The sequence below is a fragment of the Acinetobacter sp. EKM10A genome (assembly GCF_011075215.1).
GTDB classification, from domain to species: Bacteria; Pseudomonadota; Gammaproteobacteria; order Pseudomonadales; family Moraxellaceae; genus Acinetobacter; species Acinetobacter baumannii.
The window spans coordinates 1-115,343 of record NZ_JAALLK010000001.1 but is presented as its reverse complement, the minus strand read 5'-3'; the positions used below and the strand labels follow the sequence as shown (position 1 = coordinate 115,343).

The 115,343-nt window shown below is 38.4% G+C and carries 113 protein-coding genes, 1 tRNA gene and 3 pseudogenes (1 of these 117 running past the window's edge); 60 read left to right on the top strand and 57 right to left on the bottom strand.

The window, feature by feature from the left end:
- On the top strand, window positions 1-1,294 hold the 3' portion of the coding sequence (locus G9371_RS00570; protein WP_002056951.1) for a diguanylate cyclase domain-containing protein. The gene continues 143 nt to the left of window position 1, outside the view; 1,294 of the gene's 1,437 nt are visible here — the last part of the coding sequence; the start codon falls outside the window, past its left edge; it ends in the stop codon at window positions 1,292-1,294.
- 34 nt (window positions 1,295-1,328) lie between these two features.
- Here G9371_RS00570 and G9371_RS00565 read toward each other — a convergent pair whose 3' ends face one another.
- Window positions 1,329-1,508 carry a hypothetical protein gene (locus G9371_RS00565; protein ID WP_000139632.1) on the bottom strand — a complete coding sequence of 60 codons (180 nt, stop codon included), beginning with the start codon at window positions 1,506-1,508 and terminating at the stop codon, window positions 1,329-1,331.
- A 207-nt stretch (window positions 1,509-1,715) separates the two neighbouring features.
- Here G9371_RS00565 and G9371_RS00560 point away from each other — a divergent pair, with 207 nt between their 5' ends.
- Both G9371_RS00560 and G9371_RS00555 read left to right on the top strand, forming a co-directional pair.
- Window positions 1,716-2,945 (top strand): pyridoxal phosphate-dependent aminotransferase, encoded by a 1,230-nt coding sequence (locus tag G9371_RS00560; RefSeq protein ID WP_000383199.1) that lies wholly within the window; start codon window positions 1,716-1,718, stop codon window positions 2,943-2,945.
- A 222-nt stretch (window positions 2,946-3,167) separates the two neighbouring features.
- Window positions 3,168-5,129, top strand: a complete 1,962-nt coding sequence (locus G9371_RS00555; RefSeq protein ID WP_002056939.1) for a hypothetical protein — start codon at window positions 3,168-3,170, stop codon at window positions 5,127-5,129.
- 51 nt (window positions 5,130-5,180) lie between these two features.
- Here G9371_RS00555 and G9371_RS00550 read toward each other — a convergent pair whose 3' ends face one another.
- Together G9371_RS00550 and G9371_RS00545 are read right to left on the bottom strand one after the other, a co-directional pair.
- Window positions 5,181-6,881, bottom strand: a complete 1,701-nt coding sequence (locus tag G9371_RS00550) for an Hsp70 family protein (protein ID WP_029423958.1) — start codon at window positions 6,879-6,881, stop codon at window positions 5,181-5,183.
- A gap of 358 nt (window positions 6,882-7,239) precedes the next feature.
- A complete protein-coding gene (locus tag G9371_RS00545; protein WP_002131974.1) occupies window positions 7,240-7,650 on the bottom strand; it encodes a GFA family protein in 411 nt (136 codons plus the stop codon).
- Between the two features lie 185 nt (window positions 7,651-7,835).
- Between G9371_RS00545 and G9371_RS00540 the strand changes: the two genes are divergently transcribed.
- A complete protein-coding gene (locus G9371_RS00540; RefSeq protein WP_000795395.1) occupies window positions 7,836-8,273 on the top strand; it encodes a PaaI family thioesterase in 438 nt (145 codons plus the stop codon).
- 13 nt (window positions 8,274-8,286) lie between these two features.
- On the opposite strand, the gene G9371_RS00535 is transcribed toward G9371_RS00540, so the two are convergent.
- Window positions 8,287-8,715: a hypothetical protein gene (locus tag G9371_RS00535; RefSeq protein ID WP_000855165.1), complete on the bottom strand. Its 429-nt coding sequence runs from the start codon at window positions 8,713-8,715 to the stop codon at window positions 8,287-8,289.
- Between the two features lie 41 nt (window positions 8,716-8,756).
- The gene (locus G9371_RS00530; protein WP_086221454.1) at window positions 8,757-8,891 is read right to left on the bottom strand and encodes a hypothetical protein; all 135 of its coding nucleotides are present in this window, start codon (window positions 8,889-8,891) and stop codon (window positions 8,757-8,759) included.
- A 58-nt stretch (window positions 8,892-8,949) separates the two neighbouring features.
- Between G9371_RS00530 and G9371_RS00525 the strand changes: the two genes are divergently transcribed.
- Window positions 8,950-9,025: transfer RNA gene (locus G9371_RS00525), tRNA-Asn, on the top strand.
- 183 nt (window positions 9,026-9,208) lie between these two features.
- Here G9371_RS00525 and G9371_RS00520 read toward each other — a convergent pair.
- The 12 genes from G9371_RS00520 to G9371_RS00465 all read right to left on the bottom strand — a co-directional run bounded on the left by G9371_RS00520 (window position 9,209) and on the right by G9371_RS00465 (window position 19,528).
- Window positions 9,209-9,967 carry an SDR family oxidoreductase gene (locus tag G9371_RS00520; RefSeq protein ID WP_000880601.1) on the bottom strand — a complete coding sequence of 253 codons (759 nt, stop codon included), beginning with the start codon at window positions 9,965-9,967 and terminating at the stop codon, window positions 9,209-9,211.
- A 292-nt stretch (window positions 9,968-10,259) separates the two neighbouring features.
- Window positions 10,260-10,904 carry a tRNA-(ms[2]io[6]A)-hydroxylase gene (locus G9371_RS00515; RefSeq protein WP_002132151.1) on the bottom strand — a complete coding sequence of 215 codons (645 nt, stop codon included), beginning with the start codon at window positions 10,902-10,904 and terminating at the stop codon, window positions 10,260-10,262.
- Window positions 10,905-10,910: 6 nt separating this feature from the next.
- The gene (gene pdxJ / locus G9371_RS00510; protein ID WP_002132192.1) at window positions 10,911-11,636 is read right to left on the bottom strand and encodes a pyridoxine 5'-phosphate synthase; all 726 of its coding nucleotides are present in this window, start codon (window positions 11,634-11,636) and stop codon (window positions 10,911-10,913) included.
- 13 nt (window positions 11,637-11,649) lie between these two features.
- On the bottom strand, window positions 11,650-12,363 hold the full coding sequence (recO, locus tag G9371_RS00505; protein WP_000985103.1) for a DNA repair protein RecO: 714 nt from the start codon (window positions 12,361-12,363) through the stop codon (window positions 11,650-11,652).
- A gap of 9 nt (window positions 12,364-12,372) precedes the next feature.
- Window positions 12,373-12,573, bottom strand: a complete 201-nt coding sequence (locus G9371_RS00500) for an NF038104 family lipoprotein (RefSeq protein WP_004840396.1) — start codon at window positions 12,571-12,573, stop codon at window positions 12,373-12,375.
- An 18-nt stretch (window positions 12,574-12,591) separates the two neighbouring features.
- Window positions 12,592-13,614 carry a GTPase Era gene (gene era / locus G9371_RS00495; protein WP_001985518.1) on the bottom strand — a complete coding sequence of 341 codons (1,023 nt, stop codon included), beginning with the start codon at window positions 13,612-13,614 and terminating at the stop codon, window positions 12,592-12,594.
- An 11-nt stretch (window positions 13,615-13,625) separates the two neighbouring features.
- Window positions 13,626-14,318 (bottom strand): ribonuclease III, encoded by a 693-nt coding sequence (rnc, locus tag G9371_RS00490; RefSeq protein WP_000160699.1) that lies wholly within the window; start codon window positions 14,316-14,318, stop codon window positions 13,626-13,628.
- Window positions 14,290-14,664, bottom strand: a complete 375-nt coding sequence (locus G9371_RS00485) for a DUF4845 domain-containing protein (RefSeq protein ID WP_029423959.1) — start codon at window positions 14,662-14,664, stop codon at window positions 14,290-14,292. Before G9371_RS00485 ends, rnc begins: the two co-directional genes overlap by 29 nt.
- Window positions 14,665-14,687: 23 nt before the next feature.
- On the bottom strand, window positions 14,688-15,515 hold the full coding sequence (gene lepB, locus G9371_RS00480; protein WP_029423960.1) for a signal peptidase I: 828 nt from the start codon (window positions 15,513-15,515) through the stop codon (window positions 14,688-14,690).
- Window positions 15,516-15,585: 70 nt separating this feature from the next.
- Window positions 15,586-17,403, bottom strand: a complete 1,818-nt coding sequence (gene lepA / locus G9371_RS00475; RefSeq protein ID WP_000035781.1) for a translation elongation factor 4 — start codon at window positions 17,401-17,403, stop codon at window positions 15,586-15,588.
- Between the two features lie 174 nt (window positions 17,404-17,577).
- Window positions 17,578-18,030: an acyl-CoA thioesterase gene (locus tag G9371_RS00470; RefSeq protein ID WP_000094834.1), complete on the bottom strand. Its 453-nt coding sequence runs from the start codon at window positions 18,028-18,030 to the stop codon at window positions 17,578-17,580.
- A gap of 121 nt (window positions 18,031-18,151) precedes the next feature.
- Entirely contained in the window at window positions 18,152-19,528 is a 1,377-nt protein-coding gene (locus G9371_RS00465) for a Do family serine endopeptidase (RefSeq protein ID WP_029423961.1), read from the bottom strand.
- A 230-nt stretch (window positions 19,529-19,758) separates the two neighbouring features.
- On the opposite strand from G9371_RS00465, the gene nadB reads away from it, so the two are divergent.
- Window positions 19,759-21,402, top strand: coding sequence for an L-aspartate oxidase (gene nadB, locus G9371_RS00460; protein WP_032009183.1), 1,644 nt, complete (start codon window positions 19,759-19,761; stop codon window positions 21,400-21,402).
- 54 nt (window positions 21,403-21,456) lie between these two features.
- On the opposite strand, the gene G9371_RS00455 is transcribed toward nadB, so the two are convergent.
- The 4 genes from G9371_RS00455 to pabC form a co-directional block, all read right to left on the bottom strand.
- Window positions 21,457-21,873, bottom strand: a complete 417-nt coding sequence (locus tag G9371_RS00455) for a PaaI family thioesterase (protein ID WP_000842540.1) — start codon at window positions 21,871-21,873, stop codon at window positions 21,457-21,459.
- A gap of 138 nt (window positions 21,874-22,011) precedes the next feature.
- A complete protein-coding gene (tmk, locus tag G9371_RS00450) occupies window positions 22,012-22,611 on the bottom strand; it encodes a dTMP kinase (RefSeq protein WP_000470765.1) in 600 nt (199 codons plus the stop codon).
- Between the two features lie 9 nt (window positions 22,612-22,620).
- Window positions 22,621-23,691 (bottom strand): endolytic transglycosylase MltG, encoded by a 1,071-nt coding sequence (gene mltG / locus G9371_RS00445; protein ID WP_001125860.1) that lies wholly within the window; start codon window positions 23,689-23,691, stop codon window positions 22,621-22,623.
- 1 nt (window position 23,692) lies between these two features.
- The gene (pabC, locus tag G9371_RS00440; protein ID WP_000263427.1) at window positions 23,693-24,505 is read right to left on the bottom strand and encodes an aminodeoxychorismate lyase; all 813 of its coding nucleotides are present in this window, start codon (window positions 24,503-24,505) and stop codon (window positions 23,693-23,695) included.
- 262 nt (window positions 24,506-24,767) lie between these two features.
- Here pabC and G9371_RS00435 point away from each other — a divergent pair, with 262 nt between their 5' ends.
- From G9371_RS00435 to G9371_RS00410, 6 genes are all read left to right on the top strand, one after another.
- Window positions 24,768-25,775, top strand: coding sequence for a sulfate ABC transporter substrate-binding protein (locus G9371_RS00435; protein ID WP_001212600.1), 1,008 nt, complete (start codon window positions 24,768-24,770; stop codon window positions 25,773-25,775).
- Between the two features lie 30 nt (window positions 25,776-25,805).
- Complete coding sequence (locus tag G9371_RS00430) at window positions 25,806-26,414, top strand: RBBP9/YdeN family alpha/beta hydrolase (RefSeq protein ID WP_000149921.1); 609 nt, start codon at window positions 25,806-25,808, stop codon at window positions 26,412-26,414.
- 80 nt (window positions 26,415-26,494) lie between these two features.
- Window positions 26,495-27,328, top strand: a complete 834-nt coding sequence (gene cysT / locus G9371_RS00425; protein WP_029423963.1) for a sulfate ABC transporter permease subunit CysT — start codon at window positions 26,495-26,497, stop codon at window positions 27,326-27,328.
- Window positions 27,325-28,209, top strand: a complete 885-nt coding sequence (gene cysW, locus G9371_RS00420; protein ID WP_001048807.1) for a sulfate ABC transporter permease subunit CysW — start codon at window positions 27,325-27,327, stop codon at window positions 28,207-28,209. Before cysT ends, cysW begins: the two co-directional genes overlap by 4 nt.
- Window positions 28,210-28,220: 11 nt before the next feature.
- Window positions 28,221-29,282: a sulfate/molybdate ABC transporter ATP-binding protein gene (locus tag G9371_RS00415; protein ID WP_000027499.1), complete on the top strand. Its 1,062-nt coding sequence runs from the start codon at window positions 28,221-28,223 to the stop codon at window positions 29,280-29,282.
- Between the two features lie 71 nt (window positions 29,283-29,353).
- On the top strand, window positions 29,354-30,277 hold the full coding sequence (locus G9371_RS00410; RefSeq protein ID WP_001011052.1) for a CysB family HTH-type transcriptional regulator: 924 nt from the start codon (window positions 29,354-29,356) through the stop codon (window positions 30,275-30,277).
- A gap of 90 nt (window positions 30,278-30,367) precedes the next feature.
- On the opposite strand, the gene carO is transcribed toward G9371_RS00410, so the two are convergent.
- The gene (gene carO / locus G9371_RS00405) at window positions 30,368-31,117 is read right to left on the bottom strand and encodes an ornithine uptake porin CarO type 1 (protein ID WP_000866529.1); all 750 of its coding nucleotides are present in this window, start codon (window positions 31,115-31,117) and stop codon (window positions 30,368-30,370) included.
- 294 nt (window positions 31,118-31,411) lie between these two features.
- Between carO and dapD the strand changes: the two genes are divergently transcribed.
- The 7 genes from dapD (at window position 31,412) to G9371_RS00370 (ending at window position 36,111) form a co-directional block, all read left to right on the top strand.
- Window positions 31,412-32,233 carry a 2,3,4,5-tetrahydropyridine-2,6-dicarboxylate N-succinyltransferase gene (dapD, locus tag G9371_RS00400; RefSeq protein ID WP_000080867.1) on the top strand — a complete coding sequence of 274 codons (822 nt, stop codon included), beginning with the start codon at window positions 31,412-31,414 and terminating at the stop codon, window positions 32,231-32,233.
- A 78-nt stretch (window positions 32,234-32,311) separates the two neighbouring features.
- Window positions 32,312-33,022 (top strand): 7-carboxy-7-deazaguanine synthase QueE, encoded by a 711-nt coding sequence (queE, locus tag G9371_RS00395; protein WP_000157724.1) that lies wholly within the window; start codon window positions 32,312-32,314, stop codon window positions 33,020-33,022.
- 40 nt (window positions 33,023-33,062) lie between these two features.
- Window positions 33,063-33,734: a 7-cyano-7-deazaguanine synthase QueC gene (gene queC, locus G9371_RS00390; protein WP_001247780.1), complete on the top strand. Its 672-nt coding sequence runs from the start codon at window positions 33,063-33,065 to the stop codon at window positions 33,732-33,734.
- Window positions 33,735-33,747: 13 nt separating this feature from the next.
- Window positions 33,748-34,164: a hypothetical protein gene (locus G9371_RS00385; protein ID WP_000771345.1), complete on the top strand. Its 417-nt coding sequence runs from the start codon at window positions 33,748-33,750 to the stop codon at window positions 34,162-34,164.
- 90 nt (window positions 34,165-34,254) lie between these two features.
- The gene (locus tag G9371_RS00380; protein WP_029423964.1) at window positions 34,255-34,941 is read left to right on the top strand and encodes a diphthine--ammonia ligase; all 687 of its coding nucleotides are present in this window, start codon (window positions 34,255-34,257) and stop codon (window positions 34,939-34,941) included.
- A 17-nt stretch (window positions 34,942-34,958) separates the two neighbouring features.
- A complete protein-coding gene (locus G9371_RS00375) occupies window positions 34,959-35,420 on the top strand; it encodes a peroxiredoxin (RefSeq protein WP_001293534.1) in 462 nt (153 codons plus the stop codon).
- Between the two features lie 121 nt (window positions 35,421-35,541).
- Window positions 35,542-36,111, top strand: coding sequence for a CAP domain-containing protein (locus G9371_RS00370; protein WP_001050697.1), 570 nt, complete (start codon window positions 35,542-35,544; stop codon window positions 36,109-36,111).
- Window positions 36,112-36,181: 70 nt separating this feature from the next.
- Here G9371_RS00370 and G9371_RS00365 read toward each other — a convergent pair whose 3' ends face one another.
- A complete protein-coding gene (locus G9371_RS00365) occupies window positions 36,182-36,772 on the bottom strand; it encodes a nicotinate-nicotinamide nucleotide adenylyltransferase (protein ID WP_001991184.1) in 591 nt (196 codons plus the stop codon).
- A gap of 109 nt (window positions 36,773-36,881) precedes the next feature.
- Between G9371_RS00365 and G9371_RS00360 the strand changes: the two genes are divergently transcribed.
- The gene (locus tag G9371_RS00360) at window positions 36,882-37,682 is read left to right on the top strand and encodes an enoyl-CoA hydratase-related protein (protein WP_000175547.1); all 801 of its coding nucleotides are present in this window, start codon (window positions 36,882-36,884) and stop codon (window positions 37,680-37,682) included.
- Here G9371_RS00360 and G9371_RS00355 read toward each other — a convergent pair.
- The 4 genes from G9371_RS00355 to purL form a co-directional block, all read right to left on the bottom strand.
- A complete protein-coding gene (locus tag G9371_RS00355) occupies window positions 37,679-37,996 on the bottom strand; it encodes an NIF3 1 (RefSeq protein ID WP_000916029.1) in 318 nt (105 codons plus the stop codon). The genes G9371_RS00360 and G9371_RS00355 overlap by 4 nt on opposite strands.
- Before the next feature lie 68 nt (window positions 37,997-38,064).
- The gene (locus tag G9371_RS19320) at window positions 38,065-38,190 is read right to left on the bottom strand and encodes a KGW motif small protein (protein WP_000977276.1); all 126 of its coding nucleotides are present in this window, start codon (window positions 38,188-38,190) and stop codon (window positions 38,065-38,067) included.
- Window positions 38,191-38,390: 200 nt separating this feature from the next.
- Window positions 38,391-39,596, bottom strand: coding sequence for a multidrug effflux MFS transporter (locus G9371_RS00350; RefSeq protein ID WP_029423965.1), 1,206 nt, complete (start codon window positions 39,594-39,596; stop codon window positions 38,391-38,393).
- A gap of 82 nt (window positions 39,597-39,678) precedes the next feature.
- Complete coding sequence (gene purL, locus G9371_RS00345) at window positions 39,679-43,512, bottom strand: phosphoribosylformylglycinamidine synthase (RefSeq protein ID WP_029423966.1); 3,834 nt, start codon at window positions 43,510-43,512, stop codon at window positions 39,679-39,681.
- A gap of 309 nt (window positions 43,513-43,821) precedes the next feature.
- Here purL and G9371_RS00340 point away from each other — a divergent pair, with 309 nt between their 5' ends.
- The 10 genes from G9371_RS00340 to pal all read left to right on the top strand — a co-directional run bounded on the left by G9371_RS00340 (window position 43,822) and on the right by pal (window position 53,570).
- The gene (locus G9371_RS00340; RefSeq protein ID WP_000437078.1) at window positions 43,822-45,162 is read left to right on the top strand and encodes a deoxyguanosinetriphosphate triphosphohydrolase; all 1,341 of its coding nucleotides are present in this window, start codon (window positions 43,822-43,824) and stop codon (window positions 45,160-45,162) included.
- A gap of 91 nt (window positions 45,163-45,253) precedes the next feature.
- Complete coding sequence (gene ruvA / locus G9371_RS00335) at window positions 45,254-45,853, top strand: Holliday junction branch migration protein RuvA (RefSeq protein ID WP_000578663.1); 600 nt, start codon at window positions 45,254-45,256, stop codon at window positions 45,851-45,853.
- Window positions 45,854-45,861: 8 nt separating this feature from the next.
- Window positions 45,862-46,866 carry a Holliday junction branch migration DNA helicase RuvB gene (ruvB, locus tag G9371_RS00330; protein ID WP_001154002.1) on the top strand — a complete coding sequence of 335 codons (1,005 nt, stop codon included), beginning with the start codon at window positions 45,862-45,864 and terminating at the stop codon, window positions 46,864-46,866.
- Between the two features lie 204 nt (window positions 46,867-47,070).
- Window positions 47,071-48,405, top strand: a complete 1,335-nt coding sequence (locus G9371_RS00325; protein ID WP_029423967.1) for a M20 family metallopeptidase — start codon at window positions 47,071-47,073, stop codon at window positions 48,403-48,405.
- 210 nt (window positions 48,406-48,615) lie between these two features.
- Window positions 48,616-49,023 (top strand): tol-pal system-associated acyl-CoA thioesterase, encoded by a 408-nt coding sequence (gene ybgC, locus G9371_RS00320; protein WP_001273591.1) that lies wholly within the window; start codon window positions 48,616-48,618, stop codon window positions 49,021-49,023.
- A 23-nt stretch (window positions 49,024-49,046) separates the two neighbouring features.
- Entirely contained in the window at window positions 49,047-49,745 is a 699-nt protein-coding gene (gene tolQ / locus G9371_RS00315; RefSeq protein WP_000224630.1) for a protein TolQ, read from the top strand.
- Window positions 49,745-50,197, top strand: coding sequence for a protein TolR (gene tolR / locus G9371_RS00310; RefSeq protein WP_001007562.1), 453 nt, complete (start codon window positions 49,745-49,747; stop codon window positions 50,195-50,197). Before tolQ ends, tolR begins: the two co-directional genes overlap by 1 nt.
- A gap of 3 nt (window positions 50,198-50,200) precedes the next feature.
- A complete protein-coding gene (tolA, locus tag G9371_RS00305; RefSeq protein ID WP_029423968.1) occupies window positions 50,201-51,604 on the top strand; it encodes a cell envelope integrity protein TolA in 1,404 nt (467 codons plus the stop codon).
- Window positions 51,605-51,698: 94 nt separating this feature from the next.
- Window positions 51,699-52,979 (top strand): Tol-Pal system beta propeller repeat protein TolB, encoded by a 1,281-nt coding sequence (tolB, locus tag G9371_RS00300; protein WP_029423969.1) that lies wholly within the window; start codon window positions 51,699-51,701, stop codon window positions 52,977-52,979.
- 27 nt (window positions 52,980-53,006) lie between these two features.
- Window positions 53,007-53,570, top strand: a complete 564-nt coding sequence (gene pal, locus G9371_RS00295; protein WP_000836015.1) for a peptidoglycan-associated lipoprotein Pal — start codon at window positions 53,007-53,009, stop codon at window positions 53,568-53,570.
- Window positions 53,571-53,624: 54 nt separating this feature from the next.
- Here pal and G9371_RS00290 read toward each other — a convergent pair whose 3' ends face one another.
- Window positions 53,625-53,813: an NF038105 family protein gene (locus G9371_RS00290; protein WP_000208542.1), complete on the bottom strand. Its 189-nt coding sequence runs from the start codon at window positions 53,811-53,813 to the stop codon at window positions 53,625-53,627.
- Window positions 53,814-53,995: 182 nt separating this feature from the next.
- On the opposite strand from G9371_RS00290, the gene G9371_RS00285 reads away from it, so the two are divergent.
- The 5 genes from G9371_RS00285 (at window position 53,996) to G9371_RS00265 (ending at window position 57,263) form a co-directional block, all read left to right on the top strand.
- Window positions 53,996-54,967, top strand: a complete 972-nt coding sequence (locus G9371_RS00285) for a class 1 fructose-bisphosphatase (RefSeq protein ID WP_002036892.1) — start codon at window positions 53,996-53,998, stop codon at window positions 54,965-54,967.
- A gap of 56 nt (window positions 54,968-55,023) precedes the next feature.
- Window positions 55,024-55,800 carry a TrmH family RNA methyltransferase gene (locus G9371_RS00280; RefSeq protein ID WP_000268345.1) on the top strand — a complete coding sequence of 259 codons (777 nt, stop codon included), beginning with the start codon at window positions 55,024-55,026 and terminating at the stop codon, window positions 55,798-55,800.
- A gap of 159 nt (window positions 55,801-55,959) precedes the next feature.
- Window positions 55,960-56,574, top strand: a complete 615-nt coding sequence (locus G9371_RS00275; RefSeq protein ID WP_029423970.1) for an RNA polymerase sigma factor — start codon at window positions 55,960-55,962, stop codon at window positions 56,572-56,574.
- Window positions 56,564-56,884 (top strand): hypothetical protein, encoded by a 321-nt coding sequence (locus tag G9371_RS00270; protein WP_001015075.1) that lies wholly within the window; start codon window positions 56,564-56,566, stop codon window positions 56,882-56,884. The genes G9371_RS00275 and G9371_RS00270 overlap by 11 nt, the downstream gene beginning before the upstream one ends.
- A complete protein-coding gene (locus tag G9371_RS00265; protein ID WP_000225917.1) occupies window positions 56,874-57,263 on the top strand; it encodes a DUF3106 domain-containing protein in 390 nt (129 codons plus the stop codon). Before G9371_RS00270 ends, G9371_RS00265 begins: the two co-directional genes overlap by 11 nt.
- A 90-nt stretch (window positions 57,264-57,353) precedes the next feature.
- Here G9371_RS00265 and G9371_RS00260 read toward each other — a convergent pair whose 3' ends face one another.
- From G9371_RS00260 to cxpE, 4 genes are all read right to left on the bottom strand, one after another.
- Complete coding sequence (locus G9371_RS00260) at window positions 57,354-59,795, bottom strand: CSLREA domain-containing protein (protein WP_029423971.1); 2,442 nt, start codon at window positions 59,793-59,795, stop codon at window positions 57,354-57,356.
- 15 nt (window positions 59,796-59,810) lie between these two features.
- Complete coding sequence (rbtA, locus tag G9371_RS00255; protein ID WP_005123122.1) at window positions 59,811-61,664, bottom strand: rhombotarget A; 1,854 nt, start codon at window positions 61,662-61,664, stop codon at window positions 59,811-59,813.
- A 316-nt stretch (window positions 61,665-61,980) separates the two neighbouring features.
- Window positions 61,981-62,679 (bottom strand): DnaA regulatory inactivator Hda, encoded by a 699-nt coding sequence (gene hda, locus G9371_RS00250; protein WP_001249536.1) that lies wholly within the window; start codon window positions 62,677-62,679, stop codon window positions 61,981-61,983.
- A 20-nt stretch (window positions 62,680-62,699) separates the two neighbouring features.
- Entirely contained in the window at window positions 62,700-63,893 is a 1,194-nt protein-coding gene (cxpE, locus tag G9371_RS00245; protein ID WP_029423972.1) for a chloramphenicol efflux transporter CxpE, read from the bottom strand.
- Between the two features lie 135 nt (window positions 63,894-64,028).
- Between cxpE and purM the strand changes: the two genes are divergently transcribed.
- Both purM and purN read left to right on the top strand, forming a co-directional pair.
- Window positions 64,029-65,099, top strand: coding sequence for a phosphoribosylformylglycinamidine cyclo-ligase (gene purM / locus G9371_RS00240; RefSeq protein WP_000071984.1), 1,071 nt, complete (start codon window positions 64,029-64,031; stop codon window positions 65,097-65,099).
- Entirely contained in the window at window positions 65,096-65,725 is a 630-nt protein-coding gene (purN, locus tag G9371_RS00235; RefSeq protein ID WP_000975527.1) for a phosphoribosylglycinamide formyltransferase, read from the top strand. Before purM ends, purN begins: the two co-directional genes overlap by 4 nt.
- 63 nt (window positions 65,726-65,788) lie before the next feature.
- Here purN and G9371_RS00230 read toward each other — a convergent pair whose 3' ends face one another.
- Both G9371_RS00230 and sppA read right to left on the bottom strand, forming a co-directional pair.
- Window positions 65,789-66,598: an alpha/beta fold hydrolase gene (locus G9371_RS00230; protein ID WP_000114071.1), complete on the bottom strand. Its 810-nt coding sequence runs from the start codon at window positions 66,596-66,598 to the stop codon at window positions 65,789-65,791.
- Window positions 66,599-66,616: 18 nt separating this feature from the next.
- Window positions 66,617-67,633, bottom strand: a complete 1,017-nt coding sequence (gene sppA, locus G9371_RS00225; protein ID WP_001286615.1) for a signal peptide peptidase SppA — start codon at window positions 67,631-67,633, stop codon at window positions 66,617-66,619.
- Window positions 67,634-67,769: 136 nt separating this feature from the next.
- On the opposite strand from sppA, the gene G9371_RS00220 reads away from it, so the two are divergent.
- Window positions 67,770-68,753 (top strand): lysophospholipid acyltransferase family protein, encoded by a 984-nt coding sequence (locus G9371_RS00220; protein ID WP_001984639.1) that lies wholly within the window; start codon window positions 67,770-67,772, stop codon window positions 68,751-68,753.
- On the opposite strand, the gene G9371_RS00215 is transcribed toward G9371_RS00220, so the two are convergent.
- From G9371_RS00215 to G9371_RS00205, 3 genes are all read right to left on the bottom strand, one after another.
- Window positions 68,706-71,138 carry a DNA internalization-related competence protein ComEC/Rec2 gene (locus G9371_RS00215; protein WP_029423974.1) on the bottom strand — a complete coding sequence of 811 codons (2,433 nt, stop codon included), beginning with the start codon at window positions 71,136-71,138 and terminating at the stop codon, window positions 68,706-68,708. The genes G9371_RS00220 and G9371_RS00215 overlap by 48 nt on opposite strands.
- An 85-nt stretch (window positions 71,139-71,223) precedes the next feature.
- Window positions 71,224-71,910, bottom strand: coding sequence for a lipoprotein-releasing ABC transporter ATP-binding protein LolD (gene lolD, locus G9371_RS00210; protein WP_000049406.1), 687 nt, complete (start codon window positions 71,908-71,910; stop codon window positions 71,224-71,226).
- Window positions 71,903-73,138, bottom strand: a complete 1,236-nt coding sequence (locus tag G9371_RS00205; RefSeq protein ID WP_001984636.1) for a lipoprotein-releasing ABC transporter permease subunit — start codon at window positions 73,136-73,138, stop codon at window positions 71,903-71,905. The genes lolD and G9371_RS00205 overlap by 8 nt, the downstream gene beginning before the upstream one ends.
- A 137-nt stretch (window positions 73,139-73,275) precedes the next feature.
- Here G9371_RS00205 and G9371_RS19405 point away from each other — a divergent pair.
- Window positions 73,276-73,356, top strand: a pseudogene (locus G9371_RS19405) (PilZ domain-containing protein); the annotation flags it as partial.
- A 29-nt stretch (window positions 73,357-73,385) separates the two neighbouring features.
- On the opposite strand, the gene G9371_RS00200 reads toward G9371_RS19405, so the two are convergent.
- Window positions 73,386-74,294: a DMT family transporter gene (locus G9371_RS00200; protein WP_001140078.1), complete on the bottom strand. Its 909-nt coding sequence runs from the start codon at window positions 74,292-74,294 to the stop codon at window positions 73,386-73,388.
- A 10-nt stretch (window positions 74,295-74,304) separates the two neighbouring features.
- A complete protein-coding gene (locus G9371_RS00195; RefSeq protein ID WP_001985538.1) occupies window positions 74,305-74,790 on the bottom strand; it encodes a YaiI/YqxD family protein in 486 nt (161 codons plus the stop codon).
- 256 nt (window positions 74,791-75,046) lie between these two features.
- On the opposite strand from G9371_RS00195, the gene G9371_RS00190 reads away from it, so the two are divergent.
- Window positions 75,047-75,988, top strand: a complete 942-nt coding sequence (locus G9371_RS00190) for a hypothetical protein (RefSeq protein WP_000795874.1) — start codon at window positions 75,047-75,049, stop codon at window positions 75,986-75,988.
- A 33-nt stretch (window positions 75,989-76,021) separates the two neighbouring features.
- Window positions 76,022-76,168 (top strand): hypothetical protein, encoded by a 147-nt coding sequence (locus G9371_RS00185; RefSeq protein ID WP_000691795.1) that lies wholly within the window; start codon window positions 76,022-76,024, stop codon window positions 76,166-76,168.
- Between the two features lie 57 nt (window positions 76,169-76,225).
- Here G9371_RS00185 and serC read toward each other — a convergent pair whose 3' ends face one another.
- Window positions 76,226-77,305 carry a 3-phosphoserine/phosphohydroxythreonine transaminase gene (gene serC, locus G9371_RS00180; RefSeq protein ID WP_001203181.1) on the bottom strand — a complete coding sequence of 360 codons (1,080 nt, stop codon included), beginning with the start codon at window positions 77,303-77,305 and terminating at the stop codon, window positions 76,226-76,228.
- A gap of 379 nt (window positions 77,306-77,684) precedes the next feature.
- Here serC and G9371_RS00175 point away from each other — a divergent pair, with 379 nt between their 5' ends.
- The 8 genes from G9371_RS00175 (at window position 77,685) to G9371_RS00140 (ending at window position 86,600) form a co-directional block, all read left to right on the top strand.
- On the top strand, window positions 77,685-79,172 hold the full coding sequence (locus G9371_RS00175; protein WP_001142041.1) for a TolC family protein: 1,488 nt from the start codon (window positions 77,685-77,687) through the stop codon (window positions 79,170-79,172).
- A 12-nt stretch (window positions 79,173-79,184) separates the two neighbouring features.
- Window positions 79,185-80,306 (top strand): HlyD family secretion protein, encoded by a 1,122-nt coding sequence (locus G9371_RS00170; protein ID WP_029423975.1) that lies wholly within the window; start codon window positions 79,185-79,187, stop codon window positions 80,304-80,306.
- Between the two features lie 3 nt (window positions 80,307-80,309).
- Window positions 80,310-81,440: an ABC transporter permease gene (locus G9371_RS00165; RefSeq protein ID WP_322909964.1), complete on the top strand. Its 1,131-nt coding sequence runs from the start codon at window positions 80,310-80,312 to the stop codon at window positions 81,438-81,440.
- Entirely contained in the window at window positions 81,437-82,528 is a 1,092-nt protein-coding gene (locus G9371_RS00160) for an ABC transporter permease (RefSeq protein WP_000657700.1), read from the top strand. Before G9371_RS00165 ends, G9371_RS00160 begins: the two co-directional genes overlap by 4 nt.
- A 264-nt stretch (window positions 82,529-82,792) precedes the next feature.
- Window positions 82,793-83,587 carry a ChbG/HpnK family deacetylase gene (locus G9371_RS00155; protein WP_001140935.1) on the top strand — a complete coding sequence of 265 codons (795 nt, stop codon included), beginning with the start codon at window positions 82,793-82,795 and terminating at the stop codon, window positions 83,585-83,587.
- Window positions 83,584-84,564: a glycosyltransferase family 2 protein gene (locus tag G9371_RS00150; protein ID WP_001022407.1), complete on the top strand. Its 981-nt coding sequence runs from the start codon at window positions 83,584-83,586 to the stop codon at window positions 84,562-84,564. Before G9371_RS00155 ends, G9371_RS00150 begins: the two co-directional genes overlap by 4 nt.
- The gene (locus G9371_RS00145) at window positions 84,564-84,944 is read left to right on the top strand and encodes a GtrA family protein (protein WP_000457363.1); all 381 of its coding nucleotides are present in this window, start codon (window positions 84,564-84,566) and stop codon (window positions 84,942-84,944) included. The genes G9371_RS00150 and G9371_RS00145 overlap by 1 nt, the downstream gene beginning before the upstream one ends.
- A gap of 9 nt (window positions 84,945-84,953) precedes the next feature.
- Window positions 84,954-86,600, top strand: a complete 1,647-nt coding sequence (locus G9371_RS00140) for an ArnT family glycosyltransferase (protein ID WP_029423976.1) — start codon at window positions 84,954-84,956, stop codon at window positions 86,598-86,600.
- 51 nt (window positions 86,601-86,651) lie between these two features.
- On the opposite strand, the gene gyrA is transcribed toward G9371_RS00140, so the two are convergent.
- The 4 genes from gyrA to xerA all read right to left on the bottom strand — a co-directional run bounded on the left by gyrA (window position 86,652) and on the right by xerA (window position 92,754).
- A complete protein-coding gene (gyrA, locus tag G9371_RS00135; protein WP_000116449.1) occupies window positions 86,652-89,366 on the bottom strand; it encodes a DNA gyrase subunit A in 2,715 nt (904 codons plus the stop codon).
- Between the two features lie 365 nt (window positions 89,367-89,731).
- The gene (locus G9371_RS00130) at window positions 89,732-90,664 is read right to left on the bottom strand and encodes an electron transfer flavoprotein subunit alpha/FixB family protein (protein ID WP_000025985.1); all 933 of its coding nucleotides are present in this window, start codon (window positions 90,662-90,664) and stop codon (window positions 89,732-89,734) included.
- A gap of 17 nt (window positions 90,665-90,681) precedes the next feature.
- Window positions 90,682-91,431, bottom strand: coding sequence for an electron transfer flavoprotein subunit beta/FixA family protein (locus tag G9371_RS00125; protein ID WP_000646179.1), 750 nt, complete (start codon window positions 91,429-91,431; stop codon window positions 90,682-90,684).
- A gap of 435 nt (window positions 91,432-91,866) precedes the next feature.
- Window positions 91,867-92,754, bottom strand: coding sequence for a site-specific tyrosine recombinase/integron integrase (gene xerA, locus G9371_RS00120; RefSeq protein WP_161782832.1), 888 nt, complete (start codon window positions 92,752-92,754; stop codon window positions 91,867-91,869).
- A 161-nt stretch (window positions 92,755-92,915) separates the two neighbouring features.
- Between xerA and G9371_RS00115 the strand changes: the two genes are divergently transcribed.
- A complete protein-coding gene (locus G9371_RS00115; protein WP_000125210.1) occupies window positions 92,916-93,539 on the top strand; it encodes a LysE family translocator in 624 nt (207 codons plus the stop codon).
- 86 nt (window positions 93,540-93,625) lie between these two features.
- Here the strand turns inward: G9371_RS00115 and dapF are convergent, their stop codons facing one another.
- From dapF to G9371_RS00095, 4 genes are all read right to left on the bottom strand, one after another.
- A complete protein-coding gene (gene dapF, locus G9371_RS00110; protein WP_000923480.1) occupies window positions 93,626-94,471 on the bottom strand; it encodes a diaminopimelate epimerase in 846 nt (281 codons plus the stop codon).
- 5 nt (window positions 94,472-94,476) lie between these two features.
- Window positions 94,477-95,727 carry a diaminopimelate decarboxylase gene (gene lysA, locus G9371_RS00105; protein WP_000011145.1) on the bottom strand — a complete coding sequence of 417 codons (1,251 nt, stop codon included), beginning with the start codon at window positions 95,725-95,727 and terminating at the stop codon, window positions 94,477-94,479.
- 22 nt (window positions 95,728-95,749) lie between these two features.
- The gene (gene lptM, locus G9371_RS00100; protein ID WP_001255198.1) at window positions 95,750-95,974 is read right to left on the bottom strand and encodes an LPS translocon maturation chaperone LptM; all 225 of its coding nucleotides are present in this window, start codon (window positions 95,972-95,974) and stop codon (window positions 95,750-95,752) included.
- 140 nt (window positions 95,975-96,114) lie between these two features.
- Window positions 96,115-97,521, bottom strand: coding sequence for an amino acid permease (locus tag G9371_RS00095; RefSeq protein WP_000070815.1), 1,407 nt, complete (start codon window positions 97,519-97,521; stop codon window positions 96,115-96,117).
- Between the two features lie 489 nt (window positions 97,522-98,010).
- Here G9371_RS00095 and radA point away from each other — a divergent pair, with 489 nt between their 5' ends.
- Complete coding sequence (gene radA / locus G9371_RS00090; RefSeq protein WP_000048860.1) at window positions 98,011-99,399, top strand: DNA repair protein RadA; 1,389 nt, start codon at window positions 98,011-98,013, stop codon at window positions 99,397-99,399.
- A gap of 82 nt (window positions 99,400-99,481) precedes the next feature.
- Window positions 99,482-100,462, top strand: a complete 981-nt coding sequence (locus G9371_RS00085) for a Tim44 domain-containing protein (RefSeq protein WP_000451853.1) — start codon at window positions 99,482-99,484, stop codon at window positions 100,460-100,462.
- A gap of 58 nt (window positions 100,463-100,520) precedes the next feature.
- Here G9371_RS00085 and epmA read toward each other — a convergent pair whose 3' ends face one another.
- The 5 genes from epmA to G9371_RS00060 all read right to left on the bottom strand — a co-directional run bounded on the left by epmA (window position 100,521) and on the right by G9371_RS00060 (window position 106,454).
- Window positions 100,521-101,495: an EF-P lysine aminoacylase EpmA gene (epmA, locus tag G9371_RS00080; protein ID WP_029423977.1), complete on the bottom strand. Its 975-nt coding sequence runs from the start codon at window positions 101,493-101,495 to the stop codon at window positions 100,521-100,523.
- Window positions 101,492-102,559, bottom strand: a complete 1,068-nt coding sequence (locus tag G9371_RS00075) for a 4-phosphoerythronate dehydrogenase (RefSeq protein ID WP_029423978.1) — start codon at window positions 102,557-102,559, stop codon at window positions 101,492-101,494. Before G9371_RS00075 ends, epmA begins: the two co-directional genes overlap by 4 nt.
- Window positions 102,560-102,663: 104 nt before the next feature.
- A complete protein-coding gene (locus G9371_RS00070; protein WP_000119198.1) occupies window positions 102,664-103,056 on the bottom strand; it encodes a YkvA family protein in 393 nt (130 codons plus the stop codon).
- Window positions 103,057-103,175: 119 nt separating this feature from the next.
- The gene (gene fdhD, locus G9371_RS00065) at window positions 103,176-103,967 is read right to left on the bottom strand and encodes a formate dehydrogenase accessory sulfurtransferase FdhD (protein ID WP_029423979.1); all 792 of its coding nucleotides are present in this window, start codon (window positions 103,965-103,967) and stop codon (window positions 103,176-103,178) included.
- Between the two features lie 78 nt (window positions 103,968-104,045).
- Window positions 104,046-106,454: an FdhF/YdeP family oxidoreductase gene (locus tag G9371_RS00060; RefSeq protein ID WP_029423980.1), complete on the bottom strand. Its 2,409-nt coding sequence runs from the start codon at window positions 106,452-106,454 to the stop codon at window positions 104,046-104,048.
- 394 nt (window positions 106,455-106,848) lie between these two features.
- Between G9371_RS00060 and G9371_RS00055 the strand changes: the two genes are divergently transcribed.
- Entirely contained in the window at window positions 106,849-108,006 is a 1,158-nt protein-coding gene (locus tag G9371_RS00055; RefSeq protein WP_029423981.1) for a glycerate kinase, read from the top strand.
- Here G9371_RS00055 and G9371_RS00050 read toward each other — a convergent pair.
- Window positions 108,003-108,569 carry a TetR/AcrR family transcriptional regulator gene (locus G9371_RS00050; protein WP_029423982.1) on the bottom strand — a complete coding sequence of 189 codons (567 nt, stop codon included), beginning with the start codon at window positions 108,567-108,569 and terminating at the stop codon, window positions 108,003-108,005. The genes G9371_RS00055 and G9371_RS00050 overlap by 4 nt on opposite strands.
- A gap of 122 nt (window positions 108,570-108,691) precedes the next feature.
- Here G9371_RS00050 and G9371_RS00045 point away from each other — a divergent pair, with 122 nt between their 5' ends.
- Window positions 108,692-109,474, top strand: coding sequence for an SDR family NAD(P)-dependent oxidoreductase (locus tag G9371_RS00045; RefSeq protein ID WP_021511093.1), 783 nt, complete (start codon window positions 108,692-108,694; stop codon window positions 109,472-109,474).
- Between the two features lie 37 nt (window positions 109,475-109,511).
- Window positions 109,512-110,117: a nitroreductase family protein gene (locus G9371_RS00040; RefSeq protein WP_001100693.1), complete on the top strand. Its 606-nt coding sequence runs from the start codon at window positions 109,512-109,514 to the stop codon at window positions 110,115-110,117.
- A 114-nt stretch (window positions 110,118-110,231) separates the two neighbouring features.
- On the opposite strand, the gene G9371_RS00035 is transcribed toward G9371_RS00040, so the two are convergent.
- Window positions 110,232-110,849 (bottom strand): TetR/AcrR family transcriptional regulator, encoded by a 618-nt coding sequence (locus G9371_RS00035; protein ID WP_029423983.1) that lies wholly within the window; start codon window positions 110,847-110,849, stop codon window positions 110,232-110,234.
- Window positions 110,850-110,957: 108 nt separating this feature from the next.
- Between G9371_RS00035 and G9371_RS00030 the strand changes: the two genes are divergently transcribed.
- The gene (locus tag G9371_RS00030) at window positions 110,958-111,821 is read left to right on the top strand and encodes a metal-dependent hydrolase (protein ID WP_029423984.1); all 864 of its coding nucleotides are present in this window, start codon (window positions 110,958-110,960) and stop codon (window positions 111,819-111,821) included.
- Between the two features lie 79 nt (window positions 111,822-111,900).
- Here the strand turns inward: G9371_RS00030 and G9371_RS00025 are convergent, their stop codons facing one another.
- Window positions 111,901-112,479 carry a TetR/AcrR family transcriptional regulator gene (locus G9371_RS00025; protein ID WP_029423985.1) on the bottom strand — a complete coding sequence of 193 codons (579 nt, stop codon included), beginning with the start codon at window positions 112,477-112,479 and terminating at the stop codon, window positions 111,901-111,903.
- A gap of 928 nt (window positions 112,480-113,407) precedes the next feature.
- Between G9371_RS00025 and G9371_RS00020 the strand changes: the two genes are divergently transcribed.
- Both G9371_RS00020 and G9371_RS00015 read left to right on the top strand, forming a co-directional pair.
- Window positions 113,408-113,665: a YjhX family toxin gene (locus tag G9371_RS00020; protein WP_029423986.1), complete on the top strand. Its 258-nt coding sequence runs from the start codon at window positions 113,408-113,410 to the stop codon at window positions 113,663-113,665.
- Between the two features lie 33 nt (window positions 113,666-113,698).
- Complete coding sequence (locus tag G9371_RS00015) at window positions 113,699-114,205, top strand: GNAT family N-acetyltransferase (protein ID WP_029423987.1); 507 nt, start codon at window positions 113,699-113,701, stop codon at window positions 114,203-114,205.
- Between the two features lie 64 nt (window positions 114,206-114,269).
- Here G9371_RS00015 and G9371_RS00010 read toward each other — a convergent pair.
- Window positions 114,270-114,422: pseudogene (locus tag G9371_RS00010) on the bottom strand (hypothetical protein); the annotation flags it as partial.
- On the opposite strand from G9371_RS00010, the pseudogene G9371_RS19360 reads away from it, so the two are divergent.
- Window positions 114,417-114,557 (top strand): annotated as a pseudogene (locus G9371_RS19360) (histidine phosphatase family protein); the annotation flags it as partial. The pseudogenes G9371_RS00010 and G9371_RS19360 sit on opposite strands and share 6 nt — an antisense overlap.
- Window positions 114,558-114,611: 54 nt before the next feature.
- Entirely contained in the window at window positions 114,612-115,088 is a 477-nt protein-coding gene (locus tag G9371_RS00005; RefSeq protein WP_032009195.1) for a hypothetical protein, read from the top strand.
- Window positions 115,089-115,343: the final 255 nt, after the last annotated feature.

The following is a 115,343-nucleotide window of genomic DNA, read 5'->3' as shown; positions in this document are numbered from 1 at the left end:
TCTAGTGGTTGAATGTGCTCATAAAATTAAAATTATTAAGGTCAACCAAAAAGTATTAGACCTTTTTGAAGCAAAAAGCCAAGAAGAGTTATGTGCCAACTTAAATCTTCTTTTTAAAAAAGAAATGTTTGAAGCTCATATTCATGAACTCGAAGCATTATGGAATGGCAAAACTCATTTCTCGAGTACCACTATAAATTACACGCTCTCTGGTAAACGTATTGATGTACAACTACGTGGAGCAATTTTACCGGGTTCTGAAACTACGTTTGACCGTATTTTAATTACCACCGAAGACATTACTCCTTATCAAAATGCGCTTCGTCAGGAAGAGAAAAATCGACGCCTAGCAGAATCAATGTTTATCTACTCCCCGACTTCGCTTTGGGTTGAAGATTTTAGCCGTATTAAAAATAGAATTGATCAGCTTAGGCTATTAGGAATTGAAGACTTTAGGACTTTTTTAGATGTACATCCTGAATTTGTTCGCCAATGCATAGAAGACATTTTAATTTTAGACGTCAATCAGTCGACTCTCGATTTATTTAAAGCACCAGATAAAACTACTCTGTTAAAAAATACCCATAAAATTTTTGCCGAAGAGATGGTGGAAACTTTTAGAGAACAGCTGATTGAACTCTGGCAAGGAAATATTCACCACAAGCGTGAAGCCGTTAACTATGCGTTAGATGGCCAAATCAGAAATGTCTTATTGCAATTTACCGTATTCCCCGGTTATGAAGAGACTTGGGGATTGGTACAGGTTGCGCTTACAGATATTACTGCACGAAAGAAAGCCGAAAATTATCTAGAATATTTAGGCCAGCATGATGTACTGACTAAACTTTATAACCGAGCTTTTTTTACAGAAGAGCTTAATCGTTTAAATCGCAGTATTATCCGCCCTGTTTCTTCAATTTTTTTAGACATGAACGGCTTAAAGGAAACCAATGATCAACTTGGCCATGATATTGGTGATGGTTTATTACGTCGAGTAGGTAATATTTTAAATCAGGCAATTATGAATACTGCTTATACAGCTTCTCGAATCGGTGGCGACGAATTTGTAATTTTAATGCCTGGTGCAGATGAAGCGAATGTTTTGATGATGCTGCAAACCATTCAGGAGCTTTTTAATATAGATAATCAATATTATTCAAGTCACCCTATTAGTATTGCGATTGGGCACGCCACAACAAAAGAAAATGAACAAGTTGAAGATATGCTAAAACGCGCAGATCATCATATGTATCAAAAGAAAAAAAGTTATTATCAAGAAATTCTTCTACCATAAAAAAACAGGCATATTGCCTGTTTTTTTATTTAAATTAGCGCTTACCCATAGAACGACGAGTACCACGCGGTGGCATCCAAGTTCTATCTGCATATTGTTCAGGTTTCGGACGTACTTGGTTGTGTACAGCATCGCCTGCTTGGTTACTTTCATTCGGCATTGGAAATGGCAATTTCACCAAAGCCTTTTTCTGTTTTGGCTGTTGCTCAGTCATGATTCATTCTCGATATTTCGATTGCGGCTTATTATAAAGGATTTTTCTTGTTTCTTTCGAAAAAAGCTTCAATTGAATAAAACCGCAACAAGTACTTTCCTAAATTAAACTTTTTTACATCTAAAAATCCCCACATCCGCAAATTGCTTAATTTTTGCGATAAGATAGTGTGCTTTTTATTTTTAATCCCATAAGAGGAATATTGCCGTGGACGTACGTCTTTCTGATCGTGTCAATGCTATCAAACCGTCCCCTACACTTGCTGTAACTAACAAAGCTGCTGAGCTTAAAGCTGCTGGCAAGAACGTGATTGGTTTGGGTGCTGGCGAGCCAGATTTTGATACCCCTCAACACATCAAAGATGCTGCAATTGAAGCGATTAATAATGGTTTCACCAAATATACGGCTGTAGATGGTACTCCTGGGTTAAAAAAAGCAATTATTGCTAAATTAAAGCGTGATAATAATCTTGATTACCAACCTAACCAGATTTTGGTTTCTTGTGGCGGTAAGCAAAGCTTCTTTAACTTGGCACTAGCATTATTAAACAAGGGTGATGAAGTGATCATCCCTGCGCCATTCTGGGTAAGCTATCCAGATATGGTCATTATTGCTGAAGGTACGCCTGTTATCGTGAAATGTGGCGAAGAGCAACGTTTCAAAATTACACCTGAACAATTAGAAGCAGCAATTACTCCTAACACTCGTTTAGTGGTATTAAACAGCCCATCCAACCCAACAGGTATGATTTATAGCAAAGCTGAATTAGAAGCTTTAGCTGAAGTTTTACGTCGTCATCCACAAGTATTTGTTGCATCTGACGACATGTATGAACCAATTCGTTGGGAAGATGAGTTCTACAACATTGCAACTGTTGCACCTGATTTATATGACCGCACGATTGTTTTAAATGGTGTTTCTAAAGCATATGCAATGACAGGTTGGCGTATTGGCTATGCAGCCGGCCCAGCAAAAATCATTGGTGCAATGAAAAAAATCCAGTCTCAATCAACTTCTAACCCGACTTCAATTTCGCAAGTTGCTGCTGAAGCTGCGTTGAATGGTCCACAAGATGTTTTAAAACCAATGATTGAAGCGTTTAAACGTCGTCATGACTTAGTAGTTAATGGCTTAAACGACATCAAAGGGATCTCTTGCTTACCTGCTGATGGCGCTTTCTACGCGTATGCAAATATTCGCCCTCTTATTCGTGCAAAAGGCTTAAAGTCTTGCACAGAATTCTCTGAGTGGTTACTTGAAGAAACTGGCGTAGCAGTCGTTCCTGGTGATGCATTTGGTTTAGGTGGTTTCATGCGTATTTCATATGCAACAGCTGACGAAGTACTTGTTGATGCGTTAGCACGTATCAAAAAAGCTGCTGAATCAATCGAAGGCGTTGATGCTGCAATTGCATCTATCGAAGCTGAGAAAGCATAATTATTAGTTATAAATCTAAAAAGGAAGTTTTTATTTAAAACTTCCTTTTTTATTACTTTGATTTTTATAATTTTTCATAATTATTATAAAGTGAAATACAATATATTTGGTCAGCCCATTAATTTCAACCTTTCTCTTTTTATAGTAAAATAATAAATTAAGATAAAATGTATCATTCATTTAAATAAATCTTCCGTTATTAAAACACTTTGAGTAAAAGAAATGACAGCTTGGCAAAGATTAGGAATAGAACCAACAGATAACCAGAGAGAAATAAAAAAGGCGTATGCCAAACAACTAAAGTTAATCGATCAAGATACCCAGCCAGAAGAATTTATTCTTCTTAGAGAAGCATTAGAAACTGCTCAATTCGAAGCAGAAAATTTAATATATGAAAATGAGGATTTGGATAACTCATCCTCTATATTTGAAGAAAATAATTCTTTTAATGACCAAAATTTAAATTCAGATGACTTAAATGATCAAACACTTGAAAATAAACTTAAGAGACTAAAACATCATATTGCTATTCAAGACATTAACTTTAATATACGTGATGAATTAATACATTTTAATAATGAAATTGAAGCATATAAAGATAAAAGTATTAGCAACCATTTCAGAGATCAAATTTTAGATCTATTAAGAAAAAATGATCTTGATGATTTTTGTTATATCTTTACAGAAAAAAATGCTGAAAATATTGTCACAAACCATCAGAAAATAATTGAAAAAGAGAAAACCGAATATTCTGTTTCCAGTAACGAATGTATTCAATCAGATGCACTTAGTATTCCAGTAATTCTTGAGGAAGTTAGCAATGCACTATGGAATAAAGATATTAGCGATATAACATTCGATAAATTCAATTATTTACTTAGTCAACAATATGATATTCCTCTTAGTCAACAAATAGAAATAAAAGATCAACTCCAAGCCCCTTTAGCAGAAATTGAAATTGATGATCTACAACCCGAATATTTTCGGTTTCTAGAATTGTGGCATGAAACTTATCCTGATGATATTCATCAATATAATCCATCTTATTACTCAAGCTTATTACAGGAAAAGTTAAATAGTTTTTTATCTCGATACAAACTCTTAAAAAAGTTACCTAATGAACATTTTGAATTATTAAATGAACTTTCTGGTGAAAAAAAATTTCATCCATTAAAAATGCTCAAATTAAGAAAAAGTTTAAATAAAATTTCAAAAAACTATAGTACAGTTGAAGTTATTGATAAGTTACAGCTTTCTATCACCCAAACTAACCCTAATTACTTATTTCTAAAAAGTTTAAGCAATTTTTGGAAATTTACTATAATAAATATTCTATTTATAACTATAACCTTTCTCTTTTTTAATTCCCTTATAGCTCCAGATAATCAAATTATAGTAAATTTATTAATTACAGTCTGCATTAGTCTGTTATATATATTTATACTACAACCTATATTAAATACCAGAATTTTAGGTCACCCTGGTTATGAAAGAACATTGGGCTATTATCTTAAATATTGGTGTTTAAGTGGATTTATTCTCTGCAGTTTGACCCCTTGGCTTCCAGATTTACCCCATCAACTTCTAAGTTATGGATGGTTTATATCTACAACTATACTACTGAGTGCTTTGCTGCTAGATGCAACACCATATATGAATAGATTAGAGCAAAGTGCATTTATTAATATCGATAAATGGATAATTAATATCGGTTTAATCTCTCTTAGTATTTTTCTTATTTCTGTCTTTTTTATTATTGGTGAACCTAATCATATCTGGTTCATAATTTATAGTCTGATCCCGATCTGTTTCTTATTTTACCCAGAATCTTTCCGCCCTCTCTTCTATATTTTTGGATACAATAAAGAAGATACCCACTTAACAGATAAACAAATAATGTATAGAAGTATTGGTATTATCTTCTTTAGGCTATTCTGGGTTTTTGGCTTTAGCTATTTATTTATAAAATCTTCCTCACAACCTTTTATGTATGCTGCAGGCTTGATTCTAGGAAGTATATTAATAACCGGATTTAGTGCCAAGAATCTCTCTTCTACACTTAAATATTTAACCTACATCGCCTTATGTATAGCAACGTTATACACCATACTCTTCCCTTTGATATTAATTTATTATTTATATCAAAGCTATCAAGCAAAAAAAATCATTTTATCTAGCTGCTAAAAATATCCCCTTGTATGTATCTAACAAAGAATTCATACAAGGGGATATAAATTAATACTCTTCAAACAAACTTAAATCTTCAATTTCATTAAGAAAAGCTTCGAAATGTTGTTGTGCCTCACGTATTTGTCTTGGATCTTGCAGATTTAGAATATAATTAAATTGTTGTGTTCGCTCTCCAATCTGTAAACGTAGATCTCCTGTATATTCACTAAATAAACGCTCTGCTCGTAATAATAAGCTCTTATTCATTAAAGTATCACGAGGATGTATTTTCAATTCCTGCAACTGTTGACGGGCCTGCTCTATTTGTTCCGTACTCATTACATTTTGATGATTAACAATCACTTTTTGGAGCTTTTCTCCTGTGCTTGGAACTTCTATATCAACTTCTAAAATACCATTTGGATTATAAGAGAATCGCACCTCAATAGATAAATAGTCATTATTTGGAGGTAAAGGCACATTGAGCTCACCTAAAAAAATGTTTTCTTTACACAGTCGATGTTCGCCCTGATAAATCTTAACAATAATTTCTCTCTGCCCTTTATTCATCGCAGTATACGTATTTACCTTACTGGCAGGAATTACAATATTGCGCTCTAAGATAGGTGAAAACTGCTCATCATTTTCCACTGCAATCCCTAAACTAAATGGGCAAACATCTGTTAAAACAATTTCTTTTAAAGATACATCTTTTGCTTTTAAACCTGCTTGTACACACGCACCACGTACAATTGCTTCATCAGGTTGGACACTTGTCGATGGAAAACGACCAAATAATTTTGTTACTAATTTGCGAACAACTGGAATACGTGTCGCACCACCTACCATAATAATCTGGTCAACCTGTTGAGGCAGGACTCTAGCATCTCTCAAGGCACGCTCTAGTGGGCGGCGTAATCTAAGCAATAATGGTTCGGCCCATACTGCGAATTCTTCTTGAGTAATTTCTAGGGTGGCCTCTTTATCTTCCCATTTAAATATTAAATCTGTTTTCGCTTCTTTACTTAAAACATGAAGACTATGTTGTGCTCTAGCTCTTAATGCTGTTTCAATATCAAATGGAATAGTATTTTCAGTATAGCCAAAAATAGTTGCATGCTGTTTCCAGTATTGTTTCATTAACAACTGAACAAAGTCATCTCCACCTAAATAGTTATCTCCTGCACTAGCTCGCACCTCAGTGATGCCATCAAACAACTCAACAATTGAGACATCAAAGGTTCCCCCTCCTAAATCAAAAATCAGGAAACAACTATCCTGCGTTTGCCCTAAACCGTATGCTAGAGCAGCTGCAGTAGGTTCATTAATGAGTCGACTAACTTTTAAACCCGCAAGTTCTGCAGCAGATATAGTGGCTTGACGTTGGATATCGTTAAAGTAAGCAGGCACCGTAATCACGGCTTCCTCTACTTCACATTGCAAAGCCTGCTCCACATCCTGTTTAAGAGATTTTAATATCAATGAAGACAATTCAACTGCTGAAAAGCTCTGATGGCCTAATTTTAATCTTTTTGAGGTACCCATTAACCGCTTAAAACTAGTTAATACCTCTTTACCACGACTTCTTAACTCTAATGCAGCTTGTCCAATTAAGATTTGCCCTTGCTCATCGAATGCAATAGCTGAGGGCGTAGTTTTCATACCATAAGGATTATTAATAAGTTTGGACTGACCATTTTCAAAAATACCAACTAGTGAGTTACTGGTTCCAAGATCAATTGCTATAAGAGGTTTAGTATCTATCATTTTCTATCAATAATTTAAAAGTATTAATTTTAAAATTATTTTATTCGATTTAATAAATATTGGCGAGATTTAGTTACTCTTAAGACTAACTGATTTAATTTTATTAAGAATGTTTAAAAGTAATTATTTTAATTACATAATTTTCCTGAAATATTATTTACCTTTTAAATTATAAAATTAAGACTTTTTCCTACAATCGGAAGTCTTCTCAATAATTTTTACTCCAACTATTTCTTTTTTCCTGAAAACACTAATTTTAGTAATTAGTTCTATACCCAATTCTAATTTCATATTTCTTTGAAAATTAACTTAGAAATTTTAAAAAGGCCTCAAAATTGAGGCCTTTTTAAAATTAAAATTATTCTAAATTAAATAAAGCTGACACCTCAGCCTCAGTCAGTTTTTTTGTATCATTCTGAAAATTATAAAAATCAGGTTTTGAATCAATAAAAATTTCCATATCTAATTTCAAGTCTTTTACTGGTTCATTTAAAGAAAACACATTGATATTGCAGTAACTTTGATCTTTTGTTCTCCAAAAAATTGTTGTTCCACAAGCATTACAAAAGCCTCTTTCCCCCCATTCAGAAGAGTTAAATACACTAAGATGCTTTTGCTGAATAAACTTTAAACTACCTTTAACTATATCAACTGTCATAATGACACCACTGGTTTGTCTACGACACATCGAGCAATGGCAAACATGTACATCATGATTTTTTAATTCAACTTCGAAAGTTGTTTCACCACATAAACACTGTCCGTTCATTATTATTTTCCACAAAAAGTTTATATTTTTAGGGTTATAAAATATTCTGCTCAACCAAATTTTACAAGTTTATAAACTATAAGTGACCTATCTTTCTATTCATCCCAACTTGACAATAATTAATTTAACGCCTAATTTAACATCAAGTTCCATTTTAGAACTTTAATAACTGAAGGACTCAAAAAATGAAAAATCCTATGGAAATGACAGGCCTCGAATTTTTACAAGCCATGATTGAAGGTCATATTCCACCTGCCAGTATTAGCAAAACTATTCCAATGCAACCTACTGAGATTTCAGAAGGATCTGTAACTTTCAAAGCACAAGCAGATCATAATCACTTAAATCCTTTAGGTGGCGTACATGGTGGTTTTGCTGCAACTGTTCTAGATTCAGTGACTGGCTGTGCTGTACATACCATGCTACCTGCTGGTGTGGGTTATGGAACCATAGATCTTAATGTGAAAATGTGCCGTCCTCTTCCACAAAATCAGGTTTTAATTGCTACAGGTAAAGTGATCAATTTAAGTAAAAATTTAGGTATTTCCGAAGGAAAAATTACTGATGAAGAAGGCAAACTTTATGCTTATGCAACAGCAACCTGCATGATTATTCGACCATAAAACCAAGGCAGCTTTAAACGGCTGCCTTTTTTATTAAGTAAGGAATATCTGGGCGGTCACAAGTTTTCGCAACCACATAAGGTGCCCAAATATTCTTAAGTTGAAGCTCTATCAATTCATGATGCTGAGTAGACCAGGCTAAAACTTTATTTTTACCTAGGAATAATTCTCCTTCGAGCTGGAAAATATAGAGAGGTTTAGATTGATCTAATACCTTGGAACACTTTAAAACTTTCAATGAAGTATGCACATCCCATTTTGAACTAAACCAGAGTTGTAGTAAGTCACCTAAGTACAAATCTTGTTTTTTAAATGGAAAAGCATCGATCCATGCATCTTCTACAGGTGTGTAATAAGATTCTGGTTGATTTAAAATATTGAGATAATTGCGTTGATAAAAATCAAAATTAGAAAAAATAGAAGCAACAGTAAGTGTTTTCATACTTATCTCCGATTTAGCCATTTTAGTGCTGGCAAGTTGGTTTAAATCCACACTGTTTGGATTACTCCAAACGCTTGTTCTTTTTTGAATCTAGCAATTGAATTTTCAAAGTGCAAGTAATTTATGATCTCACCTTTCAACTGGTCAAATAAAAAGCATACAACACAAAAATGAATGAAACATGACGATTTTTACTTGACCCTTGTCAAAATCTCCTTATAATCGCATGCAGATTCTCCCATAGCTCAGTCGGTAGAGCGACGGACTGTTAATCCGCAGGTCCCTGGTTCGAGCCCAGGTGGGAGAGCCAAATACTAAAAAGCCCGCAGCATTAAAGCGGGCTTTTTTATTGCTCTCTATTAAAGTATACCTATAAAAAAATCCCCTACTGCCTGTAGAGGATTTGCTTTTCATAATTCGAATATTTACCAGATCAAATCATCAGTTCTAAACTTAGGTAGACCTTCTACGCTTAGATCTTTTTAAAATTACATTATTCCACTTCTACAACTTTTAAAGGGTTAAAAGTCTGAGTCGTTGGCATCATTTCTATACGGTTAATATTAATATGCGGTGGTTGTGATGCGATCCATGCTACTGTATTTGCAATATCTTCCGGCAAAATTGGATTTTTCTTATCGTATAGACTGTTAGCTTTCTCCTGATCTCCCTTAAAACGTACAAGAGAAAATTCGGTACCACCACACAACCCTGGCTCAATATTCGTTACTCGCACGCCAGTACCAGCCAAATCTGCACGTAGATTTAAACTAAACTGCTCTACAAAAGCTTTTGTTGCCCCATATACATTACCACCTGGATATGGGTATGTACCTGCAATTGAACCCATATTAATGATTAAGCCTGATTTCTTCTTTACCATACTTGGTAAAATTAATCGGGTAACCGTAACAAGGCCTTTAACATTGGTATCAATCATGGTGTACCAATCATCTAAATCCGCTTTATCTGCTGGCTCTAGACCCAATGCCAAGCCTGCATTATTCACTAATAAATCAATTTGATCGATTTGAAATTCATTTGGTAATTCTTTAAATAACTTATTTATATTTTCTGCCGTATCAGTCATATCAAATACGAGTGGGTAGAAATTTTCGCCAAGCTGTTTTTGTAGTTCTTCTAATTTTTCTGCGCGTCTTCCACATCCAATAACTTTATAGCCTGACTCAATCAGTTTCTTTGAAATACTATAACCAAAACCTGCTGATGCGCCTGTAACTAATGCTAACATTCTTATATCCTTAGAAATAATCAACTGCTTCAGTTGAACTCATGATGAACATATCAGCCTTTATATTTACACAATATTTATTATTAGCCTAAAAAAATAAAAGTTTTTTTAAAAATTTTAAGAGAAATTTAAATCTGTAAAAAATATATTTATTAAATAATGATATGCATTAAAAAACTAAAAAATGACCCTTACTTAACCTTAAATATCGACTCAAACTATTTAGAAGTTAGAGCTACTTAATAAAAAGTTTACCGTGAAAGGTAAACTTTTTAACTTGAGGTATCCAAGCTTATGCAGGGATACCACTATGAAAACGGAAAGTATCATCTGGAGTCAAAATCAGATTCTTTTCAACTTCACGGATATGTTCAATACGCTGTTGAATATCTTCTTCAGGATCTTTCATTTTGGCAGTTTTTGCGACGTCAAGCGCTAGTGCTAAATAGTCTTCAAAATGACGAGATTCTGACTTAAGCAAGTAACGGTAATAGCGTCCTAACTCATCATCAACACGCGGAGCAAGCACATAAAAGCGTTCACATGAACGTGCTTCTACAAAAGCCCCAATCACGAGTACATCAATTAGAGCTTCTGGTTCATATGTGCGGATTTCTTTTCGTAAGCCACCTGCATAGCGTCCAGCACTCAAACCTTTCCATTCTTGCCCACGTTTCGTCATAAATTCTAGAACTTGTTCATAGTGAAGCATTTCTTCACGTACAAGCTGGGCAAGCTTAACTTGTAGGTCCGTGAAAAAACTATAGCGGAACATCAAGTTCATGGCTGTACCTGCTGCCTTTTTCTCACAGTTAGCATGATCTTGCATCAAGATGTCTAAATTATTAACGGCCTCATCCAACCATTCATTTGGGGTTTGGCACCCTAAAAATGCTAATACAGGCTGCATTAATTCATCGTAATTGATACTCGACATTACTACTTATCCTGCTGCCTGAATCGCTGTTTTCATGTCTTTCACCGCCTGTGCTAGTCCAACAAAAACACTTTCCGCAATAATTGAGTGACCAATATTTAACTCATGAATTTGTGGAATTGCCGCAATTGGAGCAATATTTTTCAGATTCAACCCGTGACCAGCATTTACAACCAAACCTTTTGAAGCTGCGTATTCCACACCTTTGACAATGCGAGCAAGTTCTTCTTGTTGTTCTTGCTCTGTTGTGGCATCTGCATAAGCCCCGGTATGTAATTCAATAGTAGGCGCTCCACAAGCAATTGCTGCATCAATTTGAGCAAAATCAGCATCAATAAAGAGTGAAACATCACAACCAATGGCAGCTAAAGCTTGAGTTGCAGCTTTAACTTTTTCAAAGTTACCCACTACATCTAAACCGCCTTCTGTTGTAACTTCTTGGCGTCGTTCTGGTACAAAACACACATGTTGCGGTTGAATTTCTTTCGCAAACTCAACCATTTCATCAGTTACGGCCATTTCAAGATTCATACGTGTTTTCAATAATGGACGCATACGGCGCACGTCATCATCTTGAATATGTCTGCGATCTTCACGCAAATGCAAAGTAATCCCCTCTGCACCCGCTTGTTCACAAATAAGAGCAGCTTCTACAGGGTCTGGGTAAGCAGTACCGCGCGCCTGTCTTAAAGTAGCAACATGGTCTATGTTTACACCAAGCAATGCAGCCATAAAAAAATCCTAATTACGATTGAGTTTGAGTATTTTGAATCCACAATTGTCGACTTTTTAGGGGACGGTCACCTAAAAGCGATGTAATCATTTGACGGTATAGTTTACCTAATAATTGCAATTGTTCGTGAGAAAAATCCTGTCCCTGCTCATAATCCAGCATGGATAAAATTGCTTTTCCTGACAAAGATGAGCGACTTGCCTGAACAACGGGGGCAAATCCTTCAGTCACTTGAAACTGATAAAACTGTTGAGGCAAAATTTCTTTTTGTGAGCTATCAATTGAAAAATCAATCGCATAGCCCAGCTCTGCAAGCAAGATATGCTCAAATTGTCTCAAGATCTGTCTAAGAAATAAATCCGGATTTTCATGAGAAGACAGCTGCTGGAGTTGAAGCAGCGTTAACTGGTATTGTTCAAAAGTTTGTGGCATCGCCTCTTCTAGTGGGCAAAGTCTAAGAACAATTTCGTTTAAATAGAACCCTGCAAAAAAAGCATCGCCAAAAAAGAAAACCGGCTGATTTAATATTTCCAGCTTTGTAAAATTTTTGAGTTCACTTTTGCCTGTGGCTTGCAAACGGATTGGCTGATATTGAGGAGGCGGAGTCTGTCTTAAAATACCATCAACCCGCCCATATTCTTGAGTGAAGAGATGCACAATATGGCTTTTTTCACGATATTTACGATGGTGAATCATATATCCATGTAGGACTTCATTGCGCATCATAAAAAGAAACTATTCCTCAGATTCTTTTTCTTTTTTATCGTCGTCATCACCATCAGGAATTACAGCCCCTACAACAGCAGCTGTACCCTTCACTACACCTTTAGTCGTTTTATAAGCAATACCTACTGGTACGGTTACAAGCTTATATACACAACCTTGCAACATCAATGTACATCCAAGGATAATCAATATTGATGTAATTGCTTTCATACCAGTATTCCCTACTTTTTAGATATCACTATATCCTAAACTTTTTAAAGCACGTTCATCATCAGACCAACCACCTTTGACCTTAACCCATAAGGTAAGCATGATCTTTTGTTCGAACATTTTTTCCATGTCTTTACGTGCATCCATGCCAATTGTTTTAAGCTTGGCACCTTTTTCACCAATTACAATCGCTTTTTGACCAGGACGATCCACAAAAATAGTTGCATCAATATAGGTACATGCTGGTTTTAATCGACCAGTTTTTTCATTAACAGTTGCCTCTTCCGTTTTAAAAGATTCAATTTGTACTGTTAAATCATATGGTAGCTCTTCACCCAACTGACGCATGATTTTTTCACGGATGATTTCACTTGCCAAGAAGCGCTCTGAACGGTCCGTAATTTGATCGAATGAATATAAAGGTGGCTGATAAGGAAGATATTTTTCAATCGTTTCACTTAAGTGCTCTAAGTTTGCTCCACGGAGCGCAGAAACAGGAACAATCTCAGCAAAATTCATAAGTTTGGCACGTTCTTGAATTAAAGGGAGAATCTCTCTCTTATCTCCAAAAGTATCAGCTTTATTAATCACCAAAATAACTGGCATATCAGCATTCTTGAGTTTCTCAAGAACTAAATCGTCATTTTGAGTCCACTTGTGGGCATCAATAACAAATAAGACTAAATTCACGTCACGTAACGCAGAATGCGCAGCACGGTTCATCATTTTATTGATTGCACGTACTTCTTTCTTATGCATACCTGGGGTATCGACATAAACCGCTTGCATTTTTTCACGCGAATCAATACCGATAATTTTATGGCGTGTCGTTTGAGGTTTACGTGAAGTAATAGAGAGTTTTTGGCCCAATAAATGGTTCATGAGGGTAGATTTACCCACATTTGGACGTCCTACAATCGCCACAAATCCGCTCTTAAAATCCGAAGGAATTGTAACGCCTTTGGAACTAAAAAATTGATCAATCAGATTGTTTGGATCTTGGTTTTCGTTTGAATCTGGATTGATTTGATCAGAATGCATCGACATGCAGGTTATTGCTCCAATAACTTTAAAATTTCCGCCGCTGCTGCCTGCTCGGCAAAACGACGACTTGACCCCTCACCATGAATTTTTGATAAACCATCTACCAAACATTCGACTTTAAAGTGCTGATGAGGCGCATCACCCTGAATATCTACAACCTCGTAAACAGGGAGAGGTTTTTTACGTGCTTGTAGATACTCTTGTAAACGTGATTTTGGATCCTTGAGTTGATCTGTTGGCTCAATATGATCTAAATAAGGCGTATACCATTTTAACACAATATCTTTGAGTAGGTTCAGATCACTACTATCAAGATAAATTGCACCAATAATGGCCTCCACTGTGTCAGCCAATATTGACTCACGATGATGACCACCAGATTTCAACTCGCCTGTGCTTAATATTAAACACCGACTAAGTTGCAAATCGGTTGCAATTTTACCTAATGCTTCCTGACGTACTAAAGTCGCGCGCATACGCGTTAGTCGCCCCTCATTTTCATGAGGGTACGCATGGTATAAATAATTGGCGATAATCATCCCCAACAGTGAATCGCCCAAAAATTCCAGACGTTCGTAGTTATACTTATGACTCACCGAACGATGAGTCAAAGCCAACTGTAGCAATTCAGGCTGCTTAAATTGATAACCGATTCGACTGAGTAAGCGAGGATCACTTAGCTTGAACTGATGTTTTGTCAAAACTCTTCTCAAATGTTAAAACTAAATCAATATTCAGTAAGAAAGGCTTTCTTACCTCATATTTCTTTTTGACTGTTAGACTTGGCTGGTTAAACACTTCAGCAATCTCTTTAAAATGCAGATCACGAATGTTGTTCATTTCCAGTCGTTGGTCCATCTGTGTCATAAACTTTTGGGGTGTGATATCAGCCGAGCTTTGTTGCATAAGCTCTGTAATCTGATTATTAATCACACGATCATCCCAATATGCTGGCCAAACTACAAGTACGGCTTTCACCGCAATTGCAAATATGACCACCCCAAATAAAATTGCTAAATACGAAGTACCCTGTTGTGCCTTACGCATTTTTGTTTTCCTAATGGTTGTTTTTAATCTATTTTCCCATTTCGGTTAAAGCTTGGCAGGTGGAAACCAGGTTCTTTATGCATCCAGACATAGAAAGCTCGGCCTGTTAAATTTTCTTCAGGTACAAAGCCCCAGAAACGACTGTCAGCACTTTGATCACGGTTATCCCCCATTGCAAAGTAATGTCCTTTCGGAACGGTTACTTCCCAATATAAACCGTCTTGGTTTGCATATTTACCATTATCAACATAGTTGATAAATGGCGCCTGACGCGCAACATTTACGCCTTCAAGCTCACGCATCGTAAAGGTATGATCACCAATTGTTTCTTTATGATAAATAGAAGTTGGTGTATCTAAAGCATCTTTTTCGCGACTAAACTGTGTTGGTACTTTAGGAATTTTTTGACCATTAATAATCAATTGTCCATGATCATAAACAATATGGTCACCAGGTAAGCCAATTACACGTTTAATATAACTAATACTAGGTTGTGGCGGATAACGGAATACAATGACATCACCACGTTTCGGCTCACCGACATCAATCACTTTTTTATTGACGATAGGTAAACGGACACCATAGTCAAATTTATTAACTAAAATAAAATCGCCAGTCTCTAAGGTCGGAACCATAGAGTCTGATGGAATATTAAATGGTTCATAAAGAAATGAGCGAAGTACAAGCACAACAGCTAAAACTGGCCAAAAGTCATAGGCCCATGTAATAACAAAATTTTCGTTCTCTCGCCCTTTATTTGCACGCTGTTTAAAAACAAGCTTATCTAGCAACCACACTGCAAATAAAATCAGCGTAACAGGAACAAGAATTAAATTAAAATCAAAATCCACAGGACCTCACTCGCAGCTTAGCTGCTTGCCTTGCGGCTGGGAGAAGATAAGTTCATCCCAGCCTTTTCTCTTATCTTTCTACTTTCAAAACAGCTAAGAACGCTTCTTGTGGGATTTCTACACTACCCACTTGTTTCATACGTTTCTTACCTTCTTTTTGTTTCGCAAGTAGTTTCTTCTTACGAGACACGTCACCGCCATAACATTTTGCTAAAACGTTTTTACGCATCGCCTTCACGGTCGAACGAGCAATAATTTGTGCACCAATAGCAGCCTGAATTGCGACATCGAACATTTGACGTGGAATCAAATCTTTCATTTTCTCAACTAAAGCAATACCACGATGACGAGCATCATTACGGTGACAAATCATTGCAAGCGCATCGACCTTCTCACCATTAATTAACACGTCAACCTTAACTAAAGATGAACTCTCAAAACGAATAAAGTTATAGTCAAGTGAAGCAAAACCACGTGAACATGATTTAAGCTTATCAAAGAAGTCCATAACCACTTCAGCCATAGGAATTTCAAAAGTAATTGAAACTTGATTACCTAAGAATTTCATGTCTTTTTGTACACCACGGCGCTCAATACATAGGGTCATGACGTTACCTAAGTACTCTTGCGGTACAAGAATATGACACTCTGCAATTGGCTCACGTAAATCTTCAACAACAGAGCCATCCGGCATTTTAGATGGACTATCAATATAGATCGTATCGCCTTTTTTAGTGACAGCTTCATACACTACCGTTGGCGCTGAGCTGATCAAATCAAGGTCATACTCGCGCTCTAAACGCTCTTGTACGATTTCCATGTGCAACATGCCCAAGAAACCACAACGGAAACCAAAACCAAGCGCATCTGAACTTTCAGGTTCAAAGAATAAAGCCGAGTCATTGATCTGTAGTTTTTGTAAGGCTTCGCGGAATGGTTCAAAATCGCTTGCATCAATTGGGAAAAGGCCTGCGTAAACCTGAGGTTTAACCTTTTTAAAACCAGGAAGTGAAGCTACTTCAGGGGTTGTTGAAAGCGTGATGGTATCACCTACCGGCGCACCAAAAATATCTTTAATACCCGCGATAACAAAGCCTACTTCACCAGCTTCAAGCACGCCAGTTTCAGTATGTTTAGGGTTGAATACACCTACCGATGTAACAATGTGAGTCTGACCAGTAGATTTAACCAACATTTTGTCGCCCTTGCGGATACGACCATCTTTAATACGAACTAAAGAGACAACACCTAAATAGTTATCAAACCATGAGTCAATGATTAATGCCTGTAAAGGAGCCTCACGGTCACCTGTTGGAGCAGGAATAACATCAACTAATGTTTCTAAAACACCTTCAACGCCTAAGCCTGTTTTTGCAGAACATGTAGGTGCATTGGTTGCTTCAATACCGATAATTTCTTCAATTTCGTGAATAACGCGCTCAGGCTCTGCTTGCGGTAAATCAATTTTATTTAAAATTGGAAGAACTTCGAGACCTTGCTCAATAGCGGTATAACAGTTTGCAACTGATTGTGCTTCTACACCTTGTGCAGCATCAACAACTAATAACGCACCTTCACAAGCAGCTAATGAACGAGATACTTCATAAGAGAAATCAACGTGTCCCGGAGTATCAATAAAGTTAAGCTGATATTCCTGCCCGTTTGGATGAGTATAGTACAACGTCACCGAAGCAGCTTTAATGGTAATCCCACGTTCACGCTCGAGCTCCATTGAGTCCAAGACCTGAGCTTGCATCTCACGATCTTGCAGGCCACCACACATCTGAATAAAACGGTCAGCCAAAGTAGACTTACCATGATCAATATGAGCGATAATCGAGAAATTTCGGATATTTTTGATATCAACGGATTTTTTAGCTTGCGCCATGGGCTACCTTGAGAAAATATAAAGTGCTATGTAGCTTGTTTTAATACATAGCCAAAGCGGTTTAACAAATTGCGAGAGATTATAGCAGATGGATATTTTAAAGTATCCAAAATTCATGAGCTTTGTACTTATGTTTTAAAAAATGATAATTCAAAGTACAAGTAATGCTTCTGATTATCGGGCATATGAAACAGTAAAATCTAAAGGATTTATACTTGAATCAAGAGGTTTATAAGCCTGTGTAAAAGTCGGCGACATACGTTTAGGTCGACCTGAAGCGATTTCAATACATGCCCATTTGGTATTTCCGACGAACAAAATTGCCTGATCAGAAGGACGGAAAAAGGCATACTGACGAAATGAATACAGAGCATTAATATCATCTAGCCATGTCCGCAGTACAATTTCTTCACCTTCAAACGCAGCTTTACGGTATTGCACATGGTGTTCAACCGCAACCATTGCATGTTTTAGCTCTAGATATTTGGTTACTCCTACCCCTAATGTTTCCACATGAGCAGCAGCGACGTCTTGCATCCACTGGACATACATTACATTGTTAACATGCCCTAAAGCATCAATATGCTGTGGCTGAACCTGAATATGTAAATCGAAAATACTGCTCACAAAACACTCACTTTAATCATTAAATCCAAAGCTAAAATTTAAATAGCTAGATCGAACATTATGCCGAATACAAATAATAAAAAAACCACCCATTTTCAGGGTGGTTCATTTTTATAATATTTTACTGAATACGTAAACCAAGCATTGCTCGTTGTCCTTGACGAATAATCCCAACTCGCGCAACTGTATTTTTTGGCAAATTAGAAACAACTTTTGCAAAATCCTGACTATTCAGAATTTGAGTATTATTAACCTGAATAATCACATCGCCAGGAATGATATTTGACAATGATGCTAATCCACCACGGCGGACATCTTGTACATAAATACCACCTTTTATACCTAAAGCATTTTTCTCTGGCACAGCGAGATCACGAATACTCATTCCCAATACTGGACCTTTAGAAGCAGAGGCTTGATTACCGGTAGCAGGTGTTTCATCTGGTGCAGTTGCCAGTGTTGCCGAGATATTTCGGGTTTTATCATCACGTAAAACTTCAAACTGAACAGTTTGGTTTGGTTGTACTTTATTTAATGCATAAAGCAAATCACTAGTACGCAGTACAGAAACACCATTTAATTTTAGAATAACATCGCCGGCTCTAAGCCCTGCTTTTTGAGCAGGTGAATTTGGAGAAACCTGAGTAATCAGAGCACCTTCCGGTTTAGGCAATTTATAGGCATCTGCAAGGTTACGGTCAATATCTTGCATCATAACGCCTAGGTATGAACGAGTCACTTTCCCTTTCGTTTTAAGCTGTTCAGCTACATCCATCGCAACATCAATTGGAATAGAGAAAGATAAGCCCATATACCCCCCCGTACCACTAAAGATACGTGAGTTCACCCCGACAACTTCACCATTTTGGTTAAACAATGGCCCGCCTGAGTTACCAGGGTTCAACGCCACATCGGTTTGAATAAATGGTACAGAGGTTTCACCGCTCATGTTACGTGATTTAGCGCTGACAATACCTGCCGAAGCTGAATAATCAAAACCAAATGGTGAACCAATTGCTAAAACCGGCTCTCCTACACGTAAACGGTCAACATTTCCTACGCGTAAAGCAGGATAGTTAGTTCCGTTTACCTTTAATAATGCAACGTCTGTCCGCTCATCACTACCGACCACTGTTGCATCAATTTCACGACGGTCATTTAAAGTAATACTGATGCGGGAAGCATTTTCAATTACATGGTGGTTCGTAAGTAAATAACCATCTTTACTAATAAAGAACGCGCTACCATATGCAGTTTTCTCTTGAGGACCTTGTTGCTGTGGAATGATGACCTGATTACCAAAGAAACGTTTTAAAATTTCAGGAACTTGCTGTTGTAACAGTTCATCCTGAGTCATTTTTTTTACAACGTTTACACTCACCACAGCCGGACTAACTTGTTCAACGAGGTTTGAAAAATCAACAGCAGCATTTGCTTGAACAGCAGCAACTGTAAATACCGCTGCATACATTCCTTGTTGTAAATAGCGAGATTTCATTCGGTGCTCACCCACAATTGGTCTACGAGAATAAGAATAAAACTTTTGTATCACAATGCTTTGGAATTGTGCGTAACAATATGTTTATTTGTAAGGCATCCTCATCACGTTTATTTTACACATTGCAATTTTTTAAGCTAATTGCAATTTTTCTGTGACTTAGAGCGCTTAAGCTCTTGCCTTTTTAGGTAAAAAGGGGTGTCATTAGCGGACGTTTTAAATTGATGCGAATGGACATGCCTAATCAACAGACAATTCACCACTTTGACGTGATTATTGTGGGCAGTGGCGGTGCTGGTTTAAGTCTGGCTTTATCGTTACCAAGTCATTTTAATATTGCAGTTTTAGCTAAAGCTGCTTTAACTGAAGCAAGTACCTTCTATGCACAAGGTGGTGTTGCTGCAGTACTTGATGAAACTGACTCTATTCAACAACACATTAATGACACTATGATTGCAGGTGCTCATTTATGTGAAATGGATGCAGTCCAGCATACTGTAGAAGGCGGCCGCCCTTCTGTTGATTTCCTTTTAAAGCAAGGTGTGCAGTTTACCTTAGATGAAGATGAACAGCTTCATTTGACTCGTGAAGGTGGCCATTCGCAGCGCCGTATTATTCATTCTGCTGATGCAACTGGCAAAGCTATTTCAACCACTTTGGTTGAACGCGCCAAAGAACGTAAAAATATTACTATTTTTGAAAACTACATTGCGATTGATTTAATCACGTCGCATAAATTGGGTCATACAGAGCAGGCAAATCGTGCTATTGGTTTGTATGCACTAGATGAAAGTACTGAAAAAGTTCATACCTTCCTTGCCCCATTTACCGCACTTGCTTGCGGCGGCGCAATGAAAGCTTACCTTTATACATCTAATCCGGATATTGCTACTGGTGACGGTATTGCGATGGCATACCGTGCAGGTTGCCGTGTTGCCAATATGGAATTTAACCAGTTCCATCCAACCTGCCTTTACCATCCGCAAGCACGTTCTTTCTTAATTACTGAAGCCATGCGTGGCGAAGGTGCTTACTTACGTTTACCAGATGGCGAACGTTTTATGCTACGTTTTGACGATCGTGCAGAGTTGGCTCCTCGCGATATTGTGGCACGTACCATTGACCATGAAATCAAGCGCCTCGGTATTCGCCATGTGTGGTTAGACATTACACACAAATCACCGAATTTTATTAAAGAGCACTTCCCTACACTTTATGCACGATTACTTGAACTAGGTATCGACATCACTAAAGACATGATTCCGGTGGTGCCGGCTGCACACTATACCTGTGGTGGTGTTGTAGTTGACTCAAATAGCCAGACTGATATTGAAGGTCTATATGCAATTGGTGAAACCTCTTATACGGGTTTACATGGTGCAAACCGTATGGCGAGTAACTCATTACTTGAATGCTTCGTTTATGGCATGAGTGCAGCAAAAGATATCGAAAGTAAGTTTGATAAAAACTTCAAATTACCGGAAGTACCAACTTGGGACGATTCTCAAGTAACTAATCCAGATGAAGATGTCGTGATTTTACAAAACTGGGATGAGTTACGTTCGACCATGTGGAACTACGTTGGTATTGTAAGAACCACAAAACGTTTAGAACGTGCTTTACACCGTATTGAGATGTTAAAGCGCGAAATTACTGAATATTATCAAGATTATCGTGTCAGCAAAAACCTGATTGAACTGCGTAATCTTGTACTTGTTTCCGAAATGATTGTTCGTTGTGCTATGCACCGTAAAGAATCACGTGGCTTACATTACACACTTGATTATCCGGAAACTTCGAGTGAGATTCGTAAAACGGTTCTGACGCCTCCAAACTTTGCAGTAGAGCAACCTTTGGTGAATACTAGTGTATAAATAGTTTTTTATAAAAAAGCACGGTTCATGTCGTGCTTTTTTATTACTTAAGATTTATGGTCTAGGTGGAATTGAGTAAGTCGCGGTCACATGTGCCACGGGTTCCTCTTGCCCTACCGAATAAATCCAGACCTCACCTACGACTAGGCTCTTTCCTACTTTCATGAGCTTACATTCACTGCGTAAGTCTTGATCACCCGCGGGTTTTCTCAGGAAATTAATATTAAAATTGGTGGTTACAGCTAAACCAATAATTCCAATTTCGCCGAGTATTGCAATATATAAAGCAAAGTCTGCCAAAGTCATCATAGTCGGGCCAGATATAGTACCACCCGGACGTTGATGTCTTTGGTCAACATGATAATAAACAACCGCAGCTTTAGAAGTGACTGATTCAATCGTGCAATGTTCCAAACTTTGTGGGAATTCCTTTTCAAGAAATGCCACAATTTCTTCTTTTGAGCTTTTCATCCTTGTTTTTCTTCGATTTCAGAACAGTATTCAAAATAGCATAGAATACTGCCCAATATTTTCTATGACGTTTAAAACCAGATTTCTTGTCATTTTTCACCACTCCCAAAAAAATATGAGAGTGGCTAATCCCATGGCCTATGCTAAATATTGCAGAGCTTGCTCGAACACCTGATCTGGACTTTGTGTAGCATCTAAACGTTTAATACGCTCAGGCTCAACTTTCCATAAGGTTTCATAACCTTCACGAACCTTAGTAAAGAAGCTTAACTTTTCTTGTTCAAAACGGTCTAAAGCTCCACGTTCACGTGCACGGTTCATACCAAGTTCAATCGGTGCATCTAACCAGAAAGTCACCTCCGGCATGCGTGAAACGAAGTTCTGGTTTAAAAGCTGTAATTTGTCTTGGCTTAAACCACGACCGGAACATTGATAAGCAAAACTCGCATCAGTAAAACGGTCACTTAATACAATTTTATTAGACTCTAATGCCGGCAAAATAACTTGTTGTAAGTGTTGAGCTCGTGCCGCATAAATTAAGAGCAGTTCGGTATCATGACTCATATTTTCATCATGATTCACTGCCAAAAGCATCGAACGAATTTGCTCAGCTAACGGTGTTCCACCCGGCTCTCGAGTTAAAACAACTTGTTTACCTTGTTCTTCAAAATGCTGATGAATTTTTCGAATGAGTGTAGTTTTTCCTACCCCTTCCGTGCCTTCAAAGCTAATAAACATCTCTTTTCCTTATTTCTTCGATCTCAACACGGATAAATACTCTTGCACTGCTTGGTTATGTGCTTGCAAGTCTGCCGTAAATTTATGTCCACCATTACCAGTCGCTACAAAATAGATGTTATTTGAATCATCTGGATGTAACGCAGCCTCAATAGCTTTTTGGCTTGGCAGCGCAATTGGAGTTGGCGGTAACCCATTAATTGTATAGGTATTATATGGTGTTGGTGTACGTAAGTCTTCGCGAGTAATGTTACCCTTATAGTTTGCACCCATACCATAAATTACGGTTGGATCAGTCTGTAAACGCATACCGAGTTTTAAACGGCGCACGAAAACCCCTGAAACTTGTGTAAGTTCGCTATCGAGGCTCGTTTCTTTTTCAACAATAGAAGCCATGATTAAAGCTTCATACTTATCTTTATAAGGTAAATTCGGTGCCCGCTTTGCCCAAGCCGCATCTAAGGCTTTCATTTGACGATGGTATAAATCAGTCAGGATTTTCTTATCGGTCTCACCTTTAGCAAAGAAATAAGTGTTGGGTGCAAACAGACCTTCAGGATGATGATAAGGAATACCTAAAGCCTTCATAAGCTGGTCATCTGGTAAATCCAATATCGTATTTTTTACATTTTTATCGTTTTTTAGTGCTGTAATCAGCTGCTTAAAAGTTGTTCCTTCAATCACTAGAACACGATTCATCTGGGCATTATCAGCATCAGATAACATCTCTAATACTTGTCTTACGCTCATTCCCTGCTCTATCTCATATACACCAGCTTTCATACTGTCATGAATCATAAACTTTTGATAAAGCTTAAGTACAATTGGGAAATGGATTTTATTTTCTTTGGCTAAGCGATCAATAAAACCAGAATAGGTCTCACCTGATGTGATCGATAGCATCTGCTTTTTCCCTTCAATAGGATAAGCTTTAAATAAACTTGACCATAAAATAGCAAAAATAGAAATTAAAACGATAAAACAGCCAATCAGCACTAACTTTTTTGGAAAATTAGATGCTGTTTTCTTGCCCTTTTTTTTAGCATTTTTTGCTTTCGCATTCACAGGTGGCTTCGGCATATTAATGAATCTGATTCAAGTTAAGAGTATGAAATAAATTTAGGCACGCCTGTGACTCTAGAATTTGTTCACTGATTTGAGTAACTACTCGCATTGGATGTAAAGCATTACAAAAGAATAGACTCTGTATTTGTGGTACTTCATCTAGCTCAATTATTCTGACTTCACAGGCAATTCCGTAGTGCTGCATACGCGCCAAAATTTCTGCACGCATCACACCGTGGACGCCATTATAGCGAAGTTCCGGAGTAATCCATCTATCATTTAAACGAATAAAACAATTACTGCTTACCCCTTCAACAATATAACCTTGTACATCAGTTACTAAAGCTTCAACCCAGCCTTGTTGATCTGCTTCTTTTTTTAGCAATACCTGCTCAAGACGGTTTAAAGATTTAAGCCCAACTAAACTCGGCATGGTTAAACCTAAAGCCTGATTTAAAACACCACACTGTATAAAATCTGGCTGGAACTGCTCCAATGCTTTTGGATAAAACCAGATATAAATATCTGCCGCATGCTTTGGCAAACTATAGCCACGATCACCTTCACCACGGCTAATCACAATTTTTAAAGTCCCGTTGAGCACGAGATTCTGATTTTGTAGATGCTGCAAACTTTGTTCGATTAACTCAAAATCTGCAACCAAAGATAATTTTTGGCAAGCAAGTTTTAGACGTTCCCAGTGCCGTGCTTTCAGCTCAATCTTATTTTGAAAAACACGAATTGTGGTAAAGCAGCCATCTCCATAATGAAATGCCCGGTCCAATAAAGGAATGGTCTCTACAGGTTGTCCATTTTTAAAACACCACATGCTCAATCCGTCCTTTATTTAAAACCACCCAACAATACAACACCTTTCATTTAATTAATAAATGACTGATTTTAAAAAATTATACCGATTTAAGAGAAACTTTTGAAACTTGTTATATATCAATATTTAAGAATAACTTATCCATTTTTATTATTTCTATATTTTTCATATTAAATTCGTTTTTTATTATTTTTTTAGAATAAAGACTAGCGCTATTCTGCGTTCATGTTTTGAACATTTCGTATTTTTGAGGGGTTATCTCATGCGTTTTTCTCAGTTAAAAGTCGGGGTTATTGCTGCATTACTTTCTGTTTCATCGTTTGCAGCTCAAGAATTCTTAAACGTTTCTTACGATCCAACTCGCGAGTTATATACAGATTTCAATAAACAGTTTGGTACTTACTGGAAACAGCGTACCGGTCAAGATATTGAGTTTAAACAGTCACACGGTGGTTCTGGTAAACAGGCCCGCGCTGTAATCGACGGCTTAAATGCAGATGTTGTGACATTAGCACTTGCTGCTGATATTGATGAAATTGCTGAAAAAGCAAAATTGCTTCCAACTGATTGGCAGAAGAAGTTGCCACAAAACTCTACTCCGTACACATCAACTATCGTGTTTTTAGTTCGTAAGGGTAACCCTAAACAAATTAAAGATTGGGGTGACTTAATCAAGCCAGGCGTGGAAATTATTACGCCAAACCCGAAAACTTCTGGTGGTGCACGTTGGAACTATCTTGCAGCTTGGGCTTGGGCAAAACATCAAGCAGGTGGTAACGATGCAAAAGCACAAGAATTTGTTCGCCAAATTTATAAACACACCAAAGTTTTAGATTCAGGCGCCCGTGGTGCAACCACTACATTTGCTGAACGCGGAATTGGTGACGTATTACTGGCTTGGGAAAATGAAGCACATTTAGCTATCCGTGAACAACCTGGCAAGTTTGAGATTGTGACGCCATCTTTATCTATTTTGGCTGAGCCGCCAGTTGCAATTGTTGAAAAAAATGCAGCGAAAAAAGGCAACTTAACTATTGCAAAAGGTTACCTCAACTATTTGTACTCACCTGCTGGTCAAGAAATTGCAGCACGTAATTTCTACCGTCCTCGCAATGCAGCTGTACTCAAAAAATATAGCAATGTATTTAAGCCATTGAAACTTGTCACCATTGATAAAGAGTTTGGCGGTTGGACAAAAGTACAAAAGCAACACTTTGATAATGGTGGTGTTTTCGATCAAATCGTGAAAATCAATAGTGCAGAGAAGTAATTCTTTGTTCTAACGATAAGGAGAACAGACATGACACACACTGTAATTGTTCCGGGTGTAGGTGGAAGTGAACATCAACATTGGCAATCTTGGTTGCAGCGTCAACTCGTGTCTAGTTCTCGCGTTGAGCAAAAAAACTGGGATAGACCCGTATTAAGCGAATGGATTGAGCAATTCGTTAACACAGTTCAAGCAGTACAAACACCAGTCCAAATTGTTGCGCATAGTTTCGGCTGCCTAACTAGTGTTGCTGCCTTAGCAGAGCATCCAGAGTTACAACTTCAAGTTAAAAAACTGATTTTGGTTGCTCCTGCAAATCCGGCACGTTTTGGTGAAGCCGGATTTGCCCGCCATAGTTTGACTGACTACAAAGATTATTTTCATCAGCTAAAAATTAATGTGCCTGCAACGCTACTCATTAGTGAAAATGATCCATGGTTAGACTTTTTTGATGCTTTACAGCTTGCGAAATCTTGGCAATTAACCCCGATTAACCTTGGACAAGTCGGTCATATTAATGTTGCTTCAGGCTTCGGTCCGTTTCCTGACTTACTGAATCATCTACTTCCTGAAGACTCGATGTGTAGCCACTCATCTATTGATCCGGTAAAGACACATTTCTCTTTGAAATTTGCTTAATACCTAGCTTTATACCGCGCCGTTTATCTTTATTTATTCGCTTACTGATTTCAGCAGGCTTTTCTCTTTGAGGAAATATCATGTCGCAGCGATCCCGAGTGCTGCCTGGGTTTGGTCTATCATTGGGCTTCACCCTCGCTTACGTTTCTTTTATTGTGCTTATTCCATTAGCCGCAGTCTTTATCAAATCATTTGGAATCAGATGGGACGGACTATGGGAAATTTTAACCTCTGAGCGTATTTTAAAATCGCTTCAACTCAGCTTTAGTTCAGCCTTAATTGCGGCGTTTATTAATGTTGTTTTTGGGCTACTTTTAGCTTGGTGCCTTGTCCGTTATAACTTTCCCGGAAAGCGTCTGGTTGATGCCTTAGTGGACTTACCTTTTGCACTTCCAACAGCGGTTGCAGGCATTGCGTTGACCTCACTCTATGCGCCTACAGGCTGGATCGGTCAATATTTAGAACCACTTGGTATTCAGGTTGCATATACCCCCATCGGGATTACGCTAGCTTTAGTGTTTATCGGTATTCCTTTTATTGTTCGAACCGTTCAACCGGTATTAAGTGATATTGAAACTGAACTTGAAGAGGCAGCTTCCGCACTCGGTGCAAATCGTTGGCAGACCATTACTAAAATTATTTTACCAATATTACTCCCCGCCCTATTTACAGGCTTTGCTTTAGCGTTTGCTCGCGGTGTAGGTGAATATGGTTCTGTAATTTTCATTGCAGGTAACCAGCCGTTTAAAACTGAAATTGCTCCGCTTATGATCATTTCTCGCCTAGAAGAATATGACTATGCAGGTGCCACGACTATTGCAGCAGTGATGTTGGTTCTCTCTTTCATTATTTTATTTGTCATTAACTTACTTCAAGCATGGGCAAACCGTCGTACAGGGAGAAATGTCACATGAACCTACATACCGACAGCAATGCACTTGCCTTGAAATTGCAATCTCGTGACGCGACACGTGAACCAACTTGGGTACGTTATACGCTCATTACAATTGCACTGATTTTTTTCCTTAGCTGCCTCATGCTGCCACTTATTCTGGTTTTTGTTGAAGCATTTAAACAAGGCCTTGAAGTCTATGTTCAAGCTTTAATTGATCCAGATACGTTATCAGCAGTGAAATTAACACTATTGACCGCAGCAATTGCCGTTCCGATTAATGTGATATTTGGTGTTGCCGCTGCATGGGCTGTTTCCAAATTTCAGTTTAAAGGTAAAGCAATTTTAACCACCATTATTGATATGCCTTTTTCGGTCTCACCTGTTATTGCAGGTTTAATGATTGTACTGATTTTCGGTGCTCAAGGCTGGTTAGGCGGTTGGCTCATGGAACATGACATCAAGATTCTATATGCCGTACCTGCCATTGTTTTAGCGACCATCTTTATTACAGTTCCATTTGTGGCGCGTGAGTTAATTCCACTTATGGAAGCGCAAGGAACTGAAGAAGAGGAAGCAGCGATTGTACTCGGTGCATCAGGTTGGCAAACCTTTTGGAAAGTCACACTCCCTAACATTAAATGGGGTCTGATTTACGGCGTGATTTTGTGTAATGCCCGTGCAATGGGTGAGTTTGGGGCGGTATCAGTAGTTTCCGGCCACATCCGTGGTGAGACCAATACCCTGCCTCTACATGTCGAAATTTTATATAACGAGTACACCTTTAGCGCAGCTTTTGCGGTGTCCTCACTTCTTGCTTTCTTGGCACTATTAACACTGATTTTAAAAACCTGGTTAGAACTACATCAAGACAAACCAGAACCGCATTCAACTGATTCGTAAGGAATGAAATCATGAGTATTCAAGTTAAAAATATTGAAAAACACTTTGGTGCATTCCATGCGCTTAAAAATATTTCACTCGATTTCCCAGAAGGTGAACTGGTTGCCTTACTCGGCCCATCTGGCTGCGGTAAAACGACGCTACTTCGTATTATTGCGGGTTTAGAGTCAGCAGATGGCGGTCAAGTCTTACTAGAAGGCGAAGATGCAACCAATGTACATGTCCGTGAACGTCAGGTCGGTTTTGTTTTTCAGCACTATGCTTTATTCCGTCATATGACCGTATTTGACAATATTGCCTTTGGTTTACGTGTCCGTCCTCGTGCCACACGCCCATCGGAAGCCGAAATTAAAAAACGAGTGACTCGTCTGCTTGATCTGGTTCAACTGGGCTTTTTAGCAGACCGTTATCCAGCCCAGCTTTCTGGTGGTCAACGCCAACGTATTGCCTTAGCTCGTGCACTTGCCGTAGAACCTCGTGTGTTATTGCTTGATGAACCATTTGGTGCACTAGATGCTAAGGTTCGTAAAGAATTACGCCGCTGGTTACGTAACTTGCATGATGAGCTGCATATCACTTCAATTTTCGTAACCCATGACCAGGAAGAGGCACTTGAAGTAGCAGACCAAATTATTGTGATGAATAAAGGTAACGTCGAACAAATCGGTTCTCCACGTGAAGTTTACGAAAAACCTGCAACACCATTTGTATTTGATTTCTTGGGTCAAGCAAATCGTTTTGAAGGTGAACATGCAAGCGGTATTATCCGTATTGGCAATGATCGTATCGAATTACCGACCACAGTTCAGGCACCGCAAGGAAAAGTAATTGCTTTTGCCCGTCCGGATGAGTTACATATTCATGCGCAACCACAGGCAAATACAATTGAAGCAACTTTTGTACGTGAAGTCTGGATTGCTGGAAAAGTAGTGGCGGAATTACAAGATCGTAATGGACGTTTAATTGAGATTGCTCTGAGCAGTGAAGCTGCAAAACAACATGCATTTAAACCAAATCAAACTGTTTGGGTAAGTGCATCTCAACTTCACCTATTTGCAGATCAAGTTGCTTAAGGAATTATTTGGTGAGGAGCCATCTCGCGGTATTTAAAGCCGTTCCTCACCTCTTTTGAGGAAAAGTGTAAATGAACTTTCAACAATTAAGAATTATCCGAGAAACAGTACGCCAAAACTTTAATTTAACGGAAGCATCTGCCGCGTTATACACCTCTCAATCAGGTGTAAGTAAACATATTAAAGATTTAGAAGATGAATTAGGCGTACAACTTTTCGTCCGTAAAGGTAAACGTCTGCTGGGTTTAACTGAACCCGGTCAATCACTCCTTAGCATTGTAGAACGCATGCTTGTAGATGCTGAAAATATTAAACGTCTTGCCGATGACTTTAATAAAGTGGACGAAGGTACTTTAACGATTGCAACAACACATACTCAAGCACGTTATGTATTACCACCAATCGTCAATCAATTTAAGAAACTATTTCCAAAAGTTCATTTGATTTTGCAACAAGCAAGCCCTGTCGAAATTGCAGAAATGCTTTTACAAGGTGAAGCTGATATTGGTATCGCGACAGAGTCTTTAACAACTGAAGAAAATTTAGCAAGCATTCCGTACTATCAATGGCAGCACAGCATTATTACTCCTCAAGATCACCCACTTACACAGCTCGATAAAATTGATCTTGATGCTTTATCTGAATACCCACTAATTACTTATCACGGCGGTTTTACAGGTCGTTCAAAGATCGATAAAGCATTTGAAGATGCACAAATTGATGCCGATATTGTAATGTCTGCTCTTGATGCCGATGTTATCAAAACTTACGTTGAACTCGGCATGGGCGTCGGAATTGTCAATGATGTCGCTTACGATGCAGAGCGTGACTATCGTTTAAAACAAATTAAAACTGATATCTTTGGTGTCAACACCACATGGATTGCTGTTCGCAAAGGCCATTTATTACGTGGTTATGGTTATGAGTTTATTTCTTTATGCTCACCTGATGCTGACATTAAAGCATTGAAAAAAATTGCCTATCCAGATGAATAAAGTTTAAGAACAAAATAAAAGAGCTACTTATGTAGCTCTTTTATTTTTAGATATAAAAAAACGAGCCGAAGCTCGTTTTTTTACTATTTATTACCAGTAGAAGTTTACACCAACTTTACCAACTGGCATCCATTCGTATTTATTATCGTTACGAATTTCATTTGCTTCTTTATCAACCGCATCCTGAGCAGATGTTGGGTTACCAGTTACAGGAGCAAGATTATACTGAGTTAACTCAACTTTTGGATTACCAGTATAGTAAGCACCTACTTCACCAAATACACCCCAGTTTTTGCTAATCTTTGGAGCAAAACCAAAACCTAAATATGGAGCGATGTCATTTTTGTAAGACATTTTACCTCTTACACCGCCCTCTTGACCAGGAACTGCTTGTTGATAGTTTTTACCATCAATTGATAAGGTATCACCATTACCAATACGTTTAGCAAGGTCATAATCATTATCTAAGTAAGCCGCACCTGCAGCTATATATAGGCCTTGAGCCCATGGATTTGTGCTGGCACCCCAAGGACGAATTTCAGCATTTAGATAGACATTGTTATTATCCATGTCTAAATCATACTTAGTGCCATTTACTGAAACATCATCTGTCCAAGAAATGTCACCGCCGTTATAACCCAATGCTAAACCTACATATGGGTTTGCTTGCCATAACAAAGCACCACCGTAACCTGTAGTACCTACTTCAGCACGAGCGCCTACTGGAATTAATTGGTTTTTATCGAATGCATAGCTGTCATGAACAACAGCTTCATCCGCCATTGCAGCACCAGCAGCAAGTAAAGCTGTAGTTGTCACTAAAACACGTAATACTTTCATCGTTTTCTCCTTAAGAAAAGGCTCTGTTTTTAATTTATTCAGCTTGTGACAAAAATTATATTCAAGAGCATAGATTCTTTTTTATACAAAAACTGCTAGATTTCTGTTATTTTTTGATACAAATTGAGTTAAATTTTTATTTTCAAATCATTTTTGTGTAAAAAACACTTGATTATCTAATAAGCTTATTTTGATTTAACTCATTTATACCTCAATTAAACGTAACACGTTTTTTCAAAGATTCTTGTCACAAATTAGTGTAAAATCTTTAAAATTTTTTATGGAAGGAAGATCATGTCTCAGCTTTCTACGATCATTGAGCAAGCATTTGAAGACCGCGCAAATTTCACTGCAGCAGATTGCCCAAGCGAAATTCGCCAAGCTGTTGAAGAAGCAATTGCTGGTTTAGATAACGGTACACTTCGAGTTGCAGAAAAAATCAATGGTGAATGGGTTGTTCATCAATGGTTAAAAAAAGCTGTTTTATTATCATTTAAACTTAATGACAATAAACCAATCGAGTCATGTGATCTTCGTTTCTACGACAAAGTTGAAACTAAATTCTCTGGTTGGACTGAAGAGCAATTTAAAGCTGCGGGTGTTCGTGTTGTTCCTCCTGCTGTTGCTCGTCGTGGTAGTTTCCAAGCTAAAAATGTGGTGTTAATGCCATCTTATGTCAACATTGGTGCTTACGTAGATGAAGGCACAATGGTTGATACATGGGCAACTGTAGGTTCATGTGCTCAAATCGGTAAAAACGTTCACTTATCAGGTGGTGTTGGTATCGGTGGTGTTTTAGAACCATTACAAGCTAACCCAACCATTATTGAAGACAACTGCTTTATCGGCGCACGTTCTGAAATCGTTGAAGGTGTTATTGTCGAAGAAGGCTCTGTTATTTCTATGGGTGTTTATATCGGTCAATCTACACGTATTTATGATCGTGAGACTGGTGAAATCCATTACGGCCGTGTTCCTGCTGGCTCAGTTGTTGTACCAGGTAACTTACCGTCAGCTGATGGTAAATACAGCTTATACGCTGCAATTATCGTGAAAAAAGTTGATGCACAAACACGTGCAAAAACAAGTTTGAACGATTTGTTACGCGCTGACTAATTTCAGTTTGATCAAACATCTCTACGATCAACACTGATCGTAGAGATTTTATTTTTTATATAGTGTGGTATTTCTAGAATGGCTTCCTTACGTTCCTCTGCAATTCCTGTCTCTGACCCTGCGTCCGGTCTACGCATTACCGAGATTTTTTACTCCTTGCAGGGTGAAGCAAATGCCTCTGGCCTACCGACTGTATTTATTCGTCTCACAGGTTGCCCTTTACGTTGTAGTTATTGCGACACCACTTATTCTTTTGAAGGTGGCGAACGCTTATCACTTGAGCACATTATTGAAACGGCTGAAAAATATCAAACGCCTTATATTTGTGTAACAGGCGGTGAACCCCTAGCACAACCCAATTGCTTAATTTTATTACAACGTTTATGTGACGCTGGTTTTGACGTTTCCCTAGAAACCAGTGGCGCTCTTGATGTATCAAGAGTGGATCCGCGTGTTTCAAAAGTCCTCGACTTAAAGACTCCAACTTCTGGTGAAGAACACCGTAATCTCATCAGTAATCTTGACCATTTAACACCGCGTGACCAAATCAAATTTGTGATTTGTAATCGTGAAGACTATGAATGGTCAAAACAACAAGTTGAACAATATCAACTGCAAACCAAAGTCAGTACTGTCTGGTTCTCCCCTGCTTTTGCAGTTGAAAAAGGTGCTGTTGGCCTGCCACGTTTAGCACGTGATCTGGCACAGTGGATACTGGACGACAAACTGCCTGTACGTTTCCAGCTTCAGTTACATAAACTGCTCTGGAACGATGAATCAGGTCGCTAATCGTTCAATAAAATAAATCATTCCGAATATGGAGAAAAATATGCGCCCTCGTGCCATTGTTTTACTTTCAGGCGGCTTAGACTCAACCACTTGCCTAGCTTGGGCACAAGCGCGCTATGAATGTATTGCTATTAGTTTTATGTATGGTCAACGCTCAACCACTGAACTTGATGCCGCAAAAGCATTAGCTCAGCGTGCAGGTGTCGAACACCGTGTAATTAATATCGATTTAGCCAATTTAGGCGGGTCTGCACTTACAGATCATAACATTGCTGTACCAGAACAATTACAAGAAGGTATTCCTGTAACTTATGTACCAGCACGTAACACAATTTTCCTCTCTTATGCCTTAGCAGCAGCAGAAGTTTTCAATGCTGAAGCGATTGTTATTGGCATCAATGCCGTTGATTATTCAGGATATCCTGACTGTCGCCCAGAATTTATTGATGCTTTTGCCAATATGGCTCGTTTAGCAACTAAAGCTGGCGTAGAAGGAAAACCTCTTAAATTTGAAACACCCCTGTTACATTTATCCAAAGCGAATATTATACGTTTAGGGATTGAACATGGCGTAGACTATAGTCAAACGGTATCTTGCTACCAAGCAGATGCTCAAGGACGTGCGTGTGGTAAATGTGACAGTTGCCGTTTGCGTAAAGAAGGCTTTATCGATGCTGGTGTTACCGATCCAACACGCTATATACCGCAATAAGTAGGTAAAATTTATGAAGTTGTTAAAATCAAATCTTATTCTTTCATCTTTATTCTCAGCAGCTGCACTTATGGCTGGTTCAGCTCAAGCAGCTGAAAACCCAGTTCAAGCAGCATATAAAAGCACTAACGTTAAAGGTGCATTAATCAACGTTTGTAAAGACCAAACTGCAAAAGGCGGTAAATTAAGTTCAGCTGAAGTAAGCAAATTCTGTAGCTGCCAAGTTGAAGCGCAAGGTAAAGTGACTGAAGCACAAAAATGGGAAATTCAAAGCGCAATCAATGCGAAGAAAAGCCCAAGCTCTTTAGCTTTTGTACAACAGCAAAACCGTGACCTTAAAGCATGTTTCGGTCCTCAGTTAACAACTAAGCTTGAGAAATTAACTGAAGAAGCAATGAAAGCAGCTCAACAACAAGCTCCTAAAAAATAAGCTTTTGTTGCTCCAAATTAAGCCTGCATTTATGCAGGCTTTTTTATAGCTCTGTTAAAATGACACCGATCTCTTCATTCGAAATAAGTCATGCAAGACCAATGGAAAACTAACGCACATAACAGACCGTCAATTGTCTCCTTTAGTGGAGGTAAAGACAGCTCTCTTGCACTTTATCATGCCATGCAAACCGGTAACGTAATTGGTTTAATCGTTATGCTAGAAGAGCAAGGACAACGCTCCCGTTCACATGCTATGCCACTTGATATTATCCGGGCGCAAGCTCAAACAATTGGCTTACCTGTATTTATGGCATCATCTAGCTGGAATGACTATGAAAATAAATTCATCAACTTACTAAATGAAGCCAAACAAAAAGGTGCTGAGGTACTGGTTACAGGTGATTTAGATATGCCGGAACATGGTTGTTGGCATGATCGTGTTACTCAAACAGTGGGCCTTAAATTAGGAATGCCGCTCTGGCTACGGCCCCATCGTGAAGTTGTTGAAGAATTTATTCAACTTGGATTTCAGAGTGTAGTTGTGACTGTAAACCTTAAACTCGGGATGAAGGTGGAAGATTTAGGTCAAGTGTTATCGTTAGAATATATACAGGAACTTGAAAACCGTGGAATTGATCCATGTGGAGAAGGCGGTGAATTTCATACCACTGTGATTGATGGTCCAATTTTTAACAAAGCTATTCCTGTAAGAAAGCTCGATATTGTTTATCATGAAGAATATGCTTTTTTACCACTTGAATTAGATCAAATTTAACTTTTAAAGGATAAGAAATGTCTGAGAATATTCAACTGCCAAATCAGGTTTTCCCAACCACACACGGCGAAGTTAATTTGGCTGAAGTCGATAATGAATGGCTGATTATTTACTTCTACCCTAAAGACTCAACGCCAGGCTGTACAACACAAGCTGTCGGCTTTTCTTGTTTAAAAGATCAATTTGATGTTTTAGGTGCTCGTATTTTTGGAGTATCACGCGACTCGGTAAAAGCCCACCAAAACTTTACAGAAAAGCAGGCACTAACAATCGATTTAATTAGTGACAAAGAAGAAGTACTTTGCAAACACTTTGATGTGATTAAAGAAAAGAATATGTATGGGAAAAAAGTAATGGGGATCGAACGCTCTACTTTTATTTTCCATAATAAAACCTTAGTTAAAAGTTACCGTAAGGTAAAAGCGGCCGGCCATGCTGAACAGGTTTTAGAAGATTTAAAAGCATTACAAACAGCTTAATAAGCTTGAGTAACAAAAAAGCGAGTTGAATACTCGCTTTTTTACACGCACATAAATTACTCAGCCATTTTAATTTGGCGTATGATAAAAATATTAAAATAACTCGAACTCAGGCATTGCTATGAATCTACTAAAAGTTTGTACTTTATTGCCTTGTAGCCTTGTTATTGCTGCCTGCTCCGTTAATTCATCAAGCACTCCTCCTACACTGAGCTCTTCTACACCACAAGTTCAAAAATCATCGATAGAAATAAACTGCCAAGATTTACAAAATCCTGCTTACCGACAAGCTGTGCTTAATGCAATTAATGAAATTCGACAACATCCTCGTCAATGTGGTCAGCAGTATTTTTCTGCAGCTAAACCTTTAAGCTGGAATAATAATTTATATCAAGGTGCAAGTGCTCATTCTAAAGATATGGCAAATAACAACTTTCTTGGGCATGTTGGCTCAACAGGTTTAGATTTAAGAGCGAGATTGAAAAAATATCATATGCTGAGTAAAGCCAATGGTGAGAATGTCGCGAGTGGACAAAAAACTTTAAATGAGGTCATGGCTAAATGGATCGCCAGTCCTCTGCATTGCAGTAATATTATGAACCCTAGATATACCGAATATGCCATTGCATGTGCTTCTGACCAGTCTGCTAAACAAAAAAGCTATTGGACACAACAATTTGCAGGTTTTTAAAGTAGACTCAAAAAAGCATCAAAAAATTCAATCTACTTTTAAAAACCAGAGATTCTTTAGTTAGATCGACTCATTCTTTATGAGACGACACGGTTTCCTCAATATTTGAATGGTCTGCCTGTAAAAACTTTTGCTGTAGCTGTAAATATAACGGTGTATTTTGGAATTCTTCCAAAAATTGAATGGTGCCTTTGGGAAATGCATCCGTTTTAATTTTGCCCTGATAGTAGGCTTCACGCATTGGAGTGGCAGAAATCGAATCTTTCAAGCTATCAAGTTCGACCATCACCCATTCTGGAAATAGCCGTAAATAATAAGATGACTCATCCTTGAAATGGCCAATCAAACCAACTTTTGAGTTCGGTTCTATTACACCATTTACTAATGATTTAACCTGTTTTACCCACTTCTCATCATTATAAACATCAACCACATGTACAAAACGAATGCGCTTTTGCTCATCTAATGAAAAATTAGATAAAATCATTTGTTCTCGTTCAATTGCAAGAAACGGATTTTTTATATTACGTTCCATTTGGGCAGAACCTAAAGCCAAAATCACATAGCGACTTTGTTGCAGTGCAATTTCAATCGTTTGCATATGTGCCAAATGAAATGGCTGAAAACGACCTATAAAAACGAGATAGTCAAATGTATACATAATTAGTTTTTCACTTTTTATGAACTCACCAGTTACGCTCATTACAAAAAATATGCGCCATAATGAGAACCTAAAAATCAACAACGTGGTTTAAAGCAAGGATAGTACGATGACACTTAGCTGTATTCAACAACCTCATCAACATTTACAAGCAAATTTAGAAGGTGGCGTACTCACCTTAGCCATAAATCGCCCAGAAGCAAAAAATGCATTATATGGCGAACTTTACTTATGGATTGCCAAAGCACTTGATGAAGCCGACCAAAATAAAGATGTACGAGTAATCGTTCTACGTGGTGCCGAACATGACTTTACCGCTGGTAATGACATGAAAGATTTTATGGGTTTTGTACAAAATCCGAATGCTGGTCCAGCAGGTCAAGTTCCTCCATTTGTACTCCTTAAATCTGCTGCCAGATTATCGAAGCCGCTTATTATTGCAGTAAAAGGCGTGGCAATTGGTATTGGTGTTACGATTTTATTACAGGCAGACCTCGTTTTTGCCGACAATACGGCCCTCTTTCAAATTCCTTTTGTTAGCCTTGGGCTTTCTCCTGAAGGTGGTGCAAGTCAATTATTGGTTAAACAAGCTGGTTATCACAAAGCAGCTGAACTACTGTTTACTGCCAAAAAGTTCAATGCAGAAACTGCTGTACAAGCTGGTTTAGTTAATGAAATCGTTGAAGATGCTTATGCCACTGCTCAGGCAACTGCCCAACACTTAACAGCTTTACCGCTTGCTTCATTAAAACAAACCAAAGCATTAATGAAACATGATTTAGATCAGATTATTGAATGTATTGACCATGAAGCAGAAATCTTTATGCAACGCGTTCAATCACCAGAAATGCTAGAAGCTGTGCAAGCATTTATGCAAAAACGTAAACCAGACTTTTCACAGTTTAATTAAAAATCAACTTCTATGATTTGAATAAACTCAAAGGCAGGCTCTTCGTAAGGATGGCTTGCCTTTAATGCTTTTGCCACTGCACTTGCCTTTTCTTCAAGCACAATCGTTTCAACACGCCATTCATCAACTTGTTCAAGTTCACCTAGCTCTCCTATATAAGGGTCAGCTCCTTTAACTGGCTTGAATTGCCCTATTCCTTTAACTTGCCAAGCACATTGTTCATAGTTCCCAATCCCACCTGCTCCGGCCGCAAATATAGACTGTTTAGTCGACTCAAGATGTGACTCAGGTACGTAATAAATCAGCTTTAACATGAATAGAAGGACTCAAAACTAGTAAATTTGCTTTAAATCATACCCTTTAAGAAGACTCCGAATCAAAGTCAGCTCATCATTGCTAAATAATTTGCTCCAATAAAAAGTATTTGTATGGCAAGCGCCAAGCCAAATAAGCGCCAACCTTTATCTCTTGTGTACATCGTTCTTATGTGATTTTTGTTTTTCATCATTTTGATCTCCGATTTTTATCGTTGTTACAGAGAAAGCAAAAATTGAACCAACAGCAATCCAAGCATAAGGGGTTAAATACACTTATGTCTATACTCTTATAGATTTTCTTAAAGTACTTAAAAAACGTATTTTCTTACCTTTACTTTAAGTTTGAAGAAAATTTTTCTAATTCAGTGAGCTATCATTATTCTGGATCATTTTAAACATTCGATTTCTTTAAATATCTGTTCTCATATACTGTCATCATAAATGCTAAACCACATAAAATGACAAAACCGCAAGTCATTGGAATTAGTGTGCTGTTATATAATTGCCCAATAATAGAGGCAAGAATAAGCGACAATACGGACGAAGCTGCACCAATAATAGCTGATGCCATACCAGCTACATGTCCCATAGGTTCCATTGCAATCGCGTTTAAATTACCAAATAAAGTTCCAAATAATAAAAATAAAATACAGGCATAAAGCATAAACATCCAAAATGCTACAGTCACACCTATAAGTTGAATCCCTAAGAAAATTAATGAAATTAAGCACAGACCGAGAAAGCCATAAATACAGATTGGACGCATACCAAACTTCATGACAATTTTAGAATTGGTAAATGAAGCAATGCCCATCACACCAGCAAGCACAGCAAAATAAGCACTAAACTCTTGCCCTGTTTTACCAAACTGCTGCATAAAAATTTGCTGAGAAGTACCTAAGTAACCAATAAATCCACCAAAGCAAAAGCCTGCACATAATAAATAGCTCATGGTGGTTTTATTACTTACAACTTCTTTGAACCCATCTTGAAATGCTTGTAACCGCATAGGTAAACGATTTTCAGGAAGTAACGTCTCTTCTAATCGTAAAGCGACCCACGCTCCAACGACAGTTGCATAGATCATGTATAAAACAAAAATATCACGCCAACCAAAGAAGTGAATAATGAGTTGTCCCAGACTTGGTGCAATCGCTGGAGCGACCATAAATACCATCATGATTAAGGACATAATACGGGCCATCTGAGCACCGCTGTATTTATCTCGCACAATGGAAATTGAGGCGACATAAGGACCTGAAACCCCAATACCCTGAATAAAGCGACCTACTAAAAACCATTCAAAACTTTGTGTGGTAAAGCACAATAAACTTCCCAAAAAGTAGATGATAATACCGGTAAATAAAATACGTTTTCGTCCAATCGCATCGGAAAGTGGTCCTGCAATCAACTGCCCTATTGTCATGCCGGAGAAAATACCAATAATGACCCACTGGGTCTGATTATTATTCTTTAATTCAAAAACTCGTCCAACCTCACCTAAAGCAGGCAACACCGCATCTATCGAAAAAGACACGATAGACATGAGTAATGCCATCAACAGTGCAAACTCACGGAAATGGATTTTTGACTTCATTTTTCTTCTCTACTATTTATTCTATTCACATTGTACTACATACAAATAAGCCACCTTACGGTGGCTTATTTCAATTTTTATATTAACCAATAAACTTACGTGCGTTACGGAACATACGTAACCAAGCACCGTCTTCAGTCCACTCTTCTGGTTTCCAAGAATGCTGGATAGCACGGAAAGTACGCTCAGGGTGCGGCATCATAATCGTTGCACGACCATCTTTAGACGTTACGCCCGTAATCGCTTCCGGTGAACCATTTGGGTTCAATGGATAATGTTGAGTCGGGTTACCATGGCTGTCAACATAACGCAATGCAACCTGATTCGCTGCATTTAAGCTTGCAATATCAGCTTCGCTAGCAACTGCACGGCCTTCACCATGTGCTACAGCAATCGGTAAAATTGAACCTTCCATACCATCAAGTAATACAGAAACTGATTTTTCAACACGAACGTTTACGCTACGTGCTTCAAAAACTTCTGACATATTGCGGTGGAAACGTGGCCAGTGTTCAGCACCCGGAATAAGCGGTGCTAATTGTGACAACATTTGGCAACCATTACAGATACCTAAGCTAAACGTACCTTCACGATGGAAGAATTGTTCAAACTGATCACGTAGTTTTGCATTGAACAGAACTGATTTTGCCCAGCCACCGCCTGCACCCATTACGTCACCGTAAGAGAAACCGCCACAAGTCACTAAACCTTCGAAATCACTTAGGCTCACACGACCAGCAAGTAAGTCGCTCATGTGTACGTCAATTGTGTTAAAGCCAACTTTATCGAAAGCTGCTGCCATTTCAATATGACCATTTACACCCTGCTCACGCAAGATTGCCATATTCGGACGACGGCTATTAATAAACGGTGCTTCGATAGGTTCATTTAAATCAAATGTAGGTTTAGCAATCAAACCTTGATGTGATTTATCAGTAATTAAAGCAAATTCTTGGTCAGCAGTTTCAACGTTATCACGTAAACGTTGGATCTGATGAGATACTTCAGACCAAGCTTGTTGTAACTCTGCACGCTCTAAAGTTAAGCCATTTACAGATAATTGATCAGTATTATTTACGCGACCAACTACAGCAATTGCATCTTTTAAGCTAGAAGCAGCTACTTCTGCTTGTAAAGCTTCCCAATCAGCTGCTTTGATTTGAACTACTGCACCAATTTCTTCTGCAAATAAACCAGCAGTAGTCTGATCTTCTAATGCTACACCTAAACGCGAAGCGAACATCATTTCAGCTACAGTTGCGAGTAAACCACCATCACCGATGTCATGGTAAGCCTGAATCAAGCCACGGTTATTCCAGTCTTGAATTAAAGCAAAGAACGCTTTGAAATCATCAAAACTATCAACATCTGGAGTGACTGAACCAATTGCTTTATATACTTGCGCAAGAATCGAACCACCTAAACGGAATTGTCCTTTAGATAAATCAATACGGACAAGTACTGAGTCTTCTAAATTCTTAAGTTCAGGTGTTAAAGTCTTACGAACATCAGCTACTGGAGCAAATGCAGTAATTACGCCAGTCATTGGAGATGTTACGGCTTTATCTTCACCGTTGTCGTTCCAAGTGGTACGCATTGAAAGTGAATCTTTACCTACAGGAATCGCAATTCCCAAAGCAGGACACATTTCCATACCAATTGCTTTCACACCTTCAAACAATGCTTGGTCTTCACCTTTTTGACCAGCAGCAGCCATCCAGTTTGCAGAAAGTTTGATATCGCTAATTTGTTCAATGTTTGCACATGCAATATTGGTAATTGCTTCAGCAACTGCCAAGCGAGCAGACGCTGCTGGATTTAACAATGCAACTGGTGGACGTTCACCCATTGCCATTGCTTCACCAGTGAAGCCTTGTAGGCTTGTAGTCGTTACTGCTGCATCTGCAACAGGAATCTGCCAACGACCAACCATTTGGTCACGTGCAACCATACCTGTAATTGAACGGTCACCAATGGTGATCAAGAATGATTTAGACGCAACTGTAGGATTTTTCAATACACGGAAAATCGCATCTTTCAAATCAACTTTTGAAGCATCGAATTCGTTACCTTTACGTTCAATTGTTTCATAAGAACGTTGCATACGCGGTGTACCACCAAGCATCACTTGCATTGGGATATCAACTGCGTTGTTTTGGAACAATGGATCTTCAACAGTTAAGTGACGAGCTTCAGTTGCTTCACCTAACACGGCAAATGGACAACGTTCACGAGCACAGATTGATTCGAACTGTTCTAAAGACTCTGGACGAATTGCAAGAACATAACGCTCTTGTGCTTCATTTGACCAGATTTCCATTGGGCTCATGCCCGGCTCTAATGAAGGAATCTTACGAAGGTTAAGAACTGCACCTAACTCATGATCGTTTACAAGCTCAGGCATTGCATTTGATAAACCACCAGCTCCTACGTCATGAATAGACACGATTGGGTTGAAGTCTTCTAAACGCCAGCAAGTATCAATCACTTCTTGACAACGGCGTTCCATTTCTGGGTTTTCACGTTGTACAGATGCGAAATCAAGGCTTTCACCCATTGTGCCGCTGTCTACAGAAGAGGCTGCGCCACCACCAAGACCGATTAACATCGCAGGGCCACCCAATACAATGAGCAAGTCACCCGGTTGAATCGCATCTTTTTCTACATGGTCAGGACGAATGTTACCGTAACCACCCGCGATCATGATTGGCTTATGGAAGCCCTTCACTTCACCATTTACGTTTTGTTCGAAAGTACGGAAATAACCATTTAATGCAGGGCGACCAAATTCATTGTTAAATGCCGCGCCACCTAATGGACCTTCAATCATAATTTGTAATGGCGATGCCATACGTGAAGGTTTACCGTAGTTTTCTTCCCAAGGTTGTTCAAAACCAGGAATATTTAAGTTAGAAACTGTAAAGCCTGTTAAACCTGCTTTCGGTTTACCACCACGACCAGTTGCACCTTCATCACGGATTTCACCGCCTGAACCTGTTGCTGCACCAGCAAATGGTGAAATTGCCGTTGGGTGGTTGTGAGTTTCAACCTTCATTAAAATGTGAGCAGCTTGGCTCTTATATTTGTAAACAAAATGACCGTTTTCATCTGCTTTCGGATAAAAACGCATCGTGTCATAACCAACAATTACAGATGCGTTATCTTTATATGCCGATAACACGTCAGTTGGAGATTCTTTATAAGTGTTTTTAATCATTTGGAACAATGATAATGGTTGTTTTTCACCATCAATTGTCCATTCAGAACCGAAGATTTTATGACGACAGTGTTCAGAGTTTGCTTGTGCAAACATCATCAACTCGATGTCATTTGGGTTACGACCAAGTCGAGTAAATGCTTCAGTTAAATAATCAATTTCTTGTTCAGATAACGCAAAACCAAATTCGTTGTTGGCTTTTACTAATGCTTCTTTACCTTGACCTAAAATATCAATTGAATTTAAAGGTTTTGGTGCTGTTTCTGAAAACAGTGCTTTTGCATCTTCAATTTGTGCAAAAACAGTTTCAGTCATACGGTCATGAAGTACTTGTTTTACTTCATTAGAAATTTCAGAAACACCTTTTAAGGTAAATAAAAGACCACATTCTAAACGGTGAACTGGAGTATTACAGTTTTTGAAAATGTCAGTCGCTTTAGATGACCAAGGTGAAATCGTACCCACACGTGGTGTTACTAAAATCTGAATCTCATCACTTGCAGGTTGACGAAGTTCAAAAGACTCACCGTCATTTAATAATTGCAAAGCAGATTGATGTTGCTGCTCGTTGAGCGCTTGATCAAACAAATAGACCCATTGGCTGTCAAAAGATTGAACAGAACTAATTGACGATAAACGTGTTAATAGTTGAGCTTTCTTAAAAGAAGAATGTGCTGCTGCACCGGCCACGATAAACATGTTGATTTTGGCTCCACGGGCAGGTCTTGTGAACCTTACCGCAATGTGACTTTAGAGAGAGCGCATATTCTACTGTGTCTTGCTAAAATCAGCTAGATGTAGAATCAGTATTCTGTAACCTAATTCTGCAAGAAGTGATGTGTTTTTTGTTCAAAATCATTTTTTTAATCATTCTCGCTCAAAATAAATTGTTTCATGTTTATTCAATAACATAATAAAACCTGAACTAAGACAAACTATGTCGCACCAAGCTAGTGCTTTTAGCATTTTTTTGGCATGATCAAGCTTTATAGTTTTGAATAATGATAAATGGAACAAATGCGTTGGTTAGAACTGCTGTCTGCAGTTCGTTTAGGTAGTAAAAAAAGCAGTACAGAGCTGGCTCGAAGCCCATTTCATAAAGATTATGACCGCATTATATTTTCACAAAGTTTTCGTCAGTTAAACCGCAAGACTCAAGTTCATCCTTTAGCACAGCATGATGGCATTCATACCCGTTTAACTCACTCGCTTGAAGTTTCCTGTATTGGCCGTTCCATGGGCATGCTAGCAGCCGAAAAAATTAAAGATGAATTGCCTGTCTGGATTTCTCCTGCCGATGTCGGCGCAATTATTCAAGCGGCCTGCCTTGCTCATGACATTGGCAACCCACCCTTCGGGCATGCAGGTGAATATGCAATTCGTGAATGGTTTGACGATGCCTCACATAATGATTTTTTAAAAAAGTTAACTCCCGAAGAAGAAGCCGATGTCCGTCAGTTTGAAGGCAACGCCCAAGGATTACGCCTATTAACCCGTATTGACTATCATCCAGATGATGGAGGCATGCGTTTAACTTACGCAACCTTAGGCGCTTATTTAAAATATCCTTGGCTTTCAAAAACAATAGCTTCTCAAGGTGATCGTCCATCACACCAACGAGCGAAATTTGGTTGTTATCAATCTGAAAAAGAAATTTTAAAACAAATTGCTGAGCAGCTCGGACTTATTCAATTAGGTGAATATCACTACTGCCGTCATCCACTTACCTATTTGTTAGAAGCTGCCGATGATATTTGCTATGCTCTCATCGATTTAGAAGATGGCATTATTCTAAATATGCTGAATTACCAAGAGGTTGAACCGATTTTTCTCAACTTGATTGCAGATTATGGTCAACCTGAAGAACTATCACTTCCAAGCAGTACATGGCAACAAAAAATTTCGGCATTGCGTGGTCGTGTTATGAAGCGTCTGGTTGATGAAGTCACTACAGCTTTTGCCAAACATCATTATGAAATTATTACTGGTCAGCTCAAAGGTAGTCTTTTACAGTACTGTTCGCCTGATATTGCGGCAGGTATTGAAACAGCCAAAAATCTGGCACGTGAAAAAATCTTTGAACACCCACAAAAGTCTGGTTTAGAAATTATTGCTCACCAAAGTTTGCAAACTATTCTTGATGCATTTGTTCCCTTAACGATGCCGCATAAATCTTTAAGCTTTAAAGAACAACGCTTGATGTCTATTCTTAATTTGTACGGTGCTCGCTTTAGTAATAACCACTACAGCAATATCATGCAGGTACTCGATATTATCAGTAAGTTTTCAGATCATCAGGCTTATAGCTTGGCTCAAGAGCTACAAGGTAATAAAATCGGCTTGTTTTAAGCTGCCTTAATATAGAAAGAAATACAGCTAGTGTCGTTTTAATACATTTAAAATGACCAGATTTACAGTTATGAATAAGTGAAATTACGCTATGATCGGATGTTTAATTGGCGAAGTGTTTGCCCTAGAAGCCCCAACTGTCTTACTGAATGTAAATGGTGTGGGCTATGAAATTGATACACCGCTTTCAACATTTTGCCAATTACAAAAAGGCCAGAAAGTTACGCTATGGACGCATTTGGTCGTCCGTGAAGATGCTCAGCAGCTTTATGGTTTTAGTGATGCTCAAGAGAAAACTATTTTCCGCACCTTACTAAAAGTAAATGGTGTGGGCCCGAAAATGGCATTAGGTATTCTTTCTACGTTAAGTGTTGAATTGCTGGTACACACAATTGAACATGACGATGTGAATACTTTGGTTAAAGTTCCGGGTGTAGGCAAAAAAACAGCTGAACGTTTAATGATTGAACTTCGTGACCGTTTTAAAACTTTGGCACAAGGAACTTCTAGCGCTGCCGCCCTGCCTCAGATTCAATTTGTTTCGAACTCACCTGTTGCAGAAGCAGAAGCAGCCTTACAGTCACTAGGTTATAAACCTCTTGAGGCACAAAAAGCTGTTGCGGCGGTTAAAGCCGATTACACTGAATCAGCCGATATTATTCGTGCTGCACTTAAATCAATGATGAAGTAAACACACCTATGCAAGACCGTCTAATCAGTGGAACAGAAAAACCTGAAGATCATTTTGATCGGGCTATTCGACCGACTTCACTTGCCGATTATATCGGGCAACCAGTCGTACGCGAGCAAATGGAAATTTTCATCGGTGCGGCTCGTGGTCGTGGTGAAGCACTCGATCACACACTGATTTTTGGTCCACCGGGCTTAGGAAAAACCACGCTTGCCAATATTATTGCGCGTGAAATGGGTGGCAATCTCAAATCCACTTCAGGGCCTGTTTTAGAGCGTGCGGGTGATTTGGCTGCAATGCTGACTAACCTTGAAGAAGGCGATGTTTTATTTATTGATGAGATTCATCGTCTTTCACCAGTGATTGAAGAAATCCTCTATCCAGCAATGGAAGATTACCAACTCGATATCATGATTGGTGAAGGCCCTGCTGCCCGTTCAATTAAACTAGATTTACCCCCTTTTACACTTGTTGCTGCGACCACACGTGCAGGCTTGTTGACCTCACCACTACGTGACCGTTTCGGTATTGTGCAACGTCTTGAATTCTATTCTGTAGAAGACTTAACTCACATCGTGTCACGATCTGCAAACCTCATGGATGTACCCATTACAGTTGAGGGTGCAGAAGAAGTTGCACGCCGTTCACGCGGAACACCGCGTATTGCCAATCGTTTATTACGCCGTGTACGTGACTATGCACAAGTAAAAGGTACAGGCGAAGTTAACCATGAAATGGCACAACGTGCGCTTGATATGCTTAATGTCGATAAAGCTGGTTTAGATACCTTAGACCGACGTTATTTAAGTATGTTGTTAGAACGTTTTGATGGTGGACCTGCTGGTGTTGAAGCCCTTGCAGCTGCTATGGCTGAAGATAGCGGAACACTTGAAGATGTTATTGAACCTTATTTAATTCAGCAAGGTTATGTTATGCGTACTGCACGAGGTCGCATTGCAACCAACCAATCTTATTTGCAGTTTGGCATGACGCCACCTGAGCCTAAAAACTAATCAAAGGAAGAGAATTTTCTCTTCCTTTTTTTATTTAACTATTCTTTTTAACTCAAATAAAAATTGACTTATCAATAAATTAGCCACTCTATACCTTTTAAGTCTTTCTTTATACCTTATTGATTTTTTAATATTTTTAAAAACTAAATTATAAGAAATCTAGATATTAAATCTTCTGAACAATAATATTTTTAGGATAAGGATATGTACAAAAAAGCTGCTTTAATTTTTCCACTTGCCCTAATAAGTCAATTGAGCCTAGCGGATTGGGTAAAAGATGCTATACAACAAAATGAAAATCAGGTCATTCAATTAAGACAACACATCCATGAGTACCCTGAACTAGGCAATATGGAATTTAAAACATCTGCATTGGTTCAAAAAGAATTAAAGTCTTATGGCATTCAAGTCAGAACAGGTTATGCAAAAACAGGGGTAATCGGCATTTTAAAAGGGATTAACCCTGGCCCTATTATTGCGCTTAGAGCAGATATGGATGCGCTACCTATGGAAGAAAAAAGTGGTGTGCCATTTGCTAGTAAACAAAAAGCAATTTATCAAGGTAAAGAAACTTATGTGATGCATGCTTGTGGACACGATGCGCACACTGCAATGTTATTAGGTGCAGCAAAGATATTGGCGGCCAATAAAGATAAAATATTAGGCACTGTAATTTTTGTATTTCAGCCCGCTGAAGAAGGTGGAGCAGATATCGATAACTTCACGCATGGTGATCAAATCGGCTCAAGAAAAATGATTGCGGATGGTGCATTTAAAGACTACAAACCAGAAGCCATTTTTGGCATGCATGTCATGTCTGGCATGAAAAGCGGACATCTATATTATAAAGATGGTGCTATTTTAAACAGTGCCGATCACTTACGGATTCAAGTTAACGGCAAACAGGTTCATGGCTCAACCCCTTGGTTAGGCAGAGATCCAATTTATGCATCAGCTCAAATGATTAATAATTTACAAAGTCTTATTAGCCGAAGAACCGACCTAACCCAAGGTATGGGCGTTATTAGTATTGGCAATATTCAAGGCGGTACAGCTGGAAATGTGATTCCTGAACAGGTCAATATGATCGGTACTATTCGATCCAATAACGAACAGATCCGAGAAAATATCCTAAAGAGCTTACCAACTCTGGTGGAACATAACGCTCAAGCTAATGAGGTAACAGCAAAAGTTGAAATTGCGCCTTATGCTCCAGTAACCATGAATAATAAAGCTCTTACTCAACTTATCCAGCCAACATTAGCCAAAACTGTTGGAGATTCGAATCTTCATGTTTTGGACCATAATGCAAGTGCAAGTGAAGATTTTGCCTATTATGGGAAATTAATGCCCTCTTTCTTTGTTTTCTTAGGAGCAACACCTGAAAATCAAGACTTAAGCCAAGCTGCACCGAATCATAACCCTTCTTTTATAGTAGATGATAAGGCCTTAAAGACAGGAACCGAGCTACATATAAGATTCGTTTTAGACTATCCGAATATCGCTAAACAAGTTCAGGCTGCATGGAAACAGTCTTAACTTAACAATATGCTCACCATAGAGTGTTCCGTTTTAAAGAAGAAAGACAGCAGTCGCGATTGAAAGGTTGTGCCATAGGACTTAGTATGCAATCTGCTAAACTGCCCCGTATTTAAAAGCAGATGTATGGCTTTGGATAGAACTGATATTTTATTCAACAGTCATATTTTAAATATAAAGCTCTATAGTGAACTAAAACGGAATACTCTCATGGCGAATCATTTTGAATTCAACATTCGTGTTTATATTGAAGATACGGACGCAGGTGGTATTGTTTACCATGCCAACCACATTCGCTATATGGAACGTACCCGTACAGAATGGCTCCGCGCTGCTGGCGTTGACCATTACTGGCATCAAAAAGACTACAACTTTGTAGTATATAAAATTGACGTAAAATATATGCGTCCTATTTTAATGGATGACTTAATTACTGTTACAGCACGTGTAGTTTCATGTAAAGCTGCGTCATTTGTGTTGCAACAAAATATTTATCGTGGTGAAATCTTGCTTGCTTCTGGTGAGGTTGAGTTGGCATGTTTAAGTAAAGATCTAATGCCACGTCGTCTTCCGGAAGAAATACGTGATCTTATTCGTAAAGAATTGGAACAAGACTAAAAAAACAACCGGCATATGTAACTATGGCAACAAACATTGAATCAACCCTGCATATTTCTGACCTTATTTTACAAGCAAGTCCAGTCGTCCAGTTGGTCATGCTGATTTTATTGTTAGCATCAATTTTTAGTTGGTACCTGATTGCCAAGTTACATATGAGTTATAAAAAAGCACGCCAAGATGATGAACATTTCCAAAAAATGTTCTGGTCTGGTGCTGAACTCAATACGCTTTACAACAACGCACAACTCAATTCAAAACGCTCAGGCCTTGAAGATATCTTTTATCAAGGATTAAGTGAGTTTTTTAAACTCAAAAAACGCCAAGCTCCTACCTCACAAATGATCGAAGGAACAGAACGTATTTTACGTGTCGGTTTAAGTCGTGATCAGGGTAGTCTGGAATATGGTTTAGGTACTTTAGCAAGTATCGGTTCGGTTGCCCCATATATCGGTTTATTCGGTACTGTTTGGGGAATCATGAATGCTTTTATTGGTTTGGCTGCTGTTGACCAAGTGACGTTAGCAACAGTTGCGCCAGGTATTGCCGAGGCCCTTATTGCAACTGCAATTGGTCTATTTGCTGCAATTCCTGCGGTATTGGCTTTTAACCACTTTACGGCTAAAAGCGAAAGTGTCTACTCTGATCGTGCATTATTTGCCGAAGAGATGATTGCTTTATTGCAACGTCAATCTGTGGGTTCGTCACAGGAAGATGCATAATGGCCATTCAACGTTCAGGGCGCTTTGAGCGCATAAAAAAACCATTAAAAAGTGACATGAACGTCGTGCCTTATATCGATGTAATGCTGGTACTTTTAGTGATTTTCATGGTGACTGCTCCCATGATCACCAGTGGTATTAAAGTCGATTTACCTCAGGCAAATAATCATCCAATTGAATCAAAAGATATGCCAGCCATGGTCACGATTGGTAAAGATGGCAATATTTATCTTCAATATGAAGATTACAAAGATAATGAGCCACTTTCTCTTGAAAAACTTGAGTCTGTTTTAAGTGAAGCACAAAAACAAGCTGAGCAGGAAAACAAACAACTTACAGTTTTAGTGAATGGTGATAAGACTCGCCCTTATGGAGAAGTCGTATCATTGATGGCAAGTTTACAAGAAGCAGGTTTAACTCAAGTTGGCCTTCTGACAGAGCCTTTAAAATAAGCTATGAATAAAAATCAAAAGCCTCCTTTTAAACAAAATGCAATAGCATTGAGCTTCACCCTTGGAGTTCATGCAATTGCCATTGTTGGCTTGCTTTTTTTAGGCTTGAGTAAACCACCTGAACAACCAAAAAAGCTGACCACTGTTTTAGTTAAACCAGAAGATTTACCACCACCTTTGGCAAAAGAAGTTGAGCAACCAACCGTAGCAGAAAATCAGGCTGAAGAAGTTCTAAGCCCGATTGTGGATGAAACTCTTCCTCAAAATCTTCCAGCTGCCCCTCCTCCTCCAACAGCACAACAACTTGCTGCTCAAAAGCAAAAAGCTGAGCAGGCACAACAAGCAAAATTAGCTGAGGAAAAGCGTAAAGCTGAAGAAGCTGCTAAAGCAAAGCAAGCTGCAGAGCAACAACGTTTAGAGGAAGCACAGAAGCAACAGGCCGAAGCTAAGCGTCAAGCGGAGGCTAAAGCGAGAGCTGAAGCTGAACAAAAACGAAAAGCCGAACAAAATGCAAAAGCTGAGGCCGATGCGAAAGCTAGACAAAAAGCAACTGAGGAAGCTAAACGTAAAGCGGAGACTGAAGCAAGACTAAAACGTGAAGCTCAAAAGGCTGAAAACGCTAAACTTCAAGCACAACAAGAAGCTAAACGAAAAGCCGAAGCAGATGCGAAAGCCAAACAGCAAAAAGCTGCCGAAGACGCCAAACGTAAAGCTGAATCCGATGCTAAGGCTAAGCAACAAGCAGCTGATAACGCGAAACGTAAAGCCGAGGTCGATGCGAAAGCTAAACAGCAAAAAGCAGCTGAAGATGCTAAACGTAAAGCTGAGGCTGATGCAAAAGCCAAGCAGCAAAAAGCAGCTGAAGATGCTAAGCGCAAAGCTGAGGCCGATGCGAAAGCTAAACAGCAAAAAGCGGCTGAAGATGCTAAACGCAAAGCTGAGGCCGATGCGAAAGCTAAACAGCAAAAAGCGGCTGAAGACGCTAAACGCAAAGCTGAGGCTGATGCAAAAGCCAAACAACAAAAAGCAGCAGAAGATGCTAGACGTAAAGCCGAAATTGAGGCCGAAGAAAAAGCTGCATCTGCTAAAAAAGCTCAAGAAGAAGCTGCCCAGAAAAAAGGTGAAGCTAAAAAAATTGCATCTTCGGCTAAACGTGATTTTGAGCAGAAAATTCGTCGTGCTTGGGATGTTCCTACAGGAAGCAGTGGTAAAACTGTTAGCGTTAGATTTACCCTGTCTGACTCAGGTAGTGTTAGCTCGATTGTTATTACACGGTCAAGTGGAGATGATGCATTGGATGCAAGTATCAAAGCTGCAATTCAGGCGTCTGCTCCCTACCCAATGCCATCGGATCCTGATGCAAGACGAGAAGCGCGAAGCGTTACCTCTACTTTCAGAGCACAATAATTTTGTAAGAGTTACATGCTTTAAATAGTTTGAAGCATGTAACTATGCTACAAAATCACCAGTCACAAAAAATACCTTCAATGACTTTAAACCTATGAAAACGAGCCGCAAACACCTTCTAGCCTTAACGCTACTTACAGCATTAAGTCCTCTTGCACCAATAGCTGCCTTTGCTCAATTACATTTAGAGATTGCAAAAGCACCTGATCAGGCGCCTAAAATCGCTATTGTGCCTTTTAATAACGACAATGGACTTTATCCTATTGTTGAAACTGACTTGAACCGCTCAGGACGTTTTACAAGTTCATCAAAAAATTTACCTGCGAATGCCGCTATTAACCAGATTCAAGCATCTGATTGGCAAGCTGCTGGTATTCCTTATGTTGTTACTGGACAAATTAAGCAAACAGCTGACGGGTTTGAAGTCCATTACCAACTTTATGATGTACAAAAACAGCAATATCTTCTGAATGAGTTGTTAAATGTTCCTGCTTCACGCATACGTCAAGCAGGACATATGGTAAGTGACGCTATTTATCAGGCCTTAACCGGAATTCCAGGCGATTTTAGTGGTCGTATCGCTTATGTATTACGTAATCCTGCCACTCCTGCTGAACGTTATACCTTACAAATCGCCGATACAGATGGTGAACAACCAAAAACCGTTCTCTCTTCACGTGACCCGATTTTGTCTCCGGCATGGACTCCTGACGCTAAAAAAATTGCTTATGTTTCTTTTGAAACTAAACGTCCAGCCATTTATTTACAAGATCTCTCTACTGGAACACGTGAAGTACTTACGAGTTTTAAAGGCTTAAATGGTGCACCAAGCTTTTCACCAGATGGCAAATCAATGCTATTTACAGCATCGATGAATGGTAACCCTGAAATTTATCAAATGGATTTATTAACTCGCCAAGTCAAACGCATGACAAATGACTCGGGAATTGATACTGAAGCGCGTTACACACCAGATGGAAAAGCTTTTATTTTTACATCTGACCGTGGAGGCTCTCCTCAAATTTATCGCTATGATTTTGGGAATGGCTCAGTAAAACGCTTAACATTTAAAGGGTCATTTAATGCTCGTGGCACTTTAAGTGCAGATGGTAAAAAAATTGCACTCGTGCATCGACCAAGTGGTAGTAACTATAAAGTTGCGATCCAAGATATTAATACAGGCATTGTCAATATTCTTACCCCAACCAGTTTAGATGAATCACCAAGTTTCTCACCAAATGGGCAAATGGTGGTTTATGCAACTCGTGAAGGGAACCGTGGTTTACTGTCTATCATGTCCACTGATGGTCGTTTCCGTATGAATTTACCGAGTGAGCAAGGTGAAGTACGTGAACCAGCCTGGGCACCTAAATAACTTTTTATTCCATTGATGGAGATGATGATGAAATCAATTAAATATTTGGCCTTTCCTCTACTTAGTGCGGCACTTGTCATGACAGGTTGTGCAAGTCGTAAGCCAGCAACAACGGCAACTACAGGTACAACTAACCCAAGCACAGTAAATACGACAGGCTTAAGTGAAGATGCTGCATTAAATGCTCAAAATCTAGCAGGTGCTTCTTCAAAAGGTGTAACTGAGGCAAACAAGGCTGCCCTAGCGAAACGCGTCGTTCACTTCGATTATGACAGTAGTGATTTATCTACTGAAGATTACCAAACACTTCAAGCTCATGCTCAGTTCCTCATGGCAAATGCAAACTCAAAAGTTGCATTAACTGGTCATACAGATGAGCGCGGTACACGCGAATACAACATGGCCTTGGGTGAGCGTCGTGCAAAAGCAGTTCAGAATTATCTTATTACCAGTGGTGTAAATCCTCAGCAACTTGAAGCTGTAAGTTATGGTAAAGAAGCGCCTGTTAATCCTGGCCATGATGAATCAGCTTGGAAAGAAAACCGCCGCGTTGAAATTAACTATGAAGCGGTTCCTCCTCTATTAAAATAAAACATCCCAAAAAATAAACGCCCAAATATGGGCGTTTATTTTTACATTCTTACTTTAAGAGGATTTGTTTTGCTCTTCTTCTGAATGTTGCATTGACTCAATCAAATCATGCTTATTAAAAGCTTTATATTCAGGTTTTGCCTCATAATCTTTCCAAGCTTCCTGAACACTTTCTTTCGAAATTTCTTCTAAATTGATTGGTTCACCTGCTGTTGGGGTCGCATCAAACTTCTTAGTTGTCATTTCGATTCTCCTAAATCTACATTCCTTTGTTATGCAAACAACATACCACGTAAAATGGGGCTTGTAAGCATAAATGCAACACAAATAAAGTAAGATAATTTTTATTTTTCGGCATTCTCATCTAGAATATGCCACGTATTTATCTGACTCATTTTGATGCTTGCGCACAGGAGCGTTTTTTTATGTCCAACCTCACATTGTCCCAATTTTTACAACAAGAAAAAGGGAATCTTACACCTGAGTTGGCTCAAGTCATCGACACAATTGCTGCGACTTGTAAAACCATTGATCAAGCCTTACAAAAAGGTGCCTTGGCTGGAATTTTGGGTAGCGCAGGTAACGAAAATGTTCAAGGTGAAACACAGAAAAAACTTGATGTGATTTCTAATGACTATTTAATCGATGCTTTAAAAGTCCATCCTCACGTCGGTGGTCTTGCATCTGAAGAGCTTGATGATTTTACACCAGCACAAGAAAACGGCGAATACTTGGTTCTATTTGATCCATTAGATGGTTCAAGCAACATTGATATCAACATGTGTGTAGGAACAATTTTCTCGATTCTTCCTGCCAAAAATGCGATTACACAAGCACAAGATTTCATGCAGGCAGGCACTCAACAAGTTGCTGCTGGCTATGTGTTATATGGCCCATCAACTATGATGGCTTTAACAGTTGGAAATGGTGTAGCTTTCTTTACGTTAGATCCAGAAACTCAAACATTCTTACTTACTACAGAGAATGTTCAAGTATCAGCAGATACTCAAGAATTTGCTATTAATGCATCTAACCAACGCCATTGGGAACAACCAGTAAAACAATATATTGAAGAGTTACTTGCAGGTAAAACATCTGTACGTGAAAAAGACTTCAATATGCGTTGGGTCGCATGTATGGTGGGTGATGTTCACCGTATTTTATGCCGTGGCGGTATTTTCCTTTACCCATATGACTTGAAAGACCCCAAAAAAGCTGGTCGTTTACGTTTAATGTATGAAGCTAACCCAATGAGTATGCTCATTGAACAAGCAGGCGGCGCATCAACTACTGGCCGTGTACGCATTCTAGAGATTGAACCAACAGAACTTCATCAACGTGTTCCTGTGATTATCGGTTCTAAGAATGAAGTTGAACGCGTAACAAGCTATCATTAATAATTTAAATTACACAGGGCGTCATAGTATGATGACGCCCTTTTGGATATTCCCTTATGGCGGTTATTTTTTTAGAATCAAAAGACAATGCAAAAATTAAACATTTGCGTGGTTTAATTGAACTCAATAGCGCCCGAAAAAAGCATCAACAAACAGTTCTTGAAGGTACCCATCTTTGTCTAGCTTGGTTACAACAACAGAAAAAACTCTTTTCGTTGTTTACGACTGAACAAGCCTTAGAACATCCCGATTTAAAGAAAATCATTGAACTTCACCAAGGTCATGTCTTTATTATTAGCGAAGTTTTATATAAAGATTTAAGTACTTTAGGTAATACTCTTCCTTGCTTGGCTATTATCGATTTACCGAAAACTGCATCAACCATTGACTATAGCGTAGATACGTTAATTCTAGAAAATGTACAAGATCCGGGTAACGTAGGTACATTGTTACGTTCAGCGGCAGCAGCAAATATAAAACAGATTATTTGCACACAAGGCTCTGCCTCACTTTGGTCTCCACGAGTTTTAAGAGCAGGTATGGGGGCACATTTTAGCCTGTCTTGTTTTGAAAACTTTCAATTGACCGATATTCTTCCTAAATTCGATATTCCTGTTTTCGTTACAAGCTCTCATCGCTCGACTAGTCTTTATTCAAAAGACCTTTCAAAACCATGTGTTTGGATTTTAGGCAATGAAGGACAAGGTGCAAGTGATTATGCTTTAGACCATGCACAATCAGTGACTATACCGCAGCCCGGTGGTCAAGAGTCATTAAATGTAGCCATTGCAGGATCAATTTGTTTTTTTGAAATGGTTCGCCAACGCCAATAAAACGTTAATTTATTTTACATCGCTCATATTTGTGAAAAAAATCATTTACACTACTAAAAAATAGCCGATTGTTGTCAACCTCCCACCTCTTTTCAACGTTATATAAGAAATATATTGAAGATAAGGTGGGTACGTCCAATGACAGGATTTTCCATCTCCATGGATTTAGCACCGAAAAAGTCTCGATCGGAAGCATCTAGTGCTCATGCCAGCACGGCTGAGCAACGCCTAAAGGTTTTCATGCAAGATGTTACTGGTCGTGCTTTAGTGATGATGGAAAGTGCTACCCAAGGTCAACAAGGCATTGCTATGGACTTGGTTCAAGAAGCATTTATTGCTTTACACAAGTCTTACGCCGATCGAAGTACTGAAGAATGGTATCCCCTATTTTATACTATTCTGAATAACAAGCTTCAGGATTGGCGCCGTAAAGAAGCGCGTCGGGCAAACCCATTTTCATTCTTCAAAAAAGTTAGTCTAGACAATGATGATGAAGAAATCATTGATATTGTCGATGAAAAAGCAATCAATCCAGCAGATTTTCTAGATCAAGCAGTGACCATAGAAGAGATCCAGGAAGCGATTGCAAAACTACCTATTCGTCAACAACAAGCTTTTATGTTACGTGCGTGGGAAGGTTTTGATACCCATACTACAGCGCAAATTATGAACTGTACCGAAGGTAGTGTAAAAACCCATTATCATCGAGCAATTCAGGGACTTAGAGAGTATTTAGCGCATTTAAATCCCATGGGAGGTTCCAATGAATCATGATGATTTCACTAAAAAGGTGACATCCAAACTCGATAGTTTGGCCCATCACCATAAAAATAAAACAGTGGTGATGAATCATGTGCTTGACCATATCCAACAAAAACCAGCCTCTTATTATAGTGTCTGGAAAATGACTGGTTTTGCACTTGCAGCAGCGATTACTGGTTTTGTTATTTTACCAAATTCAGTAGATATGCTTGATAAGCCACAAAATCAAGTCGTTGTAAATCCTAAATTATCGCCACAAATGGTAGAAGATTTAGAAATGCTCATGGTGTTGGGTGAGGATAAAGTTCAACATGGTAGCTAAAAAGTTAGCACTTATCCTTTGTTCATTAAGTTTCTTGCAAACAAGTTTTGCAGGTTTCGAACGTTTCTGGATTTTTTCAAAAGATGCCAATACGCAAGTAGATGATACTTGGAATGCTCTATCTGAAGAAGAGCAACGAGCTGTAATTAAACGTTATCAAAGCTTAAAGGAATTACCATCCAACCAAAGTGCTAACTTGCAACAACGTATGGATTGGTTTAACCAGCTTCCAGATGCAGAAAAACAAAAAATGCGTGAAGCTTGGCAAAAAATGAGTACACAAGAACGTAATGATTTACGTCAACGGATGCTCAAAGCAAGTGCTGATGAAAGAACTGCTATACGCGAAGAATATATAAATAAATATTTAGAGCACTAAAAACCGTATTTAATATTTATCTTTTTTTGAAAATAAAAAGTTACTAACAAATAAAAAAGCCTCCTAGTGGAGGCTTTTTTATTTTTCTCATCACTTACGATAACGTCTATAAGCAATTAAACTTAGTAGTGATGCGATAGAAAGGATTCCAATACTTCCGCCACCTCCACCGCCACGTGAATCATCAGTTGTGGTTGCTGTACTTACCAACTTAATAGTACCCTCATTTGAGATTTTACCATCAGCATCATATACATAATAAGTTAAGGTATCGTTGAAGGTATTAAATACATTACTAGCTTGAATATAGATATTACCGCCATAACAAGTATTATCTTTATCATTATTAGGACATGGACCTTCTCGATCTGCTTTTACTACTTTAAAAATACCATCTTTTGAACTTTTACTTGGAAGATAAATTGGTAGCTCAACACCTTTATCATTTACCCAAAATTGAGGCTTATTAGGTTTTGTTTGAAGAGTATTCGCTGGTCCGTCCCCATCATCATTTGCATATTTAAGTAAATTTATAGGGATAATTTCATTAGCCAAATATTTAAATGAAACTGTTTCATCAGTAGCTACAGGAGCAATGTTATCAAAACGAGCCTCTAATAAACCTGTCGATTGAATAGAACCATCTTTAGTACTTACTGTATATTTACAATAGTTGTAATCACCTGCTTGGGTAATTCTGTCATCTAAACGATAAAATATAATTTGCTGTAAAGCAGAGTTCCATTCACATTTAAGTATATTCTCTTCTTTATCCTTAATATTATAAACTTTATCGTCTATTAAACCTGTTCCAATAGTTTCAACATTAATATTATAATCAGTTGTATTAAAGAATTTTAATGTGTGATTAGCACCCTCATTAGGTAAAGGCAATCCTTTAGCTTTCAAATCTATATAAATAGCACGATACTTTGCATTTGATTTAGTTTGATCAAGAAGATTTTTATATTCTACCGATCTTATTTTTAATACTGGCCATAAATATGAAAAAGCTTGGTTCTTAAGATTTTCTTGTACATTATCATATCGAGTCTGATATGTAGAAATTCGATCAGTAAAAGAATCATTGCCTAAATCTTTTATATCTCCAGCAGTCAGTTTCATTAGCTCAATCGAACCAATATCACAACTATTCTTGATACCTGACTGATAATATAACTTATTAGTTACAGATCTAATAAGCCCCCGTTGGTCTAGAGTTATACAAGTATCTTTACCATCAGGATCTACATCTATCAAATCATTTTGTGGAGATGAGGTGTTATTTAATGGGTAATAAACAGGTAAAAAGCCTGTTTCTGGCGAAGCAGAACTTTGCGGTTCTAATAACGAACTAAAAGGAATATTCGCAATATCAATAGTTTTATTAGATGAGGTAAGTGCTTCTGTTGGTAAATCACATTTTTCAACGTTATTCGTTAAATTTAATGCATTAAATGATAGTGTAAAACCAGAATTTTTTAGGTCCGCAGCAGGCCCCACTAAATAACGACAAGCGTAACTACCTAGATTGTACCCTATTAAATTAAACCTTAATTCTTTTATACCCAAACTATCATATAAGAAGGTAGTATGTGCAGTGTTCTCAACAATCGTATTATTCTGTAAATTTAAACTACTACTTCCGCTCAGTATAGTTGAGGAATTAGTTGTACTTCCAGGAACGGCATCTCCTGTAAATTTTAGAATACTACCATTTATCTTATCAGCGATATTTTTTGCAATCGTATTAATTGTCAATATGGCGTTTGGTTCACCACAAAATTCAAATGTACTCTTAGAGTTAAGCGAACCATTTTTGAAAATACTTGAAGACGTTATAGTGATATCACGTTTAGCATAAGCTGGTTCTTCTTTACAACTCATCGCTAAAACACTACCGGTAACTGCTTGATTACCCTGTAGTAATGAATGGCTTATTGATAAGTTTACCCCACTCCCGCCCAGAAAAATGGCACCACCTTTTGGAGCTTGAGAATTTAAAATTTGGGAATCTAACAAGGTGACATTACCACCTGCATAAATAGCCCCGCCTTGGGTTGAAGCTATACCATTTTCTAAAATAATATTTTGTAAAGTTAAAGCCTTTTTATTCTCTGCAGTATTAAATATGCGTGACTTACCCGCAGCATTAATACGTGTTTTAAGTTCTGGTAGAGCAGGATAATCATTTGTTAGAGGGTTTTTTTCTGTCCAATTTTTATCTTCTCCGCGCTCTCCATAACCATAGATAGAAATATTTGCATTTGGTACTAATTCTTTATTTAAAGTATAAGTCCCTGCTTTTAACTGAATTGCCTGATTATCATCTAAGCTAAAAATAGTGCATCCATAGTCTGATTTACGTGTAGCTGCAACTTTAATTGCTTCACGTAATGAACACGCATTTGGATTTTCACCATCTTCGTCAGCAAAAGTTGTAACCTCAATCCGTTTATTTGTGCTATCAGCAAACAATGGCATGGTCGCAAGTATAGATAACGCCAATAATACTTTTTTATAATTTTTCATAGTCTTCATCCTTGATTATGACTTAAAGCGACGTAACGCAACCAACCCCAGTAAACTTAAAATAAAACCAGCCCCTATACTTCCCCCCCCACCAGAGCTGACAGATTTATCTTCAATTCCAGACAAAGGTTCCTGTACAATTCTTGTAGGAATAGTAATGTATTGGAACTCGACTCCTTCATTAAATCTTGAAATACTTGTAACTACCTGAATACTAAAAATATCTGCACCATGCCAATTACCATTTGGTGTATAAATTACATTTCCATTCTGATCTATAGTTACAGTACCTTTCGAAACAGGTGTATCAGTACTTTGTTTTATTTTCAAACAGCCAGGTTGCCATTCTTTACCATCAGGACGTTCACCGAATAAACGCTTACACGTGGCAGGTGTAACCAAGTCTGCTTCACTTAATGAGCCTAAAATACTAAACTTTGCAACCTGCCCATATCTAATATCCTGACCAACTGAAGAGATATCACTATTTAGGATATATTCAATTGCGCCTAAATCACATAACTCATCATAACCAGTACGTCTTTTTCCACGCTGATCTAAAGTTTCACAACTTGCCAAGCCTACAGAAGTACCATCACTGTACAAACGGCCTTTATTAATAATAAGTGAATCAGCTAAAGTATTATAACTTTCAAGTAACCGTGGCTTAAAAAAGCCCAAGAAACTATCCTTTGGCGTATTAAAAGGACATAACAACCCATCCTTTGAAGCTACATCACAAACGCCCTCATCTGTACTACCAGCAATTAATTTCTGATTGGCAGGATAAAGGATATTTGGAACTTTTACTGAAGCGTTACGATTACATTCTGTAGTCACTAAATTACTTTGGATAATTGCTTTATCAGTTGAATTAGCCTGACAATTAATTGTATTTCCAACTAATATACTATTTGAAATTGAAGCATTGCCTTGTGGAGCTTCAAGGAATAATCCTTTGTCATTTTTAATCATCGTAATATTATTAACAAACATCCCATCTCGAACATTCGTAATAAAACCACCTTTATTATGAAAGACCGTACTATTGCTTAATCCTATAGCACGTTGAACTACATATTCTCCAGTACTTTCATCATCAAATGAATCTTGACTGAAGAAGAGTGAACCACTTGTATTACTAACTTCATTATCACGAATTACCGATTGAGTAATTAGAAATAATGGTTGCTCACTATAGATTACCCCACCTTGGGCTGCTTTATTATTCTGGATAAGGCTATTTACAATATAAACAAAACCAAAGGTTCTATCACTTTTTGAGGCAAACCCTTGATTGTAAATCACTCCACCTTGATTCGCATATCCACCTGTTAAACGAGAGTTTTGAATAGTCAATTTTTCATGGTTTAAAATTAAACCACCTGTTAACACTTTAGAGTTTGCACCTGCCCCTTGTAAGTTAAGATCACTCAACAAAACCGAAAATGATGCTTTTTCAACACTCTCATCATCAATTTTAAATAGCTGATCTGTACCTGCCATTTTGATAGTTGCATTATGAGAACCGGGCTGATCAGTATCAACTAATGTAGAATCGTTTTTTGCTGTACTAATTGTAAGGGGTGCTGTAATCGTTATTCTGCTATTTAACGTATATTCTTTATCGCGCTGTAAAATAATATTTGATGAACTATCTTTATTTCCACAGCCATGATACCCATCTTTTACTGAGGCAACCACGGTAGAATCACTTGAATTACGCTTATTTATTAGTTCTACAGCCTCACGTAATGAGCATACTGTATTATCGACATCTTCATCAATTGTAGTTGTGACTTCAATATCAGCAGAATAAGCGTGCCCAGCAGCAGCCAATAATGCAAAAGCAATGCTCCGTTTGAGCATACCCTTCTCCTTACCTATTTTTTTCATTTTTCTTTGTCAATATTGCAAAGTTTCCACTTTTGCAAACGCATCCTTTGTGCGTACTTTGTCACAGGAATCAGAATTTCTCAAGATGTTTTGATCGGTCTATAGCGTCATTTTCGATAGGGAACTTTCTAAATATTTGTACAATTAAAGATCTATTGATATATGAAAATTTTACTTATAAAAATTTAAAAGTATTTTTCAAGGTTAAAAGAATAAGTAGCTCATGATTTTTATAGTAAGGAAAGTCTACTTAGGCTAATAAATTAAAAGTCCAGAAGCTAAAAAATTATTATTGTTGATATTCATCAATTAAAGCATAGATTTGTCTTAACGTTGCATTTGAAAGTTTAGTCTTCTCACCTTTAAGGAGTTTTTCTAATTGTGCTACGGTTTGCAATAGAACAGAAGCTTGATGAGGCCCATGTAAAAGTAAATAGTCTACAATCTGCTGATCAAAATGGATCCCACGTCTAGCCATTACAGAAGTGACTAAAGCATAGCGGTCAGCATATAAACTTCCGCTCGGCACTTTTACACTCACTGCTTGTGTAAGTCGCGATTGTAAATCTGGTAACTCTAGTTTTAATTCAATCGGTGCAACACGTGAAGAGAAAACAAGTTGTCCTTCATGGTTATTCATTAAATGAAAAACAGCTTTTTGCCAGTGAGGCACCCCACTGATTGACTCAATATCATCTAAAGCCACCAGATCATAGTGCTCTAAGCAAGTAATTGCCTCAATTGGAGCATCGAGAAGTTCAAGTAAAGAAACTTTAATTGCAGATTTACCGACCTCTAAATAAGAATCACAAATCGCTGAAAGCAAATGGCTCTTGCCTGTTCCTGCGCCACCATAGATATAAAATCTATTTACTAGACCCGCATGTAGTTGTCGCACTGCATCCACTACATGCCCCCAACCTGGTCCCGAAAAATCACTGATTCGGGCATCAAGTTGAGGTTCTATATCCAGTTGGAGTTGACGCATATAATGAATTGGCCTTGAAATTATTTCTGATCTGAAAGATTCGGGGTATCTGTATCTTGCTGTTTTTTAACTTCAAGATCAAGTTTAGTATTTTCAGTTTCTACATGAAGTTGCTCAATATTACCCTCTTGGATTAATAATGTAGAAGATGGAGCATAGAATGAACTCCGTTCGTAATTTTCTCTGAGGTGTTTTAAGAGCACCACAATGACAGCCGCCACAGGTAATGCAATTAACATTCCTAAAAAGCCAGCCAATTGAGCCCCTGCTAAAACAGCAAATACAACTGCAACAGGTGAAAGACCAATTTTATCACCGAGTAGGAATGGCTGCAGAATATAGCCCTCTACTACCTGCCCAATCATAAAGACTACGCCAACAAGTAATAAGTGTGTCCAGTCCATTCCAAATTGGAACAAACTTGCAATAACCGCTGCAATAATCCCGACTGCAAATCCTAGATAAGGAATAATACTGGCAAGACCTGCCACCATACCAATAATTAGGCCGACCTCTAGTCCAATTAATTGTAAGCCTACTGCATAAACTACACCGAGCAAAAGCATAACAAGGAACTGACCTTTAACAAATGCTCCTAACACGCTATGGCATTCACGGACGATTTGTAAGGTCGTAGCTTCATATGGCCGTGGAATGAGACGACGTAAGTTTTGTAACATACGGTCCCAGTCTAATAAGAAGTAAAAAGCAATAATTGGGATTAAAACAACTGTTCCACCAATTTGAATAAAATTAAGTCCTGATTGTGCAAGCTTTAATAAAACTGCTTGAATACTATCGGCACTGTAATTGGTCTGAACATAATCCATCACAGCTTTGGACATTTGATCGGTATCAATTTCCATTTGCTGGACATGGAATGTCGAAGAAATCCACGGTAATAGCTCTGCATTAATCCAATGGATCCCCGCTGGAATACTATCTCGAGCGTAAACAAGTTGTTTCCAGATCAGTGGAACTAGGTACCATAATGCAACGGTTAAAGTTACACCTATACCAATAAAAACAATACTAATTGCCAACCAGCGAGGTATCTTAATTTTTACTAGAACTTCGACTAGTGGACTAAATAAATAAGCCAGGAAAAAAGCACCAATAAATGGGATGACCACAGGCTTGAGCAAGTATAATACCCATACCAGCAATACAATACCTGCGAGTAAGAAAATACGGCGCAGTATACGATCTTGCATAAAATCTAGCCTTTTTTGATTTAATCGTTATAAATGGAAAAATATTTTTATTAAAGATAGCATTTTCGAGCATAAATAACATAAGAGTTTCGTATATTCAGGTTATAATCTGCCGCCAATGCGGAGACTTCATTTATGAGCAACTCAACTTCTACCCCAAATACCGGTTTAAGCTACAAAGATGCGGGTGTTGACATTGAAGCGGGCGACGCACTGGTCGATCGTATCAAGTCAGTCGCTAAACGTACAACTCGCCCAGAAGTAATGGGCGGACTTGGTGGCTTTGGTGCACTATGCAAAATTCCTAAAGGTTACGAAGAACCTGTTTTGGTTTCTGGAACTGACGGTGTAGGTACTAAACTACGTTTAGCACTTAACCTTAATCGTCATGACACAATCGGCCAAGATCTTGTCGCTATGTGTGTAAACGATCTTTTGGTTTGCGGTGCAGAACCACTATTCTTCCTCGACTATTATGCGACTGGTCACTTAAATGTCGATGTAGCTGCAAACGTAGTTACTGGTATCGGTAAAGGTTGTGAACTTGCAGGTTGTGCACTTGTAGGTGGTGAAACAGCTGAAATGCCTGGCATGTATGAAGGCGAAGATTACGATCTTGCTGGTTTTGCCGTAGGTGTAGTTGAGCAAAGCAAAATTATTGATGGCTCTAAAGTAAAATCTGGTGATGTACTTATTGGTGTTGCATCAAGCGGTGCTCACTCAAATGGTTATTCATTACTACGTAAAATCTTAGATGTTAAGAATGTAGACTTAACTCAAGTAATTGATGGTCGCCCTCTTGCAGATGTAGCAATGGAGCCAACACGTATTTATGTAAAACCAGTTCTAGAGCTTTGCAAACAAGTTGATGTACACGCGATGGCACACATCACTGGTGGCGGCTTACCAGGCAACTTACCACGTGTATTACCAAATGGTGCTCAAGCTGTAATTAATGAAGCTTCTTGGGAATGGCCAGAATTATTCAAACTTTTACAACGCGAAGGCAATGTAGAACGTTTTGAAATGTACCGTACCTTTAACTGTGGTGTAGGTATGGTCATTGCAGTTGACGCAAATGATGCAGAAAAAGCAATTGAAGTGCTTAATGCTCAAGGCGAAAAAGCTTGGAAAATCGGACATATCCAAGAAAATGCGGAATCAGTGGAAGGTGCAGACGAAAAAATTCGTGTGATCTTTGAATGATGAAAATTGCTGTTCTAGTCTCTGGGAACGGCAGCAACTTACAAGCCTTGATAGATGCAAATCTATCAGGGCAAATTGTAGGTGTACTGTCTAATAAAGCCGATGCTTATGCCCTAGAGCGTGCTCAAAATGCCAATATCGCGACAGCCGTAATCTCTCACAAAGACTTTCCTAGTCGTGAAGATTTTGATGAAGCTATGCATCAGCAACTTATCGCATGGCAAGCTGACGTGGTTATTTTAGCTGGCTTTATGCGTATTTTAACTGCTGACTTTGTCGATAAATGGCAAGGTAAAATGCTTAATATCCATCCTTCATTATTACCTGCCTATAAAGGCATTAATACACATCAGCGTGTATTAAATACGGGGGATCGATTACATGGCTGTACCGTTCACTTTGTGACTTCTGAACTTGATGCTGGTCAAGCAATTGCTCAATCTGCCATTGAAGTAAAAGAACATGACAATGTTGCATCCTTGGCCGAACGTGTACATAAACTTGAGCATTTTATTTATCCTCAAGTTGCAGAGTGGTTATGCAATGGCCAGCTCACATGGAAAAATGGACAAGCCTATTTCCGCAATCAAATTCTTGAACACCCTATTCGTTTTGCATCTTGGTAAAAGTTTGCTTAACGTCAATTAAAAAAGGACATGCATGCATGTCCTTTTTTTGCGAAAGCTATATTAGCGTGAATTACGGTGAATAAGTTCCTTAATATAATTCACTGTATCAATCGGATGCTCTAGAGGGAACATATGCCCTCCTTCAACAACACTAAATGGAATCCCCATTTTACGTTTTGCCATTTGAGGAAAACCTCTTTTTAAAAAGGCGCTCTCTTTTCCTACAACTAAATGTACTGGCATTTTCGGTTTTGGCATAGGTAACCACCACCAAGAAGGGTTTTTACGGAAAATCGCAACTTCATCTTCACGGGAAATAGTTAACGTTACACCACCACGTACCGAGTCTTCTTTTAAAGCATAGTCAATGTATGCTTGAAAGCAATCTTCATCAAAGTCTTTATAAAAACCTTTTGGGCGTAACAATGCAGCTGCTTGCTCACGTGATTCCCAATGCTCGCGACGACGTGCAGATAAACCCGCTGGTGTCATATCATCAACTATTTTGGGTTTAAATAATTTTGCCATATGAAAAGCAAAAGAATATCTACCCAAAATAAGAGGCGGATCTAACATGATCACTTGTGAGAACAGCTCAGGCCGTCTAAAAGAAGCCATTAAAGTTAAAACTGAACCGAGCGAATGGCCCAGTCCAATCACTTTTCGCCCCTTCGCTTGACGTACAATACTATCAATTACCTGATCAACCAAAAAAGGCCAATGATTGGTAATCGGATAACGTTTGTCAGGTCCAATGAGTGGAACATAAATTACGTCATACTCATCTTTTAATTGATCAAACAATTTTTGATACACCATAGATGGCACGCCGTTGGCATGCGCAAAGTGTATAACCGGTTTTACTGACATACCGTTATCCTGCTTAAATTATTGTAGTTTTGCATCCTGACTTGTTTGTAAGCGTTCAGCAACCGACTCACTTAAACCTTTCCCCATTTCTGATCCCATTCGCCCTAGAATGGATTGTAATGGGTTACGTTCAATCGTGTAGTCAACTTTATTATCAAGCTTCAGTTCACGCATCAAGCTTGTAATGTTACCTGAACGGTCAGCTACGCCTAACTGAATTGCTTGCTCGCCAGTCCAGAAAAGACCAGAGAAAATAGCAGGATCATTAGTTTTTAAGCGTTTCCCACGTCCTTCTTTAACTGCGTTAATAAAGTGAGTATGAACATTATCGAGTACAGATTGGATATGTTGTCTTTGTACAGGATTAATCGGTTTTGTCATACTTAAAATGTCTTTATTCGTCCCCGCTGTAAGAGTTCGGTCTTCAATTCCTAGTTTTTGAGCTAAACCAGTAATGCCATAGTTTGGCATAATGACACCAATTGAACCTACCAAACTTGATGGATTCACAATAATTTCATCGGCAGCAGAAGCAATATAATAAGCACCCGAAGCACCCATATCGCCAATTACCGCATAGACTTTCTTGTCAGGATGCTCTTTTTTCAAATAGCGAATTTCCTGCCAGATTTCATCTGACTGAACAGGTGAACCACCAGGAGAATTAATATTAAGGGCAATTGCTTTACTATTCGATGCCTCAAAAGCACGTTTAAGCGCTTTGTTTGTATCTTCACTATTCACAGCCTGATTGCTTGAAGCATCAATAGTTCCAATAATATCAACTACTGCAAGGTGAGCACTGCTACTACTTGCAGTAGAGCCATCTTTAGTGGTCGAACAGCCTTTGCCCATTAAGACGATAATGAACAATAGATAAATAAAAGTAAGTGTTTTAAAGAATATACCCCAGCGACGACTACGGCGTTGTTCTTCTACAGAAGCCAGTACAGCTTTCTCAAGGATTTGCCATTCCGGTCCGTTCTGTTTAGGGGTTATAGGTTCATTTTGTGGTTTTGGTGGCCAATCGGACATAAAATTCCAATCCAAATCAATCGAAATGATGTCATTATATACGTTGATTTGATAAAAACTGTCTAAATAATATGATTTCATTTATAATATTTTTGTCTTTTTTTACTTGTTGTTTCTTCCTTACTTACTGCTATAGATGACTAGACCAGATTCAAAAAGCATGAACTATCAATTACTCAAAACATTTAGCCGCCAACCCATTCAATTTGGGCGTTTTCTTGCTCGTCTGTTAGCAGGACTTGTAAATACTCTAAAAATTACTAGAACATCAAAAAGTATTGAGCTTAACTTAAGAATTGCGCTTCCGTATTTAACACCTCAGCAGCGTATAGCGATTACAGAAAAAGCTGTAAGAAACGAATTAACTTCATATTTTGAGTTTTTAAGTATTTGGGGCTCATCAAATAGTAAAAATATCTCACGCATTCACCGTATTGAAGGTGAACATTTTTTTCATGAAGCATTGGCAGCAAAAAAAGGTGTAGTTCTTATTGTTCCACATTTTGGTACGTGGGAAGTCATGAATGCATGGTGTGCTCAATTCACATCAATGACCATTTTATATAAACCAGTTAAAAATGCTGATGCAGACCGTTTTGTGCGAGAAGCCCGTAGCCGTGAACAAGCGAATCTCGTCCCTACCGATGAAAGCGGTGTAAGACAAATTTTTAAAGCATTAAAGCAAGGTGAAACGACAGTAATTTTGCCGGATCATACCCCTAATGTGGGTGGAGATATGGTGAACTATTTTGGTGTTCCACTTGCTTCAAGTAATTTAAGCGCAAAACTCATCCAGAAAACTAAAGCAAAAGCTCTGTTTCTTTATGCGATCCGTAATGAAAACGATGGCTTTACCATGCATATCGAGCCAATGGATGAGAAAATTTATGAGGGCACTGCGGACGATGGAACGTATGTCATCCATCAAGCGATTGAGCAACTCATTTATCAATATCCAGAACACTATCACTGGAGCTATAAACGTTTTAAAGCGAACCCTGCTTTAGACAATATCTATAATATCGATCCGACAGAAGCACTTAAAATTGTAGATAGGCTCAAAGCAGAAGCTTTAAAAACCTCTACTCAACCAGAGCCTATCCAAACGTCGGTCATGTAAAACTATTTTGTGATTTTCCAACACAAAACTTAAGGTCCCTTGTTCCACAGTGCTTTTTAGCGGAATATGTAGAGCTTTTAAACGTGCTATAACTTGTTGGCTAGGATGGCCATAACGGTTATCAAACCCTGCCGATGCAATGGCCAGTTTAGGTTTTAAGGTCGCCAAGAAATCATAAGCCGAACTGTGCTTACTTCCATGATGCCCTAGCACTAACACATCTATCTTCAAGTTAGGATAATCTTTTAATAACTTGTATTCAGCTTCCCATCCAGCATCGCCCATAATAAGAAAATTTTGGTAACCACCAACTTTTTTAAATTGAAGATATACAACACAAGAATATTGATTCTGGTTAGAAGCAACAAAAGCCAGATCTTTTTCTTTAGGCCATAAAATTTGAATATCTAACTCAGGATAATGCCATTGTTGCCCTTGATGGCAATATTGGAATGGTTGCTTTAAATCATTTGGTAATTGTTCATTCGAAATAAGCTGCTTTACAGGAATCTCTTGTTGAATAAGAGGAAACGCGCCACTATGGTCTTGATCAAGATGGGATAGCACAACATGATCTAGTTGTCTTACGCCTTGCTGACGTAGAAAAGGCACTACAACATTTTGTCCAATACTAAATATTTTTTCATCGTAAGAACCGCCTGTGTCAATTAACCAGTTTTGTTCGGGATGTTGTAGAAAAATAGCCTGCCCCTGCCCAACATCTAAAATATTAAGCTGAATTTGCTGACTCGTTTTGTTCATAATAACTAAGGGTAAACAACATAATATTCCCCAAGTTTTGGGCAGAATTCCTTTAGGTAAAAATAAAATAATAATGGCACAACTAATCGCTAATAAAGACAGTGGCGTCAAGCTTATACCTTGTAATGTTAAAGAGAGTTTTTCTAATAAGCCCAAACAACTCAGTAATATACTGAGCAACATATCATTGAAATGAAAAAGCATATTTCCAAATGGTTTTATTACAAACCATGCGCAAGCAGCCATGATGTTTAAAGGGACAATAACACCACCAACAATAGGCACGGCAATAATATTGGTTAATGGAGCAACCCAAGAAATTTGTTGAAAGAAAAGTAAGGTTAAGGGACTCAATGCAATAAATATTTTGCCTTGAGATTCAATTAACACCTTACTCATAAAAATCTTTTTTGAGCTCAGACTTAAAAAATGTTGCTCAGGTAGCTGCGCTATAGTTTGGTAAATTCTTATTAAAATAAAACATGCCCCATAAGACAGCCAAAAACCTGCAGAAAGCACACTAAACGGGTCCATTAGCAACAGTAGACTTGCGCTATATACGAGTAATGTAAAAGGTTTAATAGGTTGTTTTAATAATAGAAATCCAATAAATATAAGGACTGATAAGAATGTTCGTAGTGCAGGAATTTCGAAACCTACAAATGCAGTATAAATTAAAACACCAAGGCAGCATGGTACAGCTATCAAAACCTGTTTCGGTTTCCATAAGTAAATTTGAGGATAATAACGACTGATAAATTGATGACATGCCCAAGATAACATAATGGCAAAAATGAGCACATGTGGGCCTGAGATCGCCAATAAATGACTAATTCCTAATTGTTTGAACTGTAGTTGAGTTTCATCTGATAAAAGGCTTTCATCACCTGTCAGCAAAGCTAAAATTAAACCCTTTTGCTGTAGAGATGAGCTGTTTAATATTTGCCTAAAAGTTAAGCGAAGTTTTTCTATATTTAAACGAAAACTATTGGAAAAAGACTGTTGTTCTTTTAAATGTTGCTGATAGCCCAATCGATAGATTTCATCGAGACTTAAAGGCTCAATATATCTCACGTTAAAACCAGACATAATATTTCGCTGAATAAACCACTTTTCCTGATCAAAAGCTCCTGAGGTGGCATAACTATGCGCAGGTCTTGTTTTTCCAGATATTCGATAATAGTGACCTAATTCAAGATTCTGATTATTCTTTAATAAATTTTGATTATTACTTTTTAAATATAGCAACCAATTCACCGGTTCTTTAGAAAGATTTAGAACTTGTGCAGTTTGTTGAACCTTATTATCTTTTTCTTCACTTAAACGGTTTATATAGACAATAATGTCGAGATTTCGGGTATCCGTTTCTCTTTGTTCTAATCGTTCAATCAGTGCTTTTTCAGCATAGTGGTAACCAACCATAAAAAGACTTGTTGTACATAATAAGCAAAACACTGCCTTTAAAAATGGTCGATCAATGAACATTGGTCGTTTATAAAGATAAAAAATAAAGGCAAGTAACAGTAGAGCCTCGCCCACTTTTTCATATTGCATGATTAAAGGGAAATCTATTCCCATCAATGCAATACCGCCAATCCACCCCAATAGAATAATCTTAAACATTTAAAAATCTAGTCATTATCATTTTAGGGGCAAAATTAAAGCCCAACTCAGTGGGCTTTAACAATGTGATTTAATGACAATTTTTTTAAGAACCGTTTACCCACAGCCCATCTTCCATATGCAAGATTGAATCTGCTGCCTGAGCTAATTGCTCATCATGGGTCACAATTAACATTGCCATGTTGAGTTCTTTCTTAAGATCAGTGAGCAACTCGAAAATACCTACTGCTGTTTTACGATCTAGGTTACCCGTAGGCTCATCAGCTAGTACTACCGCAGGCTTAGTCACTAATGCACGAGCAAGTGCAACACGTTGACGCTCACCACCTGAAAGTTCACCTGGTTTATGGTCCATACGATGAGATAGCCCAACTCGATCTAGCAAATATTCAGCCTGTGCCTTTACCGACTTATATTGACTGTCTGCTCGAAGCATTAAAGGCATCGCTACATTTTCAAGAGCAGTAAATTCAGGTAATAAATGGTGGAACTGGTAAACAAAACCTAAGTATTGGTTACGTTGAAAGCCACGTTCTGCTTCACCTAAATTATCAAAGCGCTGACCATTCAAAAATACCTGTCCTTTAGTTGGCTGATCTAAGCCACCAAGTACATGCAACAAAGTACTTTTACCTGAACCACTTGCCCCGACAATAGATACAAACTGCCCTGCTTCCACTTGTAAAGAGAGACCTTTAATGACTTCAACCTTAGATTTACCATCATCAAAATGTTTATAAATATCTTTTGCTTCTAAAACGACTTTACTCATAACGCAATGCCTCGGCAGGTTGAACTTTGGCTGCACGAAGCGCCGGATAAATAGTTGCCAAGAAACTTAAGAGTAAAGAAACAATCACAATAATTGTCACGTCTTGCCATCTTAAGTAAGAAGGTAAGTAATGTACAAAATAGGCATCGAACAGATTAAGTCCGAGAACATTATTAAACCAAGAAATAATATCGCTGATCGTAAGTGCCAGAATTACCCCTAAAACCGTACCCGCAACCGTACCAATCACACCAATAACCGTACCTTGCACCATAAAGATTTTAGTAATCATAGATGGTGATGCACCTAAAGTACGTAAAATTGCAATGTCCGATTTTTTGTCAGTCACGACCATGACCAAAGACGAAACAATGTTAAATGCAGCAACCACAATAATCAGTACAAGCAATAAACCAACTAATGTTTTTTCCATTTGAATGGCGTTAAACAAATTACCATGTGTATAGGTCCAGTTGGTTGCATAGAAATTGCTTGGTAAATTTTTCACAATGTCATCGGCAACTTGAGGAGCGGCAAAAATGTCATCTAATTTTAGACGAACGCCTTGAGCGCCATCAGGTAAACGCAATAAGGTTGAAGCATCATATAAAGCAATGTATCCAACCATCGAGTCAACTTCAGCACCTACACTGAAAATACCCACCACTTTAAAGCGTTTAAAACGAGGTACAACACCAGCTGGAGATGGAGTCGCTTCAGGTAAAACCAATGTCACGCTATCGTTTAAACGTAAGCCAAGCGAATCGGCCATGTCTTTACCAAGTACGATACCGAATTCACCTTTTTTAAGTGAGTCGAGACTACCGGCAACAATATGGTTTTGAATGATAGAGACATTCTTTTCATATTTAGGATCAATACCCGTCACCATAATACCTGCCACTTGCCCTTGAGCAGTTAACATACCTTGCAATTGGGTAAAAGGTGCAACTCCTGTCACGTGGGGATGATTTTCAACTCGTTTAACCAGTTCAGGCCAATCCGTAAGGATTTGCGTCGATGAAACTGTCGCTTGCGGTACCATTCCCAAAACACGATTTTTTAATTCGCGGTCGAAACCGTTCATTACAGAAAGTACCGTAATTAGTACAGCGACACCAAGTGTCAAACCGACCATCGAAACCAATGCAATAAAAGAAATAAAATGATTACTGCGTCGAGCGCGAGTATATCTCAACCCTATATACAGTGAGATTGGTTTAAACATACCTTCTAAATCCAAGGTCATTGATGGAAAAAGAGAAGTGTCCATTCACACTTCTTATTTAGCCATATCGTTAGATGCTGTATTAAGGCTTAAAAATCAGTAAGTTCTGATCTATCCTTAACAATCCTAATATTATATTGCTGCGCTATTTTCTACTACTTAAGATATGAGATCAATTTGATCATGCATTTAGCTACGAATTAGAACAATTTAATGAATAAGCTCAACAAATTACCCTCATCTTCTCCTACTTAGACTTAATATGTTGAGCAAAATTACGATTTGCTTGAATGTCTTTATAAAAATATAGAAATAGACCAAATAAGATAATGAAAGCTCCCACAAAAACCATAATCGACAATTGTTCATGGTTTAAAACAGCTCCAATGATCATTGCTAGCATTGGTGTAATTACTGTTGTAAGCGATAAAGTGGTCGGTTTTATATTCTGAACAAGTTTGAAATAACAGAACATAGCCACAAGTGAAGCCATCAGAACTGTATAAATTAATGCAAATAAAGATTTAGCTTGTGGTAAATGAGTCGGTGCATATTGCCAAATAAATGGAATAAGGCAGCTTGCCAAAATTGAAGAAACCAAGATCGAACCAGTCGCCTGAGCCATTGGCTGAATTTTGGCATTCACTTTCTTTACCCAAAATATAGAAAATGAATAAACAAAAACGCTGACCAACATTAAGACAATGCCAAATGGATGCACATGTTGATTTGAACCATTTAAACAAATGATCGCTAGTCCACAAACAGCAACAGCCATACCTAGCCACTGCAATTTAAAAAGATGCTGACCAAAAGCAAAACGACCAATCAACCCAGCCATAATGGGCGCTAGACCAAACATCAAGGCAATCATGCCAGAACTTAAATATTGGGTCGCAGCATAGGTAAAAATTTGCGAGCCGATTAAACTAAAAGACCCTGCAAAATAACTATGTAAAGCTTGTTTATGAGTTGGAAAAGAAGTTTTTAGAACAAGTAAAACAATAACCGACAGAGGCAAAGCTATATAAAACCGTAACAGTAAAGCCCACATGACATGTAAGTCAGATACGCTCCATACAATGGCTAAAGGTGTCGTTGCCCAGATAAATACAAGCAAGACATAAGTTGAAGCCAAGTTGGTTTGGGATGGCATAAGAGGCTCACTAAGCAGTTTTACGTTTTTGCTTTAAAATCGTTTGGTCGAGTGCACTAGAAAATTCGCGCTTATCACGTTCTGAAATAGGTGGTGGACCACCCGTCTGTACACCTGCGCCGCGCAACGTATCCATAAAATCACGTAAGTGCAAACGTGCTTTTACGTTCGCTGTGGTATACACCTCACCACGTGGGTGAATCGCAATACCACCTTTCTCAATAACTTGAGCTGCGAGTGGAATATCTTGCGTAATGACAATGTCATTTTCAGACATACGATTCACAATTTCCTGATCGGCTTGATCGGCCCCACTTAAAACTTGTAGAGATTTAATACGTACTGAAGGAGTAATACCGACATTTTGATTGGCTACAAAAATCACTTCTAATTGATAACGATCCGAAGCTCTTAAAATGACTTCACGCAAAATTTTAGGTAATGCATCTGCGTCTACCCACAACTTGAATGGCAGCACGTTATTCTCTATTTCCACTAAAAATATAAGTCTAACAGATGCATTTCATTAGAGAATAGCGCTAAATATAAAACTTGTTTTTTAAATTTAATTTGAACAATACGTTAATGATTATTTATATGCACTCTTAACAACACATGTTTTGCTAGATGGAGAACTTTTTAATAACTAAATACGTGCTTTTACAAGAGAATTTACATATGTTGACTTGAAAAATAGTAATTACCCTCGATTTAATATATCAAGTGAGATAAACCCAACATCAATCGTACCTATGAAAAATCAAAACAGTCCAGAAGTTATTACGGTAAACGACCAAAATTTTGGTAGTCATGGAGAGCATTGGAATCTACTGACTTCCCATCCAGAGACAGATGTACCAAAATGGCTTGGACTAGCGCTTGATGCTCCTGTAATGCCAATGGGTTTATGCCAAAATGAAGACGAAATGGATCAATCTTTTTGGCTCATTCAAGGCCCACAAGGTCAGAAGGTCACCATTAATCAAATTATTGCAGTTGAAAACCAAAAACCTCGCGCTTTAAAAACTGCCTTCCCGAGTTTTGATAGTCCTTATCAATATAATGCTCAAATTGAGCGCATCATTACTTGTGACTCTGCTACTCAAGCGGTATTAAGTTTAAAATTAAATAAAAGTACAACGATTTATGCATTTGATAATTTATTTAGCGTTAATCGTTGCCAATATGACAAAACCCAAACTTATCAAGTCCAATTTAATGCATGGGCCTATGAATTAGAATCAGTGCCTGCGGGAGAAACAATTGTCGTAGATGATCCAGCGTCAATTAAACATCACCGTGCATTAAATGCGATTTTAACTGAACATAATGGAATTGCACCCGAAAACCTACAAGAACTGATTAATGAATGGCAACCAAAAACTAAAGAAGATCAAGAACCTGTAACGGTTGATTTTTCTAAAATGGTTGCATATTTATATGGAGAAAATCTTGGTCAAGAAGATGAAGCTTGGTTCCAAGGTAATATTGTCGGTAAAACTTCAATGTCATTTATGGGTGCAGAATATACCCTTTATGATGTCACTTTAGTTTTAGAAGACAACCTTCCTGCCATATTAGTGCGCATTGCTACAAAAAATGATTTGTACAAAAACTTTAATATTGGCGAATATATTCGTGGCAATATCTGGATTCAGGCGAATATTTATGCTAAAAATAGTGAAACTAATTGAATTTCACTAATATTTTAAAAATTAGGCTATTGAATGAAGATTATACCTGAACAAACCACCAGCCTCATTCAAACTAGTAACCCACGTATAAGGGTCGATACTGGTGCGTTTTGCTTTTTCGTTTTGGGTATGTTCTTAGCCGCAATGATGATACATCAATTTGGTTTTATGCCTTTTTAATTGATCATTTATATAAAAATAAAGCCCTCTTTTTGAGGGCTTTATTCATTTTATAATTTAACCATTACGTTTAGCAAAATCATCCATAAAGCGGATAAGCGCCTGAACGCCTTCTAATGGTACAGCGTTATAAATACTTGCACGCATACCACCTACTGAGCGGTGACCTGCTAAGTTCAATAAGTGATTTGCTTCAGCTTCTTTCAAGAATTGCTTTTCTAAAGCTTCATCTGCCAAAGTAAATGGTACATTCATAATTGAACGATTTGGAATGGCAATCGGGTTATTATAAAAGTCGCTTGAATCGATATAGCCATAGAGTAACTGAGCTTTTTCAAGGTTAACTTTGTGGATAGCATCTACCCCACCCTGCTCTAGTAACCACTCAAATACTAAACCAGACAAGTACCAAGCATAAGTCGATGGTGTATTTACCATAGAGCCATTCTTGGCTTGATCGGCATATTTTAAAATGCTTGGAATCTCTGCTTTAGCTTGATCCAGTAAGTCATCACGGATAATAACAATTGTTAAACCAGCAGGACCAATATTTTTTTGCGCACCTGCATAGATGAGACCAAATTTCGAAACATCAAGTGGAGCAGATAAAATGCTTGATGAGAAGTCACATACCAGTGGTGCTTTAACATCAGGAACGCCAGCAAACTGTAAACCGCCAATTGTTTCGTTATCAGCATAATGGACATAAGCTGCATCATCAGACAAGTTCCATTCGCTTTGCTCAGAAATTGCGAACTTACCGTCTACTTTAATACCAGCTTCTACAACATTAATATCGCCATAACGTTTTGCTTCTTTTAAAGCTTTTTCAGACCAAATTCCAGTATGGATATAATCTGCTTTGTTATTTTTTCCAAGTAGGTTTAAAGGAATTGCTGAAAATTGTAATGACGCGCCACCTTGTAAAAATAGCACTTTATAGTTTTCAGGAATATTCATGAGCTTACGCAAATCTGCTTCAGCTTTTTCCGCAACAGCAACATAGTCAGCACTACGGTGACTCATTTCCATGATGGATAGACCCTTACCTTGCCAATCCAACAATTCTTGTTGAGCTTTTTCTAAAACGGCAGTAGGTAATGCAGCAGGACCAGCACAGAAATTGTACGCGCGCATGATTTTTCCCTTGTAAAAGTGAAACACAATAAAAAAAGGCATTTAACCACAGATTGCTTAAGGTTGCAGCAGCTTCTCTAGTAAATATTCCAATGCTAGGGCGTATTTAGGCCTATTTTTTCAATAACTATTTTATTTATTTCATTGCTTTCACTTATTTTTTTATAAGTTTTATTAAATAAAGTTCAACTTGACTTGTGAATATAGTTTCCCATACTGTGATGAACATATAAAAACTTGCTGTATGATTTTCCATCAAGCAAAAATAAACTCAAAATCATTTTGTGCTTTTATACAATTGTATAATAAACAATATGATAATTGAATTTAATAACAAGAAATTTAAACTATAAGGGATGATCAAAAATTGTTATATAAAATGCCAACACATCAATATCGACAGTCTAAATGTCCTTTTTTGTTTAAACCCAATTACCTTGCGTTGGTATTGGGAGTATTAATTACAACGCCTATTTATGCGCAAAGTTTAAGTTATGCTGAAGCAGAACAACAGGCTTTAAAAAGCTCATACAGCACTCAAGCCAACCAAGCATTACAACAAGCCTCTCAGTTAGAAGCCGAAGCGGTAAAAGGTTTAGGACTCCCCAGAGTTGATTTAAATGTGAGAGCATATGCTTTTCATAGCGAAACAGATGTACCCTTAGGCTCTTTTAAACAAAAACTTGAAAATGATTTAAGCCAAGGACTCAATGATAAATTATCCCAGTGGAACAATGTCATTCCATCAGATGTTTTAGGTCAAGTTCAGGAAGGCTCAAACCAAATCATACATGACGGTATAAACCGTTTTCCTGACTACGCTAATTTGACTGTAGAAGACCAAGTAGTCCGACCATCTATTTCAGTGGTGATGCCGCTCTACACAGGTGGGTTAACAACTAGTGCAAAAAAAATAGCTAACATTCAGGCTCAACGCTCCGAGCTTTCAAGCCAACAACAACAAGATATCCAGCGCTTCGAAGTCGTACAAAGTTATTTTAATGTGCAATTACAACAACAACTGGTCGCAAGTAGTCTATTTAACTTTAATGCAATGCAAAAACATTACAGCAATGCGTTAAAGCTCGAACAGCAAGGTTTTATTAGTAAAGGGCAACGTATGCAGTTTGAAGTTGCTCGTAACAATGCCGAACGAACTCTACAAAATGCGCAGGCAAATCTGAATGCTAGCCAATTTAATTTAAACAATCTTTTGCACCAGCAAAATAATGCTGATTTAAGTACTCCTCTTTTTGTAAATACTGTTCGTAGCCAATCGTTAGAATCTCTTTTAAGCAGTTACTCTCAAAAATCTAGCCTTGTGCAAAAAATGCAGTTAGACACTCAATTGGCAAATGCAAATATTCAGGCTCAACAAGCAGCAAAAAAACCGAGTCTTTTCGCTTTTGGTGAGTATTCACTCGATGAAAATGAAAACTGGATTGTAGGTGTCATGGCAAAATACAATCTGTTTTCTGGCGTAGATAAAAATAAGAATATTCATGCTGCCGAGTTAAAACGTTATGCTTCAGAACTCATGACTGAACGAACTAAACAAGAGATTGAAGCATTATTGAATAAGTCTTATAACGAGCTCAATTCAGCACAGCAAAGTCATACGCTATTACAAAGGAATATCAGCGCAGCTCAAGAAAACCTACGTATTCAGGAACTTTCTTTCCGAGAAGGCATGGGTACAGCGACTCAAGTGATCGATGCACAAAATGCATTAAGTGCTTTAAAAACAGAAATGGCTTTAAATGCTTATAAATATGTCATGTCGCTCGCAACTCTGTTGCAAAGCCATGGTTCTATGGACCAGTTTAAAGCTTATGTGACTCAACCACACACTGACTATATTCGCTAATGGGAGCATAACATGAATCAAGACTCAGCTCATTCAGAACAAAATTCTCCTGTTGCGGATACGGCAGAAAATCACCAAAATCAGCAAAATACTCAAACCGACAATACTCAAGAAGTAAAAACGAGTAAAAGTGATTCTCAACCTCCTAAAAATTCGAAAATTAAACTAATTATTGCGATCGTGGTTATTGCTCTATTAGGTTTAATCATTTTCGGTTTGTGGAAAAGCTATCAACCTAAGCCTATTGAATTACAAGGCCGGGTTGAGGCTGAAACAGTTCATGTCAGCACTAAGATTCCGAGCCGTATTGAAGAAATTTATGTGCAAGAGGGCCAGAAAATTTCCAAAGGTCAGCCCCTTGTTCGTTTAGTCAGCCCTGAAATAGAAGCTAAAAAACAACAAGCTTTAGCCACTCTACAATCAGCTTTGGCATTTCAATCTACGGTAGACCGAGGCTCTCAACAGGAAAATATTGATACTCTTTATGCCAATTGGCAGAGTATGAAAGCACAGGCAAACCTTGCTAAAACCACTTATCAACGTGGAGAAAATTTATATAGACAAGGTGTTATTTCTCGTCAAAGACGAGATGAGATGTTAGCAGCACAGACTTCTGCTCAAGAGTTAAGTGAAGCAGCTTATCAACAATATGCTCGAGCAAAGCGCGGAAGTACCAGTCAGCAGAAATCTACAGCGGACGCACAAGTTGAAATTGCAAAAGCCGCAGTAAGTGAAGCTCAAGCACTTGAGGCAGAAACTCGATTACTCGCTCCTATTTCAGGTACAGTTTCAAAAACTTATGGTAAACCTTCTGAACTCGTCGCTATGGGTGTACCTGTTGTCAGCATTTTAGAAGATGATGATTTGTGGGTCAGTTTAAATGTCGGTGAAAACCAATACGCTTCTGTTTATAAAAACAAAACGCTAGAAGGTTTCATTCCTGCGCTGAATCAAAGTGTGATGTTTAAAGTGAAAAATATTGATGCCGAAGGCGAATTTGCCACCATTAAAACCACACGTCAGACCGGTGGTTATGACATTCGTAGTTTTAAATTACATTTGGTGCCTGAGCGTCCTGTCAAAGACTTAAAAGTTGGCATGAGTGTTCTATTTAAAATTAAAGAAGAAAAATAAAACATGTTTGCCAGCATATTACGTGAACTAAACTATTTAAGAAGCAATAAATGGGATTTGTGTATGGTGACACTCATCCCTGCTTTTATCATTTTTTTGTTTAGCAGCATGTTTTATGCAGGTAAAGCTGAACATTTACCCATTGCCATTATTGATCAAGACCAGAGTGAACTGAGCCGTAATATTGGAAAGTATCTTTCACTAAATCATACAGTCGATGTAAAAACAATTACTACAAGCTCAAGTGAAGCCGAGAGATTACTCAATGAAACCAAAATATGGGGTTATGTTTTTATTCCGGATGGTGCCGAAAAACGTTTTGTGAAAGCTCAAGATGCTCAAATCAGTATTGCTTTTAACCAATCTTTTTTTAGTGTCGGAAACACGATTTCCTCGGCGATGTTAGTCAGCACTCTCAATGCTTTAGCAGACTATGCTGGCCAGAATTATCTTGCAAATAATATTCCCTATTTAGATGTACCTACAGCACACGTCAAAATTTCAACGCTTTATAACCCGAGCATGAGCTATGAGTTCTATTTAGAACCCTTCATGGTTCCAGCCGTATTACATTTATTACTATGTTGCTGTGTGGCATTTGCCATTGGACAAGAAATTAAACGCGGTACACTAACACAGTGGGTGAACCGAGAAAGTTTTATTCAAGGCTTATTGGCTAAAAATTTGCTGTATAGCTTTATTTTCTGTTTCTGGACTTGGTTATGGATGTTTTGGCTGGTTGAAATTCGAGGCTGGTTTGTAGCAGGTTCACTAAGTTTCTTATTAGCTGCTCAGTTCTTGCTTTATTTTTCTTATGCTTTAATTAGTAGTACCGTCATTCTCGCGACCAAAAATTTAAGTAAAACTTTTGGTTTTATTGCAGTATATGGCGGATCTTCTTTAAGTTTTGCAGGCGTTACTCTACCATTAAATAATGCACCGATTTTCACTAAATTTTGGTCATTGATTATTCCGTACACCCCTTATGCAAAGCTCCAGACCGAACAATGGGTGATTGGAAGTCCACTTTTCATTTCAATGTCTCCCTTCTTAATACTTATTGGCTACTGCCTTATTTATTTCTTTTTAAGTTGTTTGCTGCTTAAAAAACTGGTTCAAGGAGCAACATCATGAAGGAATTTTTAAAGGCTTACGTTCAAACATTTAAAGATATTGTTAGTAACAGTTCAGTTTTCACAACACTTATTTTATCCGTCATTCTTTATAGCTTTTTTTATCCGACAGCCTATAAAGCTGAGCGCGCAGAATCAATTCCAATCGTCATTGTTGATGAAGAACAAAGTCTTTTAACTTCTCAAGTCATTGGCCAAACAGCCAATAGCCCTCATGTTAAAATTGTTGATGTCACTGCTAATTTTCTTGAAGCTGAACAAATGGTCCGCGAACAAAAAGCCGATGGTATTTTACTTTTACCAAGCAATTTAACGCAGAGCTTACGCCGCGGAGAAACTGGTGGAATCGGCTTATACTTAAGCACAACCAACTTTTTAAAAACTAAAGAAATTGGGTTAGGTCTTGCCACTTCTATTGAAGCAACCTTAAAGGAATATATTGAAAGGTTTGGACAACGTACACACTTCCAGCCTGCTCTTTCTATTCACCAAATGCCTTTATTTAATACGCTTTCAGGCTACGGTAGTTATATTTTTCCTGCAGTTGCATCACTTATTATTCACCAAACAATTGTGTTAGGTCTGGCCATGCTGGTTGCAAGTTACCGCGAACAACATGAAAAAATTACCCCTATTCGTTTTGCAGGAATTTTTGCCAGTATCTTTACAATTGGTTGTTTAGGAAGTTTTTATCTTTTTGGTTTTACCTTGTGGTTCAATGACTATCCACACGGTGGAAACTTTATCGGTTTGCTAGTCGCTGTTCCTATTTTTATTAGCTGTGTAATTGGACTAGGTATGCTGATTGGCTCACTTTTAGACATGCCGGAACGTGCTGGTCATATTATTGTATTTAGCTCAGTTCCTCTTTTCTTATTAACTGGCGCCGCCTGGCCTCATCAAGCCATGCCTGAATGGTTGCAATGGTTTGCTTGGTGTTTACCCTCTACACACGCCGTACAGATGTTTGTACAACTTAATCAAATGGGCGTTCCTTTAAATGTCGTGGCCCCGAAATTAATTTTTCTTGCGACTATTGGGGTTATATTTTTAATTACTGCCTATTCACGTTTAAAAGTATCTAAATAAACTTATTTATAGGCTAATCAAAGTGTACAGATTATATTTTTATTTACTATAAAATCTTATAGTTAAAGCTTATTTCTTAAAAAAATTGACTTAAATTTTATAAAAAATTAAATAAATTCAAATAATTAATTTACATCAATTGTCATAAAACCTTAAGAAAACTTTAAGTTGGAATTAAGGAAATTTCTCCATATTAAAAACGTATAGTTTTTCAGCAGCTAAGCAGAATAATTCTGTAACCCTGCCCTATGGTGGAATTTAGATATGGCAAAGGTGTGCTATTGCGCAGATGACTTTGCAATGAATGCAGAAATATCTGACGCAATTATTCAACTTATTGAACAAGGTGCGCTTCAAGCCACCTCATGTATGACCCAATCTGATTTATGGGAAACTGCTGCTGCCAAATTAAAACCGTTTAGTGATCGAGTTGATATCGGTTTACATTTAAATCTTACCCATGCTTTCGCTTCGGGTAATCTGGTTTTTCCCTTACCTATGCTTATAGTCCGAGCATGGTCTGCAAGTCTTAATCGCGAATTAATCACTCAATGTATTGAGGAGCAATGGGACTTATTTGTTTCAGTATTAGGAAAACAACCTGACTTTATAGATGGTCATCAACATATTCATCAATTTCCATTTATACGTGATATTTTGCTGCAATTACTAAAAGAGAAAAAATTTACGGGTTGGATTCGAAATTTACAACAGCCGATCAATCCCCCTCCTTACCGTTTTAAAACTCGTATGCTCTCAGCATTAGGTTCTAACTCTTTGGCAAAAGCTTGCCAGACATATCACTTTAATCAAAATGGCCAATTTGCTGGCATCTATGATTTCAAACTGACCAATTATGGCGAACTCAATCAATATTGGCTTGCGAATGCAAAAGACCATTTACTGATTATGTGCCATCCAGCACTTGCACAATCAAATGATCAAGATCCAATTCAACACGCCCGAATTCAAGAATATCAATACTTCTGTTCGGCTCAGTTCCAACTTGATTGTCAACAATACGGTATCCAGCTCACCAGACTAGGGGCAATGCAATGAATATAAAACCCTTTTTATCCTGCGTTGTTCCAGCCTACAACGAAGCAGAGAATTTAAAAACCTTTATTCCTGCTTTAGCAAATAGTCTAAAACAGCAAAATCTTAGCTATGAAATTATTGTGGTAGATGATGGAAGTAAAGACGATACCATTCCAATTTTACAAACAATGATTGAGGATTATCCTTTAGTTGTGCTGGAGCTTTCACGGAACTTTGGCAAAGAAGCAGCTTTAAGTGCCGGTTTAGACCATGTGACTGGTGAAGTCGCTCTACTGATTGATGCTGATTTTCAACATCCATTTGAAGCAATTCCAACCATGATTAATCTTTGGAAAAATGGTTATGACATGGTCTATGGTATTCGTAATCGTACAACCGAATCATGGCTTAAACGTGTTCTAACCCAAGCTTATTACCGCATTTTAAACTTAAGTTCACCTATTGATATTCCAGAAAGTGCTGGAGACTTCCGGCTACTCGATGCAAAAGTTGTTGAAGCCATCAAACAATTACCAGAAAAAAATCGTTATATGAAAGGTCTATATGCTTGGGTTGGCTTTAAAAGTATAGGCATTAATTTTTCTGAGCAAGAACGTCAACATGGCCGTTCTAGCTTCAACTTAAAATCTCTTTTTAACTTAGCCATGTCAGGTTTAACGGGTTTTTCTGATTTACCTTTACGCGTATGTATTTACTTAGGTGCAATTCTGGCCTTAGGTGCGATGAGCTACGGAGTGTGGATTATCATTAAAACTTTGATTGAGGGAATTTCCATTCCGGGCTGGGCAACACTTGCGGCAGGTATGACACTATTAGGTGGCATTCAATTGTTATTCATTGGAATTTTAGGTGAATACATTGGCCGCATTTATGCTGAAGTTAAAAACCGCCCAAAATATATTATTTCTACCGAACATTCTCGTACTAAGCAGGAACATTCAATCGCCCACCAAGAAAATACGTTCTCTAGTTTCTAATGTTTGCTCATATTCTTCAGCTTGCGCGGTTTACTACTACCGGGACCGCAGCAGCACTTACTCATTATAGTGTAGCCATGCTTCTATTTAAGAAACATGTTGCACTGCAATATGCCAATTTATGCGCTTTTCTACTGGCCTATTGGGTGAGCTATTTTGGGCACCGCGTTTTTACGTTTAAAGCACAACATCTTACGCATCGGCAGACTCTCCCGAAATTCACGTTGGTTGCCGGCTTAGGTTTTTTATTTAATGAAAGTTTTCTTTTACTTTCAAACCTCTATTTTAACGTACCTGTTTCAACCTTAGTGTGTACTGCAATTGTTCTGACATCTATGGTGACTTTTTTACTTAACCGTTTTTTTGCATTCCAACATTAAGGATTATGTATGCAGCAATGGCTTCGTAGTTCCAAATTTTTATTAATATTCTTACCAATTTGGCTATTTGTTTTGTCTTGGATTAGGCCCTTATCTGTACCAGACGAAGGTCGCTATGGAGATATTAGCCGTACTATGTTCGAATCTGGAGACTGGTTAACTCCACGAATCGATGGCTTACCTTTCATGCATAAGCCTCCTTTACTACATTGGTTAAGTTCTATGTTTATGGAGCTTTTTGGTGTGCATGTATGGGTGTTACGTTTAGTACCTGTTTTGGCTGGTACCCTCATGTTAGTGGGACTATTTTTATTTGTAAAAAAACATATTTCAGAAAACGTTGCACAACTTACCGTTATTATTTTAGCCACTAACCTGCTTTTTTTTGGTAGTAGCCAATACATTAACCATGATTTACTGCTCGCCTCTTGGATCACCATTAGTGTTTTATGTTTTGTTGACTTCACCATTTCTGCACGGAAATCTATTTTATTTTTAGGTTATATCGCTGGTGCAGCAGCCTTCTTAAGCAAAGGTTTAATTGGGATTTTAATTCCCGGGATGATTCTTTTACCGTGGTTAATTTACACCAAGCAATGGAAGAAAATACCTTCTCTTCTTAATCCATTGGCTATCTTGTTATTTTTACTCATCGTTAGTCCGTGGCTCTACTTAGTACAAAGTAAATATCCTCAATTTTTACACTATTTTTTTATTGATCAACAATTTAATCGTTTTAGTTCAAAAGAGTTTAATAACAAACAGCCATGGTGCTTCTATCTGATGATTTTATTTGTCAGTTTTTTACCATGGCTTTTTGCGAGTAGATTTACGTCTATAAAAACCATTTTTAAAGATTACAAATCATGCTCTTTACTTGCCCTATTTGTATGGTGGTTTGTTTCTGTTACGGTTTTCTTCTCTATTCCGCCTTCTAAGCTAGCAGGCTATATTTTACCTGCTGTTCCGCCTCCTGCCATTTTCTTCGCGCTTGTGATGAATAAGGTTCTTGAAAGCAGTAATAAAACCAGATTGCAGACTTGGGGTATTCCTGTATTTACTGTACTTGTTGGAATTGGCGTTAGTGCAACACCACATTTTATTCGTGCACATCAGCCTTTTTTCCAAAACCAAGCCATATTTATTTATCTCATTGGTGCCTTATTAATTGTGCTTCCACTTGTGTTAGTTGGGCTATATAAAAAACAGAAATTGAACTATTTGACTTATATTTTTATAAGTTTAATTGTTCTATGTAGTGCAGTCCCATTTGCTGTTCGTATTTTAGATACCAAAAACAATGTAGGCCAAACAGATTTTGCTGAGTACATTGCCCCATCTACAAAAATCGTTTTCTACAATTATTATTTCTATGATGTTCCATTCCTTTTACAACTTAAGCAACCTGTTTATATGGTAAATCAATGGGATACTGTGCATTCAGATAGCGCCTCTTTAGAAATTAAAGATGGTTTATTATTTGAACCGCAACTCAAAAAGTACTTGTGGAGCGAACAGCAGCTTCAAGATGCTCTAATGCAAAAACAAGATCTGATCGTGGTAAGTCAACCTCATAATTTTGCAACTAAAGACCCGTCAGTAAAAACTTTGCATTACAGAAACTATGATGTGTTTATTTTCCATCCCTCGAAATAAACCAGAAATAAAAAAGGAAGCCGAAGCTTCCTTTTTTTATTTTAAAACGTTTTACTCTTCAGAAGTATCTTCATTATTAGATACAGCTTCTTCGCTATCAGTTTCAGTCGTATCTACTTCACCTTCAAGAAGTTCTTCTTCGTCTTCTACAGCTTCAATTGAAACTACGCCAACGAGCGTTTCTTCTTCGCTTAAACGGATCAGACGAACACCTTGAGCATTACGGCCTGTCATTGCAACTTCTGCAGCACGCGTACGAACAAGCGTACCACCATCAGAAATTAATAATAACTCTTTGGTTTCATCAATAGAAACTGCACCAACTAGCTCACCGTTACGTTCACTTGTCTTGATCGCAATAACACCCTTACCACCACGTTTCTTGGTCGGGAAGTCATTTACTGGAGTACGTTTACCATAACCGTTGGCACTCGCACACAGTACTTCACCTGTCTCAGGCACAACAACAAGCGATACGATGCGACTTACTAGACTTGAATCTGCTGAATCATCATTATCATCTGAATCATCATTTTCAACATCTGCATCTTCTTCACTTAAGGTGCTGCTTGCAAAGCTTACACGCATACCACGTACACCTTTCGCTGTACGACCCATTGCACGTACGTCAGTTTCAGCAAAACGAATTGCCTTACCTTCGTTAGAGAACAACATAATTTGCTGATTACCATCAGTAATCGCAACACCAATTAAGGTATCTTCTTCATTAAGTTCAATAGCACGTAGACCATTTGAACGAATGTTTGCAAATTGTTCTAACTCAACACGCTTAACCGTACCAGAAGCTGTCGCCATAAACACATAGTGGTTTTCCGGGAACTCGGTTAATGGCAAGATTGCAGTTACGGTTTCTGTTGCATCTAGAGGTAACAAGTTCACGATTGGACGGCCTTTTGCCCCACGTGATGCTTGAGGAACCTCAAATACTTTCAAACGGTACACTTTACCCACGTTGGTAAAGCAAAGTACGGTCGCGTGGTTCGATGCCACAATCAGATGTTGAATAAAGTCATCATCTTTCATAGAGGTTGCAGACTTACCACGTCCACCACGGCGCTGTGCCTGATAGTCTGAAAGAGGTTGAGTTTTTGCATAACCCGTTTGCGAAACCGTTAATACCACTTGCTCTTCAGGAATTAAATCTTCACGGCAGAAATCCACACGAGATTCAACAATTTCGGTACGACGTGCATCGCCATATTGTTGTAAAACTTGTGCCAACTCTTCGCGAATAACACCCATTAACAAGTTAAAGTCATTTAAAATTGCAGTAAGTTCAGCAATTTGACCTAAAATTTCAGTATATTCCGCATGTAACTTGTCTTGTTCAAGACCAGTTAAACGGTGTAAACGTAATTCTAAAATTGCGCCTACTTGTGTTGGTGACAGACGGTAAATTGAATCACTTAAACCAAATGGACGATTTGGATCTTCACCTTCAATTTCATCTGGGCGAACGGAAATTGCACCAGCTTTTTCAAGTAGTGCAACAACGCCACCACCCGCCCACTCACCCGCAAGTAAACGCTCACGCGCTTCAGCAGGGTTTGCAGAAGTTTTGATGGTTTCAATAATTTCATCAATATTGGCTAAAGCAACTGTCAAGCCTTCCAAGATATGCCCACGTTCACGTGCTTTACGTAATTCGAACATGGTACGGCGTGTCACAACTTCTTGGCGGTGACGAATAAATGCCGCAATAATATCTTTTAGATTCATCAATTTTGGTTGTCCATTGTCTAGACAAACCATGTTGATGCTGAATGAGTTTTCAAGCTGGGTATTTAAGAATAAGTTATTTACAACGACTTCTGCGTTTTCACCGCGTTTCAAGTCAATTGCAATACGCATACCTTCTTTATCAGACTCATCACGAAGTTCTGAAATACCTTCAAGCTTTTTCTCTTTTACTAACTCGGCAATACGTTCAATAACTCTTGCTTTGTTTACTTGATATGGAATTTCAGTAAAGACGATGGTTGTACGACCTGTCTTTTCATCTTCTTCGAAATGGTATTTACCACGAATGTGTAAACGACCTTTACCGGTACGGTAGGCATCAACAATACCTGATTTACCGTAAATAATACCGCCTGTAGGGAAGTCAGGACCAGTAATGTATTCCATCAATCCTTCAATCGAGATATTCGGATTGTCAGCATAAGCCAAACAAGCATTCACAACTTCTGTCATGTTGTGTGGTGCCATGTTAGTTGCCATACCTACAGCAATACCAGCAGCACCGTTAATTAACAAGTTTGGAACACGTGTCGGAAGTACTTCAGGGATACGTTCCGAACCGTCGTAGTTATCTTCCCAGTCAACTGTGTCTTTTTCTAAATCTGCAAGAAGCTCATGTGCCAGCTTAGTCATACGGACTTCGGTATAACGCATTGCCGCAGCGCTATCACCATCGATCGAACCGAAGTTACCCTGACCATCAACCAATAAATAACGTAAGCTAAAGTCTTGAGCCATACGAACAATGGTTTCATAAACAGCTGAGTCACCATGCGGGTGATATTTACCGATTACGTCCCCAACGACACGAGCAGATTTCTTGTAGGCTTTGTTATAGTCATTGCCCAATTCGTGCATGGCATAAAGCACACGACGGTGAACAGGTTTAAGACCGTCTCTCACATCCGGCAATGCACGAGATACAATTACACTCATCGCGTAATCTAAATATGAATGCTTGAGTTCGTCCTCAATGGCAATCGGTCGGATTTCCGATACGCTCATGCATACTCCTTCTTACAGATAGATATTTCTATCCGTTTATATGTCTTGATCTTGCAAAAAATTTAGTTCCGGAAAGTGAACTAAAATCGAAAAAAATATAGCTGTATACTATAGCATAAAAGCGCTTTGTAATGTGCGGAATCTACACTGGCAATCTGGTGATATTTGTATAATTTAATTGCATATTATTCTACTCTTTTAGCTGCAATCATTATCTTCATGCCTAATCAAAACTATGTGAATTTTATTTTATAAAAATCAAACATCCAAAGCATAAATTTTCTAATTTTTACTTCTAACTTCAGACTGTAAAACAAAAAACCCCTAGTTTAAAACTAGGGGTTTTTAACTTTAATCAATAAAGATTAAAGCTTAGATACCAACTCTGGTACTACAGCGTTCAAATCACCAACTAACCAGTAGTCAGCAACGCTGTTGATTGGCGCTTCTTCGTCTTTGTTGATAGCAACAATAACTTTAGAATCTTTCATACCAGCCAAGTGCTGGATCGCACCAGAAATACCTACAGCAATGTAAAGCTCAGGTGCAACGATTTTACCAGTTTGACCAACTTGGAAGTCGTTAGGTACAAAGCCTGCATCAACTGCTGCACGTGAAGCACCTTGTGCTGCACCAAGCTTGTCAGCTAATGGGTCAAGTACTTTGTGGTAGTTCTCACCAGAACCTACACCACGACCACCAGATACAACAATACGAGCAGCTGTTAATTCTGGACGATCAAGTTTAACGATTTCTTCAGATACAAACTTAGAAACACCAGCATCTTTTACTTCGCCAACTGTTTCAACAGCAGCTGAACCACCTTCCGCAGCAACTGGATCAAATGCAGTACCACGAACAGTACCAACAATGATTGCTTCGTCAGATTGAACAGTTGCAATCGCGTTACCAGCGTAGATTGGGCGCTTGAATGTGTTAGCCGATTCAACAGAAATAATGTCTGTGATCATGCTTACATCAAGAAGCGCAGCAACACGTGGAAGAATGTTCTTACCAGTTGTAGTAGAAGCAGCTAAAACGTATTTGTAACCTTTAGCCAAGTCAGCAACTAAGCCAGCTACGTTTTCAGCTAATTGGTTTGCATAAGCAGCGTTGTCAGCAAGTAATACTTTGCTCACACCAGCAACTTTAGCAGCAGCGTCAGCAACTGCTTGAGCGCCTGAACCAGCAACTAATACAGTAATATCACCACCGATTTTTTGAGCTGCAGCAACAACGTTTAAAGTAGCACCGTTAAGTGTCTGGTTGTTGTGATCAGCGATAACTAAAATACTCATGATTTTATCCTTCCGTATTAGATCACTTTCGCTTCATTTTTCAATTTTTCAACAAGCTCATCCACAGATTTCACTTGTACACCAGCTTTACGTTCTGCAGGCGCTTCAACTTTAATCGTTTTAAGCTTAGTACCAGCTGTGACACCGTAATCAGCAGGAGATTTAGTATCAAGCGGTTTTTTACGAGCTTTCATGATGTTAGGCAATGCAGCATAACGTGGCTCGTTTAAACGCAAGTCAGTTGTAATGATTGCAGGAAGTGCAAGTTCAACAGTTTGTAAACCACCGTCGATTTCACGAGTCACTTGTACTTTACCGCCATCCACTTTCACTTCAGAAGCAAACGTACCTTGACCAGCGCCTAATAATGCACCAAGCATTTGACCTACTTGGTTAGAGTCATCATCAATTGCTTGTTTGCCAAGAAGGATAAGTTCTGGTTTTTCAGCGTCAACAACACCTTTTAAGATTTTAGCAACTTCTAGAGCGCCAATTTCGTCAGTAGTTTCAACTAAAATACCGCGGTCTGCACCCAAAGCCATTGCAGAACGGATTTGTTCTTGAGCTTCTTTAGGACCAATAGAAACAACAACGATTTCTGATACTGTTCCTTTTTCTTTTAAGCGAACCGCTTCTTCCACTGCGATTTCACAAAATGGGTTAATTGACATTTTAACGTTGGTAAGGTCAACCCCACTATTGTCCGGCTTAACACGAACTTTAACGTTGGCATCAACCACACGTTTTACAGCAACAAGAGCCTTCATGTAATCCTCGGCTGTTCTAGCAAAAGTAAATGTTGAGAAAAGTATATTAACTCTTCGATTAAAATTTTTTAGGTACCCTATCTTGCAATGTGTTTGGCATTTCGGTCAAGTCACAATTTTCTGGAACGGGGCAAAAAAAATGAAATCATCAGTTCATAAAAAAAATTTTATACATATCTAACTCCTATTTTATTCTTTTTAAAGTCTATTTTATACATTGATTTTTATTATCTTTTTATCTTATTTACCTTATTAGTCAGAGGGATAAGACTCTCAAAAATGAGTCAAAATTTATAGTTTTTAGACTATATATGCCGACAAAATAGGCAAAGATCAAAATGGTCAATTGGGTAATTTCATCGATTTCCTTTAAACAAATTTGTAAAAAAATACAAATGATCTCTACATTCTGCTTTTTAATCCAGTTAAAGCGGCTTAATGCTTAGTGGCTCGTGGATGGGCCTGATCGTACACTTGGGCCAAATGATCAAAATCAATATGTGTATAAATTTGAGTAGTCGATAAATTGCTATGACCTAACATTTCTTGAACTGAGCGTAAATCACCACTACTTGATAACATATGACTAGCAAAACAATGTCGAAGTAAATGTGGGTGTAAGTCGACATTTACACCCGCTCTTTGTGCCTGAAGTTTTACACGCTTTTCAATTTGCCTAGGGGTTAATGCACCGCCTCGCTGTGAAATGAAAACGGAAGCATTTTGGTCAAAATGGCCTTTCCAGATATTATAAATTTTTAGCCAATTCAATAAGCTTTCTTTTGCCTTTTTCCCAAACGGTACAATACGGGTTTTATTTCCTTTACCTGTAATACGAACGAGTTGACGATTAAAATCAATATCTTTAATCGTTAAGCCTTGCAGTTCAGCGAGCCGTAAACCACTTGAGTACAGTAGTTCCAACATGGCTTTATCTCTTAACCAAAGCTGCTGATCAACTGGTTTTTCAGGCATGGGTTGATCTAAAATTTGATTAACCGTTTCTATGTCAATCATGCCCGGTAAAGGTCTAGGCTGACGTTTCAATTTAAAATCGTCAGTAGGATTAATTTCTAGGTATTTGCCCTGTTCAGCCCACTTCATAAACTGACGAATAGAAGTAAGATGACGTTGCATGCTACTTGAACTTAACTGGTCCTGTTCGACACGTTGAGCCAAATATTCACGTAAATCTGAAGCTTCAACATTTCTTAAATCAACTTTTTTAAGCTCACAAAACTCAAGGAAGCTTCTAACATCTCGCTCATAAGCGGTAATTGTGTGCTCAGACTGGTTTTGAATTTTTCTTTCTTTTAACCACATTGAGAGCAGTTGTAATGCAAAATCCAAATTGCTCTCCATTTATTTGCCCATTTTTTTGAGTGTACCAAAAACTATTTAATCAGGAAAATTTGATATCGCACAGCATAATGAATCCAACTTATATATTACAATTTATACCAAGTATCCGTTGGACTTACACCATGACCGCCATACTCATTCCTTATTTAATTGCCATTACTTTACTTACCCTTACCCCTGGTTTAGATACAACTTTAATTATTCGTACTGCAACACTTGAAGGAAAATCTAAAGCGTTTCAAGCAGCTCTTGGAATTAGTCTTGGCTGTATTGCTTGGGGAATTGTCGTGGCATGCGGTCTAGGTGCCCTACTGATGGCATCTGACTTAGCATTCAATATATTGAAATGGATGGGCGCCGCTTATTTAGCATGGCTGGGTTTAAATATGATTTTAAAACCTCGTAGTCAGCTCGCAGATATACAAGAAAGTAATTCAAATCGCTCTACTTCAGAGAATTGGTTTATTAAAGGTTTCTTTGGCAACTTACTCAATCCAAAAGTTGGTATTTTTTATATTTCATTTCTTCCCCAGTTCATTCCAGCGCAAGCATCGGCTGTTACTTGGGTAATGGGACTAGTAATGATTCATGTGGTGATTGGCGTGTTATGGTCAAGTCTATTAATTCTGGCTATGCAGCCACTTTCGCGCTATCTAAAGCAACCCAAGTTTGTAAAATATATGGACCGAATTACGGGCAGTATTTTTGTTCTATTCGCTTTGAAATTGGCGTTGAGTAAAAGGTAATAAAATCAAAAAATATTGTACATATAAAAGAAAGCCTCTTTTATCACTTTAACTGATAAAAAGAGGCGTTTGCTTAGGTAACGCGATTAACCTTGGAAATAACGTAAATCCAAACGTCCATCATATACATGAGTTGTTGGACCAGTCATCCAGACCACATCACCTTCTTGCCATTCAATTTGTAGCTTACCGCCAGCAAGTTCAACTTCTACAGAGTTCGCAAGTAGACCACGGCGCATGCCACTTACCGCAGCAGCACAAGCTCCTGTACCACACGCAAGTGTTTCACCCACACCACGTTCAAATACACGTAAGCGAACATGCTTGTCATCAATCACTTGCATGAAACCAGCATTAACGCGTTCAGGGAAACGTTTATGTGATTCAACTTGCGGGCCAATACCTGCTACATCAGCAGTAAGCACATCTGGAACAATAGTGACCGCGTGTGGGTTACCCATGTTCACAACATCAATACTAATGTTTTGGTCATTTGCCAACTCAAGGGTATATAAAGCTTCAGGTTCATCAGCCACAAATGGAATTTCATTTGGCAGAAACTTTGGGTAACCCATATTTACGCGCACCCAACCATTTTGCCCAAGCTCTGGCTTTACAATACCCGCTTTGGTTTGTACGGTAATGTTGGTTTTATTGGTTAAATGACGTTCGTGAACAAAACGGGCAAAACAACGCACACCATTACCACATTGCTCAACCTCAGAACCATCTGCATTGAAAATACGGTATTTAAAATCAGCTTCGGGTACATCTGGTGGTTCAACAATTAAAAGCTGATCAAACCCCACACCAAAGTGTCGGTCTGCCAAACGTTGAATTGTTGCTGTATCTAAATAAGCTCTTTGGCTAATTAAATCAACCACCATGAAATCATTGCCTAAACCATGCATTTTGGTAAATTCTAATAACATCTCATTTACTCCTCAGGCAATAAACGTTCTTTTTCCCAAAGCGACTCAACCGTTTCACGTTCACGAATTAAATAGCTTTTTTCACCTGATACCATGACTTCTGCTGCACGGCCACGCGTGTTGTAATTTGAGCTCATGACAAAACCATAAGCCCCGGCACCAAGTACAGTCAACAAGTCATTTTCTTGTAATGCGAGTGAGCGGTCTTTACCAATGAAATCACCTGTCTCACAAATTGCACCAACCAAATCCCAAGTTTTTTCTTCGGTATCTGTACGTGGTACAACAGGTTGAATATCCATCCAAGCTTCATATAAAGCAGGACGAATTAAATCATTCATTGCTGCATCAATAATCGCGAAGTTACGATGCGTCGTTGGTTTAAGCAAATCAACTTTGGTTAAAAGTACACCTGCATTTGCACTGATGCTACGACCCGGCTCCATATAAACTTTCAAGCCTAATTTTTCTAAAGCCGGCTTCATAGAGTTTGCATATTCTTCAACACTTGGTGGTGTTTCATCTTTATAACAAACCCCTAAACCACCACCGATATCGATATGTTTCAGATTAATGCCTAGTTTTTTCAACTCATCAATCATCACAATGACACGGTCTAAAGCATCAACAAATGGTTTAGTTTCAGTGAGCTGTGAACCAATGTGGCAATCAATACCTACGATTTCAAGGTTAGGTAAAGATGCAGCATATTGATAAGTTTCATAAACTGCATCACTTGGAATACCAAATTTATTTTCTTTTAATCCTGTTGAAATATAAGGATGCGTTTTTGCATCGACATCAGGATTTACACGTAAAGAAATAGGCGCTTTTTTGCCTAGGCGAGCTGCTACTTTTTGAATACGGTCCAACTCTGCATAAGACTCGACATTAAAACAGGCAATCCCTACATTTAATGACGTTTCAATATCAGCTTCAGTTTTACCTAAACCTGAAAAAACAATTTTAGAAGCATCGCCACCTGCTTTTAAAACACGTGCTAGCTCACCACCAGACACAATGTCAAAACCCGCACCAAGTTTTGCCAAGACATTAAGAACAGCTATATTGGAGTTCGACTTCACCGCAAAACAGATTTGATGATCAATAAAGTCAAAGGCACGATCCATATCTAAATAATGTTTTTCAAAAGCTGCTTTTGAATAAACATATAACGGTGTGCCAAATTGCTGCGCAAGCTGCTCTAGAGAACATTGCTCTGCATGCAATACTCCATTAATGCGGGTGAAACTCATGAAGGTGTCCTTATTTCAAAGCTTAAGGTGATGTAGTTTGTGGTTGAGCGGCTGATGATTCGACTGACTGTTCAGCCTGTTCATCTTGTTGCACAACTTGTTTCTGTTCTTTATTACGATAGAGCAAGTATTTTGCACGTTTGTCATAATTTGGATCAGAAGGTAGCTGCAATGCTCCTGACTGACCGCAAGCGCTAAGCAAAATACTGCTGCTCAATAAACTGATGAGGCAAATGACACGACGCATCTGAGCACCTGATTTAAACAATTCGATGCAGTATACCGTGATCAGGCAAGCGGCTAAAGAGTAAACTTGAATAGAAAAACAATATGCATAAAAAACGCCAGCTTTTCAGCCAGCGTTTGATCATAACCAAATAAATTTAATTATTTTTTATGACGTGGTTTATAGAAGAAGAAATAACCAATGATCAAAATAACAAACCAAATTGGGCTGACTTTAAGCGCTTTAAAAGTGTCTGGCTCTAAAGACAATACGTAAATCATACCAATAAAGAAAATAATCGTGATCCAACATGTAAATAAGCCACCCGGCAATTTAAATGTTGATTTGGCATGCAGTTCAGGACGCGTGGTGTAATAACGGATGTAACTCCAGATAATAAGCAACCACACGCAGATGAAGAGAATCGTTGAAAGTGTTGTTGCAAGCGTAAATGCTTCAACTGTATTTGGTACAAAATACTGTAATGCTGCACCTAACAATAAACATGCAGCAGAGAAATACAATGCATTTGCCGGTACTGCACGTCTGTTCAGCTTACCAAAAGCTTTTGGCCCCTGATCTTCACGAGATAAACCAAACAACATACGACTTGTTGAGAATACACCACTGTTCATGGATGACATGACTGATGACAATACCACCAAGTTCATCAAAATCGCGGCTGCCGCTACCCCTGCTTGACTAAACAGGTTTACAAATGGACTGATCGCCGGATCAATTCTGTTCCATGGTGTTACTGACATTACAATGAGTAGCGCCAATACATAGAAAATAATGATACGGATTGGAATTGAGTTAATCGCCTTAGGCAAATTACGCTCAGGGTCTTTAGTTTCCGCAGCTGTTGTTCCTACAAGCTCGACACCCACGAAAGCAAAAATTGCAATCTGGAAACCGGCCAAGAAACCATGCACACCTGTTGGGAAGAAACCACCATTTGCCCAAAGATGAGTAAATGAAGCGACTTCACCTGTAGTAGACGTAAAGCCTGTAAAGATCATCCACAAACCCACTGCAATTAAAATAATAATCGCAAGGATTTTAATAAGTGCAAACCAGAACTCTAATTCACCAAACAATCGAACTGTTAATAAGTTCAATCCCATAATGAACACAATCGCGGCAACACTAATCATTGCGCCTTCAACAGGCGAGAAAGGTAAGCCATTATTGAAGAACTGTAAGTAATAAATAATTGCAGACAGATCGGCGATACCAATCGTGATCCAACACAACCAGTAGGTCCAACCCACAAAGTAACCAGCCCATGGGCCAATTAAATCGGTAGAAAAATCAATAAATGATTTATAGGTTAAATTTGACAGAAGAAGTTCGCCAAGCGCACGCATGACAAAAAACACCATCAAACCAATAATCATATAAATAAATAAGATAGAAGGTCCGGCAAGACTAATTGTTTTACCTGAACCCATAAATAATCCGGTACCGATGGCACCACCAATCGCGATCAGCTGTAAATGCCGATTAGAGAGACTACGATGGAGCTCACCTTGTTCATGAGGGTCGCTCAGATTTTGATTCGACATTTTATGAATACACTCCAGTAATTTTTTTAGTCCGTTAGCTAAAATCAAATCAAAAAGACGATATCGCACCATTTGCAGGTATCTTTTAAATGTATATTTTTTGACAACTTTTCAGCTAACCAATTTTTGTCTGTATTGCTGATAATTTCAAGATACATACAATTAAATCCGATAATACGCACAAGAACCTAGCAATACAACGCACTTTTCAGTCTAAAATTAAGACTTGAACCACTTTGATTTTTAAATTAAAAAGCCATATCAATTGATCAACTTTTTAACTATCAATTCCCTCTCGAGCTTTTAATACTTTCTCGAAATTTGACTGACTACTACGTTATCTCTCTATTTTTAAAACATGACATTTACTCTTTAATTTTGCTCACCGAAGCTTAAGCAAAATGTATTCCATATCGATTAAGTTCTCTATTGGGCTTTTTGCTATACTCTGCTTTTAATGATTATGAAGTTATCTCACTGAAGTCGAATATGAGCAAAGTCAAAACCGTTTACCGTTGTGAGCAATGTGGTGCCGATCATCTAAAATGGGCAGGTCAATGTTCAGAGTGTGGTGAATGGAATTGTCTTAATGAAGTCAAGCTAGAACCCACTACTGCTCATCGTGCACGTCCTAAAGTTGGGGGTTATGCGGGTCAAGTCGCCAATATTACAACGCTTAATAAAGTCTCTGTTTCTCATGAGACCCGTTTGCCAACAGGCATTAGCGAATTTGACCGAGTGCTTGGCGGTGGTTTGGTGACAGGTTCTGTAGTACTCATTGGTGGTGACCCGGGTATTGGTAAATCGACTATTCTTTTACAAACAGCAACTCACATGGCAAGTGCAAAAAGTTCTGCACTTTACATTACGGGTGAGGAATCGCTGTCACAGGTTGCCTTACGCGCTCAACGCCTTGACCTACCAACAGACCAGTTAAAAGTCATGGCTGAAACTTGTGTCGAACGCATTTGTGAAGTTTTAGAACAAGAACGTCCTGTTGTCGCAATCTTGGATTCTATCCAAACGCTTTACACAGAAACGCTTCAATCTGCGCCGGGTGGGGTTTCACAAATTCGTGAATCTGCTGCGTTATTAACCCGTTATGCAAAAAATAGTGGCACAGCGCTATTTATTGTTGGTCACGTGACCAAAGAAGGTGCATTGGCAGGTCCTCGTGTTTTAGAACACATGGTGGACTGCGTACTTTACTTTGAAGGCCAATCAGACTCACGTTATCGAATGATTCGTGCAGTGAAAAACCGTTTTGGTGCAGTCAATGAGCTTGGCGTATTTGGCATGACCGATAAAGGCTTACGTGAAGTGGCTAACCCTTCTGCTATTTTCTTAAGTCGTTATGACGAAGCCATTCCCGGTTCAATTGTCATGATTAGCCGTGAAGGAACCCGCCCGCTTTTAGTTGAAGTTCAGGCTTTAGTCGATGATGCTCAAGGACAACCAAGACGTGTTGCACTTGGTCTTGAACAAAACCGTTTAAACATGTTGCTTGCTGTTATGCATCGTCATGGGGGTGTACAAACCACCGGACAAGATGTGTATGTCAATATTGTAGGTGGTTTAAAAATTACCGAAACAGGTTCGGACTTGGCTGTTTTACTTGCATGTGCTTCGAGTTTGCGAACAAAAGCCTTACCTCAGCAGCTTGCAGTTTTTGGTGAAGTTGGGCTTTCAGGTGAAATCCGCCCTGTACCTAATGGTCAGGAACGTTTAAAAGAAGCAGCAAAACATGGCTTTAAATACGTCATCTTACCAAGAGGTAATGCCCCGCAAAAAGCAATTCCAGGCGTACAAGTGATTGCTGTTGCCCGCCTGCATGAAGCCTTGACTGAGGCGATGCAACTCAGTGATGAATTGACATAAAAAAACATACTTTTAAGGTTGAAATTTAGAGTAAATACCTGCATAAATACTATTACAAATTAACTTTAAACAGGAATTTCCTATGGAAGTACACCAGCGTGGCTTGATTACCGGTATTTTAATGGCTGCTTTAGCAATTTCTCCGCTTGCTGAAGCTAAACGTGCAGGTGGTGGTAAAAGCCACGGTATGGCACGTTCTACTACTTCAAGCCAGTCTTATCAACAACCTCGTCAAGTGACTCCAGTTCAACAACCTGCTACTACAGCACCTCAGAGATCTGGTCCGGGTGTTGGTTCAATGGTTGCCGCTGGTGTGGCTGGTGCTGCCGTAGGTGCTGTTGCAGCAAATGCTTTAGCAGATGACAAATCAACATCAGCTGAACACCAAGTAACTCAACCTGGTAATGAACAAGCTGTTCAAGCCCAAGAAGAGAAAAAAGGTGGTATTCCTGGCTGGCTTTGGGTATTACTTGCAGCCGCTGTAGCTTTCTTTGTATTCCGTAAATTGGGATCAAAAAAAAAATTAGCAGCTAATAACCCTTATGCACCAAACAATGGCGGTCAAAACCCATTTGGCCGCTCGGCAGCTCCAACCAATACAGGTGACAATACCAATATCTTTGGTCAATCGGTAGGTGGTGGTGCAGCAACACAAGCTCCTTTTGGTAGCGCAACGACGAATAGTGGTAACCAATTACCAGATGGTAGTGAGCCTGCTTCTTTCTTACGTGTTGCCCGTCAGCGTTTTAACCATATTCAGTCAATCAATAGTGCAAGTAACATTGAAGAAATTCGTCGTTACTTAACCCCTGAACTTTACAACTCTATGTATAACGACATCATGGAGAACCAAGATCAGGACGTTGCTGAGTTTAGTAACTTAAATGCAATGGTTGTAGACAGTGCGACTGAAAATGGTCAATACATTGTGAGCGTACGTTTCACAGGTACAGTAAGTGAAGATTTAAACAGCTTGCCACAGCCATTTACTGAAATCTGGCACTTTGTAAAACCTGTTGGTTCACAGCAAGATTGGGTTGTTGCAGGTATTCAACAAGCCTAACTTAAATAAGTTCTAAATAAAAAAGCCACATAATTGTGGCTTTTTTATTTCATTGTTTTTAGGCAATTTCGGCTGGAAATGCGATGACTTTTTCAATTTTAAGTTGATCGGTTGCAACCATGAGTAATCGATCAACTCCTAAAGCGATCCCTGAACATTCAGGCATATGAGGTAACGCAGCCAACAAGTGCTCATCTAATGGCATGACATGAAGTCCTTGTTTAGCTCGCTCTGCATTATCTGCTTCAAAGCGAGAACGCAACACGTCTGAATCGAGCAATTCATCATAGGCATTGGCAAGCTCTAAGCCTTCGATATAAACCTCAAAACGTGCTGCGACCTCTTCCCCATCTTCATCTACTTTCACTTTTGCCAAAGACGCCATTTCTGGTGGAAAGTCAGTTAAAAAGACAGGTGCATCAAACCCTAAACTTGGTTCAACAAAATGAGAAAACAACAAATCCATATAAGCTAAACGGTCATCGCCCAAGTCGAGATTTAACCCAACACGATTTGCTGTGTCTTTAAGTTGCTTCAAAGTCGCTTGCAACGGGTTAATATCTAAACGGTCCTGAAAAGCATGCTTATAACTTAAAATAAATGGATGAACTTCGCCAAAACGGTGCTGCAAACAGGTTTGTAATAAATCGGCTGTTTCGTGCATTAACGCTTTTAAGTCCAGACCCGGACGGTACCATTCAAGCATGGTAAATTCACTGTTGTGTTTGCGCCCGTGCTCATCGTCTCGGAAAACCTTACAGATTTGATAAATCGGTCCGCTACCACTTGCCAGTAAACGTTTCATGGCAAATTCAGGCGAAGTCTGTAAATACTGAGTCTGCAATTTGCCATTGATATGACGTAAAGCCTGAACTGAGGCTAAATGTACGTCAGTCACACCTGCTTGTGAAACCACGGGTGTTTCAACTTCCATGACACCACGTTCTGCAAAAAACTGACGGATTTGAGTATAAAGCTTGGCACGAGCCTTTAAAGCATCAATTGAACAAGTAGGTTGATAACTTAAACTCATGCCTGTGGTCCCCCGTGAGCTGCCCATTCACGGCGCAGCGGATAATTCTTACGTAATAAATCAAATGCTTTTTGCTCTACCTTGCCCTCTTTAACACAGGCACGGATGTTGGCATCATCTTGAGCAATATCATAAATTTGAGATAGTTTTTGCTTTAACACTGCTTTTAAATCATGTCTTGAAAAATAGTCTTCACATGCAGGCAACTGGGTTTCGAAACGCTTATTAATGTCATATCCAAATTTTTGACAAAACGCTTCATAAATCATTTGCGTACCACGAGCTTTTCCTTCCAAGCTATAACCTGCAATATGCGGTGTCGCCAACGCCAACATATTTAAAAGCTCTTCAGATATCACTGGCTCATGCTCAAATACATCGAGTACCACTTTACGCTGGGTACGTTGAATATCTTCGATTAAAGCGGCTTCTTTTACGACCGGGCCGCGTGCACTATTAATCAAAATTGTGTCAGGTTGAAGCGCTGCAAAAGCTTTTTCGTCAAACAGATGATACGTCGCATGTTCGCCTTTTTTGGTCAGCGGCACGTGAATTGAAACTGCATTGGCTTGTTGCAACAAGGCTTGAAAGCTTACATTTTCAATTGAATCTAACTGTACATAGGGGTCGAAGCCAATCACTTTCCAACCAAGCAACTGAGCCATATAGACCAAGCGCTTACCGACATTGCCAAGACCCACAATGCCTAGCGTAAATTTTTCTTGTTGTTCTAAAAGGCTAGCATCTAAATGCAGTAAAGCTGTAATCACATATTCAGCAACCGCCTGTGCATTACAACCTGCGGCATTGGCCCATGTAATGCCATGCTTTTCTAAAGCTTGAATATCTAAATGATCGGTCCCGATTGTGGCACTACCCACATATTTTAGGGCGGTATTTTGAATTAAACTTTCATTTACTGCGGTGACTGAACGGACCAATAAAGCTTCAGCATCTTGTACGTCTGTATGCGTTAAGGTGCGCCCTGCTTTATGTTGAATATCGCCAAACTCTGAAAAAAAGTAATCGGTAAACGCCAAATTTTCATCTGCGACGATTTTCATGGTCTGCAACCCATAGCTTATAAAAACGTTATTATCCTTTGAGTTGTGGCAAAGTACAATGTTAAGGGTATTAAATTAGTACAGGGTTTCAAGTCTCAGTTCACTTACAAACCACCGCCAAAATAAAAGTAAGCCATCACGGCAAGTGTGAGCCAAATTAAAATAATAAGTACGGCAACCAAATAGTTTTTTGGCCGCTTTTCATGTTCATCTAGCCATTCTTTAGCTTGTTGTTCAGCATCGAAAATGACTTGCTGAGGTGTAAAACGAACTGCTAACCAAATCAGTATGGGTAAAATAACCGCATCATCAATAAAGCCTAAAATAGGAATAAAGTCTGGAATTAAGTCGATTGGACTAAACGCATAAGCCACCGCTACCACAGCAATAATTTTGGGTAACCACGGCATTTGAGGATGCCTTGAGGCAAACCAAAGCATAATAATTTGTTTTTTTAGACGCTTTGCCCATTCTTTTATTGATTGTACCCAAGACATTTGGACAGACTCTGAACCTTTAGAATTTTATAATAATCTATAAAAACTAACCTTAGCTTAAAAGCGAAAGGAATATCGAATGAACTTTTCCCTAATTCCTTCACATTAAAAGATATATTTTATATTTCCGTATATAAAACAAATCCATCGCCCCTACAAAAGCTTGCCAAAGTGAGGCCCGATTGCTTGGCTAACTGAATGGCCATACTGGTAGGCGCTGAAATTGAAGCAAGCAAGCCAATATTGAGCTGAGCACATTTTCGTATCAGTTCATAACTTGCCCGACTGGTCATCACCACAAAACCTAAACTGGTGTCGCAGTTTTCTTGCGCTAAATAACCGAGCAATTTGTCTAAGGCATTATGGCGGCCAACATCTTCAAATAAAGCCACGATTTGACCGTCAACTACCCACGCTGCGGCATGCGCCCCACCCGTTAAAGCAGTAATTTCTTGTTGAGTTTTTAAATGGGAAATAGCACTCGGAATTTGCTCAAGCCATATTTTTGATGCATGCGTTGTAATTTTTGGCACGTCTAACTGAAACTGCTCTAAGCTTTCAATTCCACATAAACCGCAGCCTGTACGGCCTACCATCATACGGCGATGTTCCTTTAGGGCGGCGAATGCTCTTGATGAAATGGTCATTTCCACCGTAATGCCTAATTCATTTTGATGCACCTCAAGGGCATAGAGCTCTTTTAAGCTGGTTAAAATTCCTTCCGAAAGACTAAAACCTTTGGCAAATAAATCGACATCGGTCGGTGTCGCCATCATCACCGCATGCGAAATACCGTTATATACCAAGGCAATTGGGTACTCTTGCACAATATGATCTAAGACATTTTCAGATTCGGTTTTGTTAAACCGCTGTACTGGCAATGTTTCAACCCCATAAGCATGTGGTGTCAAAATTATTTCCTTTACTTCAAAATGGCGCTTGTTTAGAGCGCCATTTGCTTAAATTTCATTTTAAAAAATCAGATTCACTTAAAGACTGCTAACTTTCTTATTGGCATCTTCAGGGTCAACAGCTGTTGCCAAGTTAAAATGCTCTGGTGCATTTCCGGGATGTAAAATCACAGGAACACTTTTAGAAGCCGGAATCTTGGCATATTTATCATGACTGCTTAAGGCCACCAAAGGATTGGTTTCCGGATAGTAAGCCGCTAAACTGCCTCGTGGAATGTTGTACGGCACAATACGGAAGCTGTGCACAATGCGCTTCACACCATCCGAGAAAACACTTTCAATATCAACCCACTGATTTGCTTCAAAGCCTGCTTCATCAATATCGGCTTGGTTCATAAACAACACACGGCGCTGACCAAACACCCCACGGTAACGGTCATCCAGACCATATAAAGTGGTGTTGTATTGGTCGTGAGATCGGGTGGTCATTAAGGTATAAACCTTACTTTCGGTATATGCGGCAGCGTACTGATTTTCTTTATCCGCATAGACTTCTTCAAGTGGCGTAATCAGAAATTGCGCTTTACCACTCTTTGTATTCCAGATGTGCTGATTAGCTGGATGTTCTAAATGGAAACCGCCGGGTTTATAAACACGTAAATTAAAGTCATGGAATTCATCAAACACATCGGCAATTGAGTCACGAATGCGGTCATAGCTTTCAATGTACCATTTCCATTTAATCTGACTCTCTGGCAGCACGGCCTCAGCCATTCTTGCCACAATATCGGGTTCAGACAAAATATTTTTAGAAATTGGAGTATTACGCCCTGCCGACAAGTGGACATTACTCATTGAGTCTTCAACTGTAATAGCTTGTGGGCCATGAAGCTGCTCATCAATTTCGGTACGGCCTAAACATGGCAAGATAAGCGCATCTTTACCACACACCAAGTGGCTACGATTTAACTTGGTTGCCACATGTACGGTTAAATTACATTTTCTAAGCGCTTCTTGTGTATAAGCGGTGTCAGGTGTTGCAACGGCAAAATTTCCGCCCAAACCAATAAAGACTTTGATATCACCTTCGGCCATGGCTTTAATGGTTTCAACTACACCATATCCATTTTTTCTTGGTGATTTAATACCGAACACACGGTCAATATTGTCGAGAAGTTTCGGGCTAGGGAGTTCATTAATACCCATAGTGCGGTCGCCTTGCACGTTACTGTGCCCACGAACCGGACAAAGCCCTGCACCCGGTCTGCCAATTTGACCACGCGCCAACAATAAATTTGCCAGCATATGTACGTTAGCAGTTCCGTGACGATGCTGGGTAATCCCCATACCCCAACAGAAAATTGAACGCTCTGACGCTAAAAAGAGTTTAGCCAGTTTTTCCAAATGTTCAGGCGACAGACCTGAGTGCTTATAAAGATCTGCCCACTCCGTTCTTTCTACCTCAGCAATCATTTCGTCGAAACCAACGGTATTGACTGCAATAAAGTTTCGGTCAAAAACACTTGGTTTGCCTGATGCAAGGGCCTTTTTATCCCACTCATGTAAGTGCTTTAAAATACCCAACATCAGTGCATAGTCGCCGCCAATTTTAGGCTGGAAATAATAGCGGCTAATTGGTGTACTGCCATTGGTCATCATTTCAAGCGGTGCTTGCGGGTCTTGGAAACGTTCGAGGCCTCGCTCTTTAATTGGGTTAATCGCAATAATGTTGCCGCCGCGTTTAGACACTTCACGCAAAGTACCTAACATACGTGGATGGTTGGTTCCCGGGTTGTGCCCAAAACTAAAAATGGCGTCGGCTAAATCAAAATCTTCTAAGGTGACTGTGCCCTTTCCTAAACCAATCGAGTCGAGCAAACCAACACTTGTGGTTTCATGGCACATGTTCGAGCAATCTGGAAAGTTATTTGTACCAAAGCTTCTCACAAACAATTGATATAAAAATGCTGCTTCGTTACTGGCACGGCCAGAGGTATAAAATGCCGCTTGGTCTGGATGGTCTAGCGCATGCAAATGTTGAGCGATGAGCTTAAAGGCATCGTCCCATGAAATAGGCACATATTTATCGGTTGCAGCATCATAACGAACTGGGTCGGTTAAGCGGCCTAGGTCTTCTAGGAAAAAGTCACTTTGTTCTGATAGCCAACTAACGGTATGCCCTGCAAAATATTCAGGAGTGACGGTTTTACTAGTCGCTTCAAAGGCAACCGCCTTTGCACCATTTTCACAGAAGTTAAATGCGTGAGCATCTTTCTTTTCTGGCCATGCACAGCCGGGACAGTCAAAACCTGTAGGCTGGTTAATGTTGAGTAAGGTAATTGAACCTTTACCTAAAATATCTTGTCGCTTTAAGTTTCGAGCAACACTGAGCAGTGCGCCCCACCCGCCAGCAGGATGAGTATATGGCTCAATTCGCGCAAAACCGTTATTTTCCTGTATGTGCTTTTGTTCTTCTGAATTATCCACTTTTTCATCCTCTTATCTTTTTTACACTCAACAGGCTCAGTGAAATCACAATTTAATTATGGTTTTATCAAAGCTACCCGCTGTTTACCCATGAGTAGAGTCCACTTTTTATATTATTGCCACTATGCTAAAAGCCGGCTCAACCGTTCTTATAATATGTGCCATATTCTTTACAATTACAATAATTCAAGCCAACCACATTATTTGCATAAAAACATATAAAACAAAGAGTTAAATAGATATTAATTCTATCTTTTACAGATAAAAACATTATTAGGTTTCATTTTTAACAGACTGAAAGCTTTTTAAAATTGACACTTACACGACTTTATCTATGTTTTTTTCGCATTAAGAAGTATAAAACAATTAAAAATTTATCTGCATTAGAGCATTTATGAAGGTTGTGATCGCCCCTGATTCATTTAAAGATAGCTTATCGGCTTTAAAGGTAGCTCAAGCCATTGCCAAAGGATGGCAAGCAGTATTTCCTCATGCAGAAACGATTTTGTGCCCAATGGCAGATGGTGGTGAAGGAACCATTGAAGCAGTTTTAGAAGTCTGCGATGGACAATGGCTTGTAAAAACAGTGGTTGGACCATTAGGTCAGCCTGTTCAGGCCAAATGGGGTTGGTTAGAAACACAAAAAATTGCCATGATTGAAATGGCTCAAGCGAGCGGCATACAGTTAGTTCCACCGTCTGAGCGTGATGCCTGCCACAGCACAACGTTTGGCACAGGTCAGCTCATTTTGGAGGCTTTAGACGCAGGCGCAAAAGACATTATTTTAACTGTAGGAGGTAGTGCGACCAATGATGGCGGCACAGGCCTACTCAGTGCTTTGGGTGCAGTTTTACTCGATGCTAACCAAAACGTTTTACCCGCTGGCGGCCTTGCCCTTAGCCACCTATCCAAAATTGATTTAACACATTTCGACTCACGTATTCAGCACACACGGTTTTTACTGGCTGCCGATGTAACCAATCCACTTTGTGGCCCAAACGGCGCATCACATATTTTTGGCCCACAAAAAGGTGCTTCTCCTGCTCAAGTACAGTTACTCGATGCAGCCCTTGCCCATTTTGCCGATGTCACGGCACAACTTTTAGGTTTCGACAAACGAGATGAAGCGGGTTCTGGGGCTGCTGGTGGTTTGGGCTTTGCCGCCAAAAGTTATTTAAATGCAGACTTTAAAGCTGGGGTTAAAGTCGTGGCTGAACTGAATCAGCTTGAGCATAAAATTTCTAACGCAGATTGGGTGATGACGGGTGAAGGTAAATTTGACCAACAAACTTTAAGCGGTAAAACCGTTTTTGGGGTAAGTCAAATTGCCAAAGCCCACAATGTTCCGGTCATTGTGATTGCTGGGACTTTAGGGGAAGGCTACCAAGCACTTTATGAGCACGGCGTAAGCGCCGCTTTTTCACTAGCCAATGGTCCCATCACCCTAGAACACGCCTGCGAACATGCAGCAGAACTCATTTATGAGCGAACAGTCGATATAGCGAGATTAATTCAGTTTAGCCAAACCAGCTTAAATGATAAAAAAGCCTAATCGGCTAATTTTAAAAGACTCTCTCTACAGCTCTCCAAGATTTCATCGCTAAGGTTTGATTGGTCTGGACATGCACGAGACAATGCAATTGCCCCTACTGACTGAGCAAGAATATTAATAGCTTGCTTTCTCAGCTCTTCTGTTTCTAAAGAAACTTGTTTTGCGCGTTCATTCATAATGAACTCAATAAGCTGCACAATGCCCTCTTCAAACTCGACTTTTACTTCGTCGGGCTGTCTTGCGGCATCACAAGATAGCGCTGTTAAGGTACAGCCCTGATCACGGTTGTCCCGATGTGTACGAGACACATACATTTGAATAAATTGGGTTAAGTTTAAACCTTCTATTCTTTTTAAAACCTGCTCAAGACCATGTTTGGCGGTAATAGTAACAAGGTCTGTTTTCGAGCTGAAATGTTTATAAAACCCACCATGAGTAAAGCCTGCGCTAGACATTAATTCGGCAATGCCCACCCCGTCGTAGCCTTTACTACGGAACAGTTGAGTCGCTTTTTCAACAATTTTATCTCGGTTTTCTTTTACCTGAGTTTTACTGACTTTCATGTTGGTGCGCTCACTTTTATTTACCCTGCTCGTCATCATTATACATTGATTATGATTGACATCAAAACCTACATATTTTAGATTATGATCATCATCTAAAAATTAAAGCGTGGAGACATCACATGTCAGCTCAATCAAAAGTACTTATTACAGGGGCTTCGTCAGGAATTGGTTCTGTTTATGCAGATCGATTTGCTCAACGTGGCTATCACTTAATCTTGGTGGCACGAGACACCAACCGTTTAGATAAAATTTCAAAAGATCTTCAAGAAAAATACGGCGTACAGGTCGAGTTTATTCAAGCCGATTTATCAAATGATCAAGACATTCGCAAAATTGAAGATGTACTCAAACACGATGCTGATATTGAAATTTTGGTAAATAATGCTGGGATTGCCCTGAACGGAAACTTTTTAACTCAAGATCGTAATGAGATTGAAAAACTTTTGACTTTAAATATGACTGCGGTGGTGCGGTTGTCTCATGCAATGTCGCAATCCCTTATACGTAAAGGTAAAGGCGCCATTATTAATTTAGGCTCTGTGCTTGGCTTAGCACCTGAATTTGGTTCTACCATTTATGGCGCAAGTAAATCTTTCATCCAATTTTTTAGCCAAGGCTTACATTTAGAGCTAAAAGATCATGGGGTACACGTTCAAGCGGTATTGCCTTCTGCCACTAAAACCGAAATTTGGGAACGTTCAGGTATAGATTTAAGCCAAGTTCCGCCATTAATGGATGTCAATGATTTGGTCGATGCAGCCCTGATTGGTTTTGATCGTAAAGAAACAATTACAATTCCTGTGCTGAAAGATGAAAATCAATGGAATAATTTTGAAAAATCGCGTATGACATTATTACCAAACTTCTCTTCGGCTGAAGTAGCCCAACGTTATAAAAACTAACGACTACGGCTACCCAACTCTCAAGTAGGAAAATCTTATGAATGTTATTGATGCTCTCCGCAAACGCCGTGCAGTTAAACGCTTCGACCCTGCTTTTCAACTCTCTGAAGATGACAAGAAGCAGTTATTACAAGAAGTTTTAGCAAATGCACCAAGCGCTTTTAACTTGCAGCATTGGCGTCCGGTCATTGTTGAAGATGCAGAGTTAAGACAAAAAATTCGCGCGATTGCTTGGGACCAACCACAAGTAACAGAGTCATCATTACTGATTGTGTTATGTGCCAAAGTAAATACATGGGAAGTTGATGCTAAACGTGTATGGGATGGAGCTTCTCCAGAAGTTCAAGATATTATGGTTGGTGCAATCGACCAGTATTACCGTGACCGCCCACAAACCCAACGTGACGAAGTGATGCGTAGTGCGGGTATCTTTGCTCAAACCCTTATGTTACTTGCTCAAGAGCATGGTTTAGATAGCTGTCCAATGGACGGTTTTGACTTTGATGCAATGGCAAAGCTCATTAACTTGCCTGAAGATCACGTGGTGTGTTTAATGATTGCGGTTGGTAAATCAGCTTCTGAACCTTACCCACGTGTGGGCAAACTCCCTTACGACGATGTCATTATTAAAAATACATTCTAAGTTGTAATTCAAATTTTAGGCTTTCATTCTATTTTTAGTTTTATGATAAATAGATGGAAGCCTTTAATTTGGCATACATTTAGGCGCTAAAAATCATAAATTGGCGAATGTAAATTAAGCGACCTTTTTTCTATCATCTTCTATGTATGACATCGTAATATTAATTAAGCAGTCCACTAACTCTTCAAAAGTAAAACCCATATTTTCAGACGTAAAAAAGTTCATTGTTAAAGCAATACTTGAATGAATTAAAATATAAACCATCATTTTTAAATTTTTGATTTTTAATACTTCAGGATGCTTCATGGCATATTCAATGGCCAAAACATTGATCGCTTTTACGGCTTTTACATGACTTGCCTCAGTACTATATTTAGAAGAAACACTGAGCCAATAAAAATATTTATTATTATCTTTTGCCAAAAACTCGCCAATTTTTAAAAAAATTGTTCTGATTGCTTCAGGAATCTCTAAATCTAAAATTTCAGGAATCACGCCATAAATAACTTTTGAAATTTCCGCAATAAAGTGCTGCTGCATCTCAACAAAAAGTGCTTCTTTATTTTTAAAGTACTCATAAAAACTCCCCGATCCTACGCCTGCTATCTCACACACTTTAAGTACAGTTGTATGGTCCAAGCCGTTTTTCATAACAGATATAAATCCGGCACTAACTATAGAATCAAAGGTATTTATTGCTCTATTTTGTTTTGGTTTTCTTATAGTTACCATAAAGATTTATCCTGCTAATAATCCGTCTTTTTTCTGTATAAATTCATTGATAAATTCTAGTATAAATCAAAATTTGATCAATTATTTTATAAAGATGAGTTTAAAAAAATGAATACAGCTCTAAAATCGGATCAAAAAATTTTTCGTCGTAATGTTGAACTGACTTACGATCATCATAAAAGTTACTCTTTTTATTATGAGGAAAATCCTGTTGTTACTTCCTTATTCGTTGTACTTTCAGCGATGTTTCCCGCTGGTGAAATGTTTTTTATAGAAAGCATCAGAAATGTTCGAAATAAAATTAAGGATGAAAACCTTTTAGAAGATATAAAAGCCTTTATTGCTCAAGAAGCTTTCCATAGCCGTGAACATAAAACGCTGAACAATCACCTCATCCATTCGAACTATCCTGAAGTTGTCGAAATTGAGGCCAAAACCAAAGCACGCTTGGATAAATTACGTCAACTTTCAGCAGTCGAACAAGTCGCTGCTACAGTCGTGATGGAACACTATACCGCCACACTTGCCCGTCTATTACTCACAGACTCGTTAATTAAAGCAAAAACCACGCAAGAGAGCAGAAATCTGTGGGAGTGGCATGCCCTCGAAGAACTTGAGCATAAATCGGTCGCGTTTGATGTATTAAATGCGATAGGAGGAAATTCTAGCAAAAACAGAAAAGTAGCTTTAGCTAGAGTTGCAAAACTCATCACGCCTATTATTTTTAAATATTGGATAAAAATCTTAAAAAGAAAAGATATTAACTTCACTTTGAAACAGTTGAAGGATGGTATTTATTTAGGTTTTGGTGGAATTAATCGGGTCGGAATTTTGTCTAAAGCATTTGTAGATATGCTGGATGTTAGAGCAGAAAATTTTGACCCGTTAAACATGCAAACAGAACAATTAGAAGCCGAATTCCGAGAAAAACTATTTGGCCAAGCAGGCTTTCTTAGAGACTACCTCAGCTAGAAAAACCAATCTATAAAAGCCCTCATCAGCGGGCTTTTATAGAAATAACTCTTTTAATTTTTATGCATTTTGATTGACCTTAACTTTCTATTTTGAATCGGCTTAAATCACTTAGACCAAGAAAATAATCTAGTAATCTCTCCCTTTCATCTACCCCACCAGAGCTTAAAAGCTGAATGATTGTACCCTCCACCATATATAAAAATAGTTTGGCATCGGTAAAAGAGGCATCAGGTTTTAGTGTTCTAAGCTGGCTATAAATTTCATTTTTTAGCCATGTTCTATAGCGCACCGCGGTTTGGTAAGCGTTGGGATAGCTATTTTTAATTTCAAAAACGGCTTTAAATAATAAGTAATACGACCCTTCTATATCGGTATGTAGAAAGTAAAGCTTTTTGAGTTTATCGATGGCAGGAGTGCTTAAGTCATATTCGACCATTGCGACTACTTGTTCTTGGAGCTTTTCTTTTTGCACCATCAGGCAGATTTCAATGAGTCGTTCTTTAGAGTGAAAATAATTATAAAAAGTCGCTTTTGTAATCTGTGATTCTTTCACTATTCTGTCGACCCCAATAAGGTGGAACCCACGGTGATGAAACAGATCAATTGCTTTATTTACAACGTATAGGGCACGTGTTGGGAGAATTAAATTTGGCATAGTTTTACCGTTATAAATTCTTGTTGTTTGTAAATGAGATACTTTTTTGGGAGAAAAAAAGGCACAGCAAAGCCTATAAAGACTGTGCTTGGCACATCTCAAGTTTTATTGTTGCTAAGTTTTTGGTTGTGACGATTTAAAGCCTGAAAGCGCTAATGGCCCTCAAACTGTTTTAAAGTTTATGTGGTGTCGTTATAGCTTTTGGCATTGAGAGCCAAGAAATAATGGATGTGCAAAGCCAACTCCTTTTTATTGGGAGTTCTGCCAGACATGAATAGGAATTATGGTGGCAGAACGGAAGAAGGTTGACAGACTAGTATTATCTCAAACTAGCACACCCGTAGGTGTCCCTCTCCCGTCCTACCGCTACGGGAAAGGGACGAGTAGTACACCACACAAGACTGTTCCTCAGAAGGAAAAGCTCTGATGCGGGAGATAATATTCAGCCTGTCAAAGCCGGCTGGCAATGTGGCCAGCAGGCAAAGAATAGTGCTCTGCTCTTTAGCAGTCAAGCACACAAAATGACATTTGTTTTAATTTAGATCATTAAAAAGTAAGGATAAATAATGGGTGAGTTATTGTTAAATGGGGGTTTATAAAGTGGTAAAAAACAGGGTGCTGATAATAAGTTACTCTGATTTTGAAAAGACAGTCATTTCGTCTAAGGCATATCATTAAACTTGGTAAATTTTAATTAAATCAAAATACTCAAATTAAAAACATTTGCTATTAAATGATATATACAATTAATATATACCTTACATAAATGTATCCCCCTTCTCAAAGAGGTTCATATGTTGGAGATAGTAATCATCTGATAATCACTCTCAATTTCTATTATTGAGTTGATTATCAATGTCGCAATTTTTCTGTGGTCATATTTCTGATCACCTCTATTTGCACGTTTGATTATTATCAAGGCTCCAATATGAATCTTTCAAAGTTCGAACAACGAACTCTCCATGTCCTTGCTAAAGGCGGACATATTAAATACCAACGTGACGCATCAGGCACAGTCTATTTCGTTGAATGCTACACACGAGAAGGTTTCGTGCTATCTGATTGTTCTTTAGAAGTATTTAAAAAGCTAAAAGCAAAACGTTTAATCAAGTCTAAAAATAGCCAACCTTATCAAATTACATTGTTAGGACTCCAGACGGTCCGCCCTCAACTAGACAATCGTTGATATAAGTTGCTATTTATTAAGAGAAAGAAAAATATGAATATTACAATTCGAGATGAACAACCCGAAGATATTAAAAATATCGAAGCGTTGACGAAAGCCGCATTCTTAAATGAAGAGCATTCTAGCCACACTGAACAATTTATTGTGAATAGCCTTCGTAAACATAAACAACTTACGATTTCTTTGGTTGCTACAGAAGATGACTTAATTATAGGTCATGTGGCTATTTCACCAGTTACAATCACGTCAGGTGAAACTGGTTGGTATGGCCTAGGCCCTATTTCGGTATGTCCAAAGAAACAAGGAATTGGCATTGGTTCTCTTTTAATGAATGCAGCTCTTCAAAAGTTAAAAGAATTAGGCGGAAAAGGTTGCGTTCTATTAGGTGATCCAAATTATTACAGACGATTTGGTTTTAAATCTTACCCTGATTTAAATTTACCTGATGTACCTAATGAATACTTTCAAGCTCTAAGTTTCAGCAATCATATTCCCTCAGGTGAAGTTACTTACCATGATGCTTTTATGGCAACTGAATAAATAAGTTTGCTTACCACACATAGTAAAAAGCCTCTATTTATAGAGGCTTTTTTTCATCACTTAATTATTTATGAACCCAAGGCACGGCTGGTGAACCAATCCACGCAGATTTAGCCGGAATATTTTCACCTTTCATGACCAGTGTTAATGGACCTAACACGGCATGATTGCTCACGTTTGCGTTATATAAAATAATACTGCTTGTGTTTAGAGCCACGGACAGTTTTTACAGCTTTTGATTATGCAAATACAGCAACCTCAGCCAATTTCGAAAGATTTAATGCGGCAGTTTAGATGTAACTTGGTTGATCAGCCTATTAAAAATATTGAGTTTTTTTATTTATTGAGCTGATAAATTTCGTATAAGCTGTAGTATGCTATTTTTAAGAAGATTGATAAAGTTATTATGAGTGATGATACTAAATTTTGTCTCGGATTAAAGTTGAATGTAGGGCTAATCACTCCTAAAGAAATTCAAGTTTGGGCAGATAAAAAAATATTGGAAGACAAGAATGATCCATTTGTTCTAGATATTTGTTTTCTAGGATCTGAAGCTGAAGTTAAGGATTATTTTAATAAATTAATACGGGCTGATTTAGATGTACAGAATAAGAAATTAATCTCTATCAATGTTTTAAAAGAATACATATCGACAAAAAAACTATCAGACTTAGGCTCTGATTTAGAACAATATATAATTGATATTGAATTAATTTGTTGGCATATTCATGATTCAGCTTTAATTTCCTTGCTACACATTTATGGTGACCAGATTAATTTAGCTTATCAAGGAGTTCTTACCATATCTGTTCAACAAGCATTTGATGATTTTTCAAAATATATAAATGAATGGCTAGAAAATCAATTTAATATAATAGAGTAAAATAGAATTATTTATATTTTACGTATCTATGAAATTAAGTACACTACTCTAAATAAACCAAAGCTAAACCCAATAATCATGACTTAGCTTTGAATCAACTCTAATTTCTAAAATTAACAATATTTTAGGCTTCATACTCAACTTTTTTATGCATCAATAGAAAAGCTAAACTTTTATCAACAGAGGTGGTCCCACATGTTTGAACAACTAAAAGCTTATTTATAAGTGATACTCTGCTCTAGTTAAGCTACCTTA

Bases quoted from the DNA above. Each gene is read 5' to 3' on its own strand.
- G9371_RS00565 (WP_000139632.1), bottom strand. From the start codon at position 1,508: ATGACTGAGCAACAGCCAAAACAGAAAAAGGCTTTGGTGAAATTGCCA.
- G9371_RS00555 (WP_002056939.1), top strand. From the start codon at position 3,168: ATGACAGCTTGGCAAAGATTAGGAATAGAACCAACAGATAACCAGAGA.
- G9371_RS00550 (WP_029423958.1), bottom strand. From the start codon at position 6,881: ATGATAGATACTAAACCTCTTATAGCAATTGATCTTGGAACCAGTAAC.
- G9371_RS00545 (WP_002131974.1), bottom strand. From the start codon at position 7,650: ATGAACGGACAGTGTTTATGTGGTGAAACAACTTTCGAAGTTGAATTA.
- G9371_RS00540 (WP_000795395.1), top strand. From the start codon at position 7,836: ATGAAAAATCCTATGGAAATGACAGGCCTCGAATTTTTACAAGCCATG.
- G9371_RS00535 (WP_000855165.1), bottom strand. From the start codon at position 8,715: ATGAAAACACTTACTGTTGCTTCTATTTTTTCTAATTTTGATTTTTAT.
- G9371_RS00520 (WP_000880601.1), bottom strand. From the start codon at position 9,967: ATGTTAGCATTAGTTACAGGCGCATCAGCAGGTTTTGGTTATAGTATT.
- G9371_RS00515 (WP_002132151.1), bottom strand. From the start codon at position 10,904: ATGTCGAGTATCAATTACGATGAATTAATGCAGCCTGTATTAGCATTT.
- pdxJ (WP_002132192.1), bottom strand. From the start codon at position 11,636: ATGGCTGCATTGCTTGGTGTAAACATAGACCATGTTGCTACTTTAAGA.
- recO (WP_000985103.1), bottom strand. From the start codon at position 12,363: ATGATGCGCAATGAAGTCCTACATGGATATATGATTCACCATCGTAAA.
- G9371_RS00500 (WP_004840396.1), bottom strand. From the start codon at position 12,573: ATGAAAGCAATTACATCAATATTGATTATCCTTGGATGTACATTGATG.
- era (WP_001985518.1), bottom strand. From the start codon at position 13,614: ATGCATTCTGATCAAATCAATCCAGATTCAAACGAAAACCAAGATCCA.
- G9371_RS00485 (WP_029423959.1), bottom strand. From the start codon at position 14,664: ATGCGTAAGGCACAACAGGGTACTTCGTATTTAGCAATTTTATTTGGG.
- lepA (WP_000035781.1), bottom strand. From the start codon at position 17,403: ATGGCGCAAGCTAAAAAATCCGTTGATATCAAAAATATCCGAAATTTC.
- G9371_RS00465 (WP_029423961.1), bottom strand. From the start codon at position 19,528: ATGAAATCTCGCTATTTACAACAAGGAATGTATGCAGCGGTATTTACA.
- nadB (WP_032009183.1), top strand. From the start codon at position 19,759: ATGGACATGCCTAATCAACAGACAATTCACCACTTTGACGTGATTATT.
- G9371_RS00455 (WP_000842540.1), bottom strand. From the start codon at position 21,873: ATGAAAAGCTCAAAAGAAGAAATTGTGGCATTTCTTGAAAAGGAATTC.
- tmk (WP_000470765.1), bottom strand. From the start codon at position 22,611: ATGTTTATTAGCTTTGAAGGCACGGAAGGGGTAGGAAAAACTACACTC.
- mltG (WP_001125860.1), bottom strand. From the start codon at position 23,691: ATGCCGAAGCCACCTGTGAATGCGAAAGCAAAAAATGCTAAAAAAAAG.
- pabC (WP_000263427.1), bottom strand. From the start codon at position 24,505: ATGTGGTGTTTTAAAAATGGACAACCTGTAGAGACCATTCCTTTATTG.
- G9371_RS00435 (WP_001212600.1), top strand. From the start codon at position 24,768: ATGCGTTTTTCTCAGTTAAAAGTCGGGGTTATTGCTGCATTACTTTCT.
- G9371_RS00430 (WP_000149921.1), top strand. From the start codon at position 25,806: ATGACACACACTGTAATTGTTCCGGGTGTAGGTGGAAGTGAACATCAA.
- cysT (WP_029423963.1), top strand. From the start codon at position 26,495: ATGTCGCAGCGATCCCGAGTGCTGCCTGGGTTTGGTCTATCATTGGGC.
- cysW (WP_001048807.1), top strand. From the start codon at position 27,325: ATGAACCTACATACCGACAGCAATGCACTTGCCTTGAAATTGCAATCT.
- G9371_RS00415 (WP_000027499.1), top strand. From the start codon at position 28,221: ATGAGTATTCAAGTTAAAAATATTGAAAAACACTTTGGTGCATTCCAT.
- G9371_RS00410 (WP_001011052.1), top strand. From the start codon at position 29,354: ATGAACTTTCAACAATTAAGAATTATCCGAGAAACAGTACGCCAAAAC.
- carO (WP_000866529.1), bottom strand. From the start codon at position 31,117: ATGAAAGTATTACGTGTTTTAGTGACAACTACAGCTTTACTTGCTGCT.
- dapD (WP_000080867.1), top strand. From the start codon at position 31,412: ATGTCTCAGCTTTCTACGATCATTGAGCAAGCATTTGAAGACCGCGCA.
- queE (WP_000157724.1), top strand. From the start codon at position 32,312: ATGGCTTCCTTACGTTCCTCTGCAATTCCTGTCTCTGACCCTGCGTCC.
- queC (WP_001247780.1), top strand. From the start codon at position 33,063: ATGCGCCCTCGTGCCATTGTTTTACTTTCAGGCGGCTTAGACTCAACC.
- G9371_RS00385 (WP_000771345.1), top strand. From the start codon at position 33,748: ATGAAGTTGTTAAAATCAAATCTTATTCTTTCATCTTTATTCTCAGCA.
- G9371_RS00380 (WP_029423964.1), top strand. From the start codon at position 34,255: ATGCAAGACCAATGGAAAACTAACGCACATAACAGACCGTCAATTGTC.
- G9371_RS00375 (WP_001293534.1), top strand. From the start codon at position 34,959: ATGTCTGAGAATATTCAACTGCCAAATCAGGTTTTCCCAACCACACAC.
- G9371_RS00370 (WP_001050697.1), top strand. From the start codon at position 35,542: ATGAATCTACTAAAAGTTTGTACTTTATTGCCTTGTAGCCTTGTTATT.
- G9371_RS00365 (WP_001991184.1), bottom strand. From the start codon at position 36,772: ATGTATACATTTGACTATCTCGTTTTTATAGGTCGTTTTCAGCCATTT.
- G9371_RS00360 (WP_000175547.1), top strand. From the start codon at position 36,882: ATGACACTTAGCTGTATTCAACAACCTCATCAACATTTACAAGCAAAT.
- G9371_RS00355 (WP_000916029.1), bottom strand. From the start codon at position 37,996: ATGTTAAAGCTGATTTATTACGTACCTGAGTCACATCTTGAGTCGACT.
- G9371_RS19320 (WP_000977276.1), bottom strand. From the start codon at position 38,190: ATGATGAAAAACAAAAATCACATAAGAACGATGTACACAAGAGATAAA.
- G9371_RS00350 (WP_029423965.1), bottom strand. From the start codon at position 39,596: ATGAAGTCAAAAATCCATTTCCGTGAGTTTGCACTGTTGATGGCATTA.
- purL (WP_029423966.1), bottom strand. From the start codon at position 43,512: ATGTTTATCGTGGCCGGTGCAGCAGCACATTCTTCTTTTAAGAAAGCT.
- G9371_RS00340 (WP_000437078.1), top strand. From the start codon at position 43,822: ATGGAACAAATGCGTTGGTTAGAACTGCTGTCTGCAGTTCGTTTAGGT.
- ruvA (WP_000578663.1), top strand. From the start codon at position 45,254: ATGATCGGATGTTTAATTGGCGAAGTGTTTGCCCTAGAAGCCCCAACT.
- ruvB (WP_001154002.1), top strand. From the start codon at position 45,862: ATGCAAGACCGTCTAATCAGTGGAACAGAAAAACCTGAAGATCATTTT.
- G9371_RS00325 (WP_029423967.1), top strand. From the start codon at position 47,071: ATGTACAAAAAAGCTGCTTTAATTTTTCCACTTGCCCTAATAAGTCAA.
- ybgC (WP_001273591.1), top strand. From the start codon at position 48,616: ATGGCGAATCATTTTGAATTCAACATTCGTGTTTATATTGAAGATACG.
- tolQ (WP_000224630.1), top strand. From the start codon at position 49,047: ATGGCAACAAACATTGAATCAACCCTGCATATTTCTGACCTTATTTTA.
- tolR (WP_001007562.1), top strand. From the start codon at position 49,745: ATGGCCATTCAACGTTCAGGGCGCTTTGAGCGCATAAAAAAACCATTA.
- tolA (WP_029423968.1), top strand. From the start codon at position 50,201: ATGAATAAAAATCAAAAGCCTCCTTTTAAACAAAATGCAATAGCATTG.
- tolB (WP_029423969.1), top strand. From the start codon at position 51,699: ATGAAAACGAGCCGCAAACACCTTCTAGCCTTAACGCTACTTACAGCA.
- pal (WP_000836015.1), top strand. From the start codon at position 53,007: ATGAAATCAATTAAATATTTGGCCTTTCCTCTACTTAGTGCGGCACTT.
- G9371_RS00290 (WP_000208542.1), bottom strand. From the start codon at position 53,813: ATGACAACTAAGAAGTTTGATGCGACCCCAACAGCAGGTGAACCAATC.
- G9371_RS00285 (WP_002036892.1), top strand. From the start codon at position 53,996: ATGTCCAACCTCACATTGTCCCAATTTTTACAACAAGAAAAAGGGAAT.
- G9371_RS00280 (WP_000268345.1), top strand. From the start codon at position 55,024: ATGGCGGTTATTTTTTTAGAATCAAAAGACAATGCAAAAATTAAACAT.
- G9371_RS00275 (WP_029423970.1), top strand. From the start codon at position 55,960: ATGGATTTAGCACCGAAAAAGTCTCGATCGGAAGCATCTAGTGCTCAT.
- G9371_RS00270 (WP_001015075.1), top strand. From the start codon at position 56,564: ATGAATCATGATGATTTCACTAAAAAGGTGACATCCAAACTCGATAGT.
- G9371_RS00265 (WP_000225917.1), top strand. From the start codon at position 56,874: ATGGTAGCTAAAAAGTTAGCACTTATCCTTTGTTCATTAAGTTTCTTG.
- G9371_RS00260 (WP_029423971.1), bottom strand. From the start codon at position 59,795: ATGAAAAATTATAAAAAAGTATTATTGGCGTTATCTATACTTGCGACC.
- rbtA (WP_005123122.1), bottom strand. From the start codon at position 61,664: ATGCTCAAACGGAGCATTGCTTTTGCATTATTGGCTGCTGCTGGGCAC.
- hda (WP_001249536.1), bottom strand. From the start codon at position 62,679: ATGCGTCAACTCCAACTGGATATAGAACCTCAACTTGATGCCCGAATC.
- cxpE (WP_029423972.1), bottom strand. From the start codon at position 63,893: ATGCAAGATCGTATACTGCGCCGTATTTTCTTACTCGCAGGTATTGTA.
- purM (WP_000071984.1), top strand. From the start codon at position 64,029: ATGAGCAACTCAACTTCTACCCCAAATACCGGTTTAAGCTACAAAGAT.
- purN (WP_000975527.1), top strand. From the start codon at position 65,096: ATGATGAAAATTGCTGTTCTAGTCTCTGGGAACGGCAGCAACTTACAA.
- G9371_RS00230 (WP_000114071.1), bottom strand. From the start codon at position 66,598: ATGTCAGTAAAACCGGTTATACACTTTGCGCATGCCAACGGCGTGCCA.
- sppA (WP_001286615.1), bottom strand. From the start codon at position 67,633: ATGTCCGATTGGCCACCAAAACCACAAAATGAACCTATAACCCCTAAA.
- G9371_RS00220 (WP_001984639.1), top strand. From the start codon at position 67,770: ATGACTAGACCAGATTCAAAAAGCATGAACTATCAATTACTCAAAACA.
- G9371_RS00215 (WP_029423974.1), bottom strand. From the start codon at position 71,138: ATGTTTAAGATTATTCTATTGGGGTGGATTGGCGGTATTGCATTGATG.
- lolD (WP_000049406.1), bottom strand. From the start codon at position 71,910: ATGAGTAAAGTCGTTTTAGAAGCAAAAGATATTTATAAACATTTTGAT.
- G9371_RS00205 (WP_001984636.1), bottom strand. From the start codon at position 73,138: ATGTTTAAACCAATCTCACTGTATATAGGGTTGAGATATACTCGCGCT.
- G9371_RS00200 (WP_001140078.1), bottom strand. From the start codon at position 74,294: ATGCCATCCCAAACCAACTTGGCTTCAACTTATGTCTTGCTTGTATTT.
- G9371_RS00190 (WP_000795874.1), top strand. From the start codon at position 75,047: ATGAAAAATCAAAACAGTCCAGAAGTTATTACGGTAAACGACCAAAAT.
- G9371_RS00185 (WP_000691795.1), top strand. From the start codon at position 76,022: ATGAAGATTATACCTGAACAAACCACCAGCCTCATTCAAACTAGTAAC.
- serC (WP_001203181.1), bottom strand. From the start codon at position 77,305: ATGCGCGCGTACAATTTCTGTGCTGGTCCTGCTGCATTACCTACTGCC.
- G9371_RS00175 (WP_001142041.1), top strand. From the start codon at position 77,685: ATGCCAACACATCAATATCGACAGTCTAAATGTCCTTTTTTGTTTAAA.
- G9371_RS00170 (WP_029423975.1), top strand. From the start codon at position 79,185: ATGAATCAAGACTCAGCTCATTCAGAACAAAATTCTCCTGTTGCGGAT.
- G9371_RS00165 (WP_322909964.1), top strand. From the start codon at position 80,310: ATGTTTGCCAGCATATTACGTGAACTAAACTATTTAAGAAGCAATAAA.
- G9371_RS00160 (WP_000657700.1), top strand. From the start codon at position 81,437: ATGAAGGAATTTTTAAAGGCTTACGTTCAAACATTTAAAGATATTGTT.
- G9371_RS00155 (WP_001140935.1), top strand. From the start codon at position 82,793: ATGGCAAAGGTGTGCTATTGCGCAGATGACTTTGCAATGAATGCAGAA.
- G9371_RS00150 (WP_001022407.1), top strand. From the start codon at position 83,584: ATGAATATAAAACCCTTTTTATCCTGCGTTGTTCCAGCCTACAACGAA.
- G9371_RS00145 (WP_000457363.1), top strand. From the start codon at position 84,564: ATGTTTGCTCATATTCTTCAGCTTGCGCGGTTTACTACTACCGGGACC.
- G9371_RS00140 (WP_029423976.1), top strand. From the start codon at position 84,954: ATGCAGCAATGGCTTCGTAGTTCCAAATTTTTATTAATATTCTTACCA.
- gyrA (WP_000116449.1), bottom strand. From the start codon at position 89,366: ATGAGCGTATCGGAAATCCGACCGATTGCCATTGAGGACGAACTCAAG.
- G9371_RS00130 (WP_000025985.1), bottom strand. From the start codon at position 90,664: ATGAGTATTTTAGTTATCGCTGATCACAACAACCAGACACTTAACGGT.
- G9371_RS00125 (WP_000646179.1), bottom strand. From the start codon at position 91,431: ATGAAGGCTCTTGTTGCTGTAAAACGTGTGGTTGATGCCAACGTTAAA.
- xerA (WP_161782832.1), bottom strand. From the start codon at position 92,754: ATGTGGTTAAAAGAAAGAAAAATTCAAAACCAGTCTGAGCACACAATT.
- G9371_RS00115 (WP_000125210.1), top strand. From the start codon at position 92,916: ATGACCGCCATACTCATTCCTTATTTAATTGCCATTACTTTACTTACC.
- dapF (WP_000923480.1), bottom strand. From the start codon at position 94,471: ATGTTATTAGAATTTACCAAAATGCATGGTTTAGGCAATGATTTCATG.
- lysA (WP_000011145.1), bottom strand. From the start codon at position 95,727: ATGAGTTTCACCCGCATTAATGGAGTATTGCATGCAGAGCAATGTTCT.
- lptM (WP_001255198.1), bottom strand. From the start codon at position 95,974: ATGCGTCGTGTCATTTGCCTCATCAGTTTATTGAGCAGCAGTATTTTG.
- G9371_RS00095 (WP_000070815.1), bottom strand. From the start codon at position 97,521: ATGTCGAATCAAAATCTGAGCGACCCTCATGAACAAGGTGAGCTCCAT.
- radA (WP_000048860.1), top strand. From the start codon at position 98,011: ATGAGCAAAGTCAAAACCGTTTACCGTTGTGAGCAATGTGGTGCCGAT.
- G9371_RS00085 (WP_000451853.1), top strand. From the start codon at position 99,482: ATGGAAGTACACCAGCGTGGCTTGATTACCGGTATTTTAATGGCTGCT.
- epmA (WP_029423977.1), bottom strand. From the start codon at position 101,495: ATGAGTTTAAGTTATCAACCTACTTGTTCAATTGATGCTTTAAAGGCT.
- G9371_RS00075 (WP_029423978.1), bottom strand. From the start codon at position 102,559: ATGAAAATCGTCGCAGATGAAAATTTGGCGTTTACCGATTACTTTTTT.
- G9371_RS00070 (WP_000119198.1), bottom strand. From the start codon at position 103,056: ATGTCTTGGGTACAATCAATAAAAGAATGGGCAAAGCGTCTAAAAAAA.
- G9371_RS00055 (WP_029423981.1), top strand. From the start codon at position 106,849: ATGAAGGTTGTGATCGCCCCTGATTCATTTAAAGATAGCTTATCGGCT.
- G9371_RS00050 (WP_029423982.1), bottom strand. From the start codon at position 108,569: ATGAAAGTCAGTAAAACTCAGGTAAAAGAAAACCGAGATAAAATTGTT.
- G9371_RS00045 (WP_021511093.1), top strand. From the start codon at position 108,692: ATGTCAGCTCAATCAAAAGTACTTATTACAGGGGCTTCGTCAGGAATT.
- G9371_RS00040 (WP_001100693.1), top strand. From the start codon at position 109,512: ATGAATGTTATTGATGCTCTCCGCAAACGCCGTGCAGTTAAACGCTTC.
- G9371_RS00035 (WP_029423983.1), bottom strand. From the start codon at position 110,849: ATGGTAACTATAAGAAAACCAAAACAAAATAGAGCAATAAATACCTTT.
- G9371_RS00030 (WP_029423984.1), top strand. From the start codon at position 110,958: ATGAATACAGCTCTAAAATCGGATCAAAAAATTTTTCGTCGTAATGTT.
- G9371_RS00025 (WP_029423985.1), bottom strand. From the start codon at position 112,479: ATGCCAAATTTAATTCTCCCAACACGTGCCCTATACGTTGTAAATAAA.
- G9371_RS00020 (WP_029423986.1), top strand. From the start codon at position 113,408: ATGAATCTTTCAAAGTTCGAACAACGAACTCTCCATGTCCTTGCTAAA.
- G9371_RS00015 (WP_029423987.1), top strand. From the start codon at position 113,699: ATGAATATTACAATTCGAGATGAACAACCCGAAGATATTAAAAATATC.
- G9371_RS00005 (WP_032009195.1), top strand. From the start codon at position 114,612: ATGAGTGATGATACTAAATTTTGTCTCGGATTAAAGTTGAATGTAGGG.